This window comes from Flavobacterium glaciei (genome assembly GCF_003350545.1).
Taxonomy (GTDB): domain Bacteria; phylum Bacteroidota; class Bacteroidia; order Flavobacteriales; family Flavobacteriaceae; genus Flavobacterium; species Flavobacterium glaciei.
On sequence record NZ_QQBA01000002.1, the window covers coordinates 230,686 to 342,838 of the forward strand.

Annotated in this window: 95 protein-coding genes and 1 rRNA gene (1 of these 96 cut by a window edge); 60 read left to right on the forward strand and 36 right to left on the reverse strand. The window is 33.5% G+C overall.

What is annotated here, in order from left to right; genetic code table 11:
- The 3 genes from DFR66_RS02985 to DFR66_RS02995 form a co-directional block, all read left to right on the forward strand.
- On the forward strand, window positions 1-4,835 hold the 3' portion of the coding sequence (locus tag DFR66_RS02985; protein WP_114753357.1) for a T9SS type B sorting domain-containing protein. The gene continues 1,021 nt to the left of window position 1, outside the view; the window shows 4,835 of its 5,856 coding nt (coding positions 1,022-5,856); its start codon lies off the left edge, out of view; the stop codon is at window positions 4,833-4,835.
- An 85-nt stretch (window positions 4,836-4,920) separates the two neighbouring features.
- A complete protein-coding gene (gene bshC, locus DFR66_RS02990; RefSeq protein ID WP_114753358.1) occupies window positions 4,921-6,510 on the forward strand; it encodes a bacillithiol biosynthesis cysteine-adding enzyme BshC in 1,590 nt (529 codons plus the stop codon).
- Between the two features lie 85 nt (window positions 6,511-6,595).
- Window positions 6,596-7,015, forward strand: coding sequence for a nucleoside-diphosphate kinase (locus tag DFR66_RS02995; protein WP_072941331.1), 420 nt, complete (start codon window positions 6,596-6,598; stop codon window positions 7,013-7,015).
- Window positions 7,016-7,206: 191 nt separating this feature from the next.
- Here the strand turns inward: DFR66_RS02995 and DFR66_RS03000 are convergent, their stop codons facing one another.
- Both DFR66_RS03000 and DFR66_RS03005 read right to left on the reverse strand, forming a co-directional pair.
- Window positions 7,207-7,503, reverse strand: a complete 297-nt coding sequence (locus DFR66_RS03000; RefSeq protein WP_073355171.1) for a DUF721 domain-containing protein — start codon at window positions 7,501-7,503, stop codon at window positions 7,207-7,209.
- Window positions 7,484-7,924 carry a lipocalin family protein gene (locus DFR66_RS03005; RefSeq protein ID WP_114753359.1) on the reverse strand — a complete coding sequence of 147 codons (441 nt, stop codon included), beginning with the start codon at window positions 7,922-7,924 and terminating at the stop codon, window positions 7,484-7,486. Before DFR66_RS03005 ends, DFR66_RS03000 begins: the two co-directional genes overlap by 20 nt.
- 230 nt (window positions 7,925-8,154) lie before the next feature.
- Here DFR66_RS03005 and DFR66_RS03010 point away from each other — a divergent pair, with 230 nt between their 5' ends.
- The gene (locus DFR66_RS03010; RefSeq protein ID WP_114753360.1) at window positions 8,155-9,231 is read left to right on the forward strand and encodes a serine hydrolase domain-containing protein; all 1,077 of its coding nucleotides are present in this window, start codon (window positions 8,155-8,157) and stop codon (window positions 9,229-9,231) included.
- Window positions 9,232-9,418: 187 nt separating this feature from the next.
- On the opposite strand, the gene ftsY is transcribed toward DFR66_RS03010, so the two are convergent.
- The 10 genes from ftsY to DFR66_RS03060 form a co-directional block, all read right to left on the reverse strand.
- Window positions 9,419-10,372 carry a signal recognition particle-docking protein FtsY gene (gene ftsY / locus DFR66_RS03015; protein ID WP_114753361.1) on the reverse strand — a complete coding sequence of 318 codons (954 nt, stop codon included), beginning with the start codon at window positions 10,370-10,372 and terminating at the stop codon, window positions 9,419-9,421.
- 128 nt (window positions 10,373-10,500) lie between these two features.
- Window positions 10,501-10,653, reverse strand: a complete 153-nt coding sequence (locus DFR66_RS03020; protein ID WP_073370281.1) for a DUF4295 domain-containing protein — start codon at window positions 10,651-10,653, stop codon at window positions 10,501-10,503.
- Window positions 10,654-10,728: 75 nt separating this feature from the next.
- Window positions 10,729-10,911: a 50S ribosomal protein L33 gene (gene rpmG, locus DFR66_RS03025; protein ID WP_017495179.1), complete on the reverse strand. Its 183-nt coding sequence runs from the start codon at window positions 10,909-10,911 to the stop codon at window positions 10,729-10,731.
- 27 nt (window positions 10,912-10,938) lie between these two features.
- Complete coding sequence (rpmB, locus tag DFR66_RS03030; protein WP_024980263.1) at window positions 10,939-11,175, reverse strand: 50S ribosomal protein L28; 237 nt, start codon at window positions 11,173-11,175, stop codon at window positions 10,939-10,941.
- A 72-nt stretch (window positions 11,176-11,247) separates the two neighbouring features.
- Window positions 11,248-12,501: a CinA family nicotinamide mononucleotide deamidase-related protein gene (locus tag DFR66_RS03035; RefSeq protein WP_114753362.1), complete on the reverse strand. Its 1,254-nt coding sequence runs from the start codon at window positions 12,499-12,501 to the stop codon at window positions 11,248-11,250.
- A 217-nt stretch (window positions 12,502-12,718) separates the two neighbouring features.
- Window positions 12,719-13,063 carry an Hpt domain-containing protein gene (locus tag DFR66_RS03040; protein ID WP_114753363.1) on the reverse strand — a complete coding sequence of 115 codons (345 nt, stop codon included), beginning with the start codon at window positions 13,061-13,063 and terminating at the stop codon, window positions 12,719-12,721.
- Window positions 13,063-13,674, reverse strand: coding sequence for a fumarylacetoacetate hydrolase family protein (locus DFR66_RS03045; protein ID WP_114753364.1), 612 nt, complete (start codon window positions 13,672-13,674; stop codon window positions 13,063-13,065). Before DFR66_RS03045 ends, DFR66_RS03040 begins: the two co-directional genes overlap by 1 nt.
- Before the next feature lie 75 nt (window positions 13,675-13,749).
- Window positions 13,750-14,520 (reverse strand): 3'-5' exonuclease, encoded by a 771-nt coding sequence (locus DFR66_RS03050; RefSeq protein WP_114753460.1) that lies wholly within the window; start codon window positions 14,518-14,520, stop codon window positions 13,750-13,752.
- A 145-nt stretch (window positions 14,521-14,665) separates the two neighbouring features.
- Complete coding sequence (locus tag DFR66_RS03055; RefSeq protein WP_114753365.1) at window positions 14,666-15,967, reverse strand: dihydrolipoamide acetyltransferase family protein; 1,302 nt, start codon at window positions 15,965-15,967, stop codon at window positions 14,666-14,668.
- Between the two features lie 84 nt (window positions 15,968-16,051).
- Entirely contained in the window at window positions 16,052-17,227 is a 1,176-nt protein-coding gene (locus DFR66_RS03060; RefSeq protein WP_114753366.1) for a glycosyltransferase family 2 protein, read from the reverse strand.
- A gap of 237 nt (window positions 17,228-17,464) precedes the next feature.
- Between DFR66_RS03060 and DFR66_RS03065 the strand changes: the two genes are divergently transcribed.
- From DFR66_RS03065 to DFR66_RS03080, 4 genes are all read left to right on the forward strand, one after another.
- The gene (locus DFR66_RS03065; RefSeq protein WP_242008618.1) at window positions 17,465-18,433 is read left to right on the forward strand and encodes a T9SS C-terminal target domain-containing protein; all 969 of its coding nucleotides are present in this window, start codon (window positions 17,465-17,467) and stop codon (window positions 18,431-18,433) included.
- A gap of 79 nt (window positions 18,434-18,512) precedes the next feature.
- The gene (locus DFR66_RS03070; RefSeq protein ID WP_114753367.1) at window positions 18,513-20,375 is read left to right on the forward strand and encodes an ABC-F family ATP-binding cassette domain-containing protein; all 1,863 of its coding nucleotides are present in this window, start codon (window positions 18,513-18,515) and stop codon (window positions 20,373-20,375) included.
- Window positions 20,376-20,972: 597 nt separating this feature from the next.
- Window positions 20,973-21,278, forward strand: a complete 306-nt coding sequence (locus DFR66_RS03075) for a hypothetical protein (RefSeq protein WP_114753368.1) — start codon at window positions 20,973-20,975, stop codon at window positions 21,276-21,278.
- Window positions 21,279-21,332: 54 nt separating this feature from the next.
- Window positions 21,333-21,785 (forward strand): Gmad2 immunoglobulin-like domain-containing protein, encoded by a 453-nt coding sequence (locus DFR66_RS03080; RefSeq protein ID WP_114753369.1) that lies wholly within the window; start codon window positions 21,333-21,335, stop codon window positions 21,783-21,785.
- A gap of 193 nt (window positions 21,786-21,978) precedes the next feature.
- Here the strand turns inward: DFR66_RS03080 and DFR66_RS03085 are convergent, their stop codons facing one another.
- A complete protein-coding gene (locus DFR66_RS03085; protein ID WP_199755476.1) occupies window positions 21,979-23,526 on the reverse strand; it encodes an SDR family NAD(P)-dependent oxidoreductase in 1,548 nt (515 codons plus the stop codon).
- A 285-nt stretch (window positions 23,527-23,811) separates the two neighbouring features.
- On the opposite strand from DFR66_RS03085, the gene DFR66_RS03090 reads away from it, so the two are divergent.
- A complete protein-coding gene (locus DFR66_RS03090) occupies window positions 23,812-24,603 on the forward strand; it encodes an O-methyltransferase (protein WP_114753371.1) in 792 nt (263 codons plus the stop codon).
- A gap of 51 nt (window positions 24,604-24,654) precedes the next feature.
- Here DFR66_RS03090 and DFR66_RS03095 read toward each other — a convergent pair whose 3' ends face one another.
- Window positions 24,655-25,335, reverse strand: a complete 681-nt coding sequence (locus tag DFR66_RS03095; protein ID WP_114753372.1) for a hypothetical protein — start codon at window positions 25,333-25,335, stop codon at window positions 24,655-24,657.
- Between the two features lie 366 nt (window positions 25,336-25,701).
- On the opposite strand from DFR66_RS03095, the gene DFR66_RS03100 reads away from it, so the two are divergent.
- The 12 genes from DFR66_RS03100 to DFR66_RS03160 all read left to right on the forward strand — a co-directional run bounded on the left by DFR66_RS03100 (window position 25,702) and on the right by DFR66_RS03160 (window position 38,395).
- Entirely contained in the window at window positions 25,702-26,388 is a 687-nt protein-coding gene (locus tag DFR66_RS03100; protein WP_114753373.1) for an ABC transporter ATP-binding protein, read from the forward strand.
- Window positions 26,389-26,548: 160 nt separating this feature from the next.
- Entirely contained in the window at window positions 26,549-27,406 is an 858-nt protein-coding gene (locus DFR66_RS03105) for an ATP-grasp domain-containing protein (RefSeq protein ID WP_114753374.1), read from the forward strand.
- 338 nt (window positions 27,407-27,744) lie between these two features.
- Window positions 27,745-28,314, forward strand: coding sequence for a cob(I)yrinic acid a,c-diamide adenosyltransferase (locus DFR66_RS03110; RefSeq protein WP_114753375.1), 570 nt, complete (start codon window positions 27,745-27,747; stop codon window positions 28,312-28,314).
- 162 nt (window positions 28,315-28,476) lie between these two features.
- Window positions 28,477-28,698 (forward strand): DUF2795 domain-containing protein, encoded by a 222-nt coding sequence (locus DFR66_RS03115; RefSeq protein WP_007138072.1) that lies wholly within the window; start codon window positions 28,477-28,479, stop codon window positions 28,696-28,698.
- A gap of 85 nt (window positions 28,699-28,783) precedes the next feature.
- On the forward strand, window positions 28,784-32,125 hold the full coding sequence (secA, locus tag DFR66_RS03120; RefSeq protein WP_114753376.1) for a preprotein translocase subunit SecA: 3,342 nt from the start codon (window positions 28,784-28,786) through the stop codon (window positions 32,123-32,125).
- 390 nt (window positions 32,126-32,515) lie between these two features.
- On the forward strand, window positions 32,516-33,502 hold the full coding sequence (locus tag DFR66_RS03125; protein WP_114753377.1) for a type I restriction enzyme HsdR N-terminal domain-containing protein: 987 nt from the start codon (window positions 32,516-32,518) through the stop codon (window positions 33,500-33,502).
- Window positions 33,503-33,687: 185 nt separating this feature from the next.
- Window positions 33,688-34,347: a hypothetical protein gene (locus DFR66_RS03135; protein WP_114753379.1), complete on the forward strand. Its 660-nt coding sequence runs from the start codon at window positions 33,688-33,690 to the stop codon at window positions 34,345-34,347.
- 404 nt (window positions 34,348-34,751) lie between these two features.
- Window positions 34,752-35,828 carry an AmmeMemoRadiSam system protein B gene (gene amrB, locus DFR66_RS03140; RefSeq protein ID WP_114753380.1) on the forward strand — a complete coding sequence of 359 codons (1,077 nt, stop codon included), beginning with the start codon at window positions 34,752-34,754 and terminating at the stop codon, window positions 35,826-35,828.
- 200 nt (window positions 35,829-36,028) lie between these two features.
- A complete protein-coding gene (locus tag DFR66_RS03145; RefSeq protein WP_114753381.1) occupies window positions 36,029-36,427 on the forward strand; it encodes an NUDIX hydrolase in 399 nt (132 codons plus the stop codon).
- A gap of 224 nt (window positions 36,428-36,651) precedes the next feature.
- Window positions 36,652-37,077: a hypothetical protein gene (locus DFR66_RS03150; RefSeq protein ID WP_114753382.1), complete on the forward strand. Its 426-nt coding sequence runs from the start codon at window positions 36,652-36,654 to the stop codon at window positions 37,075-37,077.
- Window positions 37,078-37,171: 94 nt separating this feature from the next.
- A complete protein-coding gene (locus DFR66_RS03155) occupies window positions 37,172-37,663 on the forward strand; it encodes a hypothetical protein (protein WP_114753383.1) in 492 nt (163 codons plus the stop codon).
- A 3-nt stretch (window positions 37,664-37,666) separates the two neighbouring features.
- A complete protein-coding gene (locus DFR66_RS03160) occupies window positions 37,667-38,395 on the forward strand; it encodes an LVIVD repeat-containing protein (RefSeq protein ID WP_146841074.1) in 729 nt (242 codons plus the stop codon).
- Here the strand turns inward: DFR66_RS03160 and DFR66_RS03165 are convergent.
- Window positions 38,392-39,048: a TrmH family RNA methyltransferase gene (locus tag DFR66_RS03165; RefSeq protein WP_114753385.1), complete on the reverse strand. Its 657-nt coding sequence runs from the start codon at window positions 39,046-39,048 to the stop codon at window positions 38,392-38,394. The two genes, DFR66_RS03160 and DFR66_RS03165, sit on opposite strands and share 4 nt — an antisense overlap.
- Window positions 39,049-39,318: 270 nt before the next feature.
- On the opposite strand from DFR66_RS03165, the gene DFR66_RS03170 reads away from it, so the two are divergent.
- The 5 genes from DFR66_RS03170 to DFR66_RS03190 all read left to right on the forward strand — a co-directional run bounded on the left by DFR66_RS03170 (window position 39,319) and on the right by DFR66_RS03190 (window position 45,215).
- On the forward strand, window positions 39,319-40,011 hold the full coding sequence (locus DFR66_RS03170; protein WP_114753386.1) for an SIR2 family NAD-dependent protein deacylase: 693 nt from the start codon (window positions 39,319-39,321) through the stop codon (window positions 40,009-40,011).
- Between the two features lie 208 nt (window positions 40,012-40,219).
- Entirely contained in the window at window positions 40,220-41,566 is a 1,347-nt protein-coding gene (purB, locus tag DFR66_RS03175) for an adenylosuccinate lyase (protein ID WP_114753387.1), read from the forward strand.
- A gap of 335 nt (window positions 41,567-41,901) precedes the next feature.
- On the forward strand, window positions 41,902-42,507 hold the full coding sequence (locus DFR66_RS03180) for an NAD(P)H-dependent oxidoreductase (protein WP_114753388.1): 606 nt from the start codon (window positions 41,902-41,904) through the stop codon (window positions 42,505-42,507).
- A 1-nt stretch (window position 42,508) separates the two neighbouring features.
- Entirely contained in the window at window positions 42,509-44,383 is a 1,875-nt protein-coding gene (locus tag DFR66_RS03185) for a monovalent cation:proton antiporter-2 (CPA2) family protein (RefSeq protein ID WP_114753462.1), read from the forward strand.
- Between the two features lie 436 nt (window positions 44,384-44,819).
- Complete coding sequence (locus DFR66_RS03190) at window positions 44,820-45,215, forward strand: hypothetical protein (protein WP_114753389.1); 396 nt, start codon at window positions 44,820-44,822, stop codon at window positions 45,213-45,215.
- A gap of 154 nt (window positions 45,216-45,369) precedes the next feature.
- Here DFR66_RS03190 and guaB read toward each other — a convergent pair whose 3' ends face one another.
- Window positions 45,370-46,842: an IMP dehydrogenase gene (gene guaB / locus DFR66_RS03195; RefSeq protein ID WP_114753390.1), complete on the reverse strand. Its 1,473-nt coding sequence runs from the start codon at window positions 46,840-46,842 to the stop codon at window positions 45,370-45,372.
- A 164-nt stretch (window positions 46,843-47,006) separates the two neighbouring features.
- Here guaB and DFR66_RS03200 point away from each other — a divergent pair, with 164 nt between their 5' ends.
- A complete protein-coding gene (locus tag DFR66_RS03200; protein ID WP_114753391.1) occupies window positions 47,007-49,523 on the forward strand; it encodes a cation-translocating P-type ATPase in 2,517 nt (838 codons plus the stop codon).
- Window positions 49,524-49,525: 2 nt separating this feature from the next.
- Here the strand turns inward: DFR66_RS03200 and DFR66_RS03205 are convergent, their stop codons facing one another.
- The 4 genes from DFR66_RS03205 to DFR66_RS03220 all read right to left on the reverse strand — a co-directional run bounded on the left by DFR66_RS03205 (window position 49,526) and on the right by DFR66_RS03220 (window position 53,620).
- Complete coding sequence (locus DFR66_RS03205; protein ID WP_114753392.1) at window positions 49,526-50,920, reverse strand: DUF5723 family protein; 1,395 nt, start codon at window positions 50,918-50,920, stop codon at window positions 49,526-49,528.
- Complete coding sequence (locus tag DFR66_RS03210) at window positions 50,917-51,468, reverse strand: hypothetical protein (protein WP_114753393.1); 552 nt, start codon at window positions 51,466-51,468, stop codon at window positions 50,917-50,919. The genes DFR66_RS03205 and DFR66_RS03210 overlap by 4 nt, the downstream gene beginning before the upstream one ends.
- A 107-nt stretch (window positions 51,469-51,575) precedes the next feature.
- Window positions 51,576-52,439 carry a hydroxymethylglutaryl-CoA lyase gene (locus tag DFR66_RS03215; protein ID WP_114753394.1) on the reverse strand — a complete coding sequence of 288 codons (864 nt, stop codon included), beginning with the start codon at window positions 52,437-52,439 and terminating at the stop codon, window positions 51,576-51,578.
- Window positions 52,440-52,597: 158 nt separating this feature from the next.
- Entirely contained in the window at window positions 52,598-53,620 is a 1,023-nt protein-coding gene (locus tag DFR66_RS03220) for a quinone-dependent dihydroorotate dehydrogenase (protein WP_114753395.1), read from the reverse strand.
- 314 nt (window positions 53,621-53,934) lie between these two features.
- Here DFR66_RS03220 and DFR66_RS03225 point away from each other — a divergent pair, with 314 nt between their 5' ends.
- The 10 genes from DFR66_RS03225 (at window position 53,935) to DFR66_RS13795 (ending at window position 63,778) form a co-directional block, all read left to right on the forward strand.
- Window positions 53,935-54,492 carry a hypothetical protein gene (locus tag DFR66_RS03225; protein ID WP_114753396.1) on the forward strand — a complete coding sequence of 186 codons (558 nt, stop codon included), beginning with the start codon at window positions 53,935-53,937 and terminating at the stop codon, window positions 54,490-54,492.
- A gap of 176 nt (window positions 54,493-54,668) precedes the next feature.
- Complete coding sequence (gene pepT / locus DFR66_RS03230; RefSeq protein ID WP_114753397.1) at window positions 54,669-55,919, forward strand: peptidase T; 1,251 nt, start codon at window positions 54,669-54,671, stop codon at window positions 55,917-55,919.
- An 8-nt stretch (window positions 55,920-55,927) separates the two neighbouring features.
- Window positions 55,928-56,512 (forward strand): YdeI/OmpD-associated family protein, encoded by a 585-nt coding sequence (locus DFR66_RS03235; protein WP_114753398.1) that lies wholly within the window; start codon window positions 55,928-55,930, stop codon window positions 56,510-56,512.
- A 340-nt stretch (window positions 56,513-56,852) separates the two neighbouring features.
- Window positions 56,853-57,737, forward strand: a complete 885-nt coding sequence (locus DFR66_RS03240) for a hypothetical protein (RefSeq protein WP_114753399.1) — start codon at window positions 56,853-56,855, stop codon at window positions 57,735-57,737.
- 116 nt (window positions 57,738-57,853) lie between these two features.
- The gene (locus DFR66_RS03245) at window positions 57,854-58,555 is read left to right on the forward strand and encodes a response regulator transcription factor (RefSeq protein WP_114753400.1); all 702 of its coding nucleotides are present in this window, start codon (window positions 57,854-57,856) and stop codon (window positions 58,553-58,555) included.
- Window positions 58,556-58,557: 2 nt separating this feature from the next.
- Window positions 58,558-60,024: a HAMP domain-containing sensor histidine kinase gene (locus tag DFR66_RS03250; protein WP_114753401.1), complete on the forward strand. Its 1,467-nt coding sequence runs from the start codon at window positions 58,558-58,560 to the stop codon at window positions 60,022-60,024.
- 24 nt (window positions 60,025-60,048) lie between these two features.
- A complete protein-coding gene (locus tag DFR66_RS03255; protein WP_114753402.1) occupies window positions 60,049-60,618 on the forward strand; it encodes a TlpA family protein disulfide reductase in 570 nt (189 codons plus the stop codon).
- A 33-nt stretch (window positions 60,619-60,651) separates the two neighbouring features.
- Window positions 60,652-61,134 carry a TlpA family protein disulfide reductase gene (locus DFR66_RS03260; RefSeq protein WP_114753403.1) on the forward strand — a complete coding sequence of 161 codons (483 nt, stop codon included), beginning with the start codon at window positions 60,652-60,654 and terminating at the stop codon, window positions 61,132-61,134.
- Window position 61,135: 1 nt separating this feature from the next.
- On the forward strand, window positions 61,136-62,602 hold the full coding sequence (locus tag DFR66_RS03265; protein WP_114753404.1) for a DUF6029 family protein: 1,467 nt from the start codon (window positions 61,136-61,138) through the stop codon (window positions 62,600-62,602).
- A 711-nt stretch (window positions 62,603-63,313) separates the two neighbouring features.
- Window positions 63,314-63,778 (forward strand): hypothetical protein, encoded by a 465-nt coding sequence (locus DFR66_RS13795; protein WP_146841072.1) that lies wholly within the window; start codon window positions 63,314-63,316, stop codon window positions 63,776-63,778.
- Window positions 63,779-63,852: 74 nt separating this feature from the next.
- Here the strand turns inward: DFR66_RS13795 and yajC are convergent, their stop codons facing one another.
- The 3 genes from yajC to DFR66_RS03290 all read right to left on the reverse strand — a co-directional run bounded on the left by yajC (window position 63,853) and on the right by DFR66_RS03290 (window position 66,435).
- Window positions 63,853-64,125, reverse strand: a complete 273-nt coding sequence (gene yajC / locus DFR66_RS03280; protein WP_114753406.1) for a preprotein translocase subunit YajC — start codon at window positions 64,123-64,125, stop codon at window positions 63,853-63,855.
- Window positions 64,126-64,156: 31 nt separating this feature from the next.
- Entirely contained in the window at window positions 64,157-65,068 is a 912-nt protein-coding gene (gene nusB, locus DFR66_RS03285; RefSeq protein WP_114753463.1) for a transcription antitermination factor NusB, read from the reverse strand.
- A gap of 260 nt (window positions 65,069-65,328) precedes the next feature.
- A complete protein-coding gene (locus DFR66_RS03290) occupies window positions 65,329-66,435 on the reverse strand; it encodes a Glu/Leu/Phe/Val family dehydrogenase (protein ID WP_114753407.1) in 1,107 nt (368 codons plus the stop codon).
- Between the two features lie 202 nt (window positions 66,436-66,637).
- On the opposite strand from DFR66_RS03290, the gene DFR66_RS03295 reads away from it, so the two are divergent.
- The 4 genes from DFR66_RS03295 (at window position 66,638) to DFR66_RS03310 (ending at window position 70,794) form a co-directional block, all read left to right on the forward strand.
- The gene (locus tag DFR66_RS03295; RefSeq protein WP_114753408.1) at window positions 66,638-68,398 is read left to right on the forward strand and encodes an ABC transporter ATP-binding protein; all 1,761 of its coding nucleotides are present in this window, start codon (window positions 66,638-66,640) and stop codon (window positions 68,396-68,398) included.
- A 71-nt stretch (window positions 68,399-68,469) separates the two neighbouring features.
- Window positions 68,470-68,850 carry a PUR family DNA/RNA-binding protein gene (locus tag DFR66_RS03300; protein WP_114753409.1) on the forward strand — a complete coding sequence of 127 codons (381 nt, stop codon included), beginning with the start codon at window positions 68,470-68,472 and terminating at the stop codon, window positions 68,848-68,850.
- 101 nt (window positions 68,851-68,951) lie between these two features.
- Entirely contained in the window at window positions 68,952-69,758 is an 807-nt protein-coding gene (locus DFR66_RS03305; RefSeq protein ID WP_114753410.1) for a sulfurtransferase, read from the forward strand.
- A gap of 115 nt (window positions 69,759-69,873) precedes the next feature.
- The gene (locus tag DFR66_RS03310; RefSeq protein WP_114753411.1) at window positions 69,874-70,794 is read left to right on the forward strand and encodes a hypothetical protein; all 921 of its coding nucleotides are present in this window, start codon (window positions 69,874-69,876) and stop codon (window positions 70,792-70,794) included.
- A 1-nt stretch (window position 70,795) separates the two neighbouring features.
- On the opposite strand, the gene DFR66_RS03315 is transcribed toward DFR66_RS03310, so the two are convergent.
- Complete coding sequence (locus tag DFR66_RS03315; RefSeq protein WP_114753412.1) at window positions 70,796-71,134, reverse strand: tRNA-binding protein; 339 nt, start codon at window positions 71,132-71,134, stop codon at window positions 70,796-70,798.
- A 140-nt stretch (window positions 71,135-71,274) separates the two neighbouring features.
- On the opposite strand from DFR66_RS03315, the gene DFR66_RS03320 reads away from it, so the two are divergent.
- The gene (locus DFR66_RS03320) at window positions 71,275-72,153 is read left to right on the forward strand and encodes an alpha/beta fold hydrolase (protein WP_114753413.1); all 879 of its coding nucleotides are present in this window, start codon (window positions 71,275-71,277) and stop codon (window positions 72,151-72,153) included.
- A 105-nt stretch (window positions 72,154-72,258) separates the two neighbouring features.
- Here the strand turns inward: DFR66_RS03320 and DFR66_RS03325 are convergent, their stop codons facing one another.
- Window positions 72,259-73,191, reverse strand: coding sequence for a peptidylprolyl isomerase (locus DFR66_RS03325; protein WP_114753414.1), 933 nt, complete (start codon window positions 73,189-73,191; stop codon window positions 72,259-72,261).
- Window positions 73,192-73,400: 209 nt separating this feature from the next.
- On the opposite strand from DFR66_RS03325, the gene DFR66_RS03330 reads away from it, so the two are divergent.
- The gene (locus DFR66_RS03330; RefSeq protein WP_114753415.1) at window positions 73,401-75,920 is read left to right on the forward strand and encodes a M14 family zinc carboxypeptidase; all 2,520 of its coding nucleotides are present in this window, start codon (window positions 73,401-73,403) and stop codon (window positions 75,918-75,920) included.
- A gap of 219 nt (window positions 75,921-76,139) precedes the next feature.
- On the opposite strand, the gene DFR66_RS03335 is transcribed toward DFR66_RS03330, so the two are convergent.
- The 5 genes from DFR66_RS03335 to DFR66_RS03355 form a co-directional block, all read right to left on the reverse strand.
- Window positions 76,140-76,724 carry a hypothetical protein gene (locus DFR66_RS03335; protein WP_114753416.1) on the reverse strand — a complete coding sequence of 195 codons (585 nt, stop codon included), beginning with the start codon at window positions 76,722-76,724 and terminating at the stop codon, window positions 76,140-76,142.
- Window positions 76,725-77,117: 393 nt separating this feature from the next.
- Window positions 77,118-78,224 (reverse strand): ligand-binding sensor domain-containing protein, encoded by a 1,107-nt coding sequence (locus DFR66_RS03340; RefSeq protein WP_114753417.1) that lies wholly within the window; start codon window positions 78,222-78,224, stop codon window positions 77,118-77,120.
- A gap of 256 nt (window positions 78,225-78,480) precedes the next feature.
- Window positions 78,481-79,155: a hypothetical protein gene (locus DFR66_RS03345; protein ID WP_114753418.1), complete on the reverse strand. Its 675-nt coding sequence runs from the start codon at window positions 79,153-79,155 to the stop codon at window positions 78,481-78,483.
- Between the two features lie 302 nt (window positions 79,156-79,457).
- Window positions 79,458-80,627, reverse strand: a complete 1,170-nt coding sequence (locus tag DFR66_RS03350) for a S41 family peptidase (RefSeq protein WP_114753464.1) — start codon at window positions 80,625-80,627, stop codon at window positions 79,458-79,460.
- 186 nt (window positions 80,628-80,813) lie between these two features.
- Window positions 80,814-81,962 carry a peptidase associated/transthyretin-like domain-containing protein gene (locus DFR66_RS03355; protein WP_114753419.1) on the reverse strand — a complete coding sequence of 383 codons (1,149 nt, stop codon included), beginning with the start codon at window positions 81,960-81,962 and terminating at the stop codon, window positions 80,814-80,816.
- A 412-nt stretch (window positions 81,963-82,374) separates the two neighbouring features.
- Here DFR66_RS03355 and trmD point away from each other — a divergent pair, with 412 nt between their 5' ends.
- The 6 genes from trmD (at window position 82,375) to DFR66_RS03385 (ending at window position 90,345) form a co-directional block, all read left to right on the forward strand.
- On the forward strand, window positions 82,375-83,073 hold the full coding sequence (gene trmD / locus DFR66_RS03360; protein ID WP_114753420.1) for a tRNA (guanosine(37)-N1)-methyltransferase TrmD: 699 nt from the start codon (window positions 82,375-82,377) through the stop codon (window positions 83,071-83,073).
- Between the two features lie 170 nt (window positions 83,074-83,243).
- On the forward strand, window positions 83,244-83,594 hold the full coding sequence (gene rplS / locus DFR66_RS03365; RefSeq protein ID WP_073354306.1) for a 50S ribosomal protein L19: 351 nt from the start codon (window positions 83,244-83,246) through the stop codon (window positions 83,592-83,594).
- A 266-nt stretch (window positions 83,595-83,860) separates the two neighbouring features.
- Window positions 83,861-86,083, forward strand: a complete 2,223-nt coding sequence (locus DFR66_RS03370; RefSeq protein ID WP_114753421.1) for an NADP-dependent isocitrate dehydrogenase — start codon at window positions 83,861-83,863, stop codon at window positions 86,081-86,083.
- Between the two features lie 142 nt (window positions 86,084-86,225).
- Window positions 86,226-88,607, forward strand: a complete 2,382-nt coding sequence (locus tag DFR66_RS03375; RefSeq protein WP_114753422.1) for a TonB-dependent receptor — start codon at window positions 86,226-86,228, stop codon at window positions 88,605-88,607.
- Between the two features lie 39 nt (window positions 88,608-88,646).
- Complete coding sequence (locus tag DFR66_RS03380; RefSeq protein ID WP_114753423.1) at window positions 88,647-89,468, forward strand: DUF4249 domain-containing protein; 822 nt, start codon at window positions 88,647-88,649, stop codon at window positions 89,466-89,468.
- Window positions 89,469-89,682: 214 nt separating this feature from the next.
- On the forward strand, window positions 89,683-90,345 hold the full coding sequence (locus tag DFR66_RS03385; protein ID WP_114753424.1) for a thiamine diphosphokinase: 663 nt from the start codon (window positions 89,683-89,685) through the stop codon (window positions 90,343-90,345).
- 3 nt (window positions 90,346-90,348) lie between these two features.
- Here DFR66_RS03385 and DFR66_RS03390 read toward each other — a convergent pair whose 3' ends face one another.
- On the reverse strand, window positions 90,349-91,215 hold the full coding sequence (locus DFR66_RS03390) for an alpha/beta fold hydrolase (protein WP_114753425.1): 867 nt from the start codon (window positions 91,213-91,215) through the stop codon (window positions 90,349-90,351).
- A 156-nt stretch (window positions 91,216-91,371) separates the two neighbouring features.
- Between DFR66_RS03390 and rlmF the strand changes: the two genes are divergently transcribed.
- Together rlmF and uvrB are read left to right on the forward strand one after the other, a co-directional pair.
- Complete coding sequence (rlmF, locus tag DFR66_RS03395) at window positions 91,372-92,328, forward strand: 23S rRNA (adenine(1618)-N(6))-methyltransferase RlmF (protein WP_114753426.1); 957 nt, start codon at window positions 91,372-91,374, stop codon at window positions 92,326-92,328.
- 69 nt (window positions 92,329-92,397) lie between these two features.
- Window positions 92,398-94,389: an excinuclease ABC subunit UvrB gene (gene uvrB / locus DFR66_RS03400; protein WP_114753427.1), complete on the forward strand. Its 1,992-nt coding sequence runs from the start codon at window positions 92,398-92,400 to the stop codon at window positions 94,387-94,389.
- Here the strand turns inward: uvrB and DFR66_RS03405 are convergent.
- On the reverse strand, window positions 94,386-94,787 hold the full coding sequence (locus DFR66_RS03405) for an excinuclease ABC subunit B (RefSeq protein ID WP_114753428.1): 402 nt from the start codon (window positions 94,785-94,787) through the stop codon (window positions 94,386-94,388). The genes uvrB and DFR66_RS03405 overlap by 4 nt on opposite strands.
- A 56-nt stretch (window positions 94,788-94,843) precedes the next feature.
- On the opposite strand from DFR66_RS03405, the gene DFR66_RS03410 reads away from it, so the two are divergent.
- Genes DFR66_RS03410 through DFR66_RS03435 form a run of 6 tightly spaced genes read left to right on the forward strand, consistent with a single transcriptional unit; the run spans window position 94,844 to window position 99,516 of the window.
- A complete protein-coding gene (locus tag DFR66_RS03410; RefSeq protein ID WP_114753429.1) occupies window positions 94,844-95,659 on the forward strand; it encodes an alpha/beta hydrolase in 816 nt (271 codons plus the stop codon).
- A 51-nt stretch (window positions 95,660-95,710) separates the two neighbouring features.
- Window positions 95,711-96,721, forward strand: coding sequence for a dipeptide epimerase (locus DFR66_RS03415; protein WP_114753430.1), 1,011 nt, complete (start codon window positions 95,711-95,713; stop codon window positions 96,719-96,721).
- Window positions 96,722-96,727: 6 nt separating this feature from the next.
- Window positions 96,728-97,759: an aminotransferase class I/II-fold pyridoxal phosphate-dependent enzyme gene (locus tag DFR66_RS03420; protein ID WP_114753431.1), complete on the forward strand. Its 1,032-nt coding sequence runs from the start codon at window positions 96,728-96,730 to the stop codon at window positions 97,757-97,759.
- A 58-nt stretch (window positions 97,760-97,817) separates the two neighbouring features.
- Window positions 97,818-98,285 (forward strand): DUF1456 family protein, encoded by a 468-nt coding sequence (locus tag DFR66_RS03425; protein WP_114753432.1) that lies wholly within the window; start codon window positions 97,818-97,820, stop codon window positions 98,283-98,285.
- Between the two features lie 2 nt (window positions 98,286-98,287).
- On the forward strand, window positions 98,288-98,944 hold the full coding sequence (locus DFR66_RS03430) for a Rossmann-fold NAD(P)-binding domain-containing protein (RefSeq protein WP_114753433.1): 657 nt from the start codon (window positions 98,288-98,290) through the stop codon (window positions 98,942-98,944).
- Between the two features lie 56 nt (window positions 98,945-99,000).
- Window positions 99,001-99,516 carry a hypothetical protein gene (locus tag DFR66_RS03435; RefSeq protein WP_114753434.1) on the forward strand — a complete coding sequence of 172 codons (516 nt, stop codon included), beginning with the start codon at window positions 99,001-99,003 and terminating at the stop codon, window positions 99,514-99,516.
- 30 nt (window positions 99,517-99,546) lie between these two features.
- On the opposite strand, the gene DFR66_RS03440 is transcribed toward DFR66_RS03435, so the two are convergent.
- Entirely contained in the window at window positions 99,547-101,112 is a 1,566-nt protein-coding gene (locus DFR66_RS03440; RefSeq protein WP_114753435.1) for a protein adenylyltransferase SelO, read from the reverse strand.
- Between the two features lie 155 nt (window positions 101,113-101,267).
- Window positions 101,268-102,461 carry an ADP-forming succinate--CoA ligase subunit beta gene (sucC, locus tag DFR66_RS03445; RefSeq protein ID WP_114753436.1) on the reverse strand — a complete coding sequence of 398 codons (1,194 nt, stop codon included), beginning with the start codon at window positions 102,459-102,461 and terminating at the stop codon, window positions 101,268-101,270.
- A gap of 406 nt (window positions 102,462-102,867) precedes the next feature.
- Here sucC and gltB point away from each other — a divergent pair, with 406 nt between their 5' ends.
- The 3 genes from gltB (at window position 102,868) to lysA (ending at window position 110,236) form a co-directional block, all read left to right on the forward strand.
- On the forward strand, window positions 102,868-107,385 hold the full coding sequence (gltB, locus tag DFR66_RS03450; protein ID WP_114753437.1) for a glutamate synthase large subunit: 4,518 nt from the start codon (window positions 102,868-102,870) through the stop codon (window positions 107,383-107,385).
- A 2-nt stretch (window positions 107,386-107,387) separates the two neighbouring features.
- Complete coding sequence (locus DFR66_RS03455; protein WP_114753438.1) at window positions 107,388-108,842, forward strand: glutamate synthase subunit beta; 1,455 nt, start codon at window positions 107,388-107,390, stop codon at window positions 108,840-108,842.
- 173 nt (window positions 108,843-109,015) lie between these two features.
- Window positions 109,016-110,236, forward strand: coding sequence for a diaminopimelate decarboxylase (lysA, locus tag DFR66_RS03460; RefSeq protein ID WP_114753439.1), 1,221 nt, complete (start codon window positions 109,016-109,018; stop codon window positions 110,234-110,236).
- 59 nt (window positions 110,237-110,295) lie between these two features.
- On the opposite strand, the gene pafA is transcribed toward lysA, so the two are convergent.
- Both pafA and rrf read right to left on the reverse strand, forming a co-directional pair.
- Window positions 110,296-111,912, reverse strand: a complete 1,617-nt coding sequence (gene pafA / locus DFR66_RS03465) for an alkaline phosphatase PafA (protein ID WP_114753440.1) — start codon at window positions 111,910-111,912, stop codon at window positions 110,296-110,298.
- 152 nt (window positions 111,913-112,064) lie between these two features.
- A 5S ribosomal RNA gene (gene rrf, locus DFR66_RS03470) occupies window positions 112,065-112,153 on the reverse strand; the annotation flags it as partial.

A 112,153-nucleotide genomic window follows, 5' to 3' on the forward strand; every position in this document is an offset into this window, starting at 1 on the left:
CCAATCCTTCTGTAATAGTAGTTCAACCTTCTTGTCAAGATACAAATGGTTACATTAAAGTTAATGAACCGGGAATGGAATATAGTTTTGATAAAGGTTTGGCTTTCCTTTCAGATGACAATTATGTTACAAAAGATTTGGTATGGCAAACAGATGCCAACTTTGTCACAAAAGAATACGGAAAATATTATATTCAAACAAGAACCAGTTCTGGTTGTATTTCTACACCTACAATTGTAACAATTGATCCCCCAATCTTACTAGACAGACCAGCATTTTCAACTATTCAACCAACTTGTAATTCAGGAGGAACTATCACTATAACCACCTCAGCATCGCAGTTTAGTTTTGATAATGGAACCACTTGGCAAAATAATGCTATCAAAACAAATTTACCTTCAGGAAATTATTTACTAAAAATAAGAAATAGTAGCGGATGCGAATCTTTTGCACAAAGTGTCTTTCTCTTTCCGTTCTATATTGAATCTCCAGCTTATACTATATCGCAACCTACATGCAACGAAGGGGGAACTATTAACATTTCCACACCCGCATCCGAATATAGTTTTGACAATGGAGAAACTTGGACAACTAATTCAACTGCATCTAATTTACCTAATGGTTATTATAATGTTAGAATTAAAAATGAAAATGGATGTGTATCTAAACCTCATATATATCAAATTTATTTTAATGAGTATGTGAATTCTTACCCTGAATTCAAAGTTAATCAACCAATTACATGCAGTGAAACCGGAATTATTTCTTTTTTAAAACCCTCAAACAAATACAGTATAGATAACGGAAAAACGTGGCAGAATACACCCATTTTTTCAAATTTAAGACCTGGCAATTATTTCTTAAAAACACAAAATGCATTGGGTTGTGAATCTCTTATTTCTGAAGTTAAAATTAATTTTTATTTACCTAAACCAACATTCACTCTAGTAGATGCATCATGTGCTACAAATGGTAGCATTACAATAAATTCTGCTGCAGCTTTTTATAGTTTTAACAATGGTGAAACATGGACAACAAATCCAACGGCATCTAATTTAGCTTCGGGTTATTATAATATAAAAATTAAAAATGAAATAGGCTGTGAATCAGATGTTGAATATGCCTATTTACCTCCTTTTTATCTTGATGATCCGACATTTAAAATAATTGATCCAAATTGCGAAACGGAATCAAAATGGAGTATCTCGATTACAACTCCTGCTGCATCTTACAGCTTTGATGGAGGTGTAACGTGGAGTACAAACTCAACAAAATCTGGTTTAGATTATGGAACTTACTTCTTAAAAATAAAAAAATCTTTAGGTTGTGAATCAAATTTTACTGCCGCTACCATAAATAATACTTATTTTCTGGAAGCTCCTGAATTTGTCGCTACACAACCTACTTGCACTACTCCAGGACTTGTTACGATAACTACTCCTGCTGCATTTTATAGTTTTGATGATGGAGCAACATGGAGTACAGATCCAAATCTCATTAAATATCCAAATGGTAGCGTAAGTGGCTTTCTTAGGATTAAAAACAAATCAGGCTGTATAAGTGCAGCGAATGGATTTGTTCTTAACCCAAATTTCCTTGATAATCTGGCTTATACAATAGTGCAACCAACAACTTGTGATAGTAACGCTACAGGAAGCATTACCATTACGACATCAGCCGCCTTATATAGTTTTGATGGTGGTCTAAGTTGGAGCACTAACCCTACAGCTTTAAATCTTCCAGTAGGATTTAAGTATCAACTAAAAATTAAAAATGCAGCAGGATGCGAGTCAGGAAATCTAGTTACCGAAATAATGCCTTTTAAAATAAAAGAGGCTGATTTTATCGTTACTAATCCATCTTGTGGTAAAGGAGGAACTATTACAATTACCACACCGGCACCATTTTACAGCTTTGATGGGGGAGAAACTTGGGGGACAAACCCTAAAGCTACTAATCTACCTAATGGTTTTTATTATCCTAAAATTAAAAATGAATTTGGTTGTATCTCGGAAACTATCAATTCAGTTCATTTCACTGAGGAGTATTTAACGGGATTTAATATTCAAGTTACTCAACCTACTTGCGAATCAGGAAACAAAGGAACTATTACAGTAGATCCTATTTTTGATCAATATAGTTTTGATGGTGGTATGACTTGGAGTCAATACAACACTGCTACAAATTTATCGGCTGGAAATTATTTAATTCAAGTAAAAAACAACTTAGGCTGTGAGTCTTGGTCGAGAGTTGAAACAATTTATCCTTTTTATTTACCTAATCCTACTTACACAACAACAAATCCCATTTGCGGAACAGGTGGAAGCATTTCAATAACTACTCCAGCGGCATTATATAGCTTTGACAATGGTGCTACTTGGAGTACAAATTCTATTGCCCAAAATTTAGATTCAGGCTATTACTTAGTTATCATTAAAAATGAATTAGGATGCGAATCCTATCCTTTTAGTATTTATGTTCCCAAATTTTTTCTTAATGATCCTTTGTACTCAATAATCCAACCTAATTGTGAATCATTAGGAACTATCACTATAAATACAAATGCTTCAGAGTATAGTATTGATAACGGAACCACTTGGTATACTAGTGGAACTTTTAATAATTTGCACCCAGGATCTTATGATTTGAAAATAAAAAACAATTTAGGATGCGAATCAAATTACAGTTCTGTCTATCTGTACAATGTAAATCTGCCTGCTCAGGAACCTGTTATTTCAATCCAACAGCCTAGTAGTTGTACTTCGTCAAAAGGAAAAATATCTGTAAATACTAATGCTAATCAATATAGTTTTGATGACGGACTTACATGGTCCTCTAGCCCTACTGCTACAGATTTAGATCCAGGTGACTATTTTATTAAAATTAAAAATAGTTCTTCCGGATGCCCATCTCCATCTGTTAAAGTAACTATCAATCCACCTCTTGATGCAGTAGAAATACCAAATTATGTCATTTCTCAACCAATAAGTTGTGCAAATCCCTTTGGATCAATTAGTATTACAAAAGTTGCCTTTGCTTATAGTTTTGATAATGGATTAAGTTGGACAACAAATGCTACTGCTACTAATTTACCTTCTGGACCCTATCAGATTAAGATTAAGAATTCTGCAGGCTGTGAATCAGAATCAGTTACAATTCAAATAAATTTACCTACGGACTTTCCTACTATCCCAACCTATACTATTACTCAACCAAATTGTAATAATTCTAAAGGGAAAATTACAATTAATACTGTAGCATCTGAATATAGTTTTGACAATGGTATCACATGGAATACTTTAGCAGTTTCAACTTTTTTAAATTCAGGAGAATATTTTATCAAAATCAAAAATGCTAATGGATGTATTTCCGATGCAATCAAAGCTACCATAATCTCTTTTATCAATTCGATACTGAAACCAACAATTAATACTCCCCAGACCTTTTGCATTCAACAAAATGCAATAATTAGCAGCATTGCTATTACGGGTCAAAATATAAAATGGTATAATGCTTTAACCAATGGAACTCTTTTATCAAACACAACTCCACTACAAAACGGAACCACTTATTATGCGTCTCAAACCATTAGTGGCTGCGAAAGCGAAAGAATTCCTGTCCTAATAAATATCAAAAATACTCCTGCTCCAACAGGAAATACAAATCAAACATTGTGTTCCAGTCAAAATCCAGCTCTAGAAAACATTGTGATTTCAGGAAATGCGATAAAATGGTATAATTCAGCCGGAATTCTTTTGTCCAATTCAACTTCTTTACAAGACGGTGTGACTTATTATGCTTCGCAAACAGAAAACAATTGCGAAAGCCCTAATAAATTAGCTGTTACTATTTCATTAATAAACACTTTACCCGCAAATAATTATGAAGAATTATTTTGTGATGATTTGAATGACGGATCCGAGAAAGTGAATCTATCAATTTACGATTCTAAGTTAATTTCAAATACTTCAGGATATAGGTTTTCTTATTATTCAACTTTTTCAGGTGCAGAAAATCAATTGACAGGTAATCAAATAACTAATTTTTCAAATTACAAATTAGCTTTAGGCGACAACAAAATCTATGTCCGTATCAATTCAAATACTCCTTGTTATGCCATTGCTGAATTGAAATTAACTCTTGTATCGAAGCCAATTATTACAATTCCTGATGTTGTTCCCATTTGTGAAAACAATTCCATTACTATTGATGCTGGTTTAGGTTTCGACACTTATTTGTGGTCAACAGGCGCAACGACATCTTCGATACTTGTCACAGAACCAAAAAATTATTCTGTTACCGTTACTACTAATTACAGTATAATTTCATGTTCGAATACTAAGAATTTTGAAGTACGTAAATCAAACATTGCCACCATTACTTCTGTAGAAGCACAAGATTGGACCGACAATCAGAATACAATCACCGTTTTTGCATCCGGCGAAGGTGATTTCGAATATTCAATTGATGGTACTCATTTTCAGGACAGCAATCAATTTTCAGCATTGTTTAGTGGCGAATATACCGTACATGTCCGAGACAAAAATGGTTGCGGAACCGCCACAGATGAAGTCTTTTTATTAATGTACCCCAAATATTTTACCCCAAACGGTGATGGTTTTAATGATACTTGGAATATTAAATTTTCAGATTTGGAAACCAACTTGACTCTAAAAATATTTGACCGTTATGGAAAATTAATCACAGAATTAATCCAAAATAATGATTGGAACGGAACCATGAATGGATATGCCCTTCCTTCCGATGATTATTGGTTTATTGCAACAAGAGCAGATGGAAATGAATACAAAGGACATTTTAGTTTAAAGCGATAATTACTAATTTCCTAAACATATCTTAAACCAAAAAAACATAACTTTACTTTTTAGTACTTTAGCGACAAATTTAGAAACTCAAAACATGCCAACCGACTGTATCAGCTATCAAAATTCCGGATATTTCTCTTCCTTGATGAACGATTATTTAGATCAAAAGAACAATTTAGATTCTCTATACAATAGATTTCCAAAGCTTGAGAACTTTGAAGATCAAATCCTTGAAAAGCAAAACAACTACGACAATAACAACAGATCCATTTTAGTTTCCACATTACAAAAACAATATTCAAAAATTGAAACTTCCGTTTTAACCAAACAAAATATTGAAGCTTTAAATAATCCAAATACATTCACCATCACAACAGGTCATCAGCTGAATCTTTTTAGCGGACCTTTATATTTTTTGTATAAAATCATTTCGACAATTAATTTGACAACCGAATTAAAAGCGAAATATCCAACGTATAATTTTGTTCCCATTTATTGGATGGCAACCGAAGACCATGATTTTGAAGAAATTAATTATTTCAACTTTAAAGGTAAAAAATTCCGTTGGAACAAAGATAGCACAGGTCCTGTTGGGCGATTGTCCACCGAGGGCTTAGCTGAATTTCTTGAAGTATATATGCTTGAATTAGGTTCCAGTACGAATGCAGAAACAATAAAAAAACTATTTACTGATTCCTATCTCAATCACGATAATTTAGCCGATGCTACTAGATTTTTGGCTAATGCGCTTTTTGGTGCGTATGGATTGGTTATTTTGGATGCTGATAATCAAGATTTAAAACGCAACTTTATCCCTTTTGTAAAAGAAGAATTGCTGCATAAGTCTTCCCAAAAATTGGTATTGGAAACTGCCGAAAAATTAAAAGAGTATACCATTCAGGTAAATCCTCGTGAAATCAATTTGTTTTATATCGAAGATGACATCAGAGAACGTATCGTCTTTGAAAACGATAGATACAAAGTAAACCACACTAAAATTGAGTTTTCTGAAACAGAAATTCTTACCCTTTTAGAAAATCATCCGGAAAAATTCAGTCCTAACGTCATTATGCGTCCATTATATCAAGAAGTGATTCTTCCTAATTTATGTTATATAGGCGGAGGAGGAGAAATTGCATATTGGTTAGAACTAAAATCGTTTTTTGCTGCTGCCAAAATAACATTCCCAATACTTTTATTGAGAAACTCTGTACTATTGTCTACTGAAAAAGAAGCTAAAAAAGCAGACAAATTAGAATTGAATTGGGCGGATTTATTTTCGAAACAAGCCCATTTAGTCACCGCTAAAACCAAAGAATTATCGGATTTTCCAGTCGATTTAACGAATCTGAAAGCCCAATTACAAAAACAATTTCAAGAGCTCTATGATGTAGCTAACAAAACTGATGAATCTTTCCTTGGAGCTGTAAAAGCACAGGAAACCAAACAGACCAAAGGATTAGAAAATTTAGAAAAACGCTTGCTTAAAGCGCAAAAAAGAAAGTTAAGTGATATTTTGCAACGCATCACTGCCTTGCAAAACGAGTTATTCCCCAACCAAAGTTTACAGGAACGACAAACTAATTTTTCGGAATTTTATTTGGAATACGGCGAAAATCTGATTCCTACTTTGATTAAAAAACTCAAACCCTTGGACAGTAAATTTGATATTATTGTACTTTAATCAGATAACGATTATTTGAATGCTAAATTTGTAAAAATATTCAATAAAAAAAACCTATTTTTGCACAAAATTTAAAAATAAAAAGATGGCTACTAATAGAACATTTACAATGATTAAGCCTGATGCTGTTGCTAACGGACACATCGGAAACATACTTGCAATGATTACAAATGCAGGTTTCAAAATCGTTTCTTTAAAATTGACACAATTAACTGTTGCTGATGCTCAAGCATTTTATGCTGTTCACGCTGCAAGACCTTTCTACGGTGAATTAGTTGAATTCATGTCAAGAGGACCAATTGTTGCTGCAATTTTAGAAAAAGACAATGCAGTTGAAGATTTCAGAACTTTAATTGGTGCTACAAACCCAGCTGAAGCTGCTGAAGGAACTATCCGTAAAGCATATGCAACTTCTATTGGAGAAAATGCAGTGCACGGTTCTGATAGTGATGAAAATGCAGCTATCGAAGGCGCGTTCCATTTTGCTGGAAGAGAGCAGTTCTAATTATAGTTTCTTAGATAGTCAGATTTTTAGACTACTTAGATTCTTTAAAAGTAAAACCCGCTTCTATGAAGCGGGTTTTACTTTTAATCTAATTTTTAGCTCTTTTAAAATGTCATTTTTTTTCAAAAAAACTCAATATCTAACAATCGAAAATATCTAATCTATTCTAAAAATCTAACTATCTAAGAAGTCTAACGCAAAACCACATCCTTCACCACATCGCGTCTTAATTCCTCATTAATCATCGCCACAATTTTGGACTTTCCGTGACTTAATTCCTCACGCAAAACGGATGATGTTAACTCTACATAAAGCGTACTCCCTTTCAAAACTACATTATTTGTATAACTGTTTACACCATTCCCCATAAGGTTTTTCCAAGCATCTTTCACATCTATTTGGTCCATTCCGGGTTGCAGTTTATTCACTTGGATTATTTGTTTCAAAACATCCCCTATCGTACTTTGATTATTTAGTCGTTTTGCCATCGCCCATTAAATTTATTGGTGTTGCTTTCTTATAATGATATTCTGTTTTTTCCTTGTTCAACAGCACTAATTCTTTAGCTGACAAAGCAATAACCTCCTCACTCCACTTCATGTAAGGAGTTGAATAGTCTAAAAAAACTTTGTCATCATCAAATCGAACCGTTACATTTTCGAAGGCGTCATTTACTAAAAAAGTTCCATCTAGTTGTGGCATCACTTTCTTCCGAATTCCTTTATTATCCTTAATTTCAAAAAAATCATAGACTTCATTCATCTTGTATTCTTTATCCTTTATGGAATCAAAAACAACTTTCTCCACTTCCCAATACCCATTTATTTTTGAAATGTCTTCTGGCTTTACTTTTTGCTGACAAGCCACGAAAAGAAATGCTAAAAATAAAATGCTAACTGTGTTTTTCATATAATTGTTATTTTTAGGAGCTAATTCCTGCTGTACGCTATATCCATCTCGTTTTGAGAACGAGATGGGATGCCGCTTCCATCAGGGCTAGGCTATACGGGTTAAATCACATTTAATCTAATTACAAAGTTACTCTTATTAAATTCAAAGAAAACAAAAATAGTAGAAACACATTAAACTATTTTCTATATTTTTGGTCTATAAGGAATTAGAATTAAATCAGTAGTAAAATGTCAAAAATAATCTATAGTTTCCTCATCGTATTATTTTGTAGTAGCTGCAGTTCAGAAAATAATGAAGCAACACCTACTCCCACTCCTGCAGAAACACTCTATTTTCCTCCACTTACTGGTACAATTTGGGAAACAAAATCTATCACAAGTTTAGGTTGGAAACAATCCGCAGTACAATCGTTATTGGATTATTTGAAACTCAAAAATTCAAAGTCCTTTATCATTCTTGTCAATGGTAGAATCGTTATGGAAAATTATTTCAATGGACATGATGCTAACGCTTTTTGGTATTGGGCTAGCGCTGGTAAAACACTGACTACAGCAGTAACAGGAATTGCACAACAAGAAAATCTAATCAACATCAATAATAAAGTTTCGCAATATATAGGAACTGGTTGGACGAGTTTGCCTTTAACTAAAGAGAATTTGATTACAAATAAACATCTACTTAGTATGACTTCCGGATTAGATGACACTACCGATGATGTTGATCCTACAAGCCTAAAATATAAAGCAGATGCAGGGACACGTTGGGCGTACCATAATGTATATGTAAAATTACAGGATGTTATTGCTCAAGCCAGTGGTCAAACATGGAATTCCTATTTCAATTCCAAATTGAAAGATAAAATAGGAATGGAGGGTGCGTGGTTTCAATTAGGCAATAATTCTGTTTATAGAAGCAACACGCGTTCCATGGCGCGATTTGGATTATTAATCTACAATAAAGGAAAATGGGAAAACAATACAATAGTAAATGAGAGCTTTATAAATGAAGCTACAAATACTTCTCAAAATATAAATCTGGGATACGGCTATTTATGGTGGTTGAATGGAAAATCAAGTTATCATTTACCTCAAAGCCAACTGCAGTTCAACGGTAGTTTAATACCCACAGCTCCATCCGATATGTTTATGGCGTTAGGAAAAAACGATCAAAAAATCTATATTATTCCAAGCAAGAAAATGGTCGTTATTAGAATGGGAGATGTCGCAAATCAAAATAATCCAACGTTTGCTTTATCTGATTTTGATGCAATTTTATGGCAAAAAATTAGTGCTTTATATCAGTAAATTTATTTGCTTTTCAAACGTTTCATAAAACCTATAACAAAGAAAACCAAACCAATTATTAATAAAAAATAATAGAATCCAAGACTTTTGTCTCGAACAAGATTTGCCAATATAAAAGAAATAATACTCACTAAATAAAGATACATTGGAGGTGTATTTTTCAAAGAAGAGAAATCCATTCTAATTATTATTTAAAAAAACTATCTACAAACTCATACTTATTAAAAACCTGCAAATCTTCAATTCCCTCACCTACACCAATATATTTTACAGGAATTTGAAATTGATCGGAGATTCCAATAACAACACCACCTTTTGCAGTTCCATCCAGTTTAGTAACGGCTAAACAAGTAACTTCAGTAGCAGCGGTAAATTGTTTCGCTTGTTCAAAAGCATTTTGACCAGTTGATCCATCTAAAACTAATAACACATCGTGTGGTGCATCACCCACAACCTTTTGCATAACTCGTTTGACTTTTGTCAATTCGTTCATTAAATTAATCTTGTTGTGCAAACGACCTGCAGTGTCAATAATTACAATATCGGCATTTTGCGCCACAGCTGATTGCAAGGTATCAAAAGCTACCGATGCAGGATCACTACCCATTTCTTGACGAACAATAGGAACTCCTACTCTATCAGCCCATATTTGTAACTGGTCGATAGCTGCAGCACGAAATGTATCGGCAGCACCCAAAACCACATTATAGCCTTGCTTTTTAAATTGATACGCTAATTTACCAATGGTAGTCGTTTTTCCAACACCATTTACCCCAACAACCATTAAAACATAAGGTTTAGTCTGAATTGGAATTACAAATTCAGTAGCTTCACCTGTATTAGTCTCTGACAATAAAGCAGCAATCTCTTCTCTAAGAATTTGATTCAATTCTTCTATACCTAAGTATTTATCTGAAGCAACACGGTTTTCGATTCTAGTGATTATCTTTAAAGTTGTGTTTACACCAACATCCGAGGCAACAAGGATTTCCTCTAAATTATCTAAGACTTCATCATCCACTTTTGACTTTCCGGCAACAGCTTTGGTTAACTTCGAAAAGAAATTTGTTTTTGATTTTTCAAGACCTTTGTCTAATGTTTCTTTTTTCTCTGATGAAAATATTCTTTTGAAAAAACTCATTGTATAAATAGTATTAAGAATGAAGTATTTAGGTTTAAAGAACCAATACGTTTTTCTAATTGTAAATATAGAAAATAAAAAAGCTACTTCCGAATGAAAGTAGCTTTTCTATATAATGTGATTGTTAATTATTTCTTTTTCAAGAATTCATCAACAGCTTCAGGAGCCATAATAGATTCTACGAATGTATATGCACCTGTTTTTGGAGATTTCACCATTTTGATGGCTTTTGATAATCTCTTAGAAGATGTTTGTAACGATGCTACGGTTTTCTTTGCCATGATTCAAATGTTATTTAAATTTAAATAAAATCTTCAAATGTTACCATTTGAGATTTTTATCAAAATCTCTAATTATTATTTAATTTCTTTGTGAACAGTTACACGCTTCAAGATTGGATTAAATTTCTTAATCTCTAATCTATCTGGAGTGTTCTTTTTGTTCTTTGTAGTTATGTATCTTGAAGTTCCTGCAACACCAGAAGTCTTGTGTTCAGTACATTCTAAAATTACTTGGATTCTATTACCTTTCTTTGCCATCTTGCTATTTTTTTATTTTGGAATAGATTATTTAATAAATCCTTCTGACTGCGCTTTTTTCAAAACTGCAGCGATTCCATTTTTATTAATTGTTTTTATCGTAGATGCAGCTACTCTTAGAGTAATCCATCTATCTTCTTCTGGAAGATAAAAACGCTTTTTAACTAAGTTTACAGAAAATTTTCTCTTAGTTTTGTTCATAGCGTGAGAAACGTTATTTCCTACCATCGCTCTTTTACCTGTAAGGTCACAAACTCTTGACATTATACTTATCTTTTATCGTTATTCAAAATCAGGGTGCAAAGAAAAGAAAAATAAACCTATTAAGCAACTAATTTATTGCACATTTTTCAAAATTTCTTTCTGTAATAGTTCTAAACTTTTAATTACTGCTCTATCTATCACTTTTTCACGTGGTTGACCAAAATTAAATTCTTCAACAATTACTTCCGTTGGTGTGGCCAATGCAATAAAAACTGTCCCAACTTCAGCATTTGACTCTCCTTTTAATGGTCCAGCGTTCCCGGTTGTTGCAATTGCATAATCTGTTTTCATTATGTTTTTTACATTCAAAACCATCGCCGAAACTACTTCTCTGCTCACCACAGAATTTTCTTTTATGAGGCTTTCCGGAATGCCTAAAACATCGATTTTAACTTCAGTTGCATACGAAACTACACTCCCTTTAAAATACTTTGACGCTCCCGGAACCGACGTCAATAGCGCTGCAATTTTACCTCCGGTACAACTCTCTGCAGTCGAAATAGTTTTGTTTTGCTTTGTAAGTAAATTACTTACCACAACCTCTAAAGTTTCATCATCATCAAAACCTACTATAATATCGTGAATTATGGCGTCTAGCGAATTTACATTTTTCTCGAGAGCAAGCTCTAAGTTTTCTTTATTTGTGCCACGGGCTGAAAGTCGTAAACGAACTCTTCCCGGACTTGGCAAATACGCTAACTTAATAAATTCAGGAAGGTTATTTTCCCAATCCTCTATCCGTTCCGCTACCATACTTTCGCCTTGTCCGTACGTGAGAATTGTTTTGTGAATAATATAAGGACGTTTGTATTCTCGAACTACTTTTGGGATGATTTCATTTTCAACTAAATATTTCATTTCATAAGGAACTCCTGGAAGCGAAATAAAAACAGTGTTTTCCTTTTTCATCCACATTCCTGGCGCAGTACCCACCTGATTGTGAAGCACCGTGCATTTTGAAGGAACCAATGCTTGATCTTTATTAATTTGCGATGCCGTTCTATTCATCACGCGCTCTATAAGCTCAATTACGTGCTTTTCGACTGCTTCATCAATTACTAATTCATCCTCAAAATAATCACAAAAAGTTTTTTTTGTTACATCATCTTTCGTAGGTCCTAAACCACCTGTGACAATTACTAAATCGACTTGATTTTGAAGTGCAGCAAACGTATCTAAAATGTGTTTTTTATCATCACTTATCGAAATCATTTCGTTGATTTCAACGCCAATCTTATCTAATGATTTAGCTATAAAACCCGAATTTGTATCGACAATTTGGCCTATTAAAATTTCATCACCAATAGTAACTATTGTTGCTTTCATTTTTTTGTGATATTTTTTTATGGGATTGCAGTCTTAAAAGAAAAATGTGTAAAAAACACATTCTGTTTTTTTTTGCGTGAAATATAATAGCGAAAATACTATCTCATTTTTTAACGAGAGAGATTGCTTCACCTATTAATTATTTATATAGGAGTTTAGTGAACTTTGTTTGTTACGGATAGCCTGACCCGCTTTTTCAGCGGGTCATGCCTCTATATTACAAATCGAAATCTTTTTTGATTTCTTTGATAGCGTCATTAACTTGGTTTTTTACGCTCTTAAAAGTTTCTTTGATATCTTTCTTTTTACCTTCGACTTTAGTCCAGGCTTCTATTTGAAGAATCTCTTCAAAAGCCACGTTTAACCCCATTAAATCTAGTGTAGGTTTTATTTTGTGCGCATAAGCATAAGCATGTTTATGATCTTTCTTTTTAATTCCTTCTTTGATTTGTACTAAATCCTCAGGAACTTCAGTGACAAACAATGTCAAAATTTCATTTACAAATTCTGCATCGTTGTCTGAAAGTGCGTACACTTTTGAAAGGTTGTAGTTTATAGCCATTATTTTACTTGTATTCTAAAGAGTTGTTGTCCTTCTAAAAATCCTTCCAAAACATCATTTGGCTTTACAGCAGCTACTCCTTCTGGAGTTCCTGTAAAAATAATATCTCCAATTTTAAGTGTAAAGAATTGAGAAACGTATGAAATTAATTCATCAATCTTCCACAACATATGACTGGAATTACCCTTTTGCACCGTATTGTTGTTATTGGTTAATTCAAAAGTAATATTTTCTAATGAACTAAATTGATTTTTAGGCAAAAATTCACCTATAACTGCAGAGCCATCAAACGCTTTTGCTTTTTCCCAAGGCAAGCCTTTTGCTTTTAATTTTGATTGTAAATCACGGGCTGTAAAATCAATCCCAACACTAATCTCATCATAATATTTATGTGCAAACTTAGGTTCGATGTATTTCCCCACTTTATTTATTTTGACAATAATTTCAATTTCGTGGTGAATATCCTCCGAAAATTCTGGAATTACAAACGGATGTTGTTTCAATAAAACTGCCGAATCCGGCTTCATAAAAACTACTGGTTCCGTTGGCCTTTCGTTTTGCAACTCCTCTATGTGATTGGTGTAATTCCTACCGATACAGATTATTTTCATAAATTTAGTATTCAGTTTTCAGTCGCAGTTTTCAGTCACAGCTTACAAACTAAAACTGAGACTGCGACTGAGAACTTATTTCGTATTTAATTTTCTTAATTTTATTGCCGTTAAAACTTTCTTGGTGTACAAAGGAAAGTCAGCATTTTGAATCCAACTGAAATAACCGGGTTCTGTTTCCAGAATTTTATTCACTTTCACCCCTTTATGTTTTCCAAAAGTAAAAATTTCTTCATCATCTTTATCAAAAGCAATCATTCCTGCAAAATCAGCAATTTTCTTTCTTGTAGTAAACTCAGATAATGATTTCATGTCATTTTCCAGCTCCGTATAACGATCTAATTGTGCTTTCAAAATTTCGTAAGTCGCCATGGTATCTGCTTCTGCCGAGTGTGCGTTCTCAAGTGTTTTACCACAATAAAACTTGTGTGCAGCACTTAACGTTCGCTCTTCCATTTTATGAAAAACGGTTTGCACATCAATAGAAACTCTGTTTTTCATATCAAAATCAACTCCTGCACGTAACATTTCTTCAGCTAATAACGGAATATCAAAACGATCTGAATTAAAACCAGCCAAATCACTGTCTTTAATCATATTATAAACTTGTGTCGCTAATTCATTAAAAGTAGGTTCGTTTGCTACTTTTTCATCGGTGATTCCATGAACAGCGGTTGTTTGTGGTGGAATTGGAATCGTTGGATTTACCAGCCATGTTTTGCTTTCCTTATTTCCGTTTGGAAAAACTTTGAATATTGAGATTTCTACAATTCTATCTTTTCCGATGTCTATTCCTGTGGTTTCAAGATCGAAAAAGCAAATTGGCTTATTGAGTTTAAGTTCCATTTTTAAATTTTGTGTGAATACAAATATAGAAATTTGGGTTTGATTTCGTTTAAAGTTCAAGGTATAAAGTTCCATAAAACCTCAAAAAAAGAAAACCCGATTGATTTTTAAAAATCAATCGGGTTTTTATAGTAATTATACACCATTAAACATCTCTGTTGACATCAAAAGCTTCTAAATATTCCGCAACTCTTTTTACAAAACTGCCACCTAATGCTCCATCTACTACTCTATGGTCGTAACTGTGTGACAAGAACATTTTCTGGCGAATCCCGATAAAATCCCCTTCAGGAGTCTCGATTACTGCCGGCATTTTACGAATAGCTCCAAGGGCTAAAATTCCTACTTGCGGCTGATTAATAATTGGTGTGCCAAAAACGCTTCCAAAAGTTCCCACATTAGTTACAGTATACGTTCCTCCTTGTGTATCATCTGGTTTCAGTTTTCCCATTTTAGCACGGTTTCCTAAATCGTTTACCGCTTTCGCCATACCCACTAAATTCAGTTGATCCGCGTTTTTAATAACTGGAACAATTAAATTCCCGTTAGGTAACGCAGCAGCCATTCCTAAATTGATATTTTTCTTTTTGATAATATAATCACCATCAACAGAAATATTCATTCCTGGAAAGTCTTTTAAGGCTTTTGCAACCGCTTCCATAAAAATTGGTGTATACGTCAACTTTTCACCTTCTCTTTTTTCGAATGTATTTTTATTTTTTTCTCTCCATTTCACAATATTTGTCACATCCACTTCTATGAATGATTGTACGTGAGCCGAAGTTTGTACAGAAGCTACCATGTAACCAGAAATCAGCTTGCGCATTCTGTCCATTTCTATAATCTCATCACCACCACTTACTGATACTGGGGCTGCTTTTTGCGCAGCTGGAGATGGCATTGGTTTTTGAACTGCTGCAACGGGAGCCGCTACTACAGGTTGACTTGTTCTATTTTTTACGTATTCTAAAATATCATTTTTAGTTACTCTTCCTTCTTTTCCAGTTCCTGAAATCGCTGCTAATTCAGCCACAGACACACCTTCTTCTTTAGCAATATTTTTTACTAAAGGCGATAAGAATCTTTCAGAATCAGAGAAATCAGCAGGTGTAGCAACCGCTTTTTTAGCTACTTCAACTGTTTTTTCAATAATTGCAACCTCAACTGGAGCAGCAACCTCTTTAACTGTTTCAGCAACAGCTGCACTATCCGTTTCAATAATTGCTATTGTCTGACCTACTTGAACCAAATCATCTTTGCCAAACAATTGTTCTACTAAAATTCCCGAAACTTCGCTTGGCACTTCACTATCTACTTTATCAGTAGCAATTTCAAGTACAGCTTCGTCAGCTTCAATTCTGTCTCCAACTTCTTTTAACCAGTTTGTGATGGTTGCTTCTGCAACGCTTTCTCCCATTTTTGGAAGTTTTAATTCAAATCTTGCCATATTGTTAACCTAAAAGGTGATATTGATTTTCAGTTTGCGAAATTACTAAATATTTCAAATATAAATTACATTAAATGTAATTTTTTACTCTATTTCTATAATCTCACCTCTCTCGTTACTATTATTACTTCCTATTAAAAAATTAGCGGTTTTAGGTATAATTTTAAAGGTAAACCCTTTATTCCTTGAAGATTCGAGAATTGCGATACAATCTTTAAAGGGAATGAATTCGTTGTCTAAAATAACTTCTGTGCCTATTATGCTTTTAACAGAAGACGAAATTACCATTTTTTCTGTTTTCAAATCGTGAAACAGGACTTTTTTTTGCAAAACCAAAGCCAATTTTTCTGCTAATTTTTCGTTAGCCGAATACAGCTGATATGATTTTAGAACTGTTCTAATTTTTGGCTTTCCTTGAAACATTTTCACTAAAGAGAAAAAGACAATTCCCATTTTCATAAAAAAAGAGAATAACTGGGGCACCCGAAAATGCTTTTTATAAAAGTAATTCATCGCTTCCTGAAATCGTTTCAAATATGTTTCATCCTTGATAGTACTTTCCCCTTTGTAATGAATTACTGTGGTGTCATGGAAATAATAATTCGACTTTCCTTTTTGCAAAATCCTATAAGACATATCAATATCATCCGAATACATGAAACAATCCTCATCAAATCCGTCTAATTCAAGGTACAAATCTCTTCTCATAAACATAAAAGCACCCACAAGAATATCTACTTTTCCTGTTTGGTTTTCGTTTAAATGTTCCGCATAATATTTACCAAATATTCTTGTTTTAGATACTAATTTATACAAAGCGGTGATTTTTGTAAAAGCAACCCAAGGTGTTGGAACGCCCCTTTTGCTTTCGGGCAGAAAATTTCCGGCTCCATCAATGAGTTTACAACCAACAATTCCTAAATCATTCTTCTCGACTGCTCTCGAGGTGACAAAATTTATAATTTTTATGAAAGTATCTTCGGCAACAACAGTATCTGGATTGAGAATGCAAATATATTCGCCTTGCGCTTGTGCAACGCCAATATTATTACCTTTTGGAAAACCTATATTTTCTTTGTTTTGAATGAGTTTTACGTTAGGAAAACGTTGTTTCATCATTGCACAACTGTCATCGGAGGAATTATTATCAATTACAATGATTTCGCCGTCAATGGATTCTAATGCGCTTTGAACGCTTAAAACACATAGTTCGAGAAAATACCGAACATTGTAATTGAGAATAATGACAGATAGTTGCATTTTTCAAAGATATATTTTAAGATGTAACGACACAAAGTATTAAAGTTTAAAAATACAAAAACATGTTTCCTTTAGCCCCGATTGCAGTGAAAATCCTTTGAGAGGAACAACAAAGATTGAAGCTAAAAGCGGGAACTATATCAACAAATAAGCTTAAATCATTCGCTCCAAATACTAATAATAAACCTGAGAAACTTTACTTTTGCTACATATTAACGAATCCCAAGAAATAACTCATTGAAAAAAATATTCTCACTAGCACTCTTCTTTGCTATTTGTACTTTACAAGCTCAAATTTCAGGTTGCACTGACCCACTCTCTAATAACTACAATTCTGCCGCAACTGTAAATGACGGTAGCTGTACTTATGTTTCAGTAAAAATAAAGCCAAAATATTCCGTGAAGTTGAATGCGCTTTTGAAAGAAACGTCCAGCTTAGTACAAAGTGATTCCCTATTGTGGACAAGTAATGACAACACAGAAACGGTCCTTTATGGTATGGATACCAAAGGTGTCATTAGAAATAAAATCCAACTTAAAAACACGACAAATACCGACTGGGAAGAAATTTCGCAAGACAGCGATTACTTTTATATTGGTGATTTTGGAAATAATGCCTCAGGAAACAGGAAAGACCTGCATATTTTACGGATTGAAAAAAAATCGCTTTCGGGGAATAACCAGAAAATTGACACGCTTTCGTTTTCCTATTCCAATCAAAAGGATTTCAAAACTACTAAAGGGAATGCAACCAATTTTGATTGTGAGGCTTTTATTGTTTCAGGCAAAAATATTTACTTGTTTACCAAACAGTGGAAAGAGAGAAAAACTAGTGTATATCAAATTCCGAAGATTCCAGGCAAACATATTGCTCAACTAAAAGAATCCTATGATGTGGAGGGATTAGTAACCTCAGCAACTTTTCTGCCAGAAAAAAAACTACTCGTTCTGGCAGGTTACAATAGGTTTTTATCCCCGTTTATGTATTTGTTTTACGATTATAATGGTTCTGATTTCTTTTCAGGAAATAAGAGAAAAATAAAAATTGCATTGCCATTACATCAAATGGAAGGCATCACAACACAGGATGGACTTCATTATTATTTAACCAACGAAAATTTCTCCAGAAGACCAATTGTAACCATTTCGCAAAAGTTACATCTCTTTGATTTGAGTGCCTATTTGAGCAATTATCTGAAAAAATAATTTTACTGAAAACTTAGATTCAACTAAACTATTGGCAAATCGGTATTTAATAGCTTACTTTTGCAAAAAAATTAGCCCTGTGAATTACCTTTCTGTAGAAAACATCTCGAAATCTTTTGGTGAACGTACGTTGTTTAAAGACATCTCGTTTGGAATTAATAAAGATCAAAAAATTGCCTTCATAGCCAAAAACGGTTCTGGAAAAACGACTATTATGAGCATCATTAATGGTCTAGAAGAATCAGATACTGGTCAAGTTGTATTAAGAAAAGGCATCAAAATGGCTTTTCTATCACAAAACAACAACTTGCAAGACGAACTGACTATTGAAGAAAGTATTTTCGCATCGGATAATGAGACACTAAAAGTCATTGAAGCCTACGAAAAAGCACTAGAAAATCCTGAAGACGAAGAAGCGTACCAAAAAGCTTTTGACGGAATGGATCAGCACAATGCTTGGGATTTTGAAACGCAGTACAAGCAAATTTTGTTCAAATTGAAGTTGGAAAATTTCAAGCTTAAAGTTAAAAACCTTTCGGGTGGACAAAAAAAGCGTTTATCACTAGCCATCATTTTGATCAATCGTCCAGATTTATTAATTCTGGATGAGCCTACGAATCACTTGGATTTAGAGATGATCGAATGGTTAGAAAGCTATTTTGCTAAAGAAAATATTACGTTGTTTATGGTGACGCACGACCGTTTTTTCTTAGAGCGCGTTTGTAATGAAATCATAGAACTAGACAACGGAAAATTATACCAATACAAAGGAAATTACTCCTATTATTTAGAGAAGAAAGAGGAACGCATCGCATCTGAAAATTCAAGTGTGGATAAAGCACAAAATCTTTTTGTAAAAGAATTAGAATGGATGCGCCGTCAGCCAAAAGCGAGAACGACTAAATCGAAATCGCGTCAGGATGATTTTTATGAAATCAAAGAAAAAGCGCAAAGTCGCCGTCGTGAAAATAAAGTAGAGCTTGAAATTAACATGGAACGCATGGGAAGCAAGATTATCGAGCTTCACAAAATCTCCAAAAAATTCAAGGATCATGTGATCATGGATAATTTCAGTTTTGATTTTCAACGTGGAGAACGTATTGGAATCATTGGAAAAAATGGAACTGGAAAATCAACTTTCTTAAATTTATTGACCGGTACTTTACCTCTTGATGGTGGAAAAGTAGTGGTAGGTGAAACGATAAAAATAGGTTATTATACACAAAGCGGAATCAACCCAAAACCGGGTCAGCGTGTGATTGATGTGATTAAGGAATACGGAGAATTTATTCCGTTGATGAAAGGAAAATTGATTTCGGCTTCGCAATTGTTAGAGCGTTTCTTGTTTGATGCCAAAAAACAATATGATTTTGTGGACAGATTAAGCGGAGGGGAATTAAAACGTTTGTACTTGTGTACCGTTTTGATTCAGAATCCTAACTTCTTGATTCTGGATGAGCCTACGAATGATTTGGATATCGTAACGCTAAACGTTTTAGAAAGCTTCCTTTTGGATTATCCAGGTTGTCTTTTAGTAGTTTCTCACGACAGGTATTTCATGGATAAAATTGTGGATCACTTATTCATTTTTAGAGGTGATGGTGTGGTTGAAGATTTTCCAGGGAACTATTCTGATTTTAGAGCCTACGAAGACAGTACTGATGTAGCTCAAAAAGAAGAAAACAAAGCCGAAAAGAAAGACTGGAAACAAAACAATCCAACTGGAAACCTGACGTTCAATGAGCAAAAAGAATTCCAGAAAATCGAACGTGAAATCAAAGATTTAGAAATTCAGAAAGTAGCTATTGAGCAATTATTCTCAGACGGTAAAATTGCCGAGGCTGACATTGAAAAGAAAGCGAACGAATTGAGAAACATCATCAACAAAATTGAAGAGAAAGAAGAAAGATGGTTTGAGCTGAGTGCTAAGATTGAAGGGTAAAAGCCCCCTAACCCCCGAAGGGGAAATGTCATTAAGTTAAGAGTTTATTTGTCATTTCGACGAAGGAGGAATCTCTGTTTGTTGCTCACGTTTGCTGAGATTCCTCCTTCGTCGGAATGACAAAATCATGGGGATTATTCCTTAACTTAAAAACATAGCCCGAAGGGGGAATAGAAGTAAAAATTTTATATTATTTAAAACCCCAACACTTTTAGTGGCAACACTAAAAATGTTGGGGTTTTATTTAAAAAGAATAGTTTGTCATTTTGACGAAGGAAAATCACATAATAGGAAGTAATTATTACATACAACCCTAACAGTTTTAGCGGCATCGCTAAAACAGTTGGGGTTGTTTTTTTTTAGAAACAAAACTTAATCGGTTATTACTATTTAGGTAGTATCTAAAATGATGATATTTGTAGGACACGATAATCGTTTTCTAGTATTTAAATAAACAAAAATTAAAAACATTTTTTGGATGAAAAAAATGTTGTCGATGCAATAACTAAAAAACGAATTATTTATATCCATTAGCGTGGATTTGCAATCCGTTTCCTTCAACAAGATTTTAAAAATTGAACAAAAAAACTAAACCAAATGAATCTAAAAAAATCACTGTCAAAATATTCTGGAAAGCCAAACTCCTTATTTAAAAAAATTTTCTTCACGTTTTCATTTGCTTATTTACCCTTTCTGATATTGTTTGTAATCTTAGTAAGTTTTGGACTTATGCCTGTAAATTTCAACAATAAAGATATTTATGGGTTAAAAGGGGTTGTCGTTCTTGTTTGCTTTGCTCCTATTTTTGTTTTCATGTTCAGCGCTTTTGCTTACTTATGGTTTGCCTTTGGAAATTTTGTTTTACGAGTATTTGTTACACTTTTACCTGACGAAAAACAATAGGCACAACAATATCAAACTATTTTAAATCTAGACTAGAATATAAACAATACAACTATGAGATGGACAATTTTGTTATCTGCTTTTTTATTATTCGCATGCAATAAAAAGGAAACTCAGCGCCCTGCTTTTGTGAATGACACTTTAATGACCATTCCTGATACCACTAAACTAGTAAAGGCTACAAAGCCAGAAAATCTTTTGCCTAAGCAATATTCTAATGCACGTTTCAAAGAAGTAACTGTGGAACGTATAGACGAAAATAAATTCCGAGTACGTGGAAAAGGGCAAATCTTTGAGGCAAACTTTAATTGGATTATTGAAGATGGACACGACGAGCTACACAAAGGTTTTCAAATGACTGATGCGGGAGCTCCCGAGTGGGGCAACTTTGACTTTACTGTTACTGTTGAGAAAAAACGAGAGAATTCTAAATTGACTCTCGTTCTTTTTGAATCAAGCGCTAAAGCTGGTAGCCGTCAACATGAACTCCCGATTCTTCTTTTTTAATTGCTTTTCAATACTTAATATAGTTTTGGATTAAGTCGTGTAAATGTCTCTGACTTCGCTAATAGCAATCAACAAAAATCCACAACAAAATTAGATTCTGTTGTGGATTTATTTTTTATCTGATCAAGCATTGTTCAATAATCAATTTACTACTGTTCACTGAAAACTACGACTGAAAACTGAAAACTAAAAACTACCAAGGAATCGGGTTGTAATCTTTCAAAAACTTTCCGCACCAATGTTTCCCTGTATTGATGCCATCAAACAACGGATCCATCACTCGTGCTGCTCCATCCACAATGTCTAATGGCGGCTGAAAATCTTCTTCTTCCTGTTTTCTTTTGGCTAATTCTGCAGGATCTTCGTCGGTTACCCAACCCGTATCAACCGCATTCATAAAAATTCCATCTTTTGCCAAGGTTCCTGAGGAAGTGTGCGTCAGCATATTTAAGGCGGCTTTTGCCATATTCGTATGAGGATGGCGGTCTTCCTTAAAAAAGCGGTGAAACTTCCCTTCCATAGCCGAAACATTGATGATGTGTTTTTTTCCGGTGTTGTCTTTCTTCATCACTTCCGAAAGACGGTTACACAATACAAAAGGTGCTACGGAATTCACCAACTGCACTTCAATCATCTCCGTGGTTTCTATTTGTCCCAAACGCAATCGCCAGCTGTTGGTTTTTCGTAAATCCACTTGTTGCAAATCGGCATCGAGTTCTCCTTCTGGAAAAACTTCATTCGCTACCAAGGCATTATCAAACGAATACGGAATCTGCGACAATTTGGCGGAAGCCCGCAAACCTATCCCAGGTTCTGGTCCGTGCCAAGTCACCGGCATATTTTGATTCGAGGAAGCGCCTGCTGTCAATACTTTTAGTTCATCTAAACAATTGGTATGATCCAGCAATAATTCTTGCGCTTGTTTTGGCAAAGAACCGATAGAACGCTCTTCATTTTCCATCAAATGCGTGTAAAACCCCGCAGGACGTCTCACGGTTTGCGCCGCATTATTAATTAAAATATCCAAACGCTCGTACTTTTGCTCTATGAAATTACAAAAAATCTCTACACTAGGAATGTGTCGCAAATCCAATCCATGAATTTTCAAACGGTGTCCCCAATCCATGAAATCGTCTTCCTTAGAAAAACGCAAAGCCGAATCCACCGGGAAACGAGTCGTAGCCATAACGGTTGCTCCACCGCGCAACAACATCAATGTAATGTGATACCCAATTTTTAAGCGAGAACCTGTAATTACAGCTACTTGTCCCTTTACATCGGCAGTTTGAAAACGTTTGGCATAATTAAAATCTCCACATTCGGTACACATCGTATCGTAAAAGTGGTGCATTTTAGTAAACTCGGTTTTACATACGTAACAATTTCTAGGTGTTTCCAGTTCTAATTGTTCTTTGTTCACAAGTTCATTGTACGCTAATAATTTAGGCGCCATAAAAACACTTGCTTCACGCGCATGACGAATTCCTGTTTCCTTTCGGGCAGTTCGGTCACGTTTTTCCATTTTGCGTTTTGCAGCCACTTTTCCGTCTTTCTTTCTACGAGAAAGCTCGTCGCGATCGGGTCTAGAAAACATTCCTGCTGCTTTGATTAAAGCCGTTCTTTGTTCTTTTGGGATATCAAATATTTGGTCGGTATCATTATTCAGTTGATTCAAAATAGCGATGCATCGGTCAATTTCTTCCGCGCTTATGACACTTTTATGTTCAATTTGTTCAATCATTATCGTAAAAAATAGGTCTTATTCTTGCAGTAAATTCTAAGGGCGCAAAGATAGGTTTTAAAGTGAATAGTGAGTGGTGAATGGTAACAATTCAGCTCTACACTTCTCGTCTTTCACTTCTCACTCCTTATGACTTTTTGCTTTAGGCTATTATCTTTCTATCTTCGCACCAAAATGTTATTTCACCAAGATTCACGTAGCAACCGCAAAGACTCATTAATTGAAAAAACTCAGTGTATCCTCGTGTTTTTTTTATTGAGAATCTTTGTGTAAAAAAAAAGTACCATGCTGTTTCAAATAAAATCATATCTACAATTCCTTTGGCACTCAAAAAACGAGCATGCTGTACATTCTCCCTTTGTATTTAATTTGCTGACAAAATGTTTCTATGACAGAAAATCAAAACCTGAATATGCTGTTTTAAGAAAGTACCGAAACTCGCTACTAGCAAACAATAATACGATTGAAGTCACAGATTTTGGTGCAGGTTCGAAAGTTTTCAAATCGAATACCAGAGTTATTTCTAAGATTGCCAAAACGTCCGGAATTTCTCCAAAACGAGCTGAACTATTATTTAGGATCACTAACTATTTTCAGTCTGAATCTATTTTAGAAATTGGAACTTCATTAGGATTAGCAACTTCTGCAATTTCTTTAGGGTCCCGAAGCGTCGGGATAAAAGCAAAAATTACAACACTAGAAGGTTGTCCTAATACAATGGCAATTGCAAAAAGTCAATTGCAATTATTCCATTTTGATAATGTAAATCCAGTGGTGACAGAATTCAGTAATTATTTGCAAACCGAAAGCCTTGAACATAAAAACCATAACTTAATTTACTTCGATGGCAATCACTCCAAGAAAGCAACATTAGATTATTTTGAATTATTACTTCCAACCATTACTAATGAAACCGTTTGGATATTTGATGATATTCATTGGTCATCAGAAATGGAAGATGCTTGGGAAATTATAAAAAAACATCCCAAAGTGACGGTAACTATTGATACGTTTCAATGGGGAATCATCTTTTTTAGGAGAGAGCAACCCAAAGAACATTTTATCATCAGAATATAACGCAAAAAAAATGACAGCCATTACTGACTGTCATTTCTAACATTGAATTAATTATTCTTTTGCTCTTTTCATTTCTTCTGATTTTGCTCCCATTCTGTTTACAGTGTACATAGGTGCAAATTTCAATTTTAAACCAGCGATTTTTCTATTATCATCAACAGAAAGACCTTCTTTTTCAACAGTATTTTTTCTACTGTCTAATGCTTCATACATCAATTTAATTTCATCCCAGTCTTCACGAGAATAAGCATCTTTATTTGTATCAACTGTACCTACAAATTGTTGATACACTCCTAGAATATTGTCTTTGTTTACCCAAGTAAAACTCATATCATCCCCTATTTTTCCTTGACCAAATAAAGTATTTCTTAGTTGTTGTTTTGTACTTGGTGCAGCTGAGGTAGTAGTCACTTGCGCTGCGGCATTTTCAGCTTCAATTTTAGCTTTCAAAGCTTCATATTTTGCTCTACTTGCATCAAGACGTGCTTTTGCTTCAGCATTATCTTCCATTTCTGCAATAGCCGCTTCAGCTTCTTCATTTCTTAGTTGGTATGATGCTTCAATCCCGTCCCAATTTTCTCTAGCATCTTCAGCCGTAACGTTACCTAATGAATCTACATACATTACATAGGTATCAACTTTTTTCCCTGCTTGTTCCGCTTTTTCATCTTTACAAGATGCAAATCCAATAGCTATTACCGCTAATCCTAAAACTAATTTTGTATTTTTCATAATATCGATTTAATTAAAATTCTTAAACAAATGTAAATAGCATTGTACTATATTCAATAAAAAACCAATAATTATATAACTTATTTAAATAATTGTGAAATAAAATCATAAAAGTGTGAATTGTGTAATTTAAGGTTGCAATTATGTAAAACTTCAAAACCAAATTTTATCTAAATAAATTTAAAAAATCCGCTTTAATCTCTGTTAGTAAAAAAACATATCAATAGCCTGAAATTTCATCAATCATATAGTGTAACAAATTTTTAAAAAAAACTACTTATTAATAATTCAAAAGACTTTTGTACTTTTAAAATCTAATTTAATAGCAGCCTACGCTTGGTCGAAGGTTAAAAATCATATATTCTAATGGCAAACCCGCTAATAAAAATAACCAATATCAAACGAGATTTTGTACTTGGAAATGAAATCGTTTATGTTCTTAAAGGCATTAATTTAGAAATAAATAAAGGCGAATATGTTGCATTAATGGGACCTTCAGGATCTGGAAAATCGACTTTAATGAATTTACTAGGCTGTTTAGACACCCCTACTTCTGGAACTTACATCCTAAACGGAAAAGATGTCAGCCAAATGAAAGACGATGAATTAGCCGAAATTCGTAATAAAGAAATAGGATTTGTTTTCCAGACTTTCAACCTTTTACCCCGAACAACTGCTTTAGACAATGTAGCTTTACCCATGATTTATGCCGGATTTTCTAAATCGGAAAGAAAAACTAGAGCCACTGAAGTTTTGGAGCAAGTAAATCTTGCGGACAGAATGGATCACCAACCCAACCAACTTTCAGGTGGACAACGCCAGCGTGTAGCTATTGCCCGTGCTTTAGTCAACAAACCTTCCATCATTCTTGCCGATGAGCCTACCGGAAATCTAGACAGTAAAACGTCATTAGAAATCATGAAACTTTTTGGAGATATTCACGCTAATGGAAACACTGTGATTCTTGTAACGCACGAAGAAGAAATTGCCGCTTATGCTAATCGAGTAATTCGTTTGCGTGACGGACTAATCGAAAGCGATACCTCTAAATAGTTTTTTTAGGAGCAACTTCCGGCTATCCGTTACAATCTTTTCTAGAAGCTTCCTGCCTACAAAAGGCTGCAAGCTTCCAGAAAAGGATTTCCACTGTTATCCGGGCTAGGAAATCCAAACCGCTATTGCATTTAGAATTCCAAATAAAACCAACCAAAAAATGAAAATCGCTATACTAACTTGCGAAAAACTTCCCGATTTAAACCCCGAAGATCAAAAAATAATTCCGGCTTTGGCTAGGCATAATATTGAGGCAACCGCTGCTATCTGGAGTGATAAAACCATCAATTGGACTGATTATGATTATTTAATTTTTCGTAATACTTGGGATTATTTCGAGAAAGAAACCGAGTTTAAAATTTGGCTTGACCAAATAGAAAAATTAGGAATCAAAACACTAAATCCCATTGAAATAATCAAGCAAAACATCCATAAGTTTTATTTGCGTGAATTAGAACAGCAAGGAATCACCATTTTGCCAACCGTTTTCATAGACAAAACAGAACATCTTGATCTTGCACAATTAATTCCTTCGCATTGGAAAAAAGCAGTAATAAAACCAGCATTTTCGGCTGGATCGTATCTTACTGAAGTTTTCGAAATTTCCGAAATTCAAGAAATAAGCAAAAAATATAAAAATATCGCTAGTGAGAAAGAGTTGCTTTTACAGGAATTCATGCCCGAAATTCAAACATTAGGCGAAACTTCTTTTATCTTTTTCAATAAAAAATTCTCACACGCGGTCAATAAGAAACCTGTTGACGGCGATTTCAGAGTACAAACTCTTTTTGGAGGACAATATACTTTGGTTCAACCAAAACCAGAACTCATTGAAAAAGCAAAAAAAATTGTCTCAACATTCCCAGACCATTTATTATACGCCAGAGTCGACGGAATAATAATTAATAATGAACTTCATTTAATGGAAATTGAATGCATCGAACCAGATTTATATTTCAATTTAAGTGAAAAGGCACTACAACGCTTTATTAACGCAATTTTGGAATTAATAGCTTAATTTTATTTACTTAAAAACAGCATTGATTAACTCTTATGTTTACATTAATGAGCAGTTAAACAAGTTTAATATCATACTATTAAATGTATGCACTACCATTAAACATATAAATCGTGTAAGCATTAAACCTTAATTGACCTTATTAATATTTAAGTTACATAAGCTCAACTAAAATTAAACTTATATTACTAATATGATAAAAAAATGCGACATTGTTTTATTCTTATTGTTAGCTACATTTGCAGCTTGAATTCAATAATTATATTTTAGATTTATGATTTTTATTCACAGCAATAAATCTGCAATCTAAAATCATTAATCAACAATCTAAAATCAAAATGAAAGTATATACAAAAACTGGAGATAATGGAACAACAGCACTTTTTGGCGGAACCAGAGTCCCAAAAGATCATGCCCGCATAGAAAGTTACGGAACTGTTGACGAATTGAATTCTCATATTGGTCTGATTCGCGATCAGGAAATAAATACACACTACAAAGAAATTCTAATTGAAATTCAGGATCGTTTGTTTACTGTTGGCGCTATTTTAGCAACGCCACAAGAAAAGGAAGTGATGAAAAACGGTGAGCTTAGGTTGAAAAACCTTGGGATTATCGAGTCTGATATCGAATTGTTAGAAAATGAAATTGACACTATGGAAGAAGTCTTGCCGCCTATGACTCATTTTGTACTTCCAGGCGGACATACTACCGTGTCATATTGTCATATTGCACGTTGCGTTTGCCGAAGAGCAGAGCGCTTAGCAGTGCATTTAAGCCACAATGAACCCGTTGCTGAAATCGCAATCAAGTACTTAAACCGACTTTCTGACTACCTTTTTGTGTTGGCACGAAAGTTGTCTCATGATTTACAAGCTGACGAGGTTCAATGGATTCCAAGGAAATAGTTAGCAGTTTACAGTTGTAAGTTTGCAGTGAAAGACTGAACACTAAATACCGAACACTGAACACTAAATAAAACGTTCTTAACTTTAACTAAAAATAAATCATTTTTTACTTGTATTTTTCAGTAAAAAATATATTTTTGCACCAAACTAAATCGACAACAGATGTATTGGACATTAGAATTAGCATCCTATTTAAGTGATGCACCGTGGCCTGCTAACAAAGACGAACTTATTGACTACGCTATTAGAGCAGGAGCTCCATTAGAAGTAGTAGAAAACCTTCAATCTATTGAGGACGAAGGCGAGATATATGAATCAATGGAAGAAATATGGCCAGATTATCCCACGGACGAAGATTATCTTTGGAATGAGGATGAATATTAAAAAGTAAACCAATAAAAAAGTCTCAAAAGAGGCTTTTTTTTGGTTTAAATTCACAGAATTACACAATTAGAAATAAAAAAATATCATGAGTTTCATAAACAGTATTATTAAAGTCTTTGTTGGCGATAAGTCCCAAAAAGATGTCAAAGCTTTACAACCTTATCTCAACAAAATAAAAACTTTCGAAGAACCTCTCAAAGCATTGTCACATGATGATCTTAGAGGTAGAACGATTTTTTTTAAAGACAAAATAAAACAGGCTCGTTCGGAAAAAGACGCGAAAATTGTAGCTCTGAAACAAGAAGTGGAAAGCATTGTAGATATTGACAAAAGAGAAGATATCTACGTAGCTATAGATGCTCTTGAAAAAGAAGCCTATGAAATTTCAGAAAAAACATTAATGGAAATTCTTCCAGAAGCTTTTGCCGTTGTTAAAGAAACAGCCAGACGTTTCAAAGACAATTCGCAAATAGTGGTAACGGCAACTCCAAAAGACCGTGAACTATCCGCAACTAAAAGCTACATCACTTTAGATGGTGATACTTCTATTTGGGCAAATTCATGGAGTGCAGCAGGAAAAGAGATTACTTGGGACATGATTCACTATGACGTACAATTAATTGGCGGAATGGTATTGCATGAAGGAAAAGTAGCTGAAATGCAAACGGGTGAAGGAAAAACTTTAGTAGCTACCTTACCGCTTTACCTAAATGCTTTAACTGGAAACGGTGTGCATCTAGTAACTGTAAATGATTATTTAGCAAAAAGAGATAGTACCTGGAAAGCACCTTTGTTCGAATTTCACGGGATGACTGTGGAATGTATCGACAATTACCAACCAAGTTCAGAAGGAAGAAAAAAAGCATACGACGCTGATATCACTTACGGAACCAATAATGAATTTGGCTTTGATTATTTAAGAGATAACATGGCGCATTCTCCAGAGGATTTAGTACAAAGAAAACACAATTACGCTATTGTCGATGAGGTCGATTCTGTGTTAATTGATGATGCTAGAACACCATTAATCATTTCAGGTCCAGTTCCGCAAGGAGATCGTCATGAATTCATGGAAATGAAACCAAAAATTGAGAACTTAGTAAGTTTGCAGCGTCAATTGGCGAACGGATTTTTGGCTGAAGCCAAAAAACTAATCAAAGAAGGAAATACTAAAGACGGTGGTTTTAATTTATTGAGAGCCTACAGATCTTTGCCTAAAAACAAAGCATTAATCAAATTTTTGAGTGAAGAAGGAATCAAACAATTGCTTCAAAAAACCGAAAATCAATACATGGAGAATAACAAAAAAGAAATGCACAAGATTGATGAGGCATTGTATTTTGTTATCGAAGAAAAAAACAATCAAGTCGAATTGACAGACAACGGAATCAAATACCTTTCTGGAGATACTGATGCTGACTTTTTTGTACTTCCGGACATTGGAACTGAAATTGCCGCTATCGAAAAGAAAAAATTAGATAAAGACACAGAAGCCGAAGAAAAAGAAAAATTATTTCAGGATTTCGGTGTAAAAAGTGAGCGTATCCACACCTTAACTCAACTTTTGAAAGCCTACGCTTTATTCGAAAAAGATGTAGAATATGTAATCATGGACAACAAAATCATGATTGTTGATGAGCAAACAGGTCGTATCATGGACGGTCGTCGTTACTCTGACGGATTGCACCAAGCGATTGAAGCCAAAGAAAATGTAAAAATCGAAGCTGCCACTCAAACCTTTGCCACCGTAACGTTACAGAACTACTTCAGAATGTACAACAAACTGGGAGGAATGACTGGAACTGCAGTAACGGAAGCAGGCGAGTTATGGCAAATATACAAACTGGACGTAGTAGAAATTCCTACGAACAGAGGAATGGCAAGAAAAGACAAAGAGGATTTTATTTATAAAACAACTCGTGAAAAATTCAATGCCGTTATCGAAGATGTAACTGAATTGTCTAAAGCAGGAAGACCAGTACTTATTGGTACCACTTCTGTAGAGATTTCAGAATTATTAAGCCGAATGTTGAAAATGAGAGGCGTTGCACACAATGTCTTGAATGCAAAAATGCACAAACAAGAAGCACAAATTGTTGAAGAAGCTGGAAAACCTGGAGTAGTAACCATTGCAACCAACATGGCTGGTCGTGGTACCGATATTAAATTATCTGCCGAAGTTAAAGCCGCTGGTGGATTAGCAATTGTAGGTACAGAACGTCATGATTCGCGTCGTGTAGACCGCCAGTTGCGTGGTCGTGCAGGACGTCAAGGTGATCCGGGAAGTTCTCAGTTTTATGTTTCTCTTGAGGATAACTTAATGCGTTTGTTTGGTTCTGAGAGAGTGGCTAAAGTAATGGACAGAATGGGATTGCAAGAAGGCGAAGTGATTCAGCATTCTATGATGACAAAATCTATCGAACGTGCTCAGAAAAAAGTAGAGGAAAACAATTTTGGTGTTCGTAAGCGTTTATTAGAATATGATGACGTAATGAATGCGCAACGTGAAGTAGTGTACAAACGTCGTCGTCATGCCTTGTTTGGAGAGCGATTGAAATTAGATATTGCCAACATGCTTTATGATACTTGCGAACTAATCATTGATGATAACAAAGCAACTAACAATTTCAAAAACTTTGAATTTGAATTGATTCGTTATTTCTCTATCACATCACCAGTTACCGAAACTGAGTTCATGAAGTTGAGCGAAATGGAGTTAACAGGAAAAGTGTACAAAGCAACTTTAGATTATTATACAGAGAAAACTGAAAGAAGCGCCAGAGAAGCATTCCCAATCATAAAAAGTGTTTACGAAGATAAAAACAACCAGTTTGAGCGCATCGTTGTTCCGTTTACAGATGGAATAAAATCGCTGAATGTGGTTACTGATTTAAAAACCGCTTACGAAACACAAGGCGCACAATTAGTGGCTGATTTCGAGAAAAACATCACTCTAGCCATTGTAGATGAAGCTTGGAAAAAACACTTACGTAAAATGGACGAGTTAAAACAATCGGTTCAACTTGCCGTTCACGAACAAAAAGATCCGTTGCTTATTTACAAACTGGAAGCCTTCAATTTGTTTAGAGCTATGATTGACAATGTCAATAAAGAAGTAATTTCATTCCTGTTCAAAGGGGATTTACCGGCTCAGGAAAACCAACAAATTCAAGAAGCGAAAGAAGTTGCTCCGGTAGAAGATTACACGACTTCAAAAGACGAAATCGTAAGTAGCGAAACGGCCAACCGTGAAGCTGGTCAAACGCAACAACGCCAAGTAACCGAAACTATCACTCGCGACATGCCAAAAATTAATCGCAACGATAATGTTACGATTCAAAACGTGGCCAACGGACAAATACAAGAAATGAAATACAAAAAAGCCGAAAGCCTAATCGCTTCAGGACAATGGGTTATCGTGAACTAATAAAAGTTTCGATTCCTTACTATTACATTCCCCAATTACGAAAGTAGTTGGGGAATTTTTTTTTGGAGCTATTCCCGCCATACGTTTCAATCTTGTGGGGCAAAACGAACGCCCCACAAGGATTTCCACTGCTGACGGGGCTAGGGATTTTGTGATAAATAACTCCGTTTACGGTTTCCCGTAATAATCCTGTAAACAAAGAATATATCTTCGAAAAAAATGAGTAGCTGTTTTATTTTATAAGTATTTTCAACGATTTATTTATATATTTGAAAATAAATAAAGGATGATGTTTATCAGACCAATCTACCCAATTTTTGGGTGATAAGTCTGACATTGTAAGACCTATATAATAGTTGGCAACAAGCTTAAAAACCGAAAAAAACGCAAATGAACAACGAAAAATGGAATGAAATCTGCTTTTTATTATCCGACAATATTCGGACTGATATTAGTGAAAATGATTTTGAACAAAACGTAGTCCAAGCTTTAAGGGTTTTGGACTGGAAAGAATATTCTGGAGATATTGAAATTCGACCTTCTTTTCAAGTTGGTGCTGCAAACAGAATTACGCCCGATTTTGTGATAAAATCTTCTGACAATAGAAAACTGTTCGTAATTGAAATTAAACAGCCAAACATTCCTCTAAATTCAAAATTTCAGCAACAACTATTTTCTTATATGCGTCAATTGAGACTCGAATACGGAATTTTAATTGGGCAAGGAATCCAAATTTTTTACGATGGAGATTTAGTCAACCAAGAAGACCCAATCCTTTTAGAAACAATAAAGTTCGCAAAAGATGATGAAAAGGGTTTGAAATTTGTCGAATTATTTGCAAAGGAAAGCTTCAGCCAAGAATCATTGAAAGCATTTACACTAAACGGACTTAAAAAAATAAACCGTAGAGAAGAACATAAAAATTTGACTGAAAAAATACTTTCGGAGAGTTATCAAGAAAAAATTTCAGAATTAATAAAACAAGACTTTTTAAACGAATATGACGGAGAACTAATTGAATCTGTCCTTAAAGAACTGAATATTGAGATAAAAACTAAAAACCAAGAAATATCTCAAACGGTATTTCCAAAAAGTCATTATAAAGAACCAAGAATAATTGATTACTCAAATGGTATTTTACCAATAGAATTAAACCCATCATCTGAATCGGATTTTAAACGCAGACTTTTATTAACAAAAACTGCTTACATAACGACTTTTTACAAAAATGGAACGTCTAAACAAAAAATTTGGAATGCTCAAAGATTTAGAGAAAGTTCGGGGGTTTTAGGAAACTTGAGGTCAAGACCTGAATTTAGAAATGGAGAATGGCAAAAACTCGGAATTGAAAAAGTTTTTGTTTCGATTGACAAATAACAAATGGAAAGAAAGCCAGTTGCCAACAGCGTGTATAAGAAATAGCGGGTTTAGTGATAAATCAAAGGTCAGTGCTTTTAATAAAAGTCAGTGCCAAACTGAAAGTGAAGTGCTTTTTAATCCGCTACTTCTCATACACGCAAACCGTTGTATGCAATTGCAAAACAGAAAACAGAACCATAATTATGATTGAAGATCTTATTAGAAAAACAAATACTACCGAATTTTATCAGGACTCCGATTTCAAACTGGAATCCTATAGTTTTAAAACTTCGGATAATACTTTAGAGCTGTTTTTCTCCATTAATCAAACTAGTTATGATATTCCAATTGAACTTGAAGAATGGAAATTAACATGTGTAAAAACGGAGCAATTTGATGGGTTCTTTTGGGGCTTATTACTTCCTTATGTCAAAATGAAAATATTAGATTCACATCCTTTGCTTTTAAAATATCACGAAAATGAACTTGTATGTTTAGTTAAAGGAAAACCAAAAAATCTAAATTTATTTGTTGGTGATATCAGTAACGCATTGGAGAAAAAAACTGGTAACTGGATTAAAGTAAGTGAAGTTTTTTGGAATAATGAAGAAAACTTTAAACTATACCCGAAACGTCATATCCGCATTCCTGAATCTTTAAAAAACTTAATCGCGGAAGTTTGTGAAGAACACAATTTGGAATTTGAGGTTACTAACGAAATTATAGCAGAAGATAAAGGTTATGCTGACAAAGCAAAGTCAAAAATTTTAATATTTGGAAATGAAGATGTAAGCCCAAATTATTTTAGTCTGAATCAACCGTATATAATCGCAGAAAAGTTTACCGCAGAAAGAATTAAATAAAAGCAACTGCATACAACAGTTAGGGTTTCGTTGCGGCTGCAAGCCGAACAATGAAACCACCGCAAGCGCGAGTGGAATGTAATTTAGTTAAGAGTTTATTTGTCATTCCGACGAAGGAGGAATCTCTGTTTGTTGCTCACGTTTGTTGAGATTCCTCCTTCGTCGGAATGACAAAAACATGGGGATTATTCCTTAACTTAATGAAATTGAGCGCAAGCGTCTCGCTCGTGCCCACAAAGTAAACTAAAACACGCCTAAAAATTTAGCAATTTATAAGAAAGAGACAAAGTACCATTTCTCATATATTAAACCAAGCAGTACCCTAAAAACAAAAATGGATCTAAAAATTGCGACCGCTATCAGATAGCGTTTTTTAGCGTAAATTGCTTGAAATAAAATTTGATATGCGATTACTACTTGTTTTTATCTGTTTGTGTTGTTTCAGTTGTAAAGTTGAAAAAAATGTAAAAAATGTTGCACCAAACCTAGCACTAGAAAAGAGAATTAGGCCTGTTCATGATACGATTGGTTTTACAAAATACAATTGGCAATTAGATTCTATTTATAACCGTTTAGGTATTCAGGATTCTAAAAATAATTTGCAATGGAAAGCTGCTATAAGTCCGCATGACGATTATAAATACGCTGGACGTTTGTATTACGAATCGCTTAAAGGAATTAATGCCAACACGATTATTTTAATTGGTGTTGCACATCGCGCTCGAAACTTTACCCTTCAAGACAAAATCATATTTGGAGATTTCACACATTGGAAATCGCCTTATGGTGATTTAAAAGTGTCTGATTTAAATGCTGAAATTATGGCGCAACTACCAAAATCTTCCTACCTAGTTCATAACGATATGCAAGAGTTAGAACATTCACTAGAAGCTATCGTACCTTTTTTACATCGCAAAAACAAGAAACTACAAATAATTCCAATTCTAGTGCCTTATATCAATTACGAAACAATTGATAGCATTAGCGGAGCTCTTTCTGATGTGGTGTCAAAAATTTTAAAACAAAAGCATCTTAAATATGGAAAGGACGTCGCAGTTGTCATTTCTAACGATGCGGTGCATTATGGTACTGAAAATTGGAGTGGTGATTTAGCCCCTTTTGGAGTTGATGATGCAGGTACTAAAAAAGCAAGAGCTCTAGATATGGAAATTATTGAGACGTGTTTAGTAAACGAAATGAATTCTGAAAAAATAAAAACATTTACAGAATACACCGTACAAAATACGGATTACAAAGAATATAAATGGGTTTGGTGTGGTCGTTATACTGTGCCTTTTGGAGTGAGTTTTGCCAATAAATTAAATCAAGCATTATACAACAAACCTTTGACAGGAACATTTTTAGGTTACGCATCAAGTATAGATCATGACCTTATAAAAGTAGAAGATTTAGGAATGGGAACTACAGCTATAGCCACTCAAAAACACTGGGTCGGATATGCGAGTATAAAATATGAATAGAGAAATGATCCAGTAGCATGAGAAAATTAATTAAGTAGAAATCGGTCTGCACTGGCGCTCGTTTACAACAAGTGCCAACTCAAAATATAAAAACAAATCATAGCGTTTGCAACGCAGCTAACTAGTATAAAATATTTTTAAAAAATGCACTTGCTCGCTAGGCTCAAAACTTTTGAGCTTTAGTCAAAAGAAAAAAAAAGATGAAAGAAATAGATAAAATAGCTTTAATAAAAATTGAAAACGGCCAAATTTTAAGCACTAAATCAAAAGGTAAAAACAAATATTATATACCCGGAGGCAAAAGAGAAAATAATGAAACCGATGAACAAACTTTAATCAGAGAAATTCAAGAAGAATTAAGTGTTGAAATAATAAATGAATCTATTAAATATGTTGGGACTTTTAAAGCGCAATCACACGGAGCTATTGAGGGAGTAATTGTAAAAATGACGTGTTACAATGCTGATTACATTGGAGAACCGAAAGCCAATAATGAAATTGAAGAAATAAAGTGGTTAAATTATACAGATTTAGATATAATATCAGAAGTTGATAAAATTATCTTTAAACATCTGAAAGAAAACGGATTATTAATTTAAGTCGAAATAAAAATTTACTTAGAAAATGCCGATTATCTAATTCAAGTTTCCATTGATTCCCGATTACAAAGTATCCTTGAAATTATTTTAATTTTTTGTAAATGCTATCCTAATGTCTCTGACTTTGCGCAATTTTAAAAATTTGTGTTTACACCGATAAGAACGCAATCAAAAGAAAATACAAGATATAATTGATTCGACCGCTACTATAATAAAAGATAAAAATGACACAGATATTCAACATAAAAAATGGACAAATTGTTTTTGAAACCGATAAAATTAGAATTTCGGACAATTCAAAGAAAAATAATCTTATTATGTTAATCAGTGCAGGTATTTGGACAATATTTGGTACTTTATCGGTTATGAGATATTTCAAAACTGGCGACCAGTTCTTACTTTGGACAGGTTTATTTATTGGAATAGGTCATTTCGTGTTTTTTATACTAAGTTTATTTCGGTCAAATCAGAATGAAATTTTATTTAATTATATAAAGTCAATAAAAATCAAACAACGATTTGGAAATAAATTTTTGGACATAAGACTAAAAAATAATAGACTCAGGAGAGTCATTGGTGTAGAGAATTCAGTAGAACTTAAAGATTACATCAAATCAAATATTGAGAACAAGATAAACTACGCCATTTAACAGCTAATGTCTCATTGTATTTGCAACGCAAACAATAACAATGTCATAACGCAACCAAATACCCTTTTTGCTATCTTTATAAAAACATTTTGCAATGAAAAAAATAGTACTTCTCCTGCTGGCTTCATTTTTATTCATTTCTTGTTGGCCTACAACAGATAACGGTGAATTTGCTCAACAACAATACAAACCGGTGATTATTGCCCGCAGCACTCTGGAAAGTTCCATTGCTTTTCAAAATGCACAACCCATTATTAAATCAGGAAAAATTTATATCAAGGACGATTTAATGTTTATCAATGATGTCAATAAAGGTTTTCATGTTTATGATTATTCAGATTCTAAGAAACCAATCCGACTCCATTTTATAAAAGCTCCGGGAGCGACTGACTTAGCTATCAAAGGAAATACAGTGTACATCAATCAAGCAGTCGATTTAGTTACTGCCACTTTCAATCCTGCCACCAAAATTTTTACGGTTACCAACAGAAATAAAAATGTGTTTCCGCAAAAGCAAGCTCCAAATGGTTTGCATGGCTATACTAAAGAAAATGAAATAATAATCGATTGGACTTTAATTAAATAACAGATGAAAAAAATTATATCCTTCGTATTATTTGTGTTTATAATGGGTTGCTCAGACAGTGACAGCACTCAAAACGGCGATATTGGACAAGGCGGTTCACTTGCTGTTTTTGCCATAAAAGGGAATTATTTATACGGTGTTGACCAAATGAAATTGAATGTATTCTCATTAATCAATCCAGAAAAACCCGTAAAAGTCAATGAGATTACCATAGGTTTTGATATTGAAACCTTGTTTTCATACGGAGATAATTTGTTTATTGGATCTAGAAACGGAATGTTTATCTATTCGATCACCAATCCTGAAAATCCAACTAAATTATCGAGTGTGCAACACTTTACCGCTTGTGATCCTGTCATTGCAAATAGCACGCATTCCTATGTGACATTGAACTCGAACGCAACTTGTGGCAATAACACTAACGTTTTGCAGGTTTATGACACCAAAGATCTTACAAACCCAAAATTAATTCACAGTAGAACACTCTCGCAACCAAAAGGCATCAGTTTTTACACCGCGGATTATTTACTGGTTTGTGATGATGTTATCAAAATATTCAACATTCAAAATCCTGTTGAACCTGTTTTAGTGCATGCTATCGACAAAAATTGTTTTGATTTAATTATACGTGACAACACTTTATTTGCCATTGGGAACAAAGGCGTTTATCGTTATAAATTGAATCCAAATGACATAAAAGACATACAATTGGAGAGTGAAACAACGTTTTAACGTTGCTCAAAATATCGTTCTTCAATTCGCTTGATATCTTTTATCGAATTTTTGGCCCAAGCCAAACGCTTTTCTAAAATTTCATTTTCGGATAAATGCCAATCAATGTTTGAATTGCGCAATCGATTCGTTAGGTTTTGAATGATGATTGCCGCAGAAACCGATATATTCAAACTTTCTGTAAAACCTACCATCGGGATTTTTAGAAAACCGTCGGCGCGTTTCAAAATTTCTTCGGATAATCCGTCTCTTTCTGTGCCAAAAAATAAAGCGCTGGGTTTAGAAATATCAAAATCTTCCATCAAACAATCATTCTCATGTGGTGTAGTAGCAATGATTTGGTATCCTTTACTTTTTAATGTATCCACACAATTTGTAATACTGTCGAATGTATTGATGTCAACCCATTTTTGAGCACCCATCGCAATTTCCTTGTCTATACTTTTCCCGTAGCGCTGTTCGATAACGTTTAATTCCTGAATTCCAAAAATCTCGCAGCTACGCATTACCGCACTTGTATTGTGCATTTGAAAAATATCTTCAACAACAATCGTAAAATGTTTGGTTCTATTTTGTAATACTTTCAGAAATTTTTCTTTGCGGTTATCGGTTAAGATATTTTCTAAAAAAGCGAGATACTCTAAATCAATCATTGGGGATTATTTTTTTTGGCAAAAATAGTAAAAAGAAATAGCCCCTAATTCACTGATATATCATTTGTTTAGTACAACATAATCAAATAACCATTCAAGGAACAAAAATTAACCGCAAATTCGCAGATTTAATCGTTTATCTAATTCTAAAAAAATATGTGAATCTATGGCAAAAAAAAAAGTGTAAATACACTAATTTTAATTTCTATTAAATAATTTAAAAAATCAGCGTTTGAAAATCCGTTTCATCTGCGTCTAATAATAAATTACATGAAAAAGAAACTAGTAGTCCTAACCGGAGCGGGAATCAGTGCCGAAAGTGGTATTAAAACCTTTAGGGACAGTGACGGATTATGGGAAGGTCATAACGTGTTAGATGTGGCCACGCCAGAAGGTTGGAATAAAAACCCAGCTTTGGTACTTGATTTTTACAATCAAAGACGAAAACAACTTAAGGAAGTTACCCCTAATCTAGGGCATCAGATTCTTGCTGAATTAGAAAAGGATTTTGAGGTGCACATAATCACACAAAATGTAGATGATTTACACGAACGCGCCGGAAGCTCGAATGTGTTGCATTTGCATGGCGAATTATTAAAAGTTAGAAGCACAGAAAATCCAAATCACATCCTAGATTGGCAGGACGATCTGAATTTTGGCGATGTAGACGAAAATAAAAATCAATTGCGACCGCATATTGTTTGGTTTGGCGAAGAAGTTCCTGCGCTTGATGAAGCGATAATATTAACTCAAAATGCGGATTATTTTGCCGTCATTGGAACTTCGTTACAAGTCTATCCTGCGGCAGGATTAATCGATTTTACGACTCGGGAAACACCTATTTTTTATATTGATCCAAAACCTATAAAAATCCCAAATGTTAGAAACCCACTAGAAGTCATTCCAGAGGTAGCTTCAATAGGTGTAGCTGTTTTAAAAGAAAAATTGCTTAATAAATTGTAATGACAAAGACAATGGCAATGGCAATGGCAATGAAAAAATCAAAGACAACGGCAATGGAAATAAAAATGATAATAAAATAACAACTCCAATGTCAATGGCAATAAAAAAAAATAGTTTCAATAACAAATTCCCTCAAAAAATCTAAACTTATACCCCATAACTTGTAACTTATAACTATTTTTGTGCTTTTCGAACAAACAACTAAACAATGACTACTTTAAACGAATTGAACGCTATATCACCAATTGACGGAAGATATAGAAACAAGACTATTTCGCTGGCTCCATTTTTCTCTGAAGAAGCCTTAATCAAATACCGCGTATTGGTTGAAATTGAATATTTTATTGCTTTGTGCGAAGTACCTTTGCCACAACTTACAACCGTAAACCCTGATGTATTCGAGAGTTTACGTAACATTTATAAAAATTTCTCTACAGAAGATGCGCTTTGGATCAAAGAAACGGAGAAAGTGACCAACCACGATGTAAAAGCAGTGGAATATTTCATCAAAGATGCTTTTGAAAAATTAGGATTATCCCAATATAAAGAGTTCATCCACTTTGGATTGACTTCGCAAGATATTAATAATACAGCGATACCGCTTTCGACAAAAGAAGCTTTCGAGAAAGTGTACATGCATTCTTTGATTACATTAACATCAAAACTAAAAGATTTAAGTCTGGAATGGGCAGCTGTTCCAATGCTAGCTCGTACGCACGGACAACCAGCTTCCCCAACGCGTTTGGGTAAAGAAATTGGTGTTTTTGTAGAGCGTTTAGAGGAGCAAATGCGTTTGTTATTTAATATTCCTTTTGCAGCTAAATTTGGTGGTGCAACCGGTAATTACAATGCGCATCATGTGGCATATCCTCAAATTGATTGGAGAAAATTTGGTGGGAAATTCGTAGAGGAAAATCTTGGTTTACATCACTCCTTCCCTACTACACAAATTGAACATTACGATCATTTTGCAGCATTTTTTGATGCTTTGAAAAGAATAAATACCATAATTATAGATTTAGATAGAGATATTTGGACTTATGTTTCGATGGAATATTTCAAACAAAAAATCAAAGCGGGAGAAATAGGTTCTTCTGCGATGCCACATAAAGTAAACCCAATTGATTTTGAAAATTCAGAAGGAAATTTAGGAATTGCTAATGCAATTTTCGAACATCTTTCGGCTAAATTACCGTTATCAAGATTACAACGCGATTTGACGGACAGTACGGTTTTGAGAAATATTGGCGTACCAATGGGACATACGTTAATTGCTTTTGAAGCTACTTTGAAGGGATTAAACAAATTGTTACTGAACGAACCAAAATTTCACGAAGATTTAGAGAAAAACTGGGCAGTTGTTGCGGAAGCGATTCAAACAATCTTGCGTCGCGAAGGATATCCTAATCCGTATGAAGCCTTGAAAGGATTGACTAGAACCAATGAAGCGATTGATAAAAATGCAATTCATGGTTTTATTGCAACACTAGATGTTTCAGATGAAATTAAAGCTGAATTGATGCAAATCACTCCTAGCAACTTCTTAGGAATATAAGTTTATCATTCAGACAATTTAATTAAAAATTCTTAACGACTTTTTTTAAAATTAAATTCCTTAATTATATAACAAGCTAAAGTTGATTGCTATTCTTTTTTTATACTATTATCACTGAACAAAAATTATAAGCTCTAATCCTGTCAGAAAAAAGTGTTGATTTTATTTTGGCGGGATTTTCTTTTTTTTACTTGTCAAAAAAATTGAATCTTTTTAAATTATAAAAAATTAAGCAATATTTTATATCTTTCAATGCGGTTTTAAAACACTTTGAAAATTTGTGAATCAAATAAATAACCCAGTTGAACTTTTAAATAAAAAAGCAAAAAAAATTTATGTCAAAAAATAAAATCTTAATTCTATTTTCCCATCCCCTATTCGAAAAATCACATGCGAATAAAGAATTGGTGAAAAATATTCCAGAATCAGAAAACATAACTTTTCATGATTTATATGAGGAATATCCTGATTTTGATATAGATGTAAAAAAGGAACAATTGTTATTAAGCGAGCATAACATTATCATTTGGCATCATCCCATGTATTGGTACAGTTGCCCGCCACTGATGAAGCAATATATTGATATGGTACTGGAACATAACTGGGCTTATGGAAAAAAAGGTAAAGCATTGCAGGATAAAACTATTTTTCAAGTAATTACAACTGGTGGAGACAAAGAAAATTATTGTGAAACGGGAAGTGATCGCTATAGTATTCTTGAATTATTAGAACCTTTTAACCAAACTGCAAAAGTCTGCAATATGATTTACCTGCCTCCATTTGTTGTGCATGGAACCCACAATATGACTAAAGAAGACTATGAAAAAAACGGGATCATTTATGGTTATTTTCTCGACTATTTAGAAAACAGTAATTTAGATAACGACGAAATTTTGCAGTACCATTACTTTAATGAATGGTTTGCTACAATACAAATATAAGATGGATACCAATTTTTTACTTCAAGCAATTATTTACTTGTCAGCAGCAGTAATCTGTGTTCCTATTGCTAAAAAATTAGGCTTGAGTTCTATTTTAGGCTATTTATTAGCCGGAATAATCATTGGTCCATTTGTTCTTGGCTTTATTGGTCAAGAAGGTCAAGATATTATGCATTTTGCAGAATTTGGTGTGGTCATGATGCTTTTTTTAATTGGTCTTGAGTTAGAGCCAAGTAAATTCTGGAAAATGCGAAAATTCATTCTTGGAATGGGTTCCATGCAATTAATTGGAACCACTATAATTCTTTTTCTAGGATGCCTTTTGTTTATGGACTGGAAATGGGAAACAACATTAGCGATTTCTTTGGCACTCGCTTTATCTTCCACAGCCATTGTATTACAAACCTTAAAAGAAAAAGGATTGTCAAATACTTCTGTAGGACGTTCCTCATTTGCAATATTACTTTTTCAAGATATCGCCGTAATTCCAATATTAGCCTTTTTACCACTTTTGTCAACGGTAAATCTTGAGGCTGCAAATGATGCGCCACAGTCCTTAATTACTGGTTATGCGAGCTGGTTGCAAACAGTAATTGTAATTGGAATTATTTCAACAATCTATTTTGCAGGCCGTTTTTTGTTTGTTCCTTTATTGCATATAATCGCAAGAACAAGGTTACAAGAATTGTTCACCGCCTCAGCATTATTACTTGTGGTGGGTGTTTCATACATGATGCAATTAATAGGGTTAAGTCCCGCATTAGGTGCATTTATGGCAGGTGTAGTGTTAGCCAACTCTGAATTTCGTCATGAATTAGAAGGTGATATTGCACCATTTAAAGGATTGCTTTTAGGATTGTTTTTCCTGGGCGTAGGAGCTTCAATAAACTTCCAATTAATCGTTGACAATCCAATGTTTATTTTTGTTTTTGGAGCGATTCTAACTTTAGTAAAATTTATAGTTCTGTTTTTTACCAGTCGATATTATAAAAAGAAATTAGATCAAAATCTACTGTTAGCATTTGGTTTAAGTCAGGCAGGAGAATTTGGTTTTGTAATCATGAGTTTTTGCATGCAATTGAATATTATACCCAGTATTTTAGCCAATCAAATAATGGCAGTTATAGCCATGAGTATGGTTGCAACTCCTTTTTTATTGTTAATAAATGAGAGAATAATTTATCCAAACACCAGAAGTCAGGAAAAAGAAATAAAAAAAGACAATGATTATATCGATGAAGACAATCCCGTTATTATTGCTGGATTTGGTCATTTTGGCAGTACAATTGGACGTTTATTAAAAGCGAATAAAGTAAAATCAACTATTTTGGATAATGATTCCGATCGTATTGATGTTTTAAGGAAGCTGGGATTTAAAGTCTATTATGGTGATGCCACCCGATTAGAATTATTGAAGGCTGCTGGTTGCGAAAATGCAAAATTGTTTATTGCTGCGATAGATAATCCAACTGTGAATTTAAAAGTTATAGAAACTTTAAAAAAGCATTTTCCACATTTAAAAATCTTAACCCGAGCTAGAAATCGAATTGATGCCTATGAATTAATTGATCATAAAGTTGAAAATATCTATAGAGAAACTTTGTATAGTGCAGTAAATATGGGGGTAGATGCATTAGTAGAATTAGGTCATCGCAAATATACAGCAACCAGACAAGGACAACAATTTATAAAGTACGATGAAATTACTACCCGAAAACTAGCCGAAAAACGGCACGATAAAATGGCTTACATGATAACTATAAAAGAAGAAATTGAATTACAGGAACAATTATTAAAGAGTGATATTTATTCTCAAATTGCTGCAACCAATCATAGTTGGGATAGCGAGCATTTGAAAGACAATCTAGCTGACTAGTCTGATTCACCTGAATAAGTAAAATACAGTACAATTCATTTGAGTGTAGCTTCTTAAAATATCAATTAAATCATATTTTTTTTTAATTTCATAAAAGCTTCTAATAAAAATATCGCTTATACGGTTTTGGAATGTAATTCTAAGGAGCCCTTAAGTTTTTAATCCATAACTTCGTATATCCTAAGATAAAGCCCTATAAAAAAAGTATTGTTGGTATATTTGAATATCAGTAATTTGAAAATTTGGTTATTTTTCTTAAAATAGAATATGATTAGTATTCAAAAAAAACAAGTTTCACTAAAGTAGGATAGTAGCACTTGTTGTCAATTTATGGTAACCAATAAAATTTAATAAGATTAAACAAACTATCATTAACAGAAAGAAAAGGTAAATCCTAAAACCTAAAAAGCAGGAATAAATTAAAATCCAATTAAAAATGAAAACGATAAAAAAAGCATTCGTAGGAACAATAGCTTTATTTCTAACCTCTTGTGCATCAACTGCTAAGTTCCCTGTGTCAAGTGTAACTCCAGCAGCAGAAATAGTGGCTAAAATGAAAAAAGACAAGAACGACAACGCTGTAATTGTTGTTACTGCTAAGAATTTGGCCAGCGCTGACAGACTAAATCCACCAAAGAATAATTATGTGGTTTGGATTGTAACCGAGGATAACGGTACCAAAAACATTGGTCAGCTAATGAATAAAAACGCTAACAAATCCGTTCTAACAACAAGTACTCCTTTTAAAGTTAAAGAAATATACATAACAGCTGAAGAGCAAGGTAATATTTCGTATCCTTCCGGTATTGAGATTTCTAGAACTTCTTTTTAAAACAAATTACAATAACCAATTTATAATTTATAAATAATCAAAGATAAACACTAGGTATTAAAAATTTGAATTCTAGATAAGATAAACAGGTTATTAAAAAAAGGCTGTCCAAAAATTGAATTTTAGACAGCCTTACTTATTTTAAAAACACAAATTATCTAGAATAATTTGGGGCTTCTTTTGTGATAGTAACATTGTGAGGATGACTTTCGTTGATTCCGCTCGCGGTAATACGAACAAAACGACCTGTTTCTTGCAAAGTAGGGATATCTTTAGAACCACAATACCCCATTCCTGCACGAAGACCACCTATGAATTGTTGCATACTTTCGTTCAATTCTCCTTTGTAAGGAACACGACCTACAATTCCTTCCGGAACCAGTTTTTTTACATCATCTTCAACATCTTGAAAATATCGGTCTTTTGAACCTTCTTGCATAGCTTCAACAGATCCCATCCCTCGATATGACTTGAATTTTCTTCCTTCGAAAATGATAGTTTCACCTGGAGATTCCATAGTACCGGCTAATAATGACCCTAACATTACACAATCAGCACCTGCAGCAATTGCTTTAGGAATATCTCCTGTGTAACGAATTCCACCATCTGCAATTACTGGAACTCCCGTTCCTTTGATTGCCGCAGCGACTTCAAGAACAGCAGAAAACTGAGGAAAACCAACACCTGCAACAATACGAGTCGTACAAATAGAACCTGGGCCTATCCCTACTTTTACTCCATCAGCACCATTTTCAACAAGATATTTTGCAGCTTCAGCGGTAGCAATATTTCCTACAATTACATCTAAGTCAGGGAATTTAGCTTTCACTAATTTTAGAACATCAACCACTCCTTTTGTATGTCCGTGAGCGGTATCGATTATAACTGCGTCTACTCCAGCATTGACTAAAGCAGTTGCTCTATCAACAGCATCAGCAGTTACACCTAATGCAGCAGCTACACGTAAACGGCCGTATTTATCTTTGTTTGCATTGGGTTTTTGTGTCAATTTAGTTATGTCTCTAAATGTAATCAAACCCACTAATTTATAATCTGCATTTACAACCGGTAATTTTTCGATTTTATAACCTTGCAAAACTACTTCTGCTTGTTCAAGTGAAGTACCTTCAGCTACAGTAACTAAATTTTCACTAGTCATAACTTCAACAATAGGTCTAGAACTATTTTTTTCGAAACGTAAATCTCTATTAGTAACAATTCCTTTCAGGATTTTATTTTCATCTACAATAGGAATACCACCAATACCAAATTCCTTCATCGCACTTTTAGCATCTGCAACTGTAGAAGTCAATGGTAAAGTAACTGGATCGATAATCATTCCAGACTCAGCACGTTTTACTTTTCTAACTTTCGCAGCTTGTTGCTCGATAGTCATATTTTTATGCAAAACACCTATTCCACCTTCTTGCGCCATAGCAATTGCCATCGCACTTTCGGTAACGGTATCCATAGCTGCGGATACAATAGGAACATTTAGTGTTATATTTCTTGAAAATTTAGATTGAATACTCACTTCGCGAGGAAGCACATTTGAGTAGTTAGGAACTAATAGAACATCATCGTAAGTTAATCCTTCACCGATAATCTTAGAGTTGTGTGCGATCATTGCAATTGTAGTTGGAGTTTAATTGCGTGCAAATATAGATAATTCTAAGCAAAAAATCGCTATCATTTCCCAATAAATAATTAAATTGCAGTTCAAAGTCAATTCTTTGGTTATAAATTACCCCTTGCTTTCCAACTCGGAAAATCCATTTAATTTATTTTGCTATGATAGAAACTCAACAAGAATTAAAAGGACTTTCAAATGAGGCCGTTTTACTTTCGAGAACGAAAAATGGTTCAAACGCTATAGTGAATCAGAAAAAAAATCAGTTCTTGAAATCACTTTTCGAAATGGTATTGGAACCTATGTTCCTATTATTACTAACTGCAACGAGCATTTATTTTATTACTGGTGATTATGGAAACGGAATTTTCATGATTGTCGCTATCGTATTGGTTTCCGCAATATCACTATATCAGGAATCCAAAAGCAGAACAGCTATTGAAGCGTTAAAAAAATTATCCCAACCTAAAAGCAAAGTCATTCGCAATGGAGAAATCACTGAAATTCTAAGCGAAGAAATTGTTGTTGGCGACCTCATCCAAACGGAAGAAGGAACCTTTATTCCTGCCGATGGCATTATTCTTAAATCCAATGATTTTGCAGTTAATGAATCTATTCTTACCGGAGAATCAATGGCAGTTTTTAAAAATGAAACTGCCGAAAACAACACCGTTTTTCTTGGAACTATTGTAACTAGTGGTTTAGCAATTTGTGAAGTAACTGCTATAGGCAACAAAACCCAACTGGGAAAAATAGGCAAAAGTCTGGAGGCGATTGTAGAAGAAAAAACGCCGTTACAAATCCAAATGGGAAATTTCGTCAAAAAAATGTCTTTTGTTGGTTTAGTAATTTTTGGTTTTGTTTGGGTTATCAATTATTACAATTCCAATAATGTTTTAGACAGCCTGCTAAAAGCACTTACTTTAGCCATGAGCATTATTCCTGAGGAAATTCCAGTGGCTTTCACCACCTTTATGGCACTGGGTTCTTGGCGCTTAATGAAAATGGGAATCATCGTAAAACAGACAAAAACGGTAGAAACCTTAGGGAGCGCAAACGTAATTTGCACAGACAAAACGGGAACAATCACCGAGAACAAAATGAGTTTAGCACAATGGTACACATTATCTGATGATACTATTAAAGGAAGCAATACTGATGAAACTAATACTAATAATGACATTGAATTACTGAGTCTCGCCATGTGGGCCAGCGAACCCATTCCGTTTGACGCAATGGAAATTGCATTGCATGAAGCGTATTCAAAGTTGAAAATAAAAGATGAACGCCCTAATTTTAAATTGGTTCATGAATATCCATTGGATGGAAAACCACCGATGATGACGCATATTTTCGAAAATAATAATGGAACGAAATATATTGCTGCCAAAGGAGCTCCCGAAGCATTAATAGCGACTTCAAACGTATCCGAAAACGAAAAACAACAAATTTTATCTGCAATGACTAGAATGGCTTTGCAAGGATATCGGGTATTGGGTGTTGGTTTAGCCGAATTTTCAGGTACTAATTATCCTAAAAAGCAACAGGAATTCTCGTTTCATTTCAAAGGATTAGTCGCTTTCTATGATCCTCCAAAAGCAAATATAAAAGCCGTATTCGAAACTTTTTATAAAGCCGGAATTCAAGTCAAAATAGTCACTGGCGATAATGCCGAAACAACAGCTACAATTGCCAAACAAATTGGCTTTAGAAATGCGGATAAAACGCTCAATGGTGATGAGTTAATGGCCATGGATGATGCTACACTTCGAGAAAAAGTAATGGAAACATCTATTTTTACCAGAATGTTTCCCGAGGCTAAACTCAAAATTATAAAAGCACTAAAAGACAACAATCAAATTGTAGCCATGACAGGCGATGGCGTAAATGATGGACCTGCTTTAAAATCAGCACATATAGGAATTGCAATGGGAAAAAAGGGAACCGAGATTGCCAAAGAAGCTGCAAATCTAATTCTAATTGATGATGATTTTTCGAAAATGATTGACGCCATCGCCATGGGCAGAAAAATATATAATAATCTAAAAAAAGCCATCCAATATATCATTTCCATTCACATTCCAATTATCATGATTGTGCTTATTCCTTTGGCTCTAGGTTGGATATATCCGAATATTTTTTCTCCGGTTCATGTCATCTTTCTGGAGATAATCATGGGACCTACGTGTTCTATAATTTATGAAAATGAACCTATGGAACGCAACTTAATGCTGTTACAACCCAGACCATTTACCAATACTTTCTTCAAACTTAAGGAAGTTACCATCAGTATTATTCAGGGACTTGTCATTACTTTAGGACTTTTGTTAGTATATCAATATTGTGTAGGTACAGGTTGTTCGGAAAGCGCAACGAGAACGGTTGTATTTCTTACCTTGATTTCGTCTAATATTTTTCTGACGCTAACAAATCGATCTTTTTATTACTCGATATTTACTACATTAAAATACAAAAATAATTTGGTGTTAATGATTATCAGCATAACCATTCTAATTACCGCTTCCTTATTATTTGTGCCTTTTTTTGCAGCTTTTTTTGAATTCGAAAAGGTTTCTGGATTCCAAATAGGGTTGAGTATTATTGTAGGGTTAGTTTCAGTTTTATGGATAGAAATTTACAAAGGATTTAAAAGACGAAAAGTACAATTTTCAGAATAAAATTATTTTTTTTTATCCTTGAAAACTACATTAAGTCCAACCTGAAAAGAAAGGCTATTTGCTTTAGTAATATCGCGATATTCCAAAAGATTATCAGCAAGAACATAGAAATTTACCGGTCCAATCATACTAGACAATCCCAATCCTATATTTTTATAGGAATAGGAATCTATGGTGTAAGTCCCTTTCATTTGCAAAGAATTGAATATCTTTCTTCTGTAATACGTGGTAAAAGCTACTAAAGGCGTTCTAGGGGTAGACATTACAAATAATTGAGCACCTATAGCGCTTTTATAAATAGTTTCAGGATCATAATTAAGACAGTTACAATCTTCAGATACTTCTTCTTCGAATGAAAACTGAATCGAAGTATTAAATTTTGTTGGCCTTAGAGTAGTATAATCGGTGTACAAAGTATCTAAAGGGACGGCATCCTTAAATTCCTCATAGTTATCTTCTGCTGTATTTCCAAAACTAAAGTTGGGAATAACTCCCTCATATCTATAAGTACCTTTAAAAGTCAAACTTTCTACTTCTTTAGTATGTTTTATAAAACCCAGATCTATTACACTTGCCGTTAATTGAATATTTTTCTTTGGATAATAAGTAATCCCAGCATCAAATCCCAAACCTAAATTACCTCCTAAAAAGGTTCTTTTAGTGATATCTTTAATCACATTTGGATCATAATCTTGATTATCATAATTAGCAATCCCTGAAGTATTCAATTGCAAATCGGAATAAATCACTTGTTCATAAACCCCTTGTGAGGAAGGAATAGTATAAATATATCCTGAATTATTCGTAGAATTGACATTATAAATGCTGGAATAAATTTTTCCTCGAGCTCCTAGAATTAATTTTTCATTTACCTTTTTATGAAATCCCAGATGAAAAACCGAAAGCATTTCTGCTTTTAGATTCAAATCCCCTAAATTGAATACTTTACCCAAATAATCTCTATTTCCGTCTAATGCCAAAATTGCAATATCTTTAGGAAAATAACTCATAAAATCAAATTCCTGATACATCCCAAAAGAAATATAGGAATCTCCTTTCTCTCCCGCTATCTTAAAACCACCATTAAATAATTCTATTTGTTCGTTTAGGGCTATTCTATCATTACGTGTTGTGGAGAATACTACATTTCGCAATTTTACATTAAAATCTACTCCATTATCAGCAAATAAATCATACGCAGAGAATCCGCTCGAACCAACATTTGTAGAAATACCCGACAATAAAGGAACCCCAAAATACCAATTATACTTCACATCAGAGCCCGGATTTGTCAATAAAGACTGGGGCACCGAAGTGAAATTATATAAAATTTGTTTGTTTTGTGAAAAACTATCTACTGTTAGAAATAGAACAAAAATCAAAAGTGTTTTTTTCATTCTACTACAAAATAAGCGGTTACTCCTGAACGTAATTTTAGACTACCTACACTGCTTTCGCTTAATGGAGGTCCAGGAAACATAATAAGTGTAAAGTTTATTTTAGTTGTTCTTTTTAATAAATTTAATGCCGCATTTTGAAATATTTCAGTTTTACGGACTACATTCTCTGTTCCAGAGTATGCAGGTATGAAAAAATTTGAAAAATGTACTGGCTGATTATTTCTATCTAAAAATATTAAGTCAACTCTGTAACTTCTATTTATAGTATTATTAACTTCAAAAAAAAGGTCAACTTTATTCAACTTATCTGTAAAAAAATTTTCACTGAATACATCAACAGTTGGCGCATCAAAAAATACGTTTTGTTCTACTCCTCCATTAACAAACTCATTGGCCTGAGCATCAAAATACGCGAAATTTGAGATAATTACAGGTTCTAATCTTAAATCATTAACTTGGTTGTAATCTAAATCACTTGCGCATGAAGACAAAAATAAATTTAGAATTACTATCGTGAAGATGCTATGTATGGCCCTTATTTTCATCTTTTAGCGTATTAAAAGTTAATGGGAAAACTAAATAACTAACGTATCATTTTCAAACTTATTATTTTAAGATACAAAGTTCAACTACTAGTATCATTTTTTTAATTTTAATGAAACTCGCCAAACAACTTAGAAGCCTCATTGTAAGCGCTTTCAAAACTAGTAGGACTCATGTCAGTTATCTCTTTTTGAGCTGTAAAATAAGACAATAATTTCTCCGTAGGCATATTACCCGTTAAATCGTCTGTTGCCATAGGACATCCTCCAAAACCTTGAATGGCGCCATCAAAACGACGACAACCAGCTTTATAAGCCGCATCAATTTTCTCAAACCATTTATCTGGTGTGGTATGTAGATGCGCTCCAAATTCTATTTTAGGATATTTTGGAATTAAATTCGAAAACAAATACGAAATCACATCTGGTGTTGAACTTCCTACCGTATCCGATAGCGAGAGAATTTTGACTCCCATCAATGCTAACTTTTCAGTCCACTCGCCTACAATTTCTACACTCCAAGGGTCGCCATAAGGATTACCAAATCCCATAGAAAGGTAGGCTACCACTTCTTTGTTTCTTTTATCAGCAATTTCTAAAATTTCCTGTAAAGTGATTAATGATTCGGCTATGGTTTTATGGGTATTTCGCATTTGGAAATTCTCAGAAATAGAAAATGGAAAACCCAAATATTGTATTTCTGGATGAACTGCAGCGAGAGTTGCACCTTGTGTATTGGCAATAATAGCTAAGAGTTTACTTTTGGTTTGAGACAAATCTAATCGTGCTAAAACTTCGGCAGTATCCTGCATTTGCGGGATTGCTTTTGGAGAAACAAAACTTCCAAAATCAATACTATCAAAACCTACACGTAATAATGATTGAATGTAGGATACTTTTCTTTCCGTAGGAATAAATGGTTTAATGCCTTGCATGGCATCACGTGGACATTCTATAATTTTTATTGGCTCCATAGAAAGCCAAAGATAATAAAGTAATTGTTTTTACGAAATCGTTTTTTCTGTTTAACACAAAATTTAAAAATTCCAAAAAACAGTAATAATCAATCACACTTTTATTAAATGACTTTTACAAAAAAGGGTATTATTTTTGGCTTTTGCTCCAGTTAAGATTATGACATCCTTTTTAGCAAAGCTTTATTGATTGCGGTAACAAGTGCCGGTCCTTCATAGATAAAACCGGTGTATAATTGCACTAAACTTGCTCCGGCATCTAATTTCTCAATTGCGTCCTCTGCCGTATGAATTCCTCCTACTCCAATAATAGGGAAGGCTTTATTACTTTTTTCAGATAAAAATCGGATGACTTCAGTAGAACGTTTTGTTAATGGTTTTCCTGAAAGTCCGCCCATTTCGGCTTTGTTTTCGGATTGTAAATCTTGTCGAGAAATTGTGGTATTAGTGGCAATAACTCCCGCAATTTTGGTTTCTTTTACTATATCAATAATGTCAAGCAACTGCTCATCAGTCAAGTCTGGCGCAATTTTTAGCAATATTGGCTTTTGTTTTGGCTTAGCCAAATTCTTATTCTGAAGCGTTTGCAACAATTGTGTCAATGGTTCTTTATCTTGTAAGGCACGAAGGTTTGGAGTATTTGGAGAACTTACATTTACCACAAAATAATCAACATAATCAAATAAAGCATCAAAACAAATTTCGTAATCAGAAGTTGCTTCTTCGTTTGGAGTCAGTTTATTTTTTCCAATATTTCCCCCTATCAGGACATCTTTATTTTCTTTTAGTCGTTCCACAGCTTTCAGAACTCCACCATTATTAAATCCCATTCGGTTGATAATAGCGCTATCTTCTTTCAAACGAAACAATCGTTTTTTAGGATTACCTTCCTGACCTTTTGGCGTAAGCGTTCCTATTTCGATAAAACCAAAACCAAAATTAGATAGCTCTTTATACAACATAGCGTCTTTATCAAACCCCGCTGCAAGTCCCACTGGATTTCTAAATTTTAATCCAAAAACCTCAGTTTCTAATCTGGAATCATTGACTTCGTAAAGCGATCTAAAAAGATTAGTAAAACCCGGTATTTTCGAAAAAAAGCGAATTAATGAAAATGTAAAATAATGAACTTTTTCAGGATCAAACAAAAATAGGAAAGGACGAATGAATACTTTATACATGGTTGTAGTGTTGTGAGTGCAAAAATAGAACTATCTAATCGATAATTAAATATTTCGAAAAAAAAAATTAATCTTCACTTTCATTTTAGCTTGAGCTAAAGAAGCTATAAAAGAAATAAACAGTAGTTAAATAAAGTACAAAACATGATGAACCATACAATTCAATTACTTGATTTACAGCATTACAAATTAAAAATTCGTTGTTTGTAATTTCTAAATACCAATTAATCAATGGTTTTTTAAATGATTTTTCTTATCTTGTAATAAAAACTCATTGATAAGCCTAAACTTTTATCAAATTAAAAAATATCATCATGAATATTAAATTATTTTCGACTGTAATATTACTTTTTAGTTTTCAACTTTTCTTTGCGCAAGAAACAAAAACTGACACGATAAAATTAGCTACAAAAACTACGATAACTACAGTTACAACAATCAAAGATACCGTAAAAGTTGCTGCTGTTGTTGCACCAAAATTAGCTACTAACGAAGAAAAAGAAGCATTAAAAAAGGAAGCTAAAGCTCTGAAGGATAAAATAAAATCAGAAAAAAAAGCACTAAGAGAAGCCAATAAAATTGAAAAAGAGAAAAAAGCTTTTGAAAAAAAACAAAAAGCTTTTGAAAAACGACAAGGCAAAATTCTTTCTAGTGAAAAATCAATTAATAAGATTAAATCAAAAATTTCAAATGAAGAAAGAAATTTAATCAAACTCAAAGAAAAATTTGAACAGAAAAAATCAAAAGGAAAATTGAATTCTACTGAAATTGAAAGAGAAAATATTAAAATCAGTAAACGACAAATAAAAATAAATAAGCTAGAAAAAGACCTAGACAAAGCAGAACAAAAACTGCAGAGAGTAAGAGATTAAATAGAACCACCTTCGGGTGGTTTTTTTGTTTCCAAAAAGCATTTCAACAAAAAAAAGTATTGATAATTGCCGCTTAAACATTGCAATTATTATTTTTAATTTGCAAGATTTACTTGTTGAGTATCATTAAAAAGCTCCTAGAAAATTGTTTATATTTGCATAAAAAACAAATTAAAATGCAACATATAATTGACCGTTTCATCAGTTACGTAACTATTGATACTGAATCTGACCATAAATCAGAAAGTACACCAAGTACAGCTAAACAATGGGATTTAGCCAATAAACTGGTTGAAGAACTTAAAGTAATTGGATTACAAGACGTAACAATAGATGAGAAAGCATACATCATGGCAACTTTGCCAAGTAACGTAAATCATGAAGTTCCTGTAATTGGATTTATTTCTCACTTTGACACTTCCCCTGATTTTACAGGAGCCAATGTAAAACCTCAAATTGTATCTAACTATGATGGTAAAGACATTGTATTAAATGCAGAAAAAAATATTGTGTTATCACCAAGTTATTTTAAAGATTTGTTACAATACAAAGGACAAACTCTAATTACCACAGACGGAACTACGTTATTAGGTGCCGATGACAAAGCCGGAATCACCGAGATTGTAACTGCAATGGAATTCCTAATCAATAATCCTGAAATCAAACACGGAAAAATCAGAATTGGTTTTACACCAGACGAAGAAATTGGTCGTGGTGCCCACCATTTTGATGTTGAAAAATTTGGAGCTGACTGGGCATACACTATTGACGGAAGCCAAGTGGGAGAATTAGAATACGAAAATTTCAATGCGGCTGGCGCCAAAATTACTTTCAAAGGTAAAAGCGTGCATCCAGGATATGCTAAGGGCAAAATGATCAACTCCATGCTAATTGCCAATGATTTTATCAATGAGCTGCCTTCTGGAGAAACTCCGGAGGAAACTAAAGGGTATGAAGGATTTTTCCATGTGCATCATTTAACGGGAAGTATTGAAGAAACTGTATTGGAACTTATTATTCGTGACCACAACAAGAAAAAGTTCGAAAAGCGCAAAGAACTAATTGAGAAAATTGCTAAAAAAATCAATAAGAAATTTGCCAAACAATTTGGTGAAGATATCATTATCACAGAAATTAAAGATCAGTATTACAATATGAAAGAAAAGGTACTACCTGTAAAACATATTGTGGACATAGCCGAAAAAGCGATGAAAGAAATAGGTATTAAACCACTTATAAAACCTATTCGTGGCGGAACTGACGGTTCTCAATTATCGTATAAAGGATTGCCTTGCCCAAATATTTTTGCTGGTGGCCATAATTTTCATGGAAAATATGAATATGTTCCAGTAGAAAGTATGCAAAAAGCAGTTGAAGTAATTGTAAAAATAGCCGAATTAACTGCAGTAGAAGATTTATCTAAATAATACGCTTTTTGGAATCCTCATTACAAAATAAAACCTGGGAAAGAAACCAAAATTGGTCAGAAGAATTAGAATCTCTAAAATCAATTATTATCCAAACTGAACTGGCGGAAACGAAAAAATGGGGCGGAATCGTTTATGTATTGAATGGTAAAAATGTATTGGGAATTGGAGGATTCAAAAATTACTTTGCCATTTGGTTTTACAATGGTGTAATGTTGCAGGATAAAAAACAGCTTTTAGTAAATGCACAGGAAGGAGTTACTAAATCATTACGACAATGGCGATTTACATCAAAAGAAGATGTCGATAAAGTAGTAGTGCTCGAATACATAAAAGAAGCTATCGAAAATGAAAAGCAAGGAAAAACCAGAAAACCTGAAAAGAAAACACCTATTTTATCCGAGTTTTTTCAAAAAGAATTAGATGACAATCCAGAATTAGCAACGGCTTTTCAGAAATTTTCAGCATACAAACAATATGAATTTTTAGAATATATAGAAACTGCAAAAAGAGAAGAAACAAAGCGTTCCCGAATTGAAAAAATTATACCAATGATTTTAAAAAATATTGGGTTGAATGATAAATACAGGTAATAATACGTTTTTACTCCAAAATAATCGCCCCATGTAGTTAAATACTATTTGGGGCTTTTTTTATTTAAAATCCTTGAGAACACAACATATTGTTTGTTTTATTATAAAATATTGATCTTGAATTCCTTTTCAGAACTCAAACATTAAAATGATTGTATATATTAATTCATTCATTGTATTAAACTTCATTCCATTTATTGAAAACCTCAACATTGGACAATGGATTTGGGGTATATATTTTAGTATCTTTTCAGAACCAAAAAAGAATTGTTTCGCAATCTTTTAGTGATAACTTCCCTCGTAATTTGTATTAGAAAAATAACATCTAAACAAACAAATTATGAAAACAACTAAAACCCTGTTACTTTCAGGTCTAGTAACTCTAAGCTTATTAGTAAGCTGTAACAATGATGACGACAAAGTCGATTCTAAAACTAATCTAACTTTAAACTTTACTGGTTTAGAAGACTTAGGCCCTAATTACAAATACGAAGGATGGGTTATCTCTAATGGAAAAGTAGTTACCACTGGTACCTTTAGTGTCAATTCAAATGGTGTTCCTTCTGCTACATCATTTCCTATTGATGCAGCTGTTTTAAGCAATGCAACAAAGTTCATATTAACTATCGAACCTTTCCCAGATACAGATCCTAATCCCACAAAAACACATTTACTTGCAGGAACTTTTTCAGCAAACAATGCTTCTTTAACTATTGCAGCTCCCGAGGCGTTAACCAATGATTTTAGTAATGCCACCGGAAAATATGTTTTAGCCACTCCTTCAGATGGAGAAAATAACAATGAAAAAAGCGGCATTTGGTTTTTAGGCTCTTTACCTCCAACGGCAGGCTTAGTGCTCCCAACCCTTCCTGAAGGCTGGCAATATGAAGGTTGGATTGTCATAAACGGCATAGCGGTTTCTACAGGAAGTTTTACAAATGTAGCCGCCGCAGATTCATTTGCTGGTTTTAGTGGTCCTATGGGAACACCAAATTTTCCTGGAGAAGATTTTATCAAAAATGCACCTACTGGCCTAATTTTTCCAATTGATTTATCTGGTAAGACCGCCGTAATAAGCATTGAACCTTTTCCAGATAATAGTCCTAAACCATTTTTATTAAAACCGCTGATTGCTTCAATTCCAACTTCAGCTATGGATCATGTAGTTTATAATATGACTAATAATGCCGTTGCAACTTCACCAACAGGAATCGCAAAAAAATAATAAAATCTAACAAAAACTCACAAAAGAATACATTGGTGATTCTTTTGTGATAAATTAGATTGAAATTTGTTAAATAAAGCAATAATTGAAGTAAACAATAAACACTTTTTTTTTAAATGAAGAAAATTTTAATGATCGAAGATGATGTATCAATAGTTGAATTAGTCGCTATTCATTTAAAGGATATTTATTGCGATTTAACAAAGGCACATAAAGGTAACGAAGGATTAAGCTTAGCAACTAAAAACAAATATGACATGATCATTCTTGACGTCATGTTGCCTGAAATTGACGGTGTTGAAATTTGTCGAAGATTAAGAGCAAACAAAATTAAAACCCCCATATTAATGCTTACGGCGAGAAGTGAGGAAATTGATAAAATAATTGGATTAGAAACAGGTGCAGACGACTATTTGACAAAACCATTTAGCATACGAGAATTCATTGCCCGTGTAAAAGCGTTACTAAGAAGAACTGAAATTGATAGCACTAATAATGAGCCTGCCGATGAAATTTTTCAATATGGTGAAATACAAATTGACCCTACAAAAAGAAAGGCAACTCTTAAAGGAAAGAAGATTGAATTAACACCAAAAGAATTTGACTTATTATATTTATTCATGTCAAATCCTGGAAAAAGCTTTTCGAGAGAAAAATTATTAAACTTGGTTTGGGGTATTGATTTCACAGGATATGAACACACCGTCAATTCGCATATCAATCGGTTGAGAACAAAAATAGAAGTTAATTTGACCCATCCGATTTATATATTAACCACTTGGGGAGTAGGCTATCGATTTAATGACGAAATAAAGTAATTATGAAAAAAGGGACGTATAACAGTTTGTTTTGGAAAATATCACTTGTCTTTTTCTTGCTATTGGCAAGTATCGGAATTGTGTACACTTATAGTAGCTACGAATATTCAAAAAATTATCTAGAAGAAGTTAATCAAAGTCTCAATCATGACACAGCAAAGAACATTGTAGAAAACTCTACTCCTTTTTACGACGGAAAGGTTATCAAGCCTGCCCTTGATGAAATGTTTCATCACGTGATGGCTATCAATCCGAATCTCGAAGTGTACTTAATTGATCCTAAAGGAAAAATAATTGCTTGGTATCCCCCTGAACGAGAAATTGCGATGAAACAAATAAATTTAGCACCATTACTCAAATTCATCAATACCAAAGAACACTTCTATATCAAAGGTGACGACCCACTAAATCCGGGTTTACAAAAAGTATTTTCGGCTTCGCCGTTAAAAATGAATAACATGCTCTATGCATATATTTACGTAGTTCTTAATGGCGAAAAACAACAAGCTACTTCCGACTCTCTTTTTACTAATTACTTATTAAAAATGAGCACGAGAACCATGGGTATTACATTGATCTTTACTTTTATTATAGGTTTAATTATAATTCGAATAATCACTAATAATTACTCCAAAATACTCACTGTGATGCAACAATTTAGGCAAGGTGATTTACAAGCAAGAGTGGTTTGTAAATCTATGGGAGACGAACAACAACTTGGGGATATGTTCAATGAAATGGCCGATATTTTAACTGACAATATTGATAAACTGAAGGAAGTCGAAAATTTAAGAAGAGAATTAATCGCAAATGTTTCGCATGATTTAAGAACCCCAATAGCAATCATAAAAGGTTACATTGAAACCCTGCAGATGAAAGAGGAAATCATTACAGCTAGTGAAAGAAAACAATATATTAATACTGTAAAAGAAAGCTCAGAACGTTTGGAGCGATTGGTTAATGAACTATTTGAGCTCTCAAAACTTGAGGCCAATCAAGTGATTGCTAAAAAGGAACCTTTCATTATTAGTGAGTTAGTAAGCGATATCAGCAACAAATATAAACTAATTGCCGAGTCAAAGAATATCCAAATAAGCACCCAATTATCAAAAGAGCTTTCACCTGTTTTTGCTGACATCTCGCTTATCGAAAGAGTTTTGCAAAATCTTATTGATAACGCTTTAAAGTTTACTCCAAATGGCGGTAAAATAGAAATAAAAACACAAGTTAGCGAGGGAAACAATATTCAAATATCGGTTGCAGACAACGGAATTGGCATACCTAAAAATGATCGTGAACAAATTTTTGCTAGATATTACAAAGCAAATAATTTTACCGATTTAAAAAACAGTACTGGACTTGGTCTTGCTATTGCAAAAAAAATTCTAGACCTTCATCAATCAACATTAGATTTAACTAGCAGTGAAAACTCTGGAACAACTTTTTTCTTTAAACTGAAAACAACTTAAAATTAACTAATAAAAAAAACTATTATGAAAACTTCAACAGTATCATCAGGAAAATATTTAACAAAATTCAGCGCACTTATTACTTTATTTCTTTTAACATGTATTAGTTTGACCTCATGCTCAGGAGATGATTCAAATACAACTGAAACTTCTACTACGCCACCTATTAGTAGCGGAACGAAAGCACCTGAATTTAATTTGAATTCTTCTGATGGAAAACAAGTAAAACTTTCTGACTATAACGGAAAAGTAGTTGTGCTTTTCTTTTTTGGAAATACTTGCCCTTCTTGCAAAGCAGCAGCGCCATCTATCGAGTCAAAACTAACTACCCCTTATGCCTCAAACCCAAATTATCAAATTATTGGCTTAGACCAATGGGATGGTAATTTAGCAGCTGTACAATCTTTTAGGACATCCACAGGAGTAAGTTTCCCTTTACTATTAACTGCTTCTCCTGTAGCCGCTAGTTATAAAACAACTTATGATCGTTTAATAGTAATTAACAAAACAGGAGATATCGCATTTACAGGTACAAAAGGAGCAGCTTCAGATGCTGATGCAGCAAAAGCTGTTGTAGATCAGCTATTAAAATAATATGTCTTTTTACAATCTAAATAAAGAAGCCCTATGAAAACTTTATATACAATTCTTTTATTTTTTGTTTCTATAACAATAAATGCACAAAAAGTTACCAATTTTAGACTTCCTAACAGCCAGAATAAAAACACTACTTATTTAGAACTTAAAGGAGAAAAGTTAACTGTTATAGACTTTTGGGCAACCTGGTGCAAGCCATGTATTAAAGCTATTCCTGAACTTAATAAAGTCTACGAAAAATTCAAAGATCAAGGGGTATCCTTTATTAGTATCAATTGCGATGGACCCCGCAGTATTGCAAAAGCTGTTCCGATGAGCAATTCGTTAAAAATAGCTTTTCCCTTGTTGCTAGACATTAATTCAGAAGTTAAAAACCAACTCAACCTCGCTGCATTTCCCTCACTGGTTATAGTAAATGCAGCTGGAAAAATTGTTTTTATACATGAGGGTTTTGCAGATGGCTACGAGGAAGAAATATCTCAGGCGTTAGAAAAACAACTTAAAGAAATATAGTATGATTAAACTTAAAAATTCTTTTTTTGTTTTTTTATTATTCCTTTCTTATGCGTCTTTTGGTCAATTTTCAGGAACAAATTTAATGGAATATCAATTCGGTCAAATTCCAAATGACAACTCGAATTTCTCTTCTATTTATGACAGGTTATTAATGGGGTATAATTATAAAGATTTCAAAGCAGGTGTTACATTAGAACAATATTATACCCCTTTTGAGGAGCGTAATTACACTAAAATAACACAAGCATCTTTGCAATACAATTCCAAATGGATTACGGTAAAAGCAGGGAATTATCAAGAGACCTTGGGAAGAGGTTTATTACTTCGTTCCTTTGAAATACCTGGCGCTATCTTGGAGGATGTTAGTTACCGTTCAAGAAATTATTTTCAACGGGACATTTTAGGTTTTAGTACCACTTTAAAATTAAAAAATTCAACCACAAAAATTTTATACGGCAAACCGTTAAATAATGTCTTTCCACCAAATCTAGATCAAGATATAAGAAGATTAGATGAAATAAAAGCCATCTATACCGACTATAATTTTAAGAATCAAACATTAGGTCTAGCCGTCATGGATGTTAAGAATACTTCAGGAACTAAAATGTATGGAATGACTACTATTTCTGGAAAACTTACACCTAAACTTACATATTATCTAGAAGGAGCCAAAGAGATTGGAAATGAAAATTTCTCTGATTTTTCAGCTACATCATCTCATGCGTATTATGGTAATGTGAATTTAAATTTTGAAAATTTAGGGATAACTATCGAAGGTAAAGATTATAATAATTTTTTAATTGGATCCGGAATAAATGAACCACCCGCTTTAATAAAAGAACATACCTACAGAACTTTAAACAGAAGTACGCATGTTGCTCAACCATTAAATGAAAGCGGATATCAGATAGAGGCCTTTTATACATTTCCCAATTCAAGTGTACTTACTTTAAATCATGCCGTAGCAAATAATGAATTTGGAAATAAAGAATTTACTTTTAAAGAGTTTTTTGCTGAGTATAGTTTTTCGCTACAAGGGAAACATGAGGCTAAATTTTTTGGAGACTATGCTAATGATCCACTAAAATTAGAAAAAGATCGTATTGCAGTAGGAGCTTACTTTGATTGGAAGACCAATAAAAATATAGCACTCAAAACAGAATATGAATTTCAAACCTTTGAAAGAAACGGAACCAGTACACAAAATCATGTAGCAGTCATTGGATTTTCTATTAAATCGAAATGGATATTTAATGTAGTTACCGAATTCAGTAATGATACGTTTCTTACGTCAAATTCACTAAAATCTTGGTTAGGCGGGAACTTAAAATATCAATTGAATAGCACCAATAATTTTTTAGTTTTTGCAGGACAACGCAGAGGCGGACCAGCATGTAACGCAGGTATATGTTACGAAGTACTTGACTTTAAAGGAATAGAAGTGCGATGGAACCTTAGATTTTAGTATATAGGTCTAACTAAACTCAAATATAAAAAGACAAGTCTCTTTGAAAACTTTTACCATTATTTCTTATCAAAAATAGCACAACTATAAAATAAAGAGATTTATAAAACCATGCAATGAATTTACGCATTACTTAATTATCACATAAAAAAAACACTCAAGACTATTTAAGCAGTTACAAAGTTTAGGCAGCTACAAACTAAATTCAGCAGTTGCCCATAAAAACATTTACTTGTTAAAAATCATTGTACTATAAAGAACGAATTAAAAATTATTACTATGCAGTTTAGTAATATCGTATCAAATAATTGATTTTACATTATCTAATAAGCACAAAATGAATATAAAACATACACTTATTCATTGAAAAAATTCAATTTTTAGTACCATCGAAAGATTAAAATTTAAGTTGCTTTATTTTAAATTCATTTGTCAATAAATAAAACATAATACATTTTCCTTTTTGACCACAAAATAACAATCAAAAAATTTAATACTTTTACAAAAGTCCCCGTCTTCGATAGAGGACTTTTTTATTGGAAACAAATCAAATAAAAAGTAAAGTTTACCATCTTGACTCTAGAAAAAACGTTCACCATGAAAACTTAACATTAGAAAACGAATATAATCACTACATTTACTAATGTTAAAAATAACAATTTAATAACATTAGGATTCGTATCACAATATTTACTTCTAAACTACTACTTTATGACAGCACACGAAGAGGAAACAAACCTCACACCTGAATCTAAGCCCGAAACAACTAAACCAGTGCGAGTACGTCGTGCTCCGGCTGCAAAAAAAACAACACCTTCTCCAAAAACAGAAATAACTACAGAAAATGCAACTCCTGAAATTGAAAATGCAGAAACCCCTGTAGCACAAACAGAGGAAGAAATTACACCTTTTGGCACTGAAGCAGAGCTAACAAATGAAGTGGTGAAGAAAGAAAAGAAAAAAAACAAAGTAAAGATGAAAGATAAAGACAAGAAAAAGGCTAAAAAAGCTGACGCAAAAGAGAAAGCAAAACAAAAAGCGAAAGCAAAAGCTAAAAAGGCAAAAAAAGCTAAGAAAGACAAAGCCAAGAAAGCAAAGGCAAAAACCAAAATAAAAGCGAAAAAAGCTAAGGCAAAATCGAAAAAAGCAAAAAAGAATAAAAAGAATAAAAAATAATCCAATTATTTATTATCCAAAAAAAATTCCCAATCTAATCAGATTGGGAATTTTTTTAATCGGTAAAATGAGAATTATTTTTTGTTCAAAGCGGCACTCATTTCCATCGAAATAGCAGAACGCTCCATTTTTAACTTTCCTGACATTGTTTCCACAACTACAGTTGTATCTGCTAACTCAGAAACTTTTCCGTGAAGTCCACTTTTAGTAATGATTTTATCGCCTACTTTCAATGCACTTTCAAATTCTTTTTCTTGTTTCGCTTTTTTCTGTTGTGGTCTAATCATAAAGAAATAGATCACCACAAACATTAATATAAACGGTGCAAATTGAGTTAATTGTTCCATAATTTTAAATTCTTTTTTATTTAATTAATTATTACATTAAACCACGACCAGCTTTTATGATTCTTTTGCTGGCTTCCAGTTCTTTTACTAAATTGTCTAAAATTCCGTTTATAAAAATACTACTTTTTGGTGTAGAATATTCTTTCGCAACTTCTAAATATTCATTAAGAGTTACTTTTACAGGAATTGATGGGAATTTCAAAAATTCACAGATTGCCATTTTTAGGATAATGGTATCTATTTCTGCAATTCTTTCACTATCCCAGTTTGGTGTTTTATCAAGAAATTCTTTGGCTAATTCCTTTTCGTTTAAGACTGTTTTTCGGAATAAATCTTTAACAAAATCCTTGTCTTCATTGTCTTTATACAATTTAGGCACTCTGAAATTATCATCTTCACCAGACTTAATAGCTTTCAATTGCTTGATAATATGCGTGTTTACTAATGGAATATCATCAACCCAAGTTAACTTATCATCTTCCAAGTAATCATACAGTTTCTCGTTAGGAACAATTACATCCATAAAAAGATCAACGATAAACTGTCGGTCTTCCTCAAAAGTGCTTGTGGCATTACTCATGTAATCCGCATACAATTTGCTTGCTTTTACATCATTCAGAAGCAGTAAAATATAATCGTCGTTTAAAGACCAATTATTGATTTTACGGTTTTCTAATGCAATATTTAATGAATTGTTTTCGGAAAGAATTTGAAAAATCTTGTTTTTAATGAATTTTTCGTTGGGTTTACGTTCCTCAGGAGTTGCAAGATGCTTCAAACTTGATTTATGTAAAAAGACAGTTTCTGTTTTACAAATTTCTATCAGCGAAGAAAGCATTATAAGGTATAAATCTTGAATATTGTCGATACTGTAAAAAAGGAATTTCTCTTCTTTTTCCAAACTATCCGAACCGCTTTGATGCATTGCATAAATGGATTGCATAACTTTAACGCGAATGTGTCTTCTATTTACCACCTTGTAAGAACTTTTATTAATTAGTTTGCAAAAATAAGTATTTCATTTTTTAAAATAAAATATAAAGCCACTTTATTTTAAGTGGTCAGTGGTCAGATTTTAGTGGTCAGCCTTAAAAAAATTGATTACTGATTAACTTTATGCAATTGTTTTTCCTTAAATCTTTCAGGACTACAATCATACATACTGATTACTAAAAACTGAACACTGAACACTATTTTTATTATTTATTTTTTACTGTTTTCTACTTTTCTTTGATTGATGCGATTTTGAGCGATTGTCAAAGCAGCATGATGTGTTGTCATCTTGTTAGCAATAGCAAAATCAAATATTTCTAATGTTGTGTTATAAATATTTTCTGTTTTACGCATGATTTCTGCTTTGTCATAATGCGCTAATTCAGCATAAACATTGATAATTCCACCTGCATTAATCAAGAAATCTGGAGCATATAAAATTCCTCTGTCCTGTAGAATAGCACCGTGAACATTCTCATCAGCTAATTGATTATTGGCAGCACCAGCAATTACTTTAGCTTTTATTTTATAGACTGTATCGTTATTTATCGTTGCTCCCATCGCACAAGGAGCATAAATATCAACATCGGCATTATATAAATCTTCTCCTCTGAAAATTTCTGCATGGTATTTTGATCCAACTTCATTCAGCTTCTCTTCATTGATATCAGCTATAGTAACGATTGCTCCTTCTTTAGTTAAATAGTCAACTAAAGTTTCTCCAACGTGACCAATCCCTTGAACCAAAACTTTTTTACCGCTCAAAACATCAGAACCAAATTGTTGTTTAGCAGCAGCTTTCATTCCCATGTACACACCATAAGCGGTAACTGGCGATGGATTTCCTGCACCACCTCTTGACTCAGAAATTCCAGTAACATAAGGAGTCACATCCCTTACAATATCCATATCTGCAGTTTCCATCCCTACATCTTCAGCAGTGATATATCTTCCGCTTAAAGAATGTACAAATTCACCAAACTTACGCATCAATTCAGGATTTTTTTGCGTTTTGGCATCGCCTATAATAACCGCTTTACCTCCACCAATATTCAATCCTGTGATAGCAGCTTTAAAAGTCATTCCGCGAGAAAGACGCAAAACATCGTTTAGCGCTTCCCATTCATTTGCGTAATTATACATTCTTGTACCTCCTAAAGCTGGACCCATTACCGAATTATGAATACCAATAATTGCTTTTAAACCTGTATCTTTGTCGTTACAAAATACAATTTGTTCGTGATCATCAAATGATAATTGGCCAAAAACGGGATCCATTTTTTGAATTTCCTTTCCAGTTGTGAAAGCTGCATTCATAGTATAATTTTTTAGAGTGATAAATTATGAATTTGTCAAAAAGACAAACCAAAATTACATAAAATATAAATATACATTAACATTTTTAGAAAAAATCATTAAATCGTTAATTTTTTGTAATCGAATAATTATCATTAAGAATATTAAAAATAAAGTTTTATCTCAAGAATAAAACCATTTCAACTCAGAATACATTAAAAAAATGAAAGAATTACGTTATTTAAATAAATATTTCGTCAAGTATAAATACAGTTTTTTACTGGGAATCATTTTTACCATAATTGCACAGATATTTATGCTATTCACTCCTAAGTTGATAAGCAAATCTTTCAAAGTAATTGAGGCTTTCGCCAAAGACAAAACCGTGTCAAAATCCGTTATTCAAGAGGAATTAATTTCGAACATCTTACTGATTATTGCCACAACAATAATTGCTGGTTTCCTCACCTTTTTAATGAGACAAACCTTAATTGTCATGTCCCGTCACATAGAATTTGATTTAAAAAACGAAGTATTCCGTCAATATGAGAATTTGTCACAGAACTTCTACAAGCAAAATCGTACTGGAGATTTAATGAATCGAATTAGCGAAGACGTTTCTAAGGTAAGAATGTACGTTGGACCGGCCGTAATGTACACCATAAATACTGTAATACGTTTTGCAATAGTCATTGTCTATATGTATAATGTATCACCAATACTAACTTTATACACCTTGCTTCCTTTACCAATTTTATCTTACGCTATTTTCAAACTAAGCTCAGAAATCAATGTAAGGAGTACCATCTTTCAACAATATCTATCTAAAGTTTCTAGTTTTTCACAAGAAATATTTTCAGGAATCCGAGTTATAAAAGCATATTCATTAGAAAACCAACATCAAAACAATATGGTCGATTTAGCTAATGAAAGCAAGAGTAAAAGCTTGAATTTAGCCAAGGTACAATCCTTATTTGGACCTTTAATGTTAGCCCTAATAGGAATCAGTAATTTAGTTGTAATTTATTTTGGTGGTTTAATGTACATCAACGGTTCTATAAAAAGCATTGGAACGATTGCCGAATTTATTTTGTATGTAAACATGCTTACTTGGCCTGTAGCATCGTTAGGATGGGTTTCGTCTATGGTACAAGAAGCCGAAGCTTCACAAAAACGACTTAATGAATTCCTAAAAATTGAACCCGAGATAAAAAATAAAAATCTGAATAAATCAGTAATTAAAGGTTCTATTTCTTTTGAAAATGTAAGTTATACTTACGAAGATACTAATATCAAAGCGTTACAAAACATTTCTTTCTCCGTAAAAAAAGGAGAAACCTTAGCTATTCTAGGAAAAACAGGATCTGGAAAATCTACCATTTTGTCCTTGATATCTAGAATGTATGATGTAACCGAAGGAAAAATAACCATCGATGAAAACGAAATAAGCAGCGTAAATCTTTTTGATTTGCGAAACAATATTGGTATCGTTCCACAAGATGCGTTTTTGTTTTCAGACAGCATTAAAAACAACATTATGTTTGGCAAAGAAAATGCGACCATGCAAGAAGTAGAATCAGCCGCTAAAAGTGCTGTGGTTCACGATAACATCATAGGTTTCAATAAACAATATGAAACTGTTCTTGGCGAAAGAGGAATTACACTTTCAGGAGGTCAAAAACAAAGAGTCTCTATTGCCCGAGCCATTATTAAGAACCCACCTATTTTACTTTTTGACGATTGTTTATCTGCTGTAGATACAGAAACCGAAGAAACTATATTAAATAACTTGTATGATATTTGCAAAGACAAAACGACTATAATTGTAAGTCATCGTGTATCATCTGCTAAAAATGCAGATAGAATTATCATCATTGAAAAGGGTGAAATAATACAACAAGGTTCTCATAATCAATTGATAAATCAAGAAGGCTATTATGCCGATTTGTATTTGAAACAACTTTCAGAAAAAGAAATGCTATAATTGTTGGATAATACATATATTTTTTAGATTTTTGGATACTACTTAACAACCATAAATTGATAGAAAGGATTATGAGAGAACATGACATGTTAGAAAAAGAAGAGATATTTTCTAAAGTTTTAAGAGCTGGAAGAAGAACCTATTTCTTTGATGTGAGAGCGACAAAAGCAGATGATTATTACATTACCATTACCGAAAGCAAAAAATTTACTGAAGAAGATGGTTCATTCCATTTTAAAAAACATAAAATTTATTTATACAAAGAAGATTTTGCTGCTTTTGCAGAAATTCTTGACGAAATGACTTCTTATGTTCTAAACCACAAAGGCGAAGAAGTAATCTCAGAAAGACACCAAAAAGATTTCAAAAAAGAATATGCATCTGAAAAAATAGATGATGAAATTATACCACAAACATCCGCTTTTACTAATATAGAATTTGATGATATTTAATTTTTAATTCCTTACTTACAAAAGAAAAAAGTCCAAAGTCAACTGATTTTGGACTTTTTTTTAATTATTTAATCTAAAAGATTCTTTCTTTATTAAACACGATGATAACAACTCTAGTTTCTACAGAATGGCTTTATAAAAATATTGATTTACCCAATTTAATAGTTCTAGACGCTAGTTTAAAGGATAATCAAGCGCAAGCGCAATCAAATTTTGATATTGTAAGAATCCCTAAAGCTCGATTTTTTGATTTAAAAAAAGCATTCAGCGAGCAAAGTAACCTATTGCCTAATTCGATACCAAGTCCACTTCAATTTGAAAGGGAAGCTAAAAAACTTGGAATATCAAAAAACAGTGTTATAGTCGTATATGACAATATAGGGATATACTCTAGCCCAAGAGTATGGTGGTTGTTTAAAGTTATGGGATTTACAAATATAGCAGTACTTGATGGCGGTTTACCACAATGGATAGCTAGCAAATATCCCGTAAAAGCAATTCTAGAAACCGAAATATATGACCCTGGAGATTTTGAAGCTGATTATCAAAAAAAACTTATAAAAACTAAAAGTCAAGTAAAACAAAATAGTGCAACCCTAAATTGTCTTATCGTTGATGCACGAATTGAAAATCGTTTTACAGGTGCAATCAAAGAAACTAGATTCGGCTTAAAAAGCGGGCATATCCCAATGGCAATTAATATTCCCTACACAAGTGTGCTAAGTAACACCCATTTTTTACCACTAGAGGAACTTAAAAAAGTTTTAAAACCTGATCACAAACCGCTTATAATATACTGTGGATCAGGAGTCACTGCTTGCATAGTTCTGTTAGCTTACGCGTTAATAAACAAAAAAAATTGCGCCATTTATGATGGCTCATGGGCCGAATGGGGTCAAGAAAAATAAGAGCGCTCTGTTTTTGGATTAGTCTTTAGATGCCAAACTAAACAGTAGTTAATTTACTGAAAATCAATATTTTTAAAGTCATAATTTCGTACTTTTAAAAACTTATTTGGTATTCATGAAACAATCTTACACAATTTTTGAGTTTTTATATCGCTTGTTGTTATCCAAAGAAACTAAAAAAAGAGCTGAAACTTTCTTTGTTTCGTTAGCAATAATTAGTTTTTTACTGCATTTAGCCATCATTGCCTTAGTTGACCTTAAAATAATTTTGATTAATGACTATTCTACCTTATTGAGTAATCCTATATCGGCAATTTATACACCATTCTCGTTTATTTTGATATATGAAGTATATCTGTTGGTTTATTATCTCCCAAAATCAACTACCATTTATATAGGCAAGCAATATGAAATTATTACGCTAATTATTATCCGAAGAATTTTTAAAGACTTAACCAAATTAGAATTTAATTCAAATTGGTTTGCCTCAAAGGCTAATGTGAATTTTACCCTTGACATTGTGGCAACGATAATCCTGTTTTTTTTAATATATGTATTTTACAACCTCAACAAGCGAAATGAAATTAACCAATCCAAAATTCAGAAAACTATTGATGTCAATTCATTCATAAGGCTAAAGAATGTTTTTGCTATAGTTCTCATTCCTATATTTTTAGTGCTTTCCATATACAGTTTGGCTCATTGGATTTACGAAAGTTTCTTTTCGATAACTCAAATCGTTGATACAATAAAAGACATCAATAAGATATTCTTTGCCGATTTTTTTACAATTCTAATTTTAATTGAAGTGCTTTTGCTTTTGTTTTCTTTCTTCCTTTCGGATAAATTCAACAAAGTCATCCGCAATTCAGGCTTTATAATATCCACTATATTAATAAAGCTCTCTTTTGGAACTGAAGGAATCTTAAATACCATCCTTATTGTCGCCGCAGTATTATTTGGTGTCATTATCTTAGCTATTCACAATAAATATGACAATTTAGAAGTAAAAAGCATCAGTACTTTAGAGTCTTAAATTACCCTATTCGCAATCCATTTTCTATTTTAAAGTCAGGAGCCAGTAAAATCACATCTCCTTCATCTCCCATGGCTCCTAAAACCAAGCATTCGCTCATAAATTTCCCAATTTGTTTTTTAGGAAAATTGATAACGGCAACAATTTGTCGGTGCATCAAATCTCCTTTTTGATAGCGTTTCGTAATTTGTGCAGATGTTTTCCTGATTCCGATTTCAGAACCAAAATCGATTGTTAATTGGTACGCCGGTTTTCGTGCTTCAGGAAAATCATTTATTTCTAAAATGGTTCCAATGCGCATTTCTACTCTTTCAAATTCGGTCCAGCTCAGGTTTTCCATATTCTATTTTTTTTATTTATTGAATAACAAACCTATCAATTTTGCAACTAATTAAACTAATTCCGTAAAACTTTTTTTATGCGATAGCCCTAATTTTACAAAAGGCGAATATTAAATTCATCTTTTAAATTGAAAACATTATGGAAATAAGTCAAATAAATGGTAGCGAAATGCGTAACGAAAGTAATTCTGGAATAGACTTTTATGTTGAAACAGCGCCAAATGTAAAATTATACGTGAAAGATTATGGTCAAGGAAAACCCGTAATTCTTATTCATGGTTGGCCGTTATCGAATGAAATGTGGGAATACCAAATTGATGCTTTGATACAGAATAACTGCAGAGTTATTACCTATGACCGTCGGGGTTTTGGGAAATCATCTCAACCTTGGGATGGATATGATTATGATACTTTGGCCGACGATTTAAAAGCAATTATTGAACACTTAAATTTAAATGATGTTGCGCTTGTTGGATTTTCAATGGGTGGCGGTGAGGTGGTTCGTTATTTTAGTCGTCACGGCGGAAAAGGAGTTTCGAAAGCAGTACTAATATCTTCAGTAACCCCTTTTCAACTGAAAACCGATTCGAATCCAAACGGAGTTCCACAAGAGAAATACGATGGAATGGCGGAACAAATTAAAGCGGACCGAATTGGTTTTCTGGATAATTTTGGAAAAACATTTTTCGGGGTGAGTTTTATCAGTAAACCAATCAGCACTCCTTTATTAGATTATTACAGAATGCTGTGTTCTTTTGCATCTCCTCGGGCAACATTAGAATGTGCAAAGTCCTTTTCGACAACCGATTTTCGTTCAGAAATGGCATCCGTACTTGTTCCTACTTTAATAATTCATGGGGATGAAGATAAAACTGTACCCATTGAAATCACTTCTGAAATAGCAACTAAATTAATCCCAGATAATAAATTTATTATTTACGAAGGAGCGCCACACGGATTGTTTTATATAGAAAAAGACAAATTAAATCAAGATTTGGTTGAATTTTTAAATTCATAAATAAGCAGCACATTCTATTCTAATAGAGCTACAGCTTAAATTTAATCCACAAAAAAACCCAAAACATCAGTTTTGGGTTTTTTAAATTTATGAGAATAGTTCAAACTATTTTACGTCCATCAATTCTACATCAAAAATAAGAGTAGCGTTAGGTGGAATAACTCCTCCAGCTCCTCTTGGTCCATACCCTAAATCAGACGGAATTACAAAACGAGCTTTATCTCCTACTTTTAAAAGTGCAATACCTTCATCCCAACCTTCAATAACTTGGCCTTGACCCAGTTTAAATTCGATTGGTTTTTTTCTTGGATAAGAAGAGTCAAAAACTTTTCCGTTTTCTAAAGAACCCTCATAGTGTACTGAAACAGTTTTACCGCTTTCTGCTTTTTTACCTTCACCTCTTTGGATAAATTGGTAACGCAATCCGCTTTCTGTTTTTTCAAAACCTGCTGCTAATTTTTCCATAGCTGCTTCCACTTCCGCTTTTAAGGCAGCATCACGTTTGTTACGAGATCCTTTGAAAGTAATGAAAGCTTCAATAGCATTCCAGTTTTTAGCTTCTTCACCTTCTCTTATGATTTCTAAAGATTCTAAAACATCACCTTGAGCAACAGCGTCAACAATATCTTGACCTTCTACAACATGTCCAAAAACAGTATGTTTATTATCTAACCAATCTGTAGGAATGTGTGTAATATAAAATTGAGATCCGTTTGTACCAGGTCCTGAGTTAGCCATTGCCAAAACTCCCGGACGATTGTGTTTTAAACTTGGGTGAAATTCATCATCAAATTTATATCCAGGATCTCCTGTTCCTGTTCCTTGTGGACAACCACCTTGAATCATGAAATCAGGAATTACTCTATGGAATTTTAAACCATCATAAAATTTAACCCCTTGCGGTTTTACTTTATTTTCTAAGTTTCCTTCAGCCAATCCTACGAAGTTTCCAACAGTTCCTGGAGTTAAATCGTGTGTTAGTTTTACTAAAATAGCACCTTTTGTGGTGTTGAATTTAGCATATATTCCGTTTTCCATTTTTTTTAATTTTTATTGAGTGGCAAATTTACAAAATTAATTTATTTGAACCTATTCGCTAAAATGTTACATTTGATATAATATCTTGCTATTTGCACCAATTTAAAAACTAAAAAATATCAGAATTTAAGCAGTCTAGAATTTAATAAATTCTAAATTAACCTAAAACCAATTGGTACTTTAACAACCTAACCCTAAAACTTTTTTTCATGAAATCTATCTATTGTATTTTATTCTTATTAGGCTTTATGTGTAATGCTCAACAGCAGTTGGTTACATTAGATTATTATTTACCAAAAAACACTACATACAATCAAAAAATTCCGACACCTAAAAGCATATTAAATTTTGAATTAGGAGAAATGCACACGGATCACAATCAAGTGGTTCATTTTATGAATGCTATTGCAAAAGCCTCAGACAGAGTGCAAATAGAGACAACCGGTTATACTTATGAAAACCGACCGCTACAATTACTTACTATTTCGAGCCCTAAAAATTTAGCAAAAATTGATGAAATCCATAAAAGACATCTTGCACTAACGGACTCAAATGCAAGCAATCAGGACGTATCTGACCTGCCTGTTGTTGTGTATTTAGGCTATTCTATTCATGGAAATGAATCCAGTGGGACTGGTGCTGCCATTGCGTTGGCCTATTATCTTGCAGCATCAGAAAGTCCTGAACTTGAAGAAATACTAAACAATACGGTCATTTTATTAGATCCCAGTTTAAATCCAGATGGATTGCATCGTTTTTCTACTTGGGTAAATAGCCATAAGAGTAAAAATTTAGTAACCGATCCTAATGATAGAGAATTCAATGAAGCATGGCCAGGAGGTCGATTTAATCATTATTGGTTTGATATGAACAGAGACTGGCTTCCTGTCCAACTTCCGGAAAGTCAGGCGCGCATTAGGACATATAGAAAATGGATGCCTAACGTATTGTGTGATTTCCACGAAATGGGAACTAATTCGACCTACTTTTTTCAACCCGGAGTTCAGAGTCGCACAAATCCTCTTACTCCTGAACTAAACCAGAGATTAACTAAAAAAATTGCTGGATATCATGCCAAAGCATTGGACAAAATTGGGAGTTTTTATTTTGTTGAAGACAGTTATGATGACTTTTATTATGGTAAAGGATCTTCTTATCCAGACGTCAATGGAGGCATAGGTATTTTATTCGAACAAGCAAGTTCTAGAGGACATGCCCAGCAAAGCGCAAACGGAGTAATCACCTTTCCATTTACCATCAGAAATCAATTTACTACTAGTCTATCAACATTGCAGGCTACGTATGAAATGCGAAAAGAGTTGTTGAAATACCAACAGGATTTTTTTAGTAATTCCAGTATCGAAAGTAAAAATAATAAAATAAAAGGTTACGTCTTTGGTGACGAAAAAGATGCCTCCAGAGTTAAAGAACTGACAAAAATTCTTAGCCAACATAAAATTGAGATGCTTCATTTGAAAGAAGACATCACCATTAACAAAAAGAAATTCAGCAAAGATTTGAGTGTTATTATTCCAATGGAACAAAAAAACTCAAAGCTGATTCACGCTATTTTCGACAGACAAACCAAATTCAAGGACAGCTTATTTTATGATATTTCAGCTTGGAATTTTGATTTGGCTTTCAATTTAAATTTCGAAGGAATGAATTCCCTTGCACTGGCTGGAGCGCGTTATGAAAACTCGATTAAACCTGGAATAGTAAATCAAAAAAGTGAGGTGGGTTATTTAATTGAATGGACCGATTATAATTCTCCTAAACTTTTATACCAATTACTTGCCAAAGGATTGCGTGTAAAAACAACTAAGAAACCATTTGTACACAACGGGAAAACTTTTTCTTATGGAAGTTTATTAGTACCTATTCAAAATCAAACGTTGAGTTCAGATGAAATTTATGCTTATCTCAACCAAATTATTCCAAACTATACTATTGAAATTACCGCAGTAGAAACGGGTTTTACCGATGGTGCCAATTTAGGAAATCCTAATTTAGTTACTCTTACGATGCCAAAAATAGCCATGGTTGTAGGGCGTAATGTTGATCCATCAGATGCAGGAGAATTATGGCATTTATTTGATCAAAAAGCTGAGATTCCATTAACTAAAATAGATGTGGAACAACTGCAAAGAGTAAATCTAAGCGCCTACAATACTTTGATCATGGTCAATGGAAATTATGCTGGACTTTCTCCGGCTATAGTTACTAAAATAGAACAATGGACACAAAACGGAGGGACTTTGATTGCTTATCAGGATGCTATTAAATGGCTCAGCGATGCAAAATTAATTGAGTTGACTTTAAAAACCAATAAGAGCGAAGCCAAAGCGATTACCTTTGAACAAACAAGCGATTTCAGGGGAGCACAAGAGATTGGAGGAGCCATATTTGAAACTAGATTAGATTTGTCGCACCCTATTAATTATGGAATGCCAAGAAATACAATGCCAATTTTCAGGAATTCATCAATTTTTATTGAACCGAATAATAACAGCTTTAGTAACCCGATACAATACACTAAAAATCCGTTACTAAGCGGTTACATTTCGAAACCAAAACTGGAATTATTAAAAGAAACTGTTCCGTTTCAAGCGATACGAAAAGGAGAAGGGAATATCTTAATTTTTACTGACAACACTAATTTCAGAGCTTTCTGGTTGGGAACCGAAAAATTATTTTGGAATGCGGTTTTCTTTAATAAACTGATGTAGAAAAACCAAAAATCTTTAATTAAAATAGCAACGCAGAATACAAAAAAAGCGCAGTGTAGTAATTACATTGCGCTTTTTTTGACTAATCTAACGTTTCGCTGCTTTGAGATGTGGCGGATTAAGGACTTAAATTTTTGCTTAATGACCAATTTGCAAGTACAAAATTCTAATTTACCCACAATCCCCAGCTTACGTATAATGCGTGTTGTGGCTAGTACATTATGATATCCAAGTCGGAATAATTTTGATAATCGTCCAGATATTATTCTTTTTCTTAAGGTATATAATGCTTCCCTCTCCTCCTAAGCTAGCATATGAATGTCCTATTTCAAAAATCGCTTGAGTTTTGTTCTCATTGAAAGCAATTCTCGAAAAACGAATTATACCATTAGAATTCTCATAGTCATTATAAAATTCTTTCCAGTCGGCATTTAAATCTTGGCTATTAAAAATGTATGATAATTCATCGGAAGATATTAAAATTATTTCTTTTGTATCACTGTGAAATTTTTTTCCAAAATTTACTGAGTTTTCATTTAAATCCTCATGAATCTGGACCAAACTTGTATCAAAATCCTGATAATTTTTAATTAAATAATCATAAAAATTATTCTCATAATTCAAATCAATACTTGTTTTTGTAGATTGGACAATTACTATTTTTTTAGAAGAATATTTTTCATTTATCACTAAAGAATAAATATCATATATCTCATCCGGAATTTGGTCTGACTGCTTAAGAGAAAAATCTGGTTTAGTCTCATTTTCGTCCTTCTCACAGCTAAGAATAGTGAATCCTAACAATAAGAATGGTAGGTAAATTAATAATCTGAATTTAATAATTGTAATTTTTAGATTTATTATCAGATACTTCAGTTGCTCATTTGATTACTTTGTATTAGCCACAACGTCAGTTCCTTTAAAAACCTCTAATCGAACTTTACTTGAACAATCAATACGTAAATAAATGTAATTTAACCTTCAATTAAAATTCTTCCTACAAAAATTAATTTTGTTAGTTTAGAAAAAAAGGAAGCTCAATTACCTCTTGACATTCTCTCTCTCTAATCTTTACCATACGTACATAGTTCCTACCAGTGACCGGTTCTCCCAAAAAAACGGGACAGGCTGTTCAATCGGAGATTCATTGTTCGTGCAGGCAGGCAACGAAACCCTAATTGTTAGCAACAGTTATTTTTACTTCGTCCAAGGTTCTTTGTCTTTAGCATTCATAAATTTTTGTCCATCATAAATACTTATTCCTTGCCAGGTGCCAAACCAAAGTTGACCTTTGTGGTCCTCAAGTATACTTTGAACTACGTTTGTGGTTAATCCGTCTTTAGTTGTGAATTGGGTGAAATTTGTTCCATCGTAACGATACACGCCATAACCTTCTGCTGTAAACCATATATTCCCTTTACTATCTTCACAAAAATTATAGGTTTCTACACCTTCAATAATTCCATCCTTTGTAAAGTTAGTGTATGTTTTACCATCATATTTACTCACACCACCATAAAAAGTTCCAATCCAAATATTTCCTTGCCTGTCTTCTAAAATATCTGCGACATTATTGTCGGTAAGTCCATTTTTAGTAGTTAAATGAGTAAATTCCCCACTATTGTATTTGAAAATTCCATTTCCATCGGTAGCAAACCACATCGTTCCATTTTTGTCTTCTAAAAATTGAAAAACTAGTTTATCTGATAACATAGGTTTTGGATTTTCGACTTTTGTTTCTGGCAACAAAAAAGGGGTAAACTTTTTGCCGTCAAAATGACTAATCCCGCCTGTTGATCCAACCCAAATGAGACCGCTTTTGTCAATTGACAGTCCCCAAATTTCATCATCTTGCAGGCCATCTTTCTCTGAGTATATAGTAAATTTCTCACCATCGTATTTTATGAGTCCATAGTCAGTCGCAAACCATAAATATCCTGCTTTATCTTCAACAATTTCTCTAACAACATTAAATGGGCGGAGTCCATCGATTGAAATTTTTTCAAGTGTTTTACCTTCGTATCGTATCATCCCATTTCCATTTGTTCCAAACCAATAATTCCCTTTTTTGTCTTGATACATCGTCCTTACAAACTCTCTAACCATACCATTTAAGTTGGTGTGAATTTGCGGAAAGGTCGTGCTTTGATTTAAAATGAGTGGTTGGGTGTTGACTTCATTTACTGTTGTACCATTAATAGATTTTTCTTTCACTTGTCCCGTGCAAGATGAGCATTGAAGTGTCAGAAGAACTAAAATTAGATTTCTTGCTATGAATACTTTCTTACTGTCAATGGTTGTCATATTGTTGGTTTTATAATTGTTGCTAACGTCAGTTCGTCTAAAACCCCTCTACGAACTATATTTGATTAATCAGTAAGTAAATATATGATTTAAACTACAATTAAAATTCTTCCTCCAAAAAATCATTTGTTAGTTTAGTAAAAAAGGAGGCTCACTTACCTCTTGACATTCTCTCTCAAAACTTTACGATAACTCCATAGTTCCTGCCAGTGACCGGTTCTTCCGAAAAAACGGGACAGGCTGTTCAACCGGAGTTTCATTGTTCGTGCTGCGCACGCAACGAAACTCTAGCTGTTAGTGGCTGTTTTATTATTATCACATCACGATTCTCATTTTCTATTTCTCTTAATAAAAGTCTCTTTTTGTTTTCATCGTAAATTTTATCCGCTTCAGCTTTTGAATCTTCAAATAAACCGATATTTCTATATAATTCTGCAATAATAAAATGGTTGTCTGGCTCTAATATTTTTAATAATTCAATAAGTTTATTCGCATTGTTAATGAAAATAATTTTATCATTTTCATCTATTGATTTTGATTTTTTTTCACCATTTGATAATGGGTGAATTCGAATCCTGTCATTATATTTTCGTAAAATGTTTAACCTAATGTAAAGTAATCTTTTTTTATTTCGTTTATGAAATACATGTGAAATGATTGTTTTCTTGGAATAAAGATTTTCAAAAAAAATTAGTGCATCACAATAATCTTTAAATGTCATTCCATCGAACTTTTGCCTCAACCAAGTAAAATTACTACAAAAGTGACATTTTTGTAATTCTGTTTCTTTTAAGCTAGGTAATTCTTGAAATATTTCTCCATCTGACCACTCTGTCAAACCATAATAATGGACAAAAAAAGGACCTGAATAATATTCACTCTTCTCTCCGCAATGAAGACATTTTCTATATGATGGACTGCCTATTTGCATATTTTATAAATTGCCACAACGTCAGTTCGTCTTAAAACCTCTAAACGAACTACATTTAATTAATCAGTAAGTAAATATATAATTTGAACTACAATTAAAACTCTTTCTACAAAAGTCATTTTGTTAATTAAGAAAAAAAGTGAGTTTCACATACCTCCTAATATTCTCTCTCAAAATATTACGATAACTCCATAGTTTCTTCCAGTGACCGGTTCTCCCGAAAAATGGGGACAGGTTGTTCAACACGAGTTTCATTGTTCGGCTTGCAGCCGCAACGAAAACCTAGCTGTTGGGCACAGTTATTATTCTTTCGGGTTTATATTTATAATTTGTTCAATCCAATCTGATGCATTGTTTAAACTGTAATCAGGTTTTATTCCGATACATTCATGTATACTTAAGTTTTTGTCGGTTTGCTCGGTTGATAAATCAATTTTGAATGCAGAACAATTACTTGTTGAAGAATAAGACTTGTTACCATGTCCATATTCAATCATTCCTTTTGAATTTTCACCAACAATAATTGTTCTTTTATCCTCTTTGAGTTTTAGTGTTATCAATTCGGCAGCACTTGCGGTTTTGAAATTGATAATAATATAAATGTGTTCAATGTTTTCGTTATTTTTTAATGACTCCAAAAGTTTTTCAGCCTGCTTAGTTGAACCGCCTCCATTGTTTCTTAAATCGATTATTAAATTTGGTTTTGTTATGTTTCGTAAGTTTTGTTCAATAAACTTATCTGCTTCTTCCATTAAAATTTTGGTTCGCTTCAATGTTTTGATTCCAATGTAATCAAATGAACTGTTTATAGTTTTGTATGTAAAGTTATCTACGTGGTTTTGATTGAAAAATAATTTGTTTTGTTTGTTCCAAAAAGTGGAGTGAATTCTGCCGTTTTCTATTTTAACGTCTTTTTGATATATTAGGATTCCATTTTGAAGATATTCAAAAATCTCAAAAATGTTATATTTAGTTTTTTTTATTACTAAGCGTATTTTTCCTTTTTCCCATTTACTTGAATTTGACTCCAAAGTGATTCCAAGCCAAGTGTTATTATTTTCTTTTTTGATAAGTATTTTATTGTTTCCAGCATAGTAAATTCCGGAAACACTGTCGTTTTGAATCTGAGTTGTATCAATTGATTTTGTGTAATTAGGGGCTTGTATGAATTCGTTTTTTTGTGTGGCATAAACTTGGTTGTGTAGGTCATTGATGAATGATATATATTTTTGTAAGTATCCTACACAAAAAAAATCAATAAGAGAATCTTTTTTGATTTCTGTTTCAATTTCAGTTTTCCATTTTTCAAATTCAATAATTTTATCTCCTTTAATTTGTACTTTGTAGCTTTTGGCATTCTTTATTTTTTCTGAAATATCATTCAGCTCGTTTATGCAATTGCAATCATTAACTTGACCGATTGTGAATGTAAAATAAAATAATGACAGTAAGGTTAATTGTATTTTAGTCATAGTTTTGGTGTTTTTTTCTACCCATCTCCCTATAATTCTATAATTATACCCAACGTTTTGCATATTTATGAAGTGGCGGCTTTTGAAAACGGATGTTTCATTTTAGCATTTAACTTTCTTTGATGCACAAAGTTTACTTTTAGCACTAAACCCGCCATTTCATAAATATGCGGTTGGCAGAAGTGCTTATTTAATATTGCTTATAGTTCTAAACTCTTTTGTTTTTACTTCCGAGTTAATTTTGTTTACAAATCTCTGCATTTCTGTTGTTAAAGGTAATATATTATCATTATTTTTCCAGTATTCTTCGTTATAATCCATTTTAATATCAAATATGTCCTTTTTCAAACTTACATTGTTTTTTACAGTTATATTTTGAACAGGATTTGAATTATAAAAATAAGTCACTTCAAAAACTTGCTTATCTCCCTCTTTTGTAATTACTTCTGTTGTTGCTTTTATAATAGACTTATTCAACTGCATTTTATTATTAAATCTATTTCTTTCAAAACTTGAGTTTTTAAAATAATAAGTTGTTCTATGCTTATGCTTTCCAAGATTTGAATAGGGTATAGAATTTAAATTTGATATTATTTCTACATTTCCAAATGTATTATCTTCATTCAATAAATATTTTCCATTTGTAAAATTAATTTCTGGTTCTTTAGGTTTCGCAATAATTTTAGAAAATGTATTGTCATCACTTATTTCATAGTTTAATTTGTAAATATCTGGTTTCAATACTATGGCTGCAATTTCAGTAAAAAATTGGTTAAAGTTAAACAAAGCATAATCAATTGTTTTATTTTCCCAACCAACTTTCCGAATATTATTAATTTGAACTTTATAATCTACTTTTAGATCAGGTTTTTGACTAGATTCAAAAAGTGTCTGTTTTTCAACATAACCTGAAAAATCAATTATTTTGTATAGTTCTTCATTCCTTTTAACGACAACTCGCAAAAAAAATTTTTCAGTATGTGGTTCTAAAGCGTATTCAGATAAGACTGTTTTAACCATTTTCTTATATACATCTTCGGCAACAATGACAACCTCATCCATTTCAAAAATTTTAGGTTGCAAATAAATCGTGTCTTTAGAAATTAAATCATTATATTGTAATTCTAAAGTATTATATCCTAGACATTGAATAATTACATCTTGATTTTTTAAAATTTCAAAATAACCCTCTGAATTTGATAAAGAATATTGTTCGTTAGATTTAATAGTAGCAAACTCAACAGGAATATTATCTGTTTTATTCCAGAGAATTTTATTATATTTATCTTGAGCATATAAAGTTGTAGAAAATAAAAGTATGATTAAGTATTTCATATGTTAGATTGTTTTGTTTTACGGTTGTTGTTTCAGCCATTTCTGCCAACTAGTGTATAAGTGCTACAAACCTTCACATATACACCCAAATATGGGTAGATTGGCGAAGGTTTATTTCGCTTTATTCATTTTCAAATATATTAAAATTTTCTTACAAATAAAGATGCATTTCTTTTTTTCGAATGCTTTTTTGCACTATTTCAGTTCTACAAACCACCCTAATTCCACAAAATGCTAGCCCAGATGGAAGTGAAAATCCTTTTTATGCGCCGTTTTGGCGGATAAAAAGATTGTAACAAACAGCTGGAAATAGCTCCATAAGAAAAGTTTAATTGTTGAATTGAGCATTTGGTTATTTGAAAACCTCAGCATCTTTGTACCTTTGCAACTTAGAACCTTTTTAATAAAAATTATGCGCATTGATATTGTTACTGTTCTCCCAGAATTATTGCGAAGTCCGTTTGAGGCTTCGATTATGAAACGTGCTATTGACAAAGGATTAGTAGAAGTTCATTTTCATAATCTGCGAGATTATACTACCAACAGACAGAAAAGCGTGGATGATTATCCCTATGGTGGTGGTGCCGGTATGGTGATGACGGTGCAACCTATTGATGCTTGTATTACGCATTTGAAAAGTGAAAGATCCTACGACGAAATCATTTATATGTCGCCGGATGGGGAAACCCTGAATCAGAAAATGGCAAACACAATGTCGATGTACGAGAATATAATCATCCTTTGCGGACATTATAAAGGTGTGGATCAGCGCGTACGGGATCATTTTATTACAAAAGAAATCTCTATTGGTGATTATGTGTTGTCTGGTGGTGAGTTAGGAGCATTAGTACTTTCGGATGCCTTAATCCGATTGATTCCAGGAGTCTTGAGTGATGAAACCTCAGCATTGACGGATAGTTTTCAGGATGGATTATTATCTGGACCTATTTACACTCGCCCTGCAGACTACAACGGATGGAAAGTTCCAGAGGTTTTGACCAGCGGGAATTTTGCCAAAATAGACAAATGGCGCGAGGATATGGCTTACGAACATACGAAGAACAGAAGACCGGATTTGCTGTCCTTCGACTCCGCTCAGGATGACAACTAGTATAAATGTTGAATTTTAAATTTTAAATAACTCATTATAAGCAATCAAATAATTCATAATTTATAATTTATAATTCAAAATAATTCTATACTTTTGCGCCCACATTAGTTTAACCTCTGGCGAGATCCGTGAATGTTGATTTAGTGCAAACCATAATTAAAAAAATTATCATGGCAGATTTAATGAAATTCGTTCAAGACGAATTCGTAACAAGAAAAGAATTCCCAGTTTTTGCAGCTGGAGACACTATCACCGTTTACTACGAAATTAGAGAGGGTGAAAAAACTAGAACTCAGTTTTTTAAAGGAGTTGTAATCCAAAGAAGAGGTTCTGCTAACACAGAAACTTTTACTATTCGTAAAATGTCGGGTGCTATTGGAGTTGAGCGTATCTTCCCAGTTAACTTGCCAGCTTTGCAAAAAATTGAAATCAATAAGAAAGGTGCTGTACGTAGAGCTAGAATTTTCTACTTCAGAGAACTTACTGGTAAAAAAGCTAAAATTAAAGATAAAAGAAGATAGTTTACTGTCTCTTTATTATAAAAGTCCTAACAAATGTTGGGACTTTTTTTTGTTTACTATTTTCCTTATAAATTACTAATTTAGGATTATTGAACCCCTAAAACTAACAATATAAGAATAACAAGTTAGTAATCTTAAAATTAGTATTTTTCTATGTAAAATCGACCATCTATTACAGCTGATTTTCATATATTTGTCCGCCTTATTTTAAGTGAAACACCTCATATAAGCTACATTTAACGTGATTCGATTATAAAAATAAAAAAATGACACAGAAATCAAAAATTTTTTACACACTTACAGATGAAGCGCCTTTATTGGCAACCTATTCATTTTTACCTATTGTACAAGCATTTACATCAACTTCTGACATTGAAATTGAAACTAGAGACATTTCTTTAGCAGGAAGAATTTTAGCAAATTTCCCAGAATTTTTGAAAGAAGACCAAAAAACAGGAGATGCTTTATTAGAGCTTGGACAATTAGCAACAACCCCTGAAGCTAACATTATAAAATTACCAAATGTTTCGGCATCTGTTCCTCAATTAAAGGCAGCTATTGCTGAATTGCAATCTCACGGCTATAATTTGCCAAACTTTCCAGAAGAACCGCAAAACGAAGAAGAGACAACCATCAAAGCTAAATATTCTAAAATATTAGGTTCAGCAGTTAATCCAGTTTTACGCGAAGGAAACTCTGACCGTAGAGCACCAAAAGCAGTAAAAAACTACGCTAAAGCTAACCCGCATTCAATGGGTGCTTGGTCTGCAGACTCAAAAACACACGTCGCTTTTATGGAAAGTGGCGATTTTTACGGAAGTGAAAAATCAATTACTCTTGATGATGCTACTGATGTAAAAATCGAATTCGTTGCTAAAGATGGTTCAACTACCGTTTTAAAATCAAGTACTCCCCTAAAAGTGGGTGAAATAATTGACAGTTCAGTAATGAACTTGAACGCTTTAAAAACTTTTATTACCAAAACAATTACAGAGGCAAAAAAACTAAACGTTTTACTTTCAGTTCACTTAAAAGCGACCATGATGAAAGTATCAGATCCAATTATTTTTGGAGCGATCGTAGAAGTATATTTTGCAGCTGTTTTCGAAAAATATGCATCCTTATTTGACGAATTGAACATTGATACCAGAAATGGTTTGGGTGATGTGTACACAAAAATTGCAGGACATCCGATGCAAGCTGAAGTAGAAGCGGCATTGAACCAAGCAATTGAAAATGGTCCTGCATTAGCCATGGTAAATTCAGAAAAAGGAATTACCAATCTTCATGTTCCTTCGGATGTGATTGTAGATGCTTCTATGCCAGCTATGATTCGTACCTCAGGACAGATGTACAATAAAGAAGGTAAACTACAAGATACTGTAGCTATAATTCCAGATAGAAGTTATGCTGGTGTTTACACTGCGACAATTGATTTTTGTAAAAAACACGGTGCTTTTGACCCAACTACCATGGGAAGTGTTCCAAACGTAGGTTTGATGGCACAAAAAGCAGAAGAATACGGTTCGCATGACAAGACATTCCAAATGACTGCAGACGGAGTAGTTCGTGTAGTAGATACAAACGGAAATGTTTTGATGGAACAAACTGTTGAAGCTAAAGATATTTTCAGAATGTGTCAGGCAAAAGATGCCCCGATTCAAGACTGGGTTAAATTAGCTGTAAACAGAGCGCGTTTGTCTAACACTCCTGCTATTTTCTGGTTGGATAACAACAGAGCACACGATAGAGAACTTATCAAGAAAGTTACTAAATATTTAAAAGACCACGATACCACCAATTTAGATATTCAAATTTTGAATCCTATTGAAGCCACAAACTTCACATTAGAAAGAATCATCAAAGGATTAGATACAATTTCTGTAACAGGAAACGTATTACGTGATTATTTAACAGATTTATTCCCAATTTTAGAGGTGGGAACATCAGCAAAAATGTTATCTATCGTTCCATTAATGAATGGTGGTGGTTTATTTGAAACTGGTGCAGGTGGATCAGCTCCTAAACATGTTGAACAATTTAGTGAAGAAGGATACCTACGTTGGGATTCTCTAGGTGAGTTCTTGGCTTTAGGCGCTTCATTAGAGCATTTAGGACAAACTTTAAACAATTCAAAAGCATTAGTTTTAGCAGAGACTCTTGATGTTGCTACAGAGAAATTCCTAGCAAATGATAAATCTCCAGCTCGTAAACTAGGAGGAATTGACAACCGTGGTTCTCATTTTTACTTAGCAATGTACTGGGCAGAAGCTTTAGCAGCACAAGATAAAGAACTTGCTTTGAAAGCTATCTTCACTCCTATTGCAGCAGAATTTGTAGCAAACGAAGCACAAATCAACACCGAATTGATTGCAGCACAAGGAAAATCTCAAGAGATTGGTGGTCATTACCAACCAAATCCTGAAACAACAAGCAAAGCAATGCGTCCAAGCGAAACTTTCAATACAATATTGGCAAAAATCGCTTAATAAAAAGCAATTAATTATATTTAAAAGACAACCCGAAACGGTTGTCTTTTTTTATCTTAGCAATACCTTAACAGTTGTTATATGACAATTGCTATTCAATTTCGTGTACTTTGCGTTTTTTCATTTCGATAAAATTTAAACAATGACTCCAAAGAATATTATTACCTTTTTAGTTGTATTATTATCCTCGTTTTTCTCATTTTCTCAAGAGAAATTTACGCTTAGCGGAACTGTTATTGATGCCAATAGCAATGAAACACTAATAGGTGTCAATGTAGTACTTCCTGAACTCAAAACTGGTGTAACCACTAACGAATATGGGTTTTACTCCATAACTGTACCACGAGGAACATACCGTGTACAAATCAGTTATTTGGGGTATCAAACTATTGAGGAATCAATAATTTTAAACCAAAATATAAAGAACAATTTTAATTTATTCAGCGATGAAACTGCTTTGAAAGAAGTCATAATTACTGATAATAAAACAAGAATTGACATCAAGAAACCGGAGATGAGCGTCAATAAGCTCTCCATTTCTGCCATTAAGAAAATGCCTGTTGTTTTAGGTGAAGTCGATGTTTTAAAATCTATTTTGTTACTTCCAGGTGTTACTAATGCTGGTGAAGGTGCTTCAGGCTTTAATGTGCGTGGTGGTGGTGCCGATCAGAATTTGATTCTGTTAGACGAAGCAACTATATTTAATTCATCGCATGTTTTTGGTTTTTTCTCTGTTTTTAATCCGGATGCTATCAAAGATTTAAAGTTATACAAAGGTGGAATCCCTGCTCGTTATGGAGGTAGAGCTTCTTCTGTATTAGATATTTATCAAAAAGACGGTAACAGCAAAGGTTTTCATGTCAATGGAGGAATCGGATTGATTTCTAGCCGCATTTTGGCCGAAGGACCATTGGTCAAAGACAAAGGGTCGTTCCTTATTGGCGGTAGGAGTTCTTACGCACATTTATTCCTAAAACTATCCGAAGAACAAAAAAACAATTCGGCTTATTTTTATGATTTGAATACAAAACTGAGTTATAAATTAGATGACAACAACAGTCTTTATTTATCGGGTTATTTTGGTCGTGATGTATTCAGTCTAAACAAAAGTTTTACTAACATCTATGGAAATGCAACTTTAAACCTGCGTTGGAATCACTTGTTTTCTGAGAAATTATTTTCGAATTTATCACTCATTTACAGCGATTATTATTATGGTTTGGATTTAGATTTTGTAGGTTTCAAATGGGATTCTGGTATTAGGAACTATAACATCAAATACGATTTCAAGAATTATATTTCGGATAAATTCAAATTGAATTACGGTTTAAACGGAATTTATTACGAGTTCAATCCAGGAACCATCAAGCCATCTGATGAGAATTCAGGAATAAATTTTGCACAATTGGACAAAAAATATGCTTTTGAACCAGCACTTTACATCAACGCAGATCACGAAATCTCCGATAAAATAGCCCTTTCTTACGGACTTCGCTACAGTATGTTTTACCGTTTAGGACAATCTACCGTGAATATTTATGCTGACAATAATCCTGTAACATTCAATTCAGAATTACAGATTTATGAAAAAGCAACTCCTATAGGCACGAAGTTTTACGACAGAAACAAAGTCATGCAAAGCTATAATTACATAGAACCACGTTTTTCATTAGCGTATCAATTCAATGACGAGCAATCCGTAAAAGCCAGTTACAATAGAATGGTGCAGTATTTACAACTGATTTCGAACACCTCATCGCCTACTCCGCTTGATGTCTGGACGCCAAGTGATAGTTTTATAAAACCACAAATTGCTGATCAAGTAGCTTTAGGGTACTTTAAAAACTTCAACGACGACATGTATTCACTTGAAGTGGAAACCTATTACAAAGAAGTTCAAAACCGATTGGATTACATAGACGGTGCAGATTTGATTGCCAATAAAGCCATTGAGCAAATAATCTTGAACGGGCAACTACGTTCGTACGGACTAGAAATCATGTTCCGAAAAAACGAAGGGAAATTTAACGGCTGGATTTCGTATACCTTATCCAAATCTGAGCAACAAACTCCAGGTAGAACCCCACTAGAAACTGGAATCAATAACGGACAATGGTACAACTCCGTTTATGATAAATTGCACAATGTTGCCATAACCACATCGTATAATTTGAACGAAAAATGGTCTTTTGGGGCTAATTTTGCCCTGCAAACGGGACAACCAGTAACATATCCTGTTGGACAATATGACTATTTAGGAATCAATGTGCCTAGTTACGGATTACGAAACGAAAATCGTCTTCCAGCATACCATCACTTGGACATAGCCGCAACATTAACTCCAAAAAGGAACAAAGACCGCCAATGGAAAGGTGAATGGGTTTTCAGCATTTACAATTTGTACAATCGGAAAAACGCTGCTTCTATCAATTTTAGACAAAATATAGATACGGGAAGCAATGAAGCTGTAAAAACTTCAATTTTTGGGGTAGTTCCAGCAGTGAGTTATAACTTTAAATTTTAATAATAGCATCCAGTAAGAGTCCAAAATAAAAATAAAATCATGAAAAAAATAACACTTTATCTGATACTTTTCATCGCTCTTTTTTCGACAAGTTGCGAAGATGTTATCGAAGTAGATTTAGACAATGCGCCGCCAAAACTGGTTATTGAAGCAGCTATCAATTGGAAAAAAGGAACTTCGGGCAGTCAACAAAAAATAAAACTGACCACGACAACCGGATTTTACAGCACAGAAATTCCAAAAGTTTTAGGAGCAACAGTTTCCATAAAAAACAGTGCTAATGTAGTTTTTACTTTTTCGGAAATTGCGAATACCGGCGAATATACATGCGCTACATTTATACCGGTAATCAACGAAACCTACACGCTGACAGTCATTAGCAATGGCAATACCTATACCGCAACTGAAACATTGAAACCCGTTAGTCCAATCACAAAAATTGTGCAAAACAACCAAGGTGGATTCTCTGGAAACGACATTGAAATCAAAACATTCTATCAAGATACGGCAGGAGAAAGCAATTATTATCTATACAAATATGTGTATTCCAATCAGGTTAAATCAAATTTTTATGTAGACCAAGATGAGTTTTTTAACGGGAACGAATTCTTTAGCATTTCCCAAAATGACGAGTTAAAAAAAGACGATAAAATTGAGGTAACCCACTACGGAATTTCAAAAGCATACTACAATTACATGAGTGTTTTAGTGAGTATCGCAGGAAATAATGGCGGAGGACCATTCCAATCTCCTCCAGCAACCGTAAGAGGAAACATCATAAATACTACTGATTCAGCCAATTATCCGTTGGGTTATTTCTCCCTCAGCGAAGTTGATGTAAGAAATTATACGATTGAATAATGAGGAGCTAATCCAGCTGTTCATTACAACCAAAAACAGGTTCTAAACAGTTTTCCAGTCCGTATAAGGAGCTTCCTTTGGTCGCTCTTCTACAGCCAGAAAACTAAAGTTTACAACCTGTTTTGTTTTTCATTGCCATCTGGGCTAATACGTGAGAGGGATAACGAGAACTTTTATTTACTTTTACGTCACAATTTATAATTTATAATCCATTATGTCTTCACACCATATCGTTCGCGACGACCAAGAACCTGCTTTAATCATTGCCAACGGCGCTTCCTGTAATCCAGAACTATTAGGTCAGCTACTAGAATGGTCGCCTCTTGTGGTAGTATTAGATTCGGCTATGGTGCGCGTCATGGAATTAGACATCAAAGTCGATGTGCTTTTAGGAGATTTCGACAGAGGATTTGATCCTGAAATTTATAAAACTTCCCAATATCCAATCGAAATCATTCATACTCCAGACCAGAATAGAACCGATTTAGAAAAGGCATTTGACTATTTAATCGAAAGGAAAATTCCAGCCGTAAACGTCGTTTGGGCTACCGGACGCAGAGCCGATCACACGATTACGAATCTCACTAACATTACACGGTACAGAAATTTATTGAAAATTGTTATTCTGGACGATCACTCGAAAGTATTTTTATTGCCTAAGAAATTCGAAAAATGGTACACGGCAAATACTCCTATTTCATTAATTCCCATTGGTCACGTAACTGGAATTCACTCTGATAATTTATTTTATCCCTTAAAAGATGATAGTCTGACCATTGGTTACAGAACTGGAAGCAGCAATCACGTTACTAAAGACGGCATCGTAACAATAGAACATGACGAAGGTGATTTATTGATGATGGAATGTCTGGATTAGCTTTTACTTAATATTCAACAAAGCGTTTCTCACAATCTCATAATGACTCCAAGGAATAAAATGATTCGCATTTTCTATGCTTATCGCATCCATTGATTTTGCATTGACAAACATTTTTTTCATAAAGGCAACATTACTATACGGTACCAAAGCATCTTTTGTTCCATGAATAACGGTAACATCACAGGTAATCTTTTTAAGCTTTGGTTCTAGTTCTACTAAATCTTGCTTTAGCCACCACAACTCATCGTTTGAAGGACGCAATGCTCCGGGAATTAAATACCGTAAAGGCTTAGCCTTGATAACCGTTCTCCATTTCTCTGGATTTTCAGCTTTCGGGTCTAATGACCCAGCCAAGATTACCAATCGTTTGTACCAAGACGGATTATCCACGGCTAACTGAGCTACAACTGGTCCTCCAACAGAATGTCCAACTAAAATTAAAGGCTGTTTATTATCGATTTTTTTGATAAACTCCGATATCCTTTCCGATTGCACCGTTAAATTTTGTGCATCGCCAAAATCACTGTATCCAAAACCCGGTCGGTCTATAGCAATCATTCGGTATTTTTTGAGCAACAAAGTATCCTTAAGATATTCTTTGAAAGCATTCCAACTTCCAGGCGAACCGTGTACAAAAAACAATGTTGGATTTTGCGGATTTCCCGTTGCTACATAATGTATTTTATACCCGTCAAAATTCATTGTTTTATCTTGAAACTTTGTTTCAGAGGCACCAAAAAATTTTGTTGTTTCCTTATTCGAAAATCGCATTGTCATGCAGGACTGACACATTACAATATACAAAAACAGTAAAGTGTAAACTACGTATCTCTTTTTGAAATGAAATGAAACGGGCATAAAAGTCATGCTATTTGTATTTTTTATAAATGTAACCGTTTTTAGTTTTCAAAAAATACGTAACGTTCTGATTTTATGATTTATTTTCCATCTGTTTAATCGGTCATAGTGACCTTTAGTAATTTACAAAATAGGAATCGCTATCTTTGCATCGAAATATAGAAAATGAAACCGAAAACGATTACCGAAAAGACTAATTTACATCCTAGAAATCTAGATAGATTGGGATATAATTTTGAACAATTAATAGAAAAATCTCCTGAATTGCAGCATTTTGTCTCTATCAATGAGCATAATATCGAGACGATAGATTTTAGCAATCCTGATGCTGTAAAGTCGCTCAACAAAGCATTATTGTTATCACATTATGACATTCAAAACTGGGATATTCCTAAAAATTATCTTTGCCCGCCAATTCCAGGAAGAGCGGATTACATTCATTATATCGCTGATTTATTGGCTTCAAGCAACAACGGAATCATTCCTGAGGGAGAAACAGTTCAAGGTTTAGATATAGGTGTTGGGGCTAATTGTATTTATCCAATCATTGGAAATTCAGCATACGGATGGAGTTTTGTAGGAACTGATATCGATTTACAAGCAATCGAAAATTGTAGTGCGATTATCGAAGAAAACCCAAAATTAATTGAAGCCATCAGTTTACAACAACAAACGGAATCACGTTTTATTTTTAAAAACATAATCACTCCCGAAGATAAATTTACGTTTACCATTTGCAATCCTCCTTTTCATGCCTCTCAAGATGAAGCTACCAAAAGTACTTTGCGAAAAATAAACAATCTCCAATCTAATATTGGGGTGAGTAGAACTACTAAGCCGGTTTTAAACTTTGGCGGACAAAATGCCGAATTATTTTGCGAAGGCGGAGAACTTGGATTTGTAACCCAAATGATTTACGAAAGTGCAAAATATCCTTTGCAATGTTTATGGTTTACTACTTTAGTCTCAAAGAAAGAAAATCTTTCCAGTCTGTACAAAACACTAAACAAGGTAAGCGCCGTCGAAATTAAAACGATAGATATGGCTCAAGGCCAAAAAACAAGTCGCATCTTAGCATGGACTTTCTTGAGTTCAGCACAACAAAAAGCCTGGAAGTTTTAAGGTTTCCAAACTTATTTATTTGAATTACATTGTACCTTTGTAACTCTAAATATTTGCTCCTTAACACAAATGAATTTTCAAGTAGTATCCGATTACCAACCAAAAGGCGACCAACCACAAGCGATTGAGAAATTGACTCAAGGGATTATTGATGGTGATAAATTCCAAACTTTATTAGGAGTTACTGGATCCGGAAAAACTTTTACGGTGGCTAATGTAATTCAAGAAGTGCAAAGACCAACATTAGTATTAGCACATAACAAAACATTAGCGGCACAATTATACTCGGAATTCAAACAATTTTTCCCGAATAATGCCGTAGAATATTTTGTTTCATACTATGATTATTACCAGCCCGAAGCCTTTATGCCCGTAACTGGTGTTTTCATCGAAAAGGATTTATCCATCAATGAAGAGCTAGAAAAAATGAGAATGTCAACCACTGCTTCGTTGCTTTCAGGACGTAGAGATATTTTGGTTGTAGCATCCGTTTCGTGTTTGTATGGTATTGGAAACCCTATCGAATTTCAAAAAAACCTAATCCCAATAGAGAAAGGACAAGTTATTTCTCGGACTAAATTATTGCATCAACTGGTACAAAGTTTATATTCCAGAACTGAAGCTGATTTTAATCCTGGAAGTTTCAGAATAAAAGGTGATACTGTAGATGTCTATCCAAGTTATGCGGATGAAGCCTATAGAATTCATTTCTTTGGCGATGAAATTGAAGAAATTGAAAGCTTTGATACTAAAAATTCACAGGTTCTAGAAAAATTTGAAAGACTTACGATTTATCCAGCTAATATGTTCGTGACTTCTCCAGATGTATTGCAAAATGCCATTTGGGAAATACAACAAGATTTGGTAAAACAAGTCGATTATTTCAAGGAAATTGGAAAACATCTTGAAGCTAAACGACTGGAAGAACGTACTAATTTTGATTTAGAAATGATTCGTGAGCTCGGTTATTGCTCCGGTATCGAAAATTATTCTCGTTATCTCGATGGTCGTTTACCAGGAACCAGACCTTTCTGTTTACTTGATTATTTTCCAAAAGATTACTTGATGGTGGTCGATGAAAGTCACGTAACATTATCGCAAGTTAGCGCAATGTATGGCGGAGACCGAAGCCGTAAAGAAAACTTGGTAGAATATGGTTTCAGACTTCCTGCCGCAATGGACAATCGCCCTTTGAAATTCGAAGAATTTGAAGCCATGCAAAATCAAGTGATTTATGTTTCGGCAACACCTGCTGATTATGAGTTACAAAAAACGGAGGGCGTTGTTGTGGAACAAGTAATTCGTCCTACAGGATTATTAGATCCTATTATTGAAATTAGACCAAGTTTAAACCAAATTGACGATTTAATTGAAGAAATTCAAGTTCGAGCTGAGATTGACGAACGTGTTTTAGTGACGACTTTAACCAAAAGAATGGCAGAAGAACTAGCGAAATATTTAACAAAAGTCAATATTCGTTGTCGCTATATTCACTCCGAAGTAGATACATTAGAAAGAATTGAAATCATGCAAGATTTGCGAAAAGGAATTTTTGATGTACTTATCGGTGTCAATTTACTTCGTGAAGGGTTGGATTTACCAGAAGTTTCTCTTGTAGCCATTCTGGATGCTGACAAAGAAGGTTTTTTAAGAAGTCATAGATCACTTACGCAAACGATAGGTCGAGCAGCGAGAAACCTGAATGGAAAAGCAATAATGTATGCTGATAAAATTACGGCCAGCATGCAAAAAACCATCGATGAAACTAATTATCGTAGAACCAAGCAAATTAATTACAATACCGAAAACAACGTTATACCAATGGCGTTGAACAAAAAAATAGAAAGTGCATTTACAAAAAATCCTCTTGTAGATTATGAATTAGGTGCTACTTTAAACACTGCAGCAGAACCAGAAAATCTTTATTTGTCAAAACCTGAATTAGAGAAACTCATTCGAGAGAAAAGAAAATCCATGGAAAAAGCGGCAAAAGAATTGGATTTTATGCAAGCTGCTAAACTTAGAGATGACATAAAAGCACTGCAAGGACAATTGTCTTAATTGTGTTGTTCCTGAAAAACAGTCAATAAAATCTCGCTATCAATAATAGCATTTGGTGCTTCATTCATCAACTTAAGAATTCTTTTTGTGGCTATAGGGTTTAGTCCCATATCAATAGCTATTTGCAATATAGCAGTCGTTTCTTTTTCATGCAAAATCCCATCACAATACATCAACAAAGCCAATCTGTAAAATTGTTGAATGCGAAAAAACTCCGATTTAATGGGAATTTGCGGCAGTTCCTGATGAAATAAATCATTAAAAACATTCTGATCAAAGCCTAGTTCTTTAGCAACAATTGCCAAAAACTCATATTCTCTTTTATGCAAATGTCCGTCAACTGTAGAAAAAGCAATCATCTCTAAAAGTAAACTCCTCTTTTCTTCGAATGTATTCATCAAATTATTATTTTTAGCTAAAATATTGTTTTTAAATCAAATTACAAAAATTAATAATGATTCGACAACTGCTCCTACTCTTCTTTTTTACAATAACAAAAATTGTTGCTCAGGACGCTAAACAGTCAAATCAAAGTACTGCGTCAAAACAAGTTTCAACTTTTTCGATTGAAGCACTACAACTGCAAACGGAAAAGAAAATTTGGGTGTATTTACCTGAAAATTATACAACTTCAAAAAAAAGATTTTCCGTAATATATATGCATGATGCTCAAAATTTATTTGATGCTAAAACTTCCTATTCAGGGGAATGGAATGTTGATGAAAAATTAGACAGCCTTAAAGCACAAGTTATTGTCGTGGGAATCGAACATGGGAACGATAAACGAATCGATGAATTAACCCCTTTTAAAAACGAGAAATATGGTGGCGGAAAAGCAGATGATTATTTAGAATTTATCGTGAAAACATTAAAACCACAAATCGACAAAAAGTATCGAACAAAAACCAAAAAGAAAAATACAATTATCATGGGAAGTTCACTTGGAGGACTTACTTCCTATTATGCCGTTTTAAAATACCCCGAAATATTTGGTAAAGCTGGTGTGTTCTCGCCTTCCTTTTGGTTTACCAATGACATTTATAACGTGACTGAAAAATCTAAAAAAATAAAATCTAAAATCTATTTTCTTTGTGGAGATAATGAAAGTGACGATATGGTTTCAGATTTGAACAAAATGGAATATTTACTAAATTCTAATAGATGTTATTGCCTTAATTTGAATGAGAAAAAAATTGTAAAAGGCGGACAACATAATGAAAAACTATGGCGCGATGGTTTTGTAAAAGCTATCTTATGGCTTGGTTATTAAATCTAATATTAAAAAAAACTCATTAAGTGTAAGTGTAAAAATCAAATTCAAATGGAACTAAAATTAAGAGAATACAACCTCAAATTAAAACATACATTCACGATTTCGAGAGAATCCATAGACTTTCAACCCTCTTTAATTGTAGAATTACAAAGTGATGGTTTTTCTGGTTTTGGAGAAGCAACTTCTAATCCATATTACAAGACAACAGTCCCGATGATGATACAAGATTTAGAAAAAATTCGAAGTCTAATCGAAAATACTACTGATGAAACTCCGGAAGTTTTTTGGTCTAAAATCCATCCTTTTCTAAAACATGATATGTTTGCTTTGTGCGCTTTGGATATGGCATACAATGATTGGTACGCTCGCCAAAAAGGAAAGAAGTTATACGAATTATGGAATTATACCATAGACAAAAATCCTCTAACTGATTACACAATTGGAATTGCATCCATCGAAAAAATGGTTGCAAAAATGAAGGAATTGCCTTGGCCAATTTATAAAATAAAATTGGGAACCCAAGAAGATATTGCCATTGTTACTGAACTTCGAAAACATACCAATGCCATTTTTAGAATTGATGCCAATTGCGGTTGGGGCGTTGAGGAAACTATAAATAATGCTTTTGAATTGAAAAAATTAGGCGTAGAATTCTTGGAACAACCCATGAAAGCAGATAATTGGGAAGGCCATAAAGAAGTTTTCAAACATTCCGTTTTACCCATAATTGCTGATGAAAGTTGTATTGTCGAGGAAGATGTCGCTAAATGTCACAATCATTTTCATGGAGTAAATGTCAAATTAGTAAAATGTGGCGGACTGACTCCCGGAAGAAGAATGATTCAAGAAGCCAAAAAATTAGGATTGAAAACGATGGTGGGTTGTATGACAGAATCAAGTGTGGGAATATCCGCTATTGCGCATTTATTGCCACAATTAGATTATGTAGATATGGATGGTGCATTGCTTTTAGCAGAAGACATTGCAACTGGTGTAACCATAGATTTTGGAAAAATAAACTATTCTAAATTAAACGGAACTGGTGTAACTTTAATGTAATTTTAAATGAAAGTCAATCAATTTCCTGATAGAATTATTGAAATCGACAATGAAGAATATCTCTATTTTGGAGGAACAGCTTATTTAGGTTTACCAACTCATCCCGAATTCCAAAAACTGCTTATCAAAAATATTGGGCAATGGGGAACAGCGTATGGAAGTTCTAGAAGTGCCAACATTCTACTAAGTGCCTACGAAAACGGAGAACATTTTTTAGCCGAATTCATCAAAGCAGAAGCAGCACTCACCATTTCTTCAGGAATGCTAGCTGGGAAATTAGTTATTGAAGCATTAACATCTGAAACTGATAAATTTTTTCATTTTCCAGATACGCACATCGCAATTAAAGAAGTAAACAGCTTACCGTTTTTTGTTGGAAGCGAATTAAATCCACGTTTAATGGATGATGTAATTGAAAAAATTACAATTCTAACAGACTCAGTTCCTTCTTTTCATGTGCAACCAATTGATTTTTCTATTCTGAATTCGATTTCATCCAATAAAGAAATTACTTTGGTTATTGACGAATCACATTCACTTGGAATTTTGGGTACGAATGGTTGTGGGATATATTCTAAAATTAACCTTCCAATTATTAAAAGAAAAATTATGGTGTCGTCTTTAGGAAAAGCTTTTGGTTTGACGGGTGGCGTAATTGCCAGCGATTCTGCTTTCATTAATCAAATGACTACTCACGATACTTTTGTTGCTAGTGCCGGAATGAACGTCGCATTTGTACAAACTATGGCTGATGCAGCAGCGATTTATTTAGAACAGCATCAAAAATTAAAAGACAATCTAAACTATATTAATACGCATTTAGTTAAAAACAAAGCAATTCAATTTGACCTCAATTATCCATTAATTTATCCAGAAATCGAAGGACTAAATGACATTTTCACTTCGAATAAAATCATAGTTACCAATTTTAAATATCCAACAGACACAAAGGATTTAAATAGAATTGTAATTACTGCCAATCACAAAAAAGAAGATTTAGATAAACTAATTCACATTTTGAACCAAAATCAATTCTGAATCTAAAATTGTGGTCCAATTGCTTTTAAACCGTACCTTTGTAAAAAATTAGAATAAGATGACAAATAACGATATCTTTAAAAAACTTCGTGTAGCATTAATGTTACGTGACGATCAAATAGTTGAAATATTAGAATTAGTAGATTTTAGAATCACAAAATCTGAATTGGGTGCTTTTTTCCGTGATGAAAAACATGAAAATTATATGGAATGTGGCGACCAAGTGTTGCGTAATTTCCTAAATGCATTGGTAATACACTTGCGTGGTACGAAAGAAAACCCAAAAAATCCTAATGATGTTTTAGCCAAACATAAAGCCCAAATTCCAGTGAAAGAAGGTGCTGGTGAAAGAACAGAATTTAAAGCTAAGCCAAGAGACGAAGAACGATCAAGAGGTGATGAAAGTCCTTCAAAATCTAAACCTGCGGCAAAGAAACCGTTCAAAAAACAATTTTCAAAAGGAACTCCAAAAGTTCAAGTGGTTGAAAAAGTTAAATTTAATTTCGGCAAGAATAAAAATTCATAACTGTGAAAACGGCATTGATTATTGGCAGCACCGGTTTAATAGGTTCAGAATTGCTGAATTTACTTTTAGAAAGTGCTGAATATGCAAGCGTTGTAACCTTTGTAAAAAGAGATGCAGGAGTAAAGCATCCAAAATTAACACAACACATCATCGATTTTGACAAGCCGGAAACCTACAAAGAATTAGTTATAGGCGATGATTTCTTTTGCACGATTGGCACCACAATCAAAAAAGCGGGAAGTAAAGAAGCGTTTAGAAAAGTAGATTTTGAATATCCGCGTCAGTTTGCTGCTTTTGCATTGCAAAATAAAGTCCCACAGTATTTGATTATTTCCTCGCTTGGTGCTGATGCAAAATCAGGAAATTTCTATTTGAAAACCAAAGGTGAAATTCAAGATTTCCTTAAAGATTGTAATTTTGAAAGTGTTGCTGTATTGCAGCCTTCCCTTCTTTTAGGAAACCGAACAGAATTTAGATTTGGAGAAAAAGTAGGTGCATTTGTCATGAAATTAGTATCATTTGCATTCGTTGGAAAACTAAAAAAATACAAAGCCATACACGGAAATACTGTTGCGAAAGCACTTTATCATTTAGCGCAAAAGAGTACAAAAGGTTTTCATATTTACGAATCGGATGTGATTCAAGAAATAGGAAATTAATTTATAACTAAATCCTGAATGAGAGTTCAGGATTTTTTTAAACAAAATCAAATACTATGAAATACCTTTCCTATTGGCTAGTTGTACTTTTTGGAATAAATCTTTCTGCTCAAACTAAAAAAGTTGCCGATCCCGCTTACTTTTTTGATGGAAAATTGGTTTCGCAACAAACCATTGCTTACATCGAACCCGAACTTATTGCAACCGTTAATGTCATCAAAAGAGATACAGTAATAAACAATCTTCGTTTTGAAGGTCAACTTTTTATTCAATCCAAAAATCCAAAACAGTTTGACTTCATAACTTTAGAACAAATAAAAAATGAATATACCAAAGTCAAAACCAAAAGTGTGGGATACGCAATCAATGGTGAAATAATTAAAGACGGCATCGAAACACTACAGTTAAATCGCAATTACATACTAGAAGTCATTACAACCAACACCACGGCATTTTACAATTTAAGTTCTGGAGAAATTCAGTCTGACATCATACATATTCTCGGCAAAACTGCAAAAAATATCAAGGATAAAAAGGAGCAAGTTTTAAAAAATGCTCCAAAAAAAGAATAAAACCAAAAGTAAAAGCTTTTAGTTTGCGGTTTACGAACTACAGCTTAACATACTACACCCTACTTTATCTCTAGCCCAATCTGGTCTTTTGGCAAACCATTTTTGGAAATTTGGTTGTTCATCATACGGCTTTTTTAGCATTTCATATAATTCATTTATCAAACCGTAATCTCCTTTATCAGCATCATCAATACACAATTGCGCCATATAATTTCGCAATACATATTTAGGATTAACTAAATTCATCTGCTCTTTTCTTTCAGCATCTAAAAGCGTTTCTTCATTGATTCGAATGGTGTACTTCTCCAACCAATCGTGCCAATCTTTCATTATCGTTCCCTTCAAATCGTTTTCATTGTAAAAAGCCTCTTTTATGGAATTGAAAGCGGTTGTTGTGGCATCAGCTTTAGTAATATTACTTAGATTTCTAAAGAAAATGGTCATGTCCGTTTCTACATTTTCAAGTAGTTGAGTCAAACTCTGAATCAAAATAATATCTTGCTCCTTTTTGATTTGGAAACCTAGTTTATTTTTCATCATATTTAAATACTCCTTTTCGTAATCCGTACTAAAAGCATCTAAAATAGTTTCCAGCGGTTTAGCCTCTTGTATTAATGGATACAATGCATTCGCCAATTGGTATAAATTCCAAAGTGCAATTTCAGGTTGATTGCCAAAACGGTATCTTTTGTGCTGCCTATCGGTTGTATTAGGTGTCCAGCCGGAATTATAATCTTCTAGCCAGCCGTATGGACCGTAATCAATTGTTATACCGTGAATGGACATATTATCAGTATTCATAACTCCGTGAACAAAACCAACGCGTTGCCATTCAACAATCATCTTGAGCGTGGTTTGAGTGACTTCTTCAAAAAAGGCTACATATTTTTGGCTGCCTTCTTCATGAATATTAGGAAAGTGGTGTTTGATAGTAAAATCCGCCAATAATTTTAAGTTTTCATGATCCTCACGTGCGGCAAAAATCTCAAAACTCCCAAAACGGATAAAAGAAGGAGCTACTCTAGCAACGATAGCGCCTTTTTCATAAGCAGGATTTCCATTGTATAAAACATCTCGTAAAACGGGATCACCAGACAACATTAGCGAAAGCGAACGTGTAGTGGGAACTCCTAAATAATGCATAGCCTCAGCACATAAATATTCTCTGATGGAAGAACGTAAAACCGCAAACCCATCCGCATTCCTAGAATATGGAGTAGGTCCAGCACCTTTTAGTTGTAATGTAAACGATTCATTATTATGCAGCACTTCTGTTAGGTTTATAGCGCGACCATCACCCAATTGTCCTGCCCAATTCCCAAACTGGTGGCCAGCATAACATAATGCATAAGGTTTAGTTTCTGGATAAATTGTAGTACCTGAAAACATATTTAAAAATGCTGTTGATGCAATATCTTCTTCTTTAAGTCCAATAGTATTGGCCACTTCTACAGAAGCGTGAATCAATTCAGGATTACTAGGTTTTACTGGCGCTACATACGAGAAGCACGCTTGTTCAACTTGCCTTGGAATATTTTCAAGACTAGGATCAGCCGGTAATTCGGTAGCAAAGTTATTTTTTATATGAAGTTTCATGGTATTGAATTTAAAAAGACAAAGGTAATTGATACTTAGTGTACCGTTTTTAGTTTCCAACAATATTATGATTTGTTTACTAATGAACAATTATTTAGCAAAAAAAAACCTGTTTGCCATAGCAAACAGGTTTGTAATATATAACAATTTTCTAATTAAGAAAGTGCCGCTTGTACTTGATCTGCAGCTTCTTGAAATTCAACAGCAGATAAAATTGGCATTCCTGAATTATCAATTAATTCTTTTGCAATAGCTGCATTGGTACCTTGTAAACGAACAATGATTGGCACTTTAATAGCATCACCCATATTTTTGTAAGCGTCAACAACACCTTGCGCCACACGGTCACAACGAACAATTCCACCAAAAATATTAATCAAAATAGCTTTTACGTTTGGATCTTTTAAGATAATACGGAAAGCAGTTTCAACACGTTTTGCATCAGCAGTTCCACCTACGTCAAGGAAGTTAGCAGGCTCAAAACCAGCATACTTGATTAAATCCATAGTTGCCATCGCTAAACCAGCTCCGTTTACCATACATCCTACTGTACCGTCAAGATCTACATAGTTTAAACCTACTTCTTTTGCTTCAACTTCGATTGGGTTTTCCTCACGAATGTCGCGCATGTCAGCATATTTCTTTTGTCTGTATAAAGCATTATCATCGATATTTACTTTAGCATCTACAGCCATAATTTTATTGTCAGATGTTTTTAAAACCGGGTTGATTTCAAACATCGAAGCATCAGATCCAATATATGCGTTGTATAAAGAATCGATGAACTTCACCATTTCTTTAAAAGCATTTCCAGAAAGACCTAAGTTAAAAGCAATTCTTCTTGCTTGAAAACCTTGTAACCCAACAGAAGGATCAACTTCTTCAGTAAAAATTAAATGAGGAGTGTGTTCAGCAACTTCTTCAATATCCATTCCACCTTCAGTAGAATACATAATCATGTTACGACCTGTAGCTCTATTTAATAAAACAGAAACATAAAACTCAGAAGTTTCACTTTCACCAGGATAATACACATCTTCAGCAATTAAAACTTTGTGTACTTTTTTACCTTCAGCAGAAGTTTGAGGAGTTATCAATTGCATTCCAATGATTTGCTCTGAAATCTCTTCTACTTGTTGTAAATTTTTGGCAAGTTTAACTCCACCACCTTTTCCACGTCCACCTGCATGAACTTGGGCTTTTACAACATACCAACTTGTACCAGTTTCGGTAGTTAATTGTTTTGCAGCTGCAACAGCTTCTACTGGGCTATTAGCAACGATTCCGCGTTGAATGCGAACTCCGTAACTAGCTAAAATCTCTTTTCCTTGATATTCGTGTATGTTCATAATATAGAATTTGTCTGGATTCTGAATTTATTTCAGAATAAAAGTGGCACAAAAATAGGAAAATTAAACTTAACTGTTATTTTTTTTTTAAATTAAATAGCGTCTAAAAATAGAAATTTTAAACCCATCAAAAACTGAGAGAGAAATAAAAAAAATATAAAAATTATTCACTAATTTGTTATAAATATTCAATAAAAACCATTGGTAAACCATTTCCTCCAAAATTTCTAGCTATAGGCCTAAAATTGTATTTTGTTTTTGTCGAAATAACAAATCAGAAGTACTTAAATCTTATTATTGTGATTTATTTAACCTTTTTCTATTAGAACCGTAAAAACAAAGCGATTTTAACTTTATAGCCTATTATATATTACTAAATCTTTAATTTTGTAAAAAAATATTAAGCATGAAAGTTATAGAACAAGGCCTTTATTTACCCGAATTTGAGCACGACAATTGCGGAGCAGGATTCATTTGTAATTTGAATGGAATTAAATCAAATGATATTATACACAAAGCACTGGATATTCTAATCAAATTAGAACACCGTGGCGCTGTAAGTTCAGATGGCAGAACTGGAGATGGAGCTGGAATATTATTTGACATCCCTCATGATTTCTTTAAGAAAGTATGTGATTTTGAAATTCCAGAGGCTAGACAATATGCTGTAGGAATGGTTTTTATGCCTAAAAGCCCTAACCAAATAGCTTTTTGTAAAACAACTTTTGAAACATCAATACGGGATCAAAATTTAGAAATTTTAGGATGGAGAGATGTACCTGTAGATGTTACTAATTTAGGTCAGATCGCTGCAGAAAAAGAACCAACAGTAAAGCAAGTGTTTGTTGGTAAAAACAGATTAGATCTTACAGAACAACAATTTAACGCAAAAATGTTTGCGGCAAGAAAAATTGCGGAACACTCTATCAGAAATTCACGAATTTCAGAAAGCTACAGATTCTATTTTTCAAGTTTTTCCACAACAACTATTATATATAAAGGGTTGTTGATGCCAGAAGACATTAGCAGATACTATACTGATTTGTTAGACGATGACTTGGTAACCCGATTAGCTTTGGTTCACCAACGTTTTTCTACCAATACATTTCCTTCTTGGGAACTAGCTCAACCTTTCCGCTATATGTGTCATAACGGGGAAATCAATACACTTCGTGGCAATATTAGCCGCATGCGTGCTCGTGAAGAACTAATGAAAAGTGACGTTTTTGGTGATGATATCAAAAAATTATTTCCAATTATTTTAGAAGGGAAATCAGATTCGGCTTCCATGGATATGGTAATTGAACTGTTATTAATGACAGGTCGCTCCTTACCCGAAGCCATGATGATGGTCGTTCCTGAAGCTTGGGAAAAACACCAAACGATGTCAGCCGATAAAAAAGCCTTTTACGAATATAATGCTTGTATTATGGAACCTTGGGATGGTCCAGCTTCTATTCCTTTTACAGATGGTAACGTTATTGGTGCTTTATTGGATAGAAATGGATTGCGTCCTTCTCGTTATACATTGACTAAAAGTGGTTTCGTAATTATGTCATCAGAGATTGGTGTTCTTGACATCAAACCTGAAGATGTTATTCAACATGGTCGCTTAGAACCAGGCAAAATGTTTTTGGTTGACATGAACGAAGGTCGTATCATAGAAGATGATGAGATTAAAAATGCGATTGTAACCAAACGTCCTTACAAACAATGGTTGGATGAAAATTTATTGCAATTAGCACAAATACCTTATACTGACAATCCAATCCCTACAGAAAATATTGATTTCGAAACGAGACAACGTTTGTTTGGATACACGATAGAGGATTTAAAAACAATTATAAACCCAATGGGAGCTGAAGGTGCAGAAGCATTAAGTTCTATGGGTAACGATACACCGCTTGCTGTTTTATCAGATCAGCCACAGCTTTTATACAACTATTTCAAGCAATTATTTGCACAGGTTACTAATCCACCATTGGATGGTATTCGTGAAGAAATTATTACTGATATCAGTTTAGCAATTGGAGGAGATTATAATATTTTTGACATTGTTCCAAAGCATTGTAAAAAATTAAAAATACAAAATCCAGTAATTTCAAATGAGGATTTAGATAAAATAAGAAATATTGATCATGCTGATTTCAAATCAGTCACTATTTCTACATTATATGACATCGAAAAAGGAGTAAACGGACTAGAACGAGCACTTGAAAGAGCAGTTCAAGCCACTTTTAAAGCAGTCTCAGAAGGTTGCAACATTGTGATTCTTTCAGATAGAGGAGTAAGCGAAAAAATGGCTCCAATACCAATGTTATTAGCTTGTTCTTATATTCATCATTCGCTTAACATTTTAAAAGTTCGTTCTAAATTTGGAATTATAATCGAATCCGCAGAGCCACGAGAACCACATCATTTTGCCCTATTATTTGGTTATGGTGCCAGCGCAATCAATCCTTACATGGTGAATGAAATTATTCATAACCAAGTTAACCAAGGTTTTATCACTGGTGTAAAAGCGGATTATGCCATCAAAAATTATAATAAAGCTATCGCAAAAGGGATTCTGAAAATCATGAATAAAATTGGTATCTCTACTTTACATTCGTACAGAGCGGCACAGATTTTTGAAATTTTAGGATTAAATAAAACATTCACTTCTAAATATTTTCCTTACACACCTTCTAGAATCGAAGGAATTGGTTTAATGGAAGTCGAAAAAGAAATCAAGAAAAGATACCAAAAAGCATTTCCAAATTCAAAAGTCAGTAATTTATTGCCTTTAGAAATTGGAGGAATTTACAGATGGAGAAGATCGGGAGAAAAACACATGTTTAATCCAACGACTATTTCTAAACTCCAACAAGCAGTTCGTTTAAATAGTCCTGAAAGCTACAAAGAATACTCAAAAATGGTCAATGATCAAAGTGAAAACTTGATGACCATAAGAGGATTATTTGAATTCAATAACTTAGATCCCATTTCTATTGACGAAGTGGAACCTTGGACTGAGATTGTTAAAAAATTCAAAACTGGCGCCATGTCTTACGGATCTATCAGCCAAGAAGCACATGAAAACCTAGCGATTGCCATGAATAGAATTGGAGGGAAAAGTAATTCTGGAGAAGGTGGAGAAGATCCAAAACGTTTCCAAAAAGACTTAAATGGAGATTCTAGAAATAGTGCTATCAAGCAAGTTGCTTCAGGAAGATTTGGGGTTTCAATCAACTATTTGACAAACGCCAAAGAGATACAAATAAAAATGGCTCAAGGTGCAAAACCTGGAGAAGGTGGTCAATTACCCGGTGAAAAAGTTGTGCCTTGGATTGCTGAAGTTAGAAATTCAACACCTTATGTTGGATTAATTTCACCTCCACCACACCACGATATTTATTCTATTGAGGATTTATCACAGTTAATTTTTGATTTGAAAAATGCCAATCGTGAGGCAAGGATTAACGTAAAATTAGTTTCGGAAGTGGGTGTTGGAACAATTGCTGCCGGTGTTGCTAAAGCAAAAGCCGATGTAATTTTGATTTCAGGATACGACGGAGGAACTGGAGCTGCACCGTTAACTTCACTGCAACACACCGGTATTCCATGGGAACTTGGACTTGCCGAAGCACAACAAACCTTAATCTTAAATGATTTAAGAAGTCGCGTAGTTTTGGAATGTGATGGACAATTGAAAACTGGTCGTGATGTCGCTATTGCTGCATTACTTGGAGCTGAGGAATTTGGTTTTGCAACCGCTCCTTTAGTAGCATCTGGTTGTATCATGATGAGAGCATGTCACTTGAATACGTGTCCAGTAGGTATTGCAACACAAGATCCTGAATTGAGAAAAAATTTCAAAGGAACGCCGGAACACATCATCAACTTCATGTATTTTATTGCTGAGGAGTTAAGAGAAATCATGGCACAACTTGGGTTTAGAACCTTAAAAGAAATGGTAGGACAATCTCAAAAATTGAATGTCAATAAAGCCATCAAGCATTATAAAGCAAGTGGATTAGATTTATCTACAATCTTATATAAGCCAGAAAAAGCTAAAGAAGTTCCTAACCATAATACAACTACACAAGACCATGCTTTAGACCATGTACTTGATTTTGAAATTATAAAAGCGGCTATTCCATCTATTTATAGAAAAGAAAAAACAAGAGTTACATTTGATATCAAAAATACAGATCGTTCCGTTGGCGCTATATTGAGTAATGAAATTTCAAAAATATATGGTGCACAAGGTTTACCCGAAGATACTATATTAGTCGATTTTACAGGTTCTGCAGGTCAAAGTTTTGGTGCTTTTGCAACGAATGGTTTATCCTTCAAAATCCATGGAAACTGTAATGATTATTTAGGTAAAGGGCTTTCCGGAGGTAAACTGATTATCAAAGTACCTCCTACTGCTACTTTCAAACCAGAAGAAAATATCATCATTGGTAACGTTGCACTTTATGGAGCAATCACAGGTGAAGCATATATAAATGGTATGGCCGGAGAACGTTTTTGTGTGAGAAATTCTGGTGCAACAGCAGTTGTAGAAGGAATTGGTGATCATGGATGTGAATACATGACTGGAGGAACCGTGGTAGTTTTAGGAAAAACAGGAAGAAATTTCGCAGCTGGAATGAGTGGTGGTATTGCTTATGTTTTTGATCCAAACAAAAAATTCGATGCTACCTTATGTAATATGGAAATGGTTGCTTTTGAAGAATTGGAAGATGATGACTTTACCAAACTGAGACGTTTGATAAAAAATCATTCAATGTATACCAATAGTCCTTTGGCAAAAAGGATTTTAGAAGATTGGGAAAACCAACGCAACCATTTTATCAAAGTAATGCCTACTGATTACAAAAAAGCATTGCAAAGATTAGCAGAAGAAAAAAAAATTGAAGAACTAATAGCACTATAGTCATGGGAAAGATAGGAGGATTTAAAGAATATACTAGAACCGACGAAAGTAATATTGCCGTTCTAGAAAGAGTATCGAATTATAATGAATTTACAATTCCGTTAACCAAAGATAAAATCAAAGAACAAGGATCCAGATGCATGGATTGTGGGATTCCTTTTTGCCACAGTGCCTGCCCATTAGGAAATTTGATTCCAGATTTTAATGATATGGTACATCAGGAAGAATGGGAAAGTGCATTGAAAATATTACAATCAACCAATAACTTTCCAGAATTTACAGGCCGTTTATGCCCCGCTCCATGTGAAAAATCATGTGTTTTAGGAATTATTAGCGAGCCAGTAGCTATCGAAAATATTGAAAAAAACATTATAGAAAGAGGATTTGCTGAAGGTTGGATTAAACCACAACCACCAGAGATTAGAACAGGAAAAACTGTAGCTGTTATAGGTTCCGGACCTGCTGGTTTAGCAGCTGCACAACAATTAAATCGTGCAGGACATACCGTTACTGTTTTTGAAAGAGACAATGCCATTGGTGGACTATTACGTTACGGAATTCCAAATTTCAAACTAGAAAAAGGAATTATCGACAGACGTGTTGCTGTTTTAGAAGCTGAAGGAATTACTTTTAAAACTGATATAAATGTTGGTGTAAACTATAGTGTTGAAGAATTGAACGCTTTTGATTCTATCGTATTATGTGGTGGCGCAACCGAAAGAAGAAGTTTACCTACTAAAGGAATAGAGAGTAAAGGAGTTGTTCAAGCAATGACTTTCTTGACACAACAAACGAAATCTTTATATGGTGAGGTAGTTCCTGACCAAATAATGGCCACTGGTAAAGATGTAATCGTCATTGGTGGTGGAGATACTGGTTCTGATTGTGTGGGAACCTCAAACAGACATGGAGCCAAATCGGTTACTAATTTTGAGATTTTACCAAAACCACCAGTTGGAAGAAGTGAAACTACTCCTTGGCCATTTTGGCCATTGCAATTAAAAACTTCCTCTTCACATGAAGAAGGCTGTAATAGAAACTGGTTAATCAACACTAAAGAATTCATTTCTAATGAAAGTGGCCAACTTGTAGGTTTAAAAACTGTTGAAGTAGCTTGGAAAATGACACCGGGACAAAGACCTGAATTGATAGAAAAAGAAGGTTCAGAAAAAATATGGCCTTGTGATTTAGCCTTATTGGCACTCGGATTTACAGGTCCTGAAAAAACATTAAGCGATAAATTAGGTTTAGAAATTGATATGAGAAGCAATTATAAAGCGACAAATTATCAAACGAATGTTCCTCATATATTTACTGCTGGGGACATGCGACGAGGACAATCATTAATTGTTTGGGCAATATCTGAAGGGCGTGAAGCTGCTAGAGAAATCGATAAATACTTAATGGGTTATACCAATTTGCCAACTAAAGGAAATGGCGATTTACCCAACTTATAGTTTTAAATAACATTTTATAACCCTTGATAGAAAAAAATGTCAAGGGTTATTTTTTTTTTATAAAATTCCAAACAAATGTTTAATTTATAACTTTTTGTTATAATTTGTTAGAATTCGTTCATTAACTTGTGGGACTAAATAAAGAGTAATAAATTTGCTCAAAATTAATAATCATGCAATCGAAAGACTTAGTACAACTAGCAGAAAAATTTGGCAGTCCATTATACGTTTATGATGCCGAAAAAATACAATCTCAATACAATAGATTAACAAAAGCTTTTTCAAAGGTAGAAAAGTTGCGCGTCAATTATGCAATGAAGGCTTTGTCGAATATTGCTATACTTCAGTTATTAAAAGAAATGGGATCAGGATTAGATACTGTTTCTATTCAAGAAGTATTATTGGGACTTCATGCTGGCTATGACCCAGAAAAAATATTTTATACTCCAAATGGTGTTTCTCTTGAAGAAATTGAAGAAGTTTCAGCCATGGGAGTTCAAATAAATATTGATAACTTATCCATATTAGAGCAATTTGGAACAAAATATCCAAACGTTCCTGTATGTATCAGAATTAATCCACATGTTATGGCAGGTGGGAATGCAAATATATCTGTAGGTCATATCGACAGTAAATTTGGTATTTCGGTACACCAATTACCTCATTTAGTTCGAATTGTTGAAAATACAAAAATGAATATTGTGGGGATTCACATGCACACTGGTTCAGATATTTTGGATATAGAAGTATTTTTATATGCTGCTGAAATATTATTCGATGCTGCCAGAAACTTCAAAAACCTTGAATTCCTCGACTTCGGAAGTGGATTTAAGGTACCTTACAAAAAAGACGATATCGAAACTGACATTGAAGAATTAGGTAAAAAATTATCAAAAAGATTCAATGCATTTTGTATCGAATACGGAAAAGAATTAACCTTGATATTTGAACCAGGTAAATTTTTAGTAAGTGAAGCTGGTTTCTTTTTAGCTAAAGTTAATGTTGTTAAACAAACTACTTCGACTGTATTTGCAGGAATAGATAGTGGTTTTAATCATTTGATTAGACCAATGTTTTATGGTTCACAACATCAGATCGAAAATATATCTCATCCAAAAGGTAAAGAGCGCTTCTACTCCATAGTAGGATATATTTGCGAAACGGATACTTTTGCTAATAACAGAAAAATTGCAGAAATAAAAGAAGGTGATATTTTATCATTCAGAAATGCAGGAGCCTATTGTTTCTCTATGGCTTCAAACTATAACTCCAGATACAAACCTGCCGAAGTATTATGGATGAATGGAGAAGGACATTTAATTAGAGCTCATGAAACCTTCGAAGATTTATTAAAAAATCAAATACCGTTACCTGTAGCAATGGCAACAGTATAAAACAAATCCCGTTTCAGTTAAAATGAAACGGGATTCTTTTTTGCTCTCTAGCATCAACTTTATTCTTTATCTAGAATACTTTCAAGAACTTCTGATTCCGTACCGTTTGGAAAAGGAATTTTCAACATTTGGGAAAGTGTAGGAGCAATTTGTGTTATATGTTTTTTAGAATATTCTTCACCTTTAGGGACATTCCATCCATAAAAAAGCAGTGGCACATGTGTATCATAACTATTAGGAGAACCGTGGGTAGTCCCTGTAGCTTGATACTCCAAATAACCAGTTTTATCAAGAACAACCAATTCTCCATTTTGTTTAGGATCATAACCTTTAGCTATAAAATTTAAGTAATAATCATTTCCAGCGGATGATAATATTTCATCTTCTGTATACACTCGTTTCACTTGTTCCTGAGTCATTAAGAAGTCCTTAAAACTTTGTTTTACTTTCGAGAGGTCTAAGCTTTTATCTTTAATAATATTTTTGTCGAAGTATATATTAAAATTTGAATAATCTAAAACTAAATTCACTCCATAAGTATCAATAGAATGTTTATTAAGTGCCCCAACAATATCCTTTGTAGAAATATTTTTAACATTGTATTTATTGTCTTTCAAATAATTAGGATTCTCAGCTCCTGCATGATCAGCTGTTAAAAACAATAGATAATTGTCTTTACCGACAGTTTTGTCTAAATAATTTAAAAATTGAGCTATAGTCTCGTCTAAGCGTAAATACGTATCCTGTAACTCAATAGAGCGAGGTCCAAAAGTATGTCCAATATAATCTGTTGAAGAAAAGCTGACGGCTAAGAAATCAGTAGTATCATCTTTTCCTAGCTGTTCTTTCTCAATAGTTTTCATAGCTAAATCTGCTAGTAAATCATTACCAAAAGGTGTAGTTCTAAGAACATCAGCACCTTTTTCTTTATACATTTTATTTAAATCGTAAGGAAAAACTGGTGGGTTAGCTTTATCCAATTTACCTTCATAAGCATTATCATCAGCTAAGCTTTCGTTATATGCAGATAAAGGTTTAAGTAAACTCCAACCTTTATTGATGTAGTTTAAATATCGCTTTTCATTATTAAAGTCTGTTAACCAATCAGGTAAAGAAGTACCGTAAAAAGTACTTGAAATGAAGGCACCTGTTTTACTATACCAAAATGCCCAATTAGCAAAATGACCTGCTGGTAGTATAGCGCCTCTATCTTTAATACTTAATCCTATTACTTTTCCTTTAAAATTAGTTGCCATACGCAGCTCATCAGTAATGGTAGTACTTAATAAATTTTTTGGAGACATCGCACCTTCTTTATCGGTACCATCACCAAGAGTAGTTACAGAAAGATCGTCTGTACAATATAAATCTTTTCCAGTAGATTTATTATACCAATCATTTCCAATTATACCGTGTGTTGATGGTGTTGCGCCCGTATAAATACTTGCATGACCTGGAGCAGTATAAGTGGGCATGTAATTGTAATGCATATTGTGGAATGTATATCCATTACTTATCAATCTATTAAAACCATTTGGAGAAAAATCATCTGAAAAACGATATAAATATTCCATTTTCATTTGATCAACAACAATTCCAACTACTAATTTAGGCCTTTGTTGCGCTTGTAAATTCATGGTCAAAAGCAGCGAGAAAAACAAAACAAATTTTTTCATAGTAACAATTTAATTTTTAACCAAAAATACGGTTAAATTTTCATTCAAAGCCATATCATAACTGACAGTGATTACAAATTAACTAAATCTTAAAGAACAAAAAATTAAAAACAAAAAAATCCTCATCAAATGAATGATGAGGATTCTTCAAAGAAAGGCGACGACATACTCTCCCACATAACTGCAGTACCATCTGCGCAGGCGGGCTTAACTACTCTGTTCGGGATGGGAAGAGGTGAGC

Excerpts from the sequence above, each read along its gene's own strand:
- DFR66_RS03415 (WP_114753430.1), top strand. The coding sequence starts at position 95,711 with ATGGAACTAAAATTAAGAGAATACAACCTCAAATTAAAACATACATTC.
- DFR66_RS03180 (WP_114753388.1), top strand. The coding sequence starts at position 41,902 with ATGTCAAAAAATAAAATCTTAATTCTATTTTCCCATCCCCTATTCGAA.
- DFR66_RS03255 (WP_114753402.1), top strand. The coding sequence starts at position 60,049 with ATGAAAACTTCAACAGTATCATCAGGAAAATATTTAACAAAATTCAGC.
- uvrB (WP_114753427.1), top strand. The coding sequence starts at position 92,398 with ATGAATTTTCAAGTAGTATCCGATTACCAACCAAAAGGCGACCAACCA.
- DFR66_RS03305 (WP_114753410.1), top strand. The coding sequence starts at position 68,952 with ATGATAACAACTCTAGTTTCTACAGAATGGCTTTATAAAAATATTGAT.
- DFR66_RS03190 (WP_114753389.1), top strand. The coding sequence starts at position 44,820 with ATGAAAACGATAAAAAAAGCATTCGTAGGAACAATAGCTTTATTTCTA.
- DFR66_RS03155 (WP_114753383.1), top strand. The coding sequence starts at position 37,172 with ATGAAAAAAATAGTACTTCTCCTGCTGGCTTCATTTTTATTCATTTCT.
- DFR66_RS03060 (WP_114753366.1), bottom strand. The coding sequence starts at position 17,227 with ATGCAACTATCTGTCATTATTCTCAATTACAATGTTCGGTATTTTCTC.
- DFR66_RS03405 (WP_114753428.1), bottom strand. The coding sequence starts at position 94,787 with ATGAATACATTCGAAGAAAAGAGGAGTTTACTTTTAGAGATGATTGCT.
- DFR66_RS03080 (WP_114753369.1), top strand. The coding sequence starts at position 21,333 with ATGAGATGGACAATTTTGTTATCTGCTTTTTTATTATTCGCATGCAAT.
- pafA (WP_114753440.1), bottom strand. The coding sequence starts at position 111,912 with ATGAAAAAATTTGTTTTGTTTTTCTCGCTGCTTTTGACCATGAATTTA.
- DFR66_RS03170 (WP_114753386.1), top strand. The coding sequence starts at position 39,319 with ATGAAAAAGAAACTAGTAGTCCTAACCGGAGCGGGAATCAGTGCCGAA.
- yajC (WP_114753406.1), bottom strand. The coding sequence starts at position 64,125 with ATGGAACAATTAACTCAATTTGCACCGTTTATATTAATGTTTGTGGTG.
- pepT (WP_114753397.1), top strand. The coding sequence starts at position 54,669 with ATGCAACATATAATTGACCGTTTCATCAGTTACGTAACTATTGATACT.
- DFR66_RS03145 (WP_114753381.1), top strand. The coding sequence starts at position 36,029 with ATGAAAGAAATAGATAAAATAGCTTTAATAAAAATTGAAAACGGCCAA.
- DFR66_RS03320 (WP_114753413.1), top strand. The coding sequence starts at position 71,275 with ATGGAAATAAGTCAAATAAATGGTAGCGAAATGCGTAACGAAAGTAAT.
- bshC (WP_114753358.1), top strand. The coding sequence starts at position 4,921 with ATGCCAACCGACTGTATCAGCTATCAAAATTCCGGATATTTCTCTTCC.
- DFR66_RS03435 (WP_114753434.1), top strand. The coding sequence starts at position 99,001 with ATGAAATACCTTTCCTATTGGCTAGTTGTACTTTTTGGAATAAATCTT.
- DFR66_RS03135 (WP_114753379.1), top strand. The coding sequence starts at position 33,688 with ATGATTGAAGATCTTATTAGAAAAACAAATACTACCGAATTTTATCAG.
- DFR66_RS03075 (WP_114753368.1), top strand. The coding sequence starts at position 20,973 with ATGAATCTAAAAAAATCACTGTCAAAATATTCTGGAAAGCCAAACTCC.
- DFR66_RS03310 (WP_114753411.1), top strand. The coding sequence starts at position 69,874 with ATGAAACAATCTTACACAATTTTTGAGTTTTTATATCGCTTGTTGTTA.
- DFR66_RS03100 (WP_114753373.1), top strand. The coding sequence starts at position 25,702 with ATGGCAAACCCGCTAATAAAAATAACCAATATCAAACGAGATTTTGTA.
- DFR66_RS03165 (WP_114753385.1), bottom strand. The coding sequence starts at position 39,048 with ATGATTGATTTAGAGTATCTCGCTTTTTTAGAAAATATCTTAACCGAT.
- DFR66_RS03045 (WP_114753364.1), bottom strand. The coding sequence starts at position 13,674 with ATGAAAATAATCTGTATCGGTAGGAATTACACCAATCACATAGAGGAG.
- DFR66_RS03420 (WP_114753431.1), top strand. The coding sequence starts at position 96,728 with ATGAAAGTCAATCAATTTCCTGATAGAATTATTGAAATCGACAATGAA.
- DFR66_RS03095 (WP_114753372.1), bottom strand. The coding sequence starts at position 25,335 with ATGAAAAATACAAAATTAGTTTTAGGATTAGCGGTAATAGCTATTGGA.
- DFR66_RS03200 (WP_114753391.1), top strand. The coding sequence starts at position 47,007 with ATGATAGAAACTCAACAAGAATTAAAAGGACTTTCAAATGAGGCCGTT.
- DFR66_RS03085 (WP_199755476.1), bottom strand. The coding sequence starts at position 23,526 with ATGATTGAACAAATTGAACATAAAAGTGTCATAAGCGCGGAAGAAATT.
- DFR66_RS03050 (WP_114753460.1), bottom strand. The coding sequence starts at position 14,520 with ATGGAACTTAAACTCAATAAGCCAATTTGCTTTTTCGATCTTGAAACC.
- DFR66_RS03115 (WP_007138072.1), top strand. The coding sequence starts at position 28,477 with ATGTATTGGACATTAGAATTAGCATCCTATTTAAGTGATGCACCGTGG.
- guaB (WP_114753390.1), bottom strand. The coding sequence starts at position 46,842 with ATGATCGCACACAACTCTAAGATTATCGGTGAAGGATTAACTTACGAT.
- DFR66_RS03110 (WP_114753375.1), top strand. The coding sequence starts at position 27,745 with ATGAAAGTATATACAAAAACTGGAGATAATGGAACAACAGCACTTTTT.
- rlmF (WP_114753426.1), top strand. The coding sequence starts at position 91,372 with ATGAAACCGAAAACGATTACCGAAAAGACTAATTTACATCCTAGAAAT.
- DFR66_RS03440 (WP_114753435.1), bottom strand. The coding sequence starts at position 101,112 with ATGAAACTTCATATAAAAAATAACTTTGCTACCGAATTACCGGCTGAT.
- DFR66_RS03185 (WP_114753462.1), top strand. The coding sequence starts at position 42,509 with ATGGATACCAATTTTTTACTTCAAGCAATTATTTACTTGTCAGCAGCA.
- DFR66_RS03455 (WP_114753438.1), top strand. The coding sequence starts at position 107,388 with ATGGGAAAGATAGGAGGATTTAAAGAATATACTAGAACCGACGAAAGT.
- secA (WP_114753376.1), top strand. The coding sequence starts at position 28,784 with ATGAGTTTCATAAACAGTATTATTAAAGTCTTTGTTGGCGATAAGTCC.
- DFR66_RS02995 (WP_072941331.1), top strand. The coding sequence starts at position 6,596 with ATGGCTACTAATAGAACATTTACAATGATTAAGCCTGATGCTGTTGCT.
- DFR66_RS03295 (WP_114753408.1), top strand. The coding sequence starts at position 66,638 with ATGAAAGAATTACGTTATTTAAATAAATATTTCGTCAAGTATAAATAC.
- DFR66_RS03160 (WP_146841074.1), top strand. The coding sequence starts at position 37,667 with ATGAAAAAAATTATATCCTTCGTATTATTTGTGTTTATAATGGGTTGC.
- DFR66_RS03035 (WP_114753362.1), bottom strand. The coding sequence starts at position 12,501 with ATGAAAGCAACAATAGTTACTATTGGTGATGAAATTTTAATAGGCCAA.
- DFR66_RS03330 (WP_114753415.1), top strand. The coding sequence starts at position 73,401 with ATGAAATCTATCTATTGTATTTTATTCTTATTAGGCTTTATGTGTAAT.
- DFR66_RS03055 (WP_114753365.1), bottom strand. The coding sequence starts at position 15,967 with ATGGCAAGATTTGAATTAAAACTTCCAAAAATGGGAGAAAGCGTTGCA.
- DFR66_RS03245 (WP_114753400.1), top strand. The coding sequence starts at position 57,854 with ATGAAGAAAATTTTAATGATCGAAGATGATGTATCAATAGTTGAATTA.
- DFR66_RS03355 (WP_114753419.1), bottom strand. The coding sequence starts at position 81,962 with ATGAAATACTTAATCATACTTTTATTTTCTACAACTTTATATGCTCAA.
- DFR66_RS03090 (WP_114753371.1), top strand. The coding sequence starts at position 23,812 with ATGCTGTTTCAAATAAAATCATATCTACAATTCCTTTGGCACTCAAAA.
- DFR66_RS03205 (WP_114753392.1), bottom strand. The coding sequence starts at position 50,920 with ATGAAAAAAACACTTTTGATTTTTGTTCTATTTCTAACAGTAGATAGT.
- DFR66_RS03375 (WP_114753422.1), top strand. The coding sequence starts at position 86,226 with ATGACTCCAAAGAATATTATTACCTTTTTAGTTGTATTATTATCCTCG.
- DFR66_RS03215 (WP_114753394.1), bottom strand. The coding sequence starts at position 52,439 with ATGGAGCCAATAAAAATTATAGAATGTCCACGTGATGCCATGCAAGGC.
- DFR66_RS03105 (WP_114753374.1), top strand. The coding sequence starts at position 26,549 with ATGAAAATCGCTATACTAACTTGCGAAAAACTTCCCGATTTAAACCCC.
- DFR66_RS03340 (WP_114753417.1), bottom strand. The coding sequence starts at position 78,224 with ATGACAACCATTGACAGTAAGAAAGTATTCATAGCAAGAAATCTAATT.
- nusB (WP_114753463.1), bottom strand. The coding sequence starts at position 65,068 with ATGCAATCCATTTATGCAATGCATCAAAGCGGTTCGGATAGTTTGGAA.
- DFR66_RS03350 (WP_114753464.1), bottom strand. The coding sequence starts at position 80,627 with ATGACTAAAATACAATTAACCTTACTGTCATTATTTTATTTTACATTC.
- gltB (WP_114753437.1), top strand. The coding sequence starts at position 102,868 with ATGAAAGTTATAGAACAAGGCCTTTATTTACCCGAATTTGAGCACGAC.
- DFR66_RS03225 (WP_114753396.1), top strand. The coding sequence starts at position 53,935 with ATGAATATTAAATTATTTTCGACTGTAATATTACTTTTTAGTTTTCAA.
- DFR66_RS03260 (WP_114753403.1), top strand. The coding sequence starts at position 60,652 with ATGAAAACTTTATATACAATTCTTTTATTTTTTGTTTCTATAACAATA.
- DFR66_RS03010 (WP_114753360.1), top strand. The coding sequence starts at position 8,155 with ATGTCAAAAATAATCTATAGTTTCCTCATCGTATTATTTTGTAGTAGC.
- rpmB (WP_024980263.1), bottom strand. The coding sequence starts at position 11,175 with ATGTCAAGAGTTTGTGACCTTACAGGTAAAAGAGCGATGGTAGGAAAT.
- DFR66_RS03210 (WP_114753393.1), bottom strand. The coding sequence starts at position 51,468 with ATGAAAATAAGGGCCATACATAGCATCTTCACGATAGTAATTCTAAAT.
- DFR66_RS03385 (WP_114753424.1), top strand. The coding sequence starts at position 89,683 with ATGTCTTCACACCATATCGTTCGCGACGACCAAGAACCTGCTTTAATC.
- DFR66_RS03265 (WP_114753404.1), top strand. The coding sequence starts at position 61,136 with ATGATTAAACTTAAAAATTCTTTTTTTGTTTTTTTATTATTCCTTTCT.
- DFR66_RS03300 (WP_114753409.1), top strand. The coding sequence starts at position 68,470 with ATGAGAGAACATGACATGTTAGAAAAAGAAGAGATATTTTCTAAAGTT.
- DFR66_RS03410 (WP_114753429.1), top strand. The coding sequence starts at position 94,844 with ATGATTCGACAACTGCTCCTACTCTTCTTTTTTACAATAACAAAAATT.
- lysA (WP_114753439.1), top strand. The coding sequence starts at position 109,016 with ATGCAATCGAAAGACTTAGTACAACTAGCAGAAAAATTTGGCAGTCCA.
- DFR66_RS03425 (WP_114753432.1), top strand. The coding sequence starts at position 97,818 with ATGACAAATAACGATATCTTTAAAAAACTTCGTGTAGCATTAATGTTA.
- DFR66_RS03125 (WP_114753377.1), top strand. The coding sequence starts at position 32,516 with ATGAACAACGAAAAATGGAATGAAATCTGCTTTTTATTATCCGACAAT.
- DFR66_RS03040 (WP_114753363.1), bottom strand. The coding sequence starts at position 13,063 with ATGGCTATAAACTACAACCTTTCAAAAGTGTACGCACTTTCAGACAAC.
- DFR66_RS03020 (WP_073370281.1), bottom strand. The coding sequence starts at position 10,653 with ATGGCAAAGAAAACCGTAGCATCGTTACAAACATCTTCTAAGAGATTA.
- DFR66_RS03315 (WP_114753412.1), bottom strand. The coding sequence starts at position 71,134 with ATGGAAAACCTGAGCTGGACCGAATTTGAAAGAGTAGAAATGCGCATT.
- trmD (WP_114753420.1), top strand. The coding sequence starts at position 82,375 with ATGCGCATTGATATTGTTACTGTTCTCCCAGAATTATTGCGAAGTCCG.
- DFR66_RS03150 (WP_114753382.1), top strand. The coding sequence starts at position 36,652 with ATGACACAGATATTCAACATAAAAAATGGACAAATTGTTTTTGAAACC.
- amrB (WP_114753380.1), top strand. The coding sequence starts at position 34,752 with ATGCGATTACTACTTGTTTTTATCTGTTTGTGTTGTTTCAGTTGTAAA.
- ftsY (WP_114753361.1), bottom strand. The coding sequence starts at position 10,372 with ATGAGTTTTTTCAAAAGAATATTTTCATCAGAGAAAAAAGAAACATTA.
- sucC (WP_114753436.1), bottom strand. The coding sequence starts at position 102,461 with ATGAACATACACGAATATCAAGGAAAAGAGATTTTAGCTAGTTACGGA.
- DFR66_RS03390 (WP_114753425.1), bottom strand. The coding sequence starts at position 91,215 with ATGACTTTTATGCCCGTTTCATTTCATTTCAAAAAGAGATACGTAGTT.
- DFR66_RS03370 (WP_114753421.1), top strand. The coding sequence starts at position 83,861 with ATGACACAGAAATCAAAAATTTTTTACACACTTACAGATGAAGCGCCT.
- DFR66_RS03325 (WP_114753414.1), bottom strand. The coding sequence starts at position 73,191 with ATGGAAAACGGAATATATGCTAAATTCAACACCACAAAAGGTGCTATT.
- DFR66_RS03250 (WP_114753401.1), top strand. The coding sequence starts at position 58,558 with ATGAAAAAAGGGACGTATAACAGTTTGTTTTGGAAAATATCACTTGTC.
- rpmG (WP_017495179.1), bottom strand. The coding sequence starts at position 10,911 with ATGGCAAAGAAAGGTAATAGAATCCAAGTAATTTTAGAATGTACTGAA.
- DFR66_RS03240 (WP_114753399.1), top strand. The coding sequence starts at position 56,853 with ATGAAAACAACTAAAACCCTGTTACTTTCAGGTCTAGTAACTCTAAGC.
- DFR66_RS03220 (WP_114753395.1), bottom strand. The coding sequence starts at position 53,620 with ATGTATAAAGTATTCATTCGTCCTTTCCTATTTTTGTTTGATCCTGAA.
- DFR66_RS03345 (WP_114753418.1), bottom strand. The coding sequence starts at position 79,155 with ATGCAAATAGGCAGTCCATCATATAGAAAATGTCTTCATTGCGGAGAG.
- purB (WP_114753387.1), top strand. The coding sequence starts at position 40,220 with ATGACTACTTTAAACGAATTGAACGCTATATCACCAATTGACGGAAGA.
- rplS (WP_073354306.1), top strand. The coding sequence starts at position 83,244 with ATGGCAGATTTAATGAAATTCGTTCAAGACGAATTCGTAACAAGAAAA.
- DFR66_RS03290 (WP_114753407.1), bottom strand. The coding sequence starts at position 66,435 with ATGAATGCAGCTTTCACAACTGGAAAGGAAATTCAAAAAATGGATCCC.
- DFR66_RS03005 (WP_114753359.1), bottom strand. The coding sequence starts at position 7,924 with ATGAAAAACACAGTTAGCATTTTATTTTTAGCATTTCTTTTCGTGGCT.
- DFR66_RS03380 (WP_114753423.1), top strand. The coding sequence starts at position 88,647 with ATGAAAAAAATAACACTTTATCTGATACTTTTCATCGCTCTTTTTTCG.
- DFR66_RS03000 (WP_073355171.1), bottom strand. The coding sequence starts at position 7,503 with ATGGCAAAACGACTAAATAATCAAAGTACGATAGGGGATGTTTTGAAA.
- DFR66_RS13795 (WP_146841072.1), top strand. The coding sequence starts at position 63,314 with ATGACAGCACACGAAGAGGAAACAAACCTCACACCTGAATCTAAGCCC.